We start from the raw sequence: 114,038 nt of genomic DNA, 5'->3' as shown, positions 1-114,038 counted from the left end.
CAGCGGGGCCAGGTCGTGGTGGTGGACCCGACGCAGAAGGCGGTCGCGGTGGCCAACAGCGACGGCCTGGCGACCGTGATGGGCGACGGGACCCGGACGGAGGTGCTGCGCCGGGCGGAGATCGAGCGTGCCGCGCACATCATCATCGCCCCGCAGCGGGACGACACTGCGGTGCTGGCCACGTTGACGGTACGTCAGCTGAACCGCACCGCGGTGGTGACCGCGGCGGCCCGCGAGGAGGAGAACGCCCCCCTGCTGCGGCAGAGCGGGGCGACGTCGGTGATCACCACGTCGAGCTCGGCCGGCCGCCTGCTGGGGGTCTCGGCGCTGAGCCCGAACTCGGGCGCGGTGCTGGACGACCTGCTGACGGTCGGCAACGGACTGGACGTGATCGACCGGCCGGTCCGGGCGTCGGAGGTGGGCAGGAGCCCCGCCGAGTGCGGCGACCTGGTGGTGGCGGTGGTCCGGGGCAAGCGCAGACTGGCGTACAACGAGCCCGAGGCGGGCAGGCTGCAGCCCATGGACCGCGTCATCGCCATCCGGCGCACGGATCCCACCATCCCGCTGTAGCGCCCCGCGGCCCCGCAGGGGCCCCGCAGGGGCGCGAGGAACTGCGCAACCGACCCACCACTCGGGGAGGTTCGACCCCGATTGCGGGCCGGACTTCCCCGAGTGGTGTGTTTCTCGCGCAGTTCCTCGCGCCCCTGAAAAGGCCCCTGACGGGGCCTCCAGGGTCACGGGGGGCCGGGGCCGAGGAGCCAGAGGGCTCCGTACGCGGCGGACGCCGCGGCGAGCGCGGTGAGGAGGGCGACCGTCCAGCGGGGACGCAGCGTGGCGAGCCAGGTGGCGAGCGGCAGGAACAGGGGGAATCCCGGCAGCAGCAGCCTCGGCTTGGAGTTGAAGTACGCCTGCGCGCCCAGCGACATCGCGACGATCACCCCCGTGTAGACCAGCAGGGGCACGGGCTGACGCTGCCTCAGGCACGCCGCGTAGGCCCACAGCACCAGCGCGACGAAAGCCAGCAGGCCGATCCCCGCGCCGGGGGAGTTCGTCAACTGCCGCCAGACGAACCGGCCGTACGCTGCGCCGAAGTCGAAGCCGTTGCCCCAGTCGCCCTGGATCCGCAGGTAACCGGCCAGACCGCGGCCGGTCCGGGCGCCGACCCAGAGCACGTAGCCGGCCAGGCCCAGGGGGGCGATCGCGGCGCCGAGCCAGCGGCCGCCGCCGCGGCCCAGGGCCACACCGGCCCAGACCGCGGCCACGACGGCCGCTCCCGAGGGCCGGGTCAGGCCCGCCGCCGAGGCCAACACGCCTGCCGCCACCCAGCGTTCGCGCAGGACGCAGCAGAGCGCCCACGCCGCGAACGCGGTGAACAGGGACTCGGTGTACGCCATCGACTGGAGCACGCCGATCGGCAGTGCCGCCCAGACCACGACCAGCAGGGTGGCCGCCCGGGTGCCGGCCACCCGCTCCCCGACCGCGAAGATCCCGAGTGCCGCCGCCAGCGAGGCCACGGCGCTGACGGCCAGGCCGGCGTCCGGTTCGGAGAGACCGGTGGCCGCGTGCAGCAGCCGCTCCAGCCACGGCAGCATGGGGAAGAAGGCCAGGTGGGAGTGGGCACCGGCGCCGCGCGCGTGCGGACTGGCGACATAGCCGGGCCAGAAGTAGCCGTGCCGCGCGATGTCGGAGTACCAGAGCGAGTCCCAGCGCGCGGACAGCAGCTGGTGCGGGCTGCGCCCCTCCGCCCCGGCCCAGGCGGCCAGGACCGCCAGGCCCAGCAGCCGGATCCCGGCGTAGAGCCCGAGCGCGGGCAGGGCTCGGCGGAACACAGCGGGCAGACGGATCACCCGAGCACGGTATCCGGCGGGTCTGCGAGTAGCGTCGTGGCCATGCATGCGATCACGATTGCGAAGCCCGGTGGTCCCGAGGAGCTGGTGTGGTCGGAGGTACCCGACCCCGTGCCGGGTGAGGGCGAGGTGCTGGTCGAGGTGGCGGCCAGTGCGGTCAACCGGGCGGACGTGCTGCAGCGGCAGGGCTTCTACGACCCGCCGCCGGGGGCGTCGGCCTACCCCGGGCTCGAGGTGTCCGGACGGGTCGTCGAGCTGGGGCCGGGCGTCGCCGGCTGGGCCGTGGGGGACGAGGTCTGCGCCCTGCTGGCCGGCGGCGGATACGCGGAGCGGGTGGTCGTCCCGGCCGGGCAGCTGCTGCCGGTGCCCAAGGGGGTGGACCTGGTCCACGCGGCCGCCCTGCCCGAGGTCGTCTGCACGGTCTGGTCGAACGTGTTCCAGGTGGCGCATCTGCGCCCGGCGGAGACGCTGCTGGTCCACGGCGGTTCCAGCGGCATCGGCACGATGGCGATCCAGCTGGGCAAGGCCGTGGGCGCGCGGGTCGTGGTGACGGCGGGGTCGGCGGAGAAGCTGGCGGCCTGTCAGGAGCTGGGTGCGGACGTGCTGGTGAACTACCGGGAGCAGGACTTCGTCGAAGCCGTCCGGGAGTTGGGCGGGGCGGACGTGATCCTGGACGTGATGGGTGCCAAGTACCTGGACCGGAACCTGGACGCCCTGGCGGTGAACGGCCGGCTGGTGGTCATCGGCATGCAGGGCGGGGTGAAGGGCGAGCTGAACCTGTCGAAGCTGATGGCGAAGCGTGCGGCGATCGCGGCGACCAGTCTGCGTGCCCGGCCGTTGGACGAGAAGGCGGCGATCGTGGCCTCGGTGCGCGAGCACGTGTGGCCGTTGGTCGAGTCGGGCTCGGTGCGGCCCGTCGTGGACCGCGTCTTCCCGATGGCGGACGCGGCCGGAGCGCACCGGCTGATGGAGTCGAGCGCGCACATCGGCAAGATCGTGCTGGCCCGCTGACCCTGGCGGTTCTCCGGGACGCGCCCGGGTGAACCGGGCTTGCCGGGGCCACGGCAGGCTGTCCTAATTGTCTGGTATGAGGGGCATTGCGGGCACGGTCAAGGCGGCGTCGGCATCCGGCGCCGCCGCGTTGCTGCTGCTGGCGGGCGCGGCGTCGCCCGCGGAGGCCTCGCCCGAGTGCAAACCCTGCCGGGGCGGCGGCACGATCCAGTTGCCGCTGCCGGGTGGCGGCACGGTGACACTGGTGTGGCCGTCGCTCCCCGGAGTGCCGGGCGCCCCTTCCCGACCGGGTCTGCCGGTGACGCCCTCGGCCCCCGCCTCCGTACCGGACTCGCCCACCGGGTCGGCCACGAGCGACGCGCCCTCAGCGCAGACCACCGGCCCGAGCGCTTCGGCAGACCCCACCGCGAGTCCGACCCTGCAACTCTCCGGGCTCCCGGTGCCCGTACTGAGCCCGCTGCTGCCCAGCCACCCCGCGGACCCGAGCCCGACGCCGAGCGGCGGGACCGGGGGGACGACCGCGTCGGACGCGGGGTCGTCCGCCTCGGCCTCCGCTTCCCCCACAGCGTCGGCCGACCGGTCCGGACGGCACCGGACACACCAGGACGGCCTGCTCAGCTGGGGACCTCCCGGCCAGGTCCCGCCGCCGCTGGGCCCGCGGGCCGTCGTGACCGCCGCCCCCGAGGCGCAGGTGCTCGACGTCATGCGCGACACCGGAGCGGTACGACTCGCCCGCCGCTGGCTGCCGTTGGGCATCGGCCTGGCGCTGATCGGCGCGGGGGCCGCACTGTTCGGATGGCGGATCCGGAAACTCTGACCTCGCCTTCACCACGCCTGAGGGAGAATGGCGCCCATGAACACGCCGATGAACCCACGGCCCGAAGACGGCCCCCAGGTCCTGATCGTCGGCCCCGACGGACTCCCCGTCGGAGCGGTCCCCGCCACGGCTTCGCAGTCGGGCGGAAAGGGCTCCGGCTCCGGGGAGGAGGAGCCTAGGGAACTGCCGATCACCGAGATGGTGGAGCAGCCCGCCAAGGTCATGCGGATCGGCAGCATGATCAAGCAGCTGCTGGAGGAAGTACGGGCCGCGCCTCTGGACGAGGCGAGCCGGGCCCGGCTCAAGGAGATCCACGCCTCGTCGGTGAAGGAGCTGGAAGCGGGTCTCGCGCCCGAGCTGGTCGAGGAGTTGGAGCGGCTCTCGCTGCCGTTCACCGAGGAGGCCATCCCGAGCGAGGCCGAACTGCGGATCGCCCAGGCGCAGTTGGTCGGCTGGCTGGAGGGCCTGTTCCACGGCATCCAGACCGCGCTGTTCGCCCAGCAGATGGCTGCGCGCGCGCAGTTGGAGCAGATGCGCCGTGCGCTGCCGCCCGGTGCGGGCGGCGCACACCCCGACGACGAGTCCCAGGGCCCCCTCCGCTCCGGTCCGTACCTCTAGGCACGCGCGGGGCCCCTCCGGGGGCGCGAGGAACTGCGCGACCAGCCCACCACTGAGAGAGGTTCGACCCTGACCGCAGGCCGGCCCCCCGAGTGGTGGGCTGGTCGCGGTGGGGGCACCTCCCGCCCGAAGGGTTGGGGGCACCTCCTGCCCGAAGGGTGGGGATCCTCGCGCCCCTGGAGGGGCCCCACGGGCCCCTGGCGGGGCCTTCGGGGCACCGGGGTGGGTGGAGGCAGGTGTTCGCCGCTAGCCTTAGCGGGCGAGCTCCCGAGGGGAGCCGGGGGAGAGAGGCACGGGCGGATGAGCGAGTCGCGGACGGTTGGTCACGGCCGTTACGTACTAAGGGATTTGCTCGGTCAGGGCGGCATGGCCACCGTGCACCTGGCCGAGGACACCGTCCTGGAGCGTCCCGTCGCCGTCAAGACGATGCTCGGCGAGATGTCCCGGGAGGCGTCCTTCCGGGAGCGCTTCCGCCGTGAGGCCCAGGCGGTGGCCCGGCTCAACCACACCAACATCGTCGCCGTCTACGACAGCGGCGAGGACGACACCGACGGGGTCCCCGTCCCCTTCATCGTGATGGAGTACGTGGAGGGCGACTCCCTCTCCAACGTGCTGCGCAAGGACATCGCCGAGCAGGGGGCGATGCCCACCGCCAAGGCGCTGAACATCGCCGCCGACGTGCTCGCGGCGCTGTCCGCCTCGCACGAGCAGGGGCTGGTCCACCGGGACATCAAGCCCGCCAACGTCATGATGACCAAGCGCGGCGTCGTCAAGGTGATGGACTTCGGCATCGCCCGTGCCATGCAGTCCGGGGTCACCTCGATGACGCAGACCGGCATGGTGGTCGGCACTCCCCAGTACCTCTCCCCCGAGCAGGCGCTGGGCAAGAGCGTGGACGCCCGCGCGGACCTCTACTCCGTCGGCTGCCTGCTCTTCGAACTCCTCACCGGCAGGCTGCCGTTCGAGTCGGACACGCCCCTGGGTATGGCGTACATGCACGTCCAGGAGACGCCCCCGGCGCCGTCCAGCCTGAACACCGCAGTGCCGCCGGAGGTCGACGCGCTGGTCGCCCGCTCGCTGCGGAAGGACCCCGCGCACCGGTTCCAGAGCGCCGACGAGATGCGGGCCGAGTGCCTGCGGGTCGCCTCGGGAGCGGGCAGCGCCGCGAACACTCCGCAGGTGGTCGGCGGCGGACCCCGGTTCGGCAACGTCGGCGGCTCCGGGCAGAACGCGGTGTTCCCGCACGCGCAGGGTCCCCTCAACACGCCTTATCCGCAGGCCCCGAGGACGCCCACGCCCTACCCGCAGACCCCGCCGCCGTACCCGCAGCAGGGGATGACGCCGCGTCAGACCCCGCCACCCTACGCGCAGCCGAGGCCGACGCCGGTGCCGCAGCCGCGGCCCACTCCGCCGCCGTACGCCACCTCCGCGCCGCGGCCGACGGGTGCGCCGATGGCGCCCAGGCCGGTGGCGGCGCCGCGTCCCACGGGTGCGCCGATGGCGCCGCGGCCGGTGGCCGGACCGGACGCGCTGGGCAAGGGCCACGCCGGACGCGGCTGCGGGGCAGCGGCCTTGGCCGTCGGCATCGTCATCGCGGTCCTCGTGCTCGGCGCCCTGCTGATCGCCTGGCTGGTCCAGAAGAAGGCGAACACCGACCCGAGCTACAACGGTCTGGCACCGGTCCGCCCGGCTGCGGCGGCCCCGGCCGTGCCGGGAGAGTCCACAGGTCGCTGAGGATTCCCCGGCGACCGTCCGAACACGCGGTCCCCGCACCGGCCTGCCCCAACGGGTAGCGTTGCGGAAGACGTTGCGCACGAGTACGGCGGAGAGCGATGGCAGACGAGCAGCACCCCCGGGACGATGACGGCGGCGAGCCGCAGCGCCCCGCCGACGGAGCTGCCCCGGACGTCCCGCCGGCCGACGAGCGGCCGGCGGAGGAGGCCACGCAGGAGCAGCCGTCGGTCCGGAGCAACGGTGTGCCCACCGTGTTCGGCGAGGGCCGTTACCGCATCCTGCGCCGGCTCGGCCGCGGCGGCATGGCCGAGGTCTACGCCGCGCAGGACGTGCGCCTGGGGCGGACCGTGGCCATCAAGGTGCTGCGCCCCGAACTCGCCGAGGACCGGATCGCCCGCTCGCGGTTCACCCGCGAGGCTCATTCGGTCGCCTCGCTCAACCACCATGCGGTGGTCGCGGTTTACGACACCGGCGAGGAGCAGCGGGACGGGGAGAGCGTCCCCTACATCGTGATGGAGCTGGTCGAGGGCCGCACCGTGCGCGAGCTGCTGCAGAGCGAGCAGCCGCCGCCCGTGGACCAGGCGCTCATCATCACCGCCGGGATCCTGGAGGCGCTGGCCTACAGCCACCGGCACGGCATCGTGCACCGGGACATCAAGCCGGCCAACGTGATCATCACGAGCACGGGTGCGGTGAAGGTGATGGACTTCGGCATCGCCCGCGCGCTGACCGGGGCCACCAGCACGATGACCCAGACCGGGATGGTCATGGGCACTCCCCAGTACCTGTCGCCTGAACAGGCCCTCGGCAAGCCGGTGGACCACCGCTCGGACCTGTACGCCACCGGCTGCATGCTCTACGAACTGCTCGCGCTGCGACCGCCGTTCACGGGGGACACACCCCTGTCGGTGGTCTACCAGCACGTCCAGGACCCGCCGGTGCCGCCGTCCCAGGCCAACCCCAGGGTGCCGGCCGGCCTGGACCCGCTGGTGCTGCGCGCGCTGGCCAAGGAGCCCGACGACCGGTACCAGACGGCGGACGAGTTCCGGGCCCACGTGCAGCACGCGCTGCGGCAGATGCACGCCGCCACGGGCATGACCGAGGTGCTGCCCCCCGCCGCCCTGGCGGCCGAGGCCGCGACTCCCACGACGAAGATCAACTCTGTGGCGCCCCCGCCGGTGCCGGTCGCGCCCAGCACCCCGCAGTTGGGCACGCCCGTGGCGTACCAGGGCGAGGGCGACGAGGAGGAGCCGGAGCGCCGTGGCAAGGTCGCCTTCGCGGTGATCGCCGTCCTGGTGGGTGTGGCCGCGGTGGCCCTGGGCATCGCGCTCGCCCTGCACAACGGCGGCGGCACGCCCAAGACCGGCACGAGTTCGACCCCGCCGCCGACGTCCGCCCCGGCGACGACGGAGGCACCGGCCACCTCCGCCCCCGCGACGACGCAGGCGCCGACCACGTCCGCCCCGACGCCCACCCCCACCCGGACCCGCTCCACGCCCACGACATCGCCGAGCCCGACGGCCTCCCCGACGCCGACGGAGACCACCTCGCCGTCGCCGACGGAGACGACCTCCCCGACGTCCCCCGCGTCCCCGAGCGCGACGCCGACCATCAGCCCGACCACGACGACCGGCTCCGCCAACGGCCCCACCGGCGGGGCCACACCCACCAGCACGACCTGAGGCCCCTTCAGGGCCCCTGGCCGGGGGCTAGTTCGTGTAGGCGTCGAGCACCTGCTGGTAGTCCTCCGTCCACCACAGGATCTGGGCGGCGGCAGCCGGGAAGAGGGAACTGGGGCGGCTGTCACCACGCGCGTAGCGCCACCGCAGCATCCAGAAGTCGTTGAGCCGTTCCCACCACACCCGGCGCACCGCCAGGCGGACGTCAGAGACCGGCGTACCGGAGGCCGTCCGGTACGCCCGGGCGTACTCGCGGACGCGGGCCAGATCGAGCACGCCGTCAGCGCGGGCGAAGAACTGCGTCGCGGCCCGGACCGCCTCTTCCGCGCGGGGTCTGACACCCAGTCGGTCCCAGTCGATCATCGCCACCAGCCGCCCGTCCCGGTAGAGCACGTTCAGCGGATGGAAGTCGCCGTGCACCCACCCTTCCGGGGGTACCTCGTCCCGGGCCGGCCGGGCGTCCGCGTGGGCGCGGAGCAGCTCCCGCCGCACCCGGAGGTGGTGCTCGGCCAGCAGGTCCACGTCCTCGCGGGGCTGGTGCAGCCGGGCCCGGGCGAGCAGGTGGTCGATCTCGGCGAGGGTCCGGGCCGGGTCGGCGCTCTCCCGAACCTGCCGCACCGGGGTTGGCTGGAAATCGGCGAGCCGTGCATGCGCCCGCCCGAGCACCGTCCCCAACTCCCGCGCCTGTTCCGAAGCGTAAGCGGCAGGGGCCGGTCCGCCCGGGACCCAGGGGAAGAGAGCGTAGCGACGCCCTCTGACCAGCACCAGCGTCCGTCCTTCCCGCGCCGGGAGCGGGGCGACCGCGGGCACGCCGTGCGCCGCGAGCGCCGCGACGGCCCGGTGCTGGCCGGCGATGACGGGTCCCGAGGCCTGACCCGTGTCGTTGAGGTAGAGCTTGAGTGCGAACTCACCGGCCTCCGTGCGCACCCGCAGCACCCGGCTCAGCAGCCCCTGCCCGACCCGCTCCGCGCTCAGCAGCGCGCCCAGGTCGTAGCGGGCCAGCACGGCCCGGACCGGGACCCCCGCCACCCGTTCCGACGCAGCTGGGGGCGACAGTGGGACGGGTGGGACAGGAGGAGGCTCAAGAAGCTGACGGTACGTCACGGCGCAGATGGTACTGGCCGGTTGGCGAAGATCAGTTCACGTGATCACGCGACTGATCACTCTTGAACCCTCCTGATCCCTCAGCCTTCCTCGGCGTGCATTTTGGCCACGAACGCGGCCGCCTGGGTCCGCCGCTCCATGCCGAGCTTGGCCAGCAGGCTGGACACGTAGTTCTTCACGGTCTTCTCGGCGAGGTGCATCTCCTCGCCGATCCGACGGTTGGTCAGGCCCTCCCCGATCAGATCGAGGATCCGCCGCTCCTGCCGGGTCAGTCCGGACAGGCGCTCGTCCTCCGGCGCCCTGCCGCCGTCGCGAAGCCGGTCGAGCACCCGGGCGGTGGCCACCGGGTCGAGCAGCGACCGGCCCGCGGCCACGTCCCGGACGGCGGTCAGCAGGTCGTTGCCGCGGATCGCCTTGAGCACGTAGCCGGAGGCGCCCGCCATGATCGCCTCGAACAGCGCCTCGTCGTCCGAGTAGGACGTCAGCATCAGGCAGCGCACCTCGGGCAGCTGCGACCGGACCTCCCGGCAGACCTCCACCCCGCTCCCGTCGGGCAGCCGGACGTCGAGCACCGCCACGTCCGGACGGGCGGCCGGGATGCGGGCCAGCGCCTCGGCGGCGGTGCCCGCCTCGCCGACGATCTCGACGTCCTGCTCGGTGCTGAGCAGTTCGTGCACGCCGCGCCGCACCACCTCGTGGTCGTCGACGAGGAACACCCGGATTCGCCCGCTATCGGTCATATGCACAGACTTTCATGGTCTGATCACATATGGGTTGTTGGACGTCCTACCACAACTGCAATTGGGTCTTCCCCTGGGTAGCGTTTCTCCGCGAGGATCAGGGCACACCACCCGCCGATCCGACATCTCGCGCACACCCAGCGCGTCACGCGGAGCAGGCGACCGGACCGGTTGCCGGAGACCCCGGAGACCGGACAGACCGAGGAGTGAACGTGACCGTCGAGAGCACGACGGGGGCGAGGGACGCCGCCCTGGATGCTGCACCGGAACTGGTGCAGCTGCTCACCCCGGAGGGGGAACGGGTGGAGAACCCCCGTTTTGCCCTGGAGACGACTCCGGAAGAGCTGCGTTCGATCTACCGCGACCTGGTCCTGGTCCGTCGTTTCGACGCGGAGGCCACCGCCCTCCAGCGTCAGGGCGAGCTGGGTCTGTGGGCCTCGCTGCTCGGCCAGGAGGCCGCGCAGGTCGGCAGCGGACGGGCGCTGCGCCCTGGCGACTACGCCTTCCCCACCTACCGCGAGCACGGCGTGGCCTGGTGCCGCGGCGTCGACCCGCTGAACCTGCTGGGCATGTTCCGCGGGGTCAACCACGGCGGTTGGGACCCCAACGAGAAGAACTTCCACCTGTACACCATCGTGATCGGCTCGCAGACGCTGCACGCCACGGGCTACGCGATGGGCATCACCAAGGACGGCACCGACGACGCCGTGATCGCCTTCTTCGGCGACGGCGCGTCCAGCCAGGGCGACGTCAACGAGGCCTTCACCTTCGCCTCGGTCTACAACGCCCCGGTGGTGTTCTTCTGCCAGAACAACCAGTGGGCCATCTCCGAGCCGACGGAGCGTCAGACCCGCGTCCCGCTCTACCGGCGCGCGGACGGCTACGGCTTCCCCGGCATCCGGGTGGACGGCAACGACGTGCTGGCCTGCCTCGCGGTCTCCCGCTGGGCCCTGGACCACGCCCGCAGCGGGCAGGGCCCGGTGCTCGTCGAGGCCTTCACCTACCGCATGGGCGCGCACACCACCTCCGACGACCCGACCCGCTACCGGATCTCGGACGAGGTCGAGGAGTGGAAGCTCAAGGACCCGATCGCCCGGGTCAAGGCCTACCTGACCCGCGAGGGCTGGGCCGACGCCGAGTTCTTCGAGGCGGTCGAGGCCGAGAGCGAGCAACTGGCGCGCCGGGTGCGCGAGGGCGTCCGGACCATGCCGGACCCGGACCCGGTGTCGATCTTCGAGCATGTCTATGCCGAGGAGAACGCGCTGGTGGACGAGGAGCGCCGGGAGTACGTCGCGTACGCCGCCTCCTTCGAGGGCGAAGGGGAGGACCTCTGATGGCGGTCGAGCAGTTCACCATGGTCAAGGCGCTCAACGAGGCGCTGCGCCGGTCCCTGGACGAGAACCCGAAGACCCTGGTCATGGGCGAGGACGTGGGCCGTCTCGGCGGCGTCTTCCGGGTCACCGACGGCCTGCACAAGGACTTCGGCGACGAGCGGGTCATCGACACCCCGCTGGCCGAGTCCGGCATCGTCGGCACCGCGATCGGCCTCGCGCTGCGCGGCTACCGCCCGGTGGTGGAGATCCAGTTCGACGGCTTCGTCTACCCGGCCTTCGACCAGATCGTCACCCAGCTGGCCAAGATGCACGCCCGTGCGCTGGGCCAGGTCCGACTGCCCGTCACCATCCGCATCCCCTACGGCGGCGGCATCGGCGCGGTCGAGCACCACAGCGAGTCGCACGAGGCGTACTTCGTGCACACCGCCGGCCTGAAGGTCGTCTCGCCGTCGAACCCGGTGGACGCGCACTGGATGCTGCGCCAGGCGATCGCCTCGGACGACCCGGTGATCTTCCTGGAGCCGAAGCGCCGCTACTGGGACAAGGCCCAGCTGGACCCGACCGGTTCCCCGCTGCACCCGCTGCACGCGGCCCGTGTCGTCCGTCCGGGGCGGGACCTGACGCTGATCGCCTACGGCCCGATGGTCAAGGTCTGCCTGGAGGCCGCGGACGCGGCGGCCGAGGAGGGCCGCCAGATCGAGGTCGTGGACCTGCGCTCGCTCTCTCCGATCGACTTCGACACGGTCGCCGAGTCGGTGGCCCGGACCGGGCGCGCCGTCGTCGTGCACGAGGCCCCGGTGTTCATGGGCCTGGGCGCGGAGCTGGCGGCGCGGATCACCGAGCGCTGCTTCTACTCGCTGGAGGCCCCCGTGCTGCGGGTGGGCGGTTACCACGCCCCCTACCCGCCGTCGCGGGTGGAGGAGACCTACCTGCCCGACCTCGACCGCGTGCTCGACGGCGTCGACCGCGCGCTGGCCTTCTGAGAGGACGGCAGAGAGCAATGAGCGTACGTGAGTTCAAGATGCCGGACGTCGGCGAGGGGCTGACCGAGGCGGAGATCCTGAAGTGGTTCGTCCAGCCGGGCGACACGGTGACGGACGGTCAGGTCGTCTGCGAGGTCGAGACGGCGAAGGCGGCCGTCGAACTGCCCATCCCCTTCGACGGGGTGGTGCGTGAGCTGATCTTCCCGGAGGGCACGACGGTCGACGTCGGCACGGTCATCATCACCGTGGCCACGGAGGGCGCGGCGGAGTCGCAGCCCGCCCCGGCGGACGGCCCGGCCGGTGACGAGCCCGAGCCCGAGCGCCGCGAGGTGCTCGTGGGCTACGGCCCGCGCAGCGGCGCTTCGCGCCGGAGGGCCCGCAAGCCCGGGCCCGCCGCGCCCGCCTCCGGCGGAAGCGGCACGGCCCCGGGAACGGCCGCTCAGAGCCCGGCGGGCGGCTTCGCCGCGCCGGGCGGTGCCCCCGCCTTGGGCGGGTCCGGCGGTCCGGCGGGTCCCGCGCCTGGTGCCCCCGCTTCCGGTGGACAGGGGACGGCCGTCCCGGGCCCGGCGGGCGGTCCGGCCTCCGACTTCGGCGGGCCCGCTGCCCCCGGCGGAGCCGCTGGGCAGGGAGCGGGCGGGGTCGGCACGACCCTGCTGCCCCAGTCCTCCACAGCCTTCGGGTCCGGCGGCTTCGCCGCCGGGGTGAGCGGGGGCGTGAAGCCCCTGGCCAAGCCGCCCGTCCGGAAGCTGGCGAAGGACCTCGGCGTCGATCTCGCCGCCGTGACCCCGACCGGCCCCGGCGGCACCATCACCCGCGACGACGTGCACGCCTACGTCAACGGCCTGACGGTCGTTCAGGAGCCGGAGCAGGCGGCCGAGTCCACTCCTGTGGCCGCCGCGCCGGTCGCCTCCGCACCGGAGGACCTGCGCGTGCCGATCAAGGGCGTGCGCAAGGCCACCGCCGCAGCGATGGTCGCGTCCGCCTTCACCGCCCCGCACGTCACGGAGTGGGTGCAGGTGGACGTCACCCGCACGATGAAGCTGGTGCGCAAGCTCAAGGAGTCCGGCGAGCTGGGCGCAGGCGTGCGGGTGAGCCCGCTGCTGATCGTCGCCAAGGCGCTGCTGACCGCGATCCGCCGGAACCCGGAGATCAACGCCAGCTGGGACGAGGCCAACCAGGAGATCGTGGTCAAGCGCGCGGTCAACCTCGGCATCGCCGCGGCCACCCCGCGCGGGCTGATCGTGCCCAACATCAAGGACGCCGGCGCCAAGTCCCTCGCGGACCTGGCGATCGCCTTCGGCGAGCTGATCGACACCGCGCGCCAGGGGAAGACCTCCCCGGCCGCGATGCAGGGTGGCACCGTCACCATCACCAACGTCGGCGTCTTCGGAGTGGACGCCGGGACGCCGATCCTGAACCCCGGCGAGGCCGCGATCCTGGCCGTGGGCCAGATCCGCGAGCTGCCCTGGGTGCACAAGGGCCGCGTGGTAGCCCGTCAGGTCACCACGCTGGCGCTCTCCTTCGACCACCGCATGGTCGACGGCGAGCTCGGTTCGAAGGTGCTGGCGGACACCGCCGCCGTGCTCGAGCAGCCCAAACGGCTGATCACCTGGGGCTGACCGGGTGAGCCGTCCCGCGCGCTGCGGGACGGCACACCGGCGGTCCGGGTACTCCTCCCCGATCAGGAGCAACTGGTCCCGATCGGGGAGGAGTTTCGTATGCGCAGGCTCGTCTCGGGCCTGCTCGGCACCGTTCTGCTGCTGAGCCTGCTGGGTTCCGCGCCGCCGCAGGGCGGCCAACAGCCGCTCGCCCAGGGGGAGGTGGACGGCAGCACGCTGATCGCCGACAACGGCCCGGCCGTGCACCGGATCACCCTGGTGCTGATCGGCGACGGCTACACCCGTGACGAGCTGCCCCGGTTCCGCGAGCAGGCGGCGGCGGTCTGGCGGGCGGTCAGCTCGGTCGAGCCCTTCCACCGCTACCAGCGCTTCTTCGACGTGCGCCGGGTGGACCTGGTGTCCCCGCACTCCGGCCTGGACGGCGGGCCCACCCCGCTCGGCCTGCACTTCGGCTGCGACGGCATGGAGCGGCTGCTCTGCGCGGACGACGACGCCGTGCAGCGCTATGTCGGCACTGACGGCGACCAGCCGCAGTACGTGATCGCCCTCGCCGACTCGACGGACTACGGCGGCTGCGGCGGCAGGGGGGTGGTGACCACGCTCTCCGGCGGTTCGCCGGACGCGGGGCGGATCATCCAGCACGAACTCGGCCACACCATCGGCGGCCTGGGCGACGAGTACGACAGCGCACCCGGGGTGGCGGCGGCGTTCCCCAACCTCTCCGACCAACCCGCGGACGTCATGCGCCGGCAGCATCTGCGCTGGTGGCGCTGGATCGGCGCGGAGGACCCGACGGGCGGGCGGGTGGGGGCGTACCGCAGCGCGAACGGGCTGTACCGGCCCACGCAGAACTCGATCATGCGGACCCTGGGGCTGACCTACAACCTGCCCTCGCGGGAGGCGATCATCGAGCAGCTGTATCGATTCGTCAGCCCGCTGGACCGGGCCGAGCCCGCACCCGGGCAGGTCGGGCCGGGCACGTGGCTCCGGGCGGTGCCCCAACAGGTGGTGGGCGGCGGGCAACTGACGGTCCGCTGGACGGTGGACGGAAGCCCGGCGCCCCGCGCCGCGGTCCACGGCGACGCCCTGGACACGGCGGCGCTGCCGCCGAGCGACAAGCCCCGCACGATCACCGCGGTGATCCGCGACGACACCCCCTGGGTCCGCGACCCCTCCTTTCGCTCCACCCGCATGACCTCCACGCTCCGCTGGCTCGTCCGCCCGTAGCCCCCGCGCCCGCCCCCCTCCCCATGGCGCCGGGCCCAAGGCGCCCCGCGCCGCCCTGCCGCCCGCCGGGCCGGGCACCCGACCTCCTTCGCCCGACCGCCCCGGGCTCGGGTCCGCGCCCGGCCGCCCCGGGGCAGGCTCCGCTCGCCTGGCTGCCCGGGCCGGGCTCCGCTGGCCAGGCTGCGCCGGGGCAGGCTCCACGCACTCTGCTGCGCTCGCCTGGCTGCCCGGGGGCTCTGCTGCGCTCGCCCGGCTGCTCGGCCCCGGCTGCCCGGCGCCGACCTGCCTCGCCTGGCTGCTCCGGGCTCGGGTCCGCGCCTGGCTGCCCGGGGCAGGCTCCGCTCGCCTGGCTGTGCTGGGGCAGGCTCCACGCACCCGGGTGCGCCGGGGCAGGCTCCGATCCCCGGGCAGGCCGGGGTTCGGTGCTGCTCCAGCGCCATGTCAGGGCCAGGGGATCACCTTGCTCGCCATGGCCCGCGAGGGCCCGCCGGGGGGCCGGCGGCTTGTCCGGTGCGTCCCGCGCGCGGGGGCCTCCCCTTCGCCCCGGCGCGCAGCGCCGGCGACCGGCCCTCGGGTGGGCACGCCGCCCTCTCGCCGGGACGGGGAGTTCCGGCAGGTGGACGGAGGGAAGATCGAAATTCATCCCACCATAGGATGGGACGCACTATGCCTGCCGAGCCCGCGCCGTCCGCCGTTCCTGTCGTCTCGTCAGCATCCGACCACAGCCCGACCGCCCTGGCCGCCCCCGTCGGGGACCCGCCCGGGGGAAGAGGGGCGTGGGTCGCGTGGTCCATCGGGGTCACCGTCTACGTCCTCGCCGTCGTGCACCGCACCAGCCTCGGGGTGGCGGGGCTCGACGCGGCGACCCGGTTCGGGATCAACGCCTCCGCGCTCTCCACCTTCTCGATCCTGCAGGTGCTCGTCTACGCGGGCATGCAGATCCCCGTCGGCCTCCTGGTGGACCGCTTCGGGCCGCGCCGGATCCTCTCCGTCGGGCTGGTGCTGCTGACGGCGGGTCAGCTGGGCTTCGCCTTCGCCTCCGCCTTCGGCCCCGCCCTGGCCTCCCGGGCGGTCCTGGGCTGCGGTGACGCGATGACCTTCGTCAGTGTGCTCCGCATCGCGGCCCGCTGGTTCCCCGTCCGGCAGGGCCCGTTCATCGCCCAGCTCACGGGGCTGGTCGGCACGGTCGGCAACCTGGTCAGCACGCTCGTCCTGTCCCAGGTCCTGCACACCGCCGGCTGGACGCCGACCTTCGCCACCACCGGCCTGGTCGGTGTGGGCGTCCTGGCGCTGACGCTGGCCGCCCTGCGCGAGGCCCCGCCCGGCAGCCCGGCCGCCCCCCGCGGGGCCGCCTCCCTCCCGCTCGCCCGGCAGATCCGCGCCGCCTGGGCCGAACCGGGGACGCGCCTCGGCATGTGGGTCCACTTCACCACCGCCTTCCCCGCCTCGACCTGCCTGTTCCTCTGGGGCATGCCGTTCCTGATGCAGGGTCAGGGACTGTCCCGCCCGGCCGCGGGCGCGATGCTCAGTCTGATCATCGCCTCCGGCATGTTCTTCGCCGTCGCCTTCGGTCAGCTGATGTCCCGTCGGCCGTCCCTGCGCACGCCCACCGTCTTCGCCGTCGTGCTGGGCACGGGCCTGCTCTGGGCGCTGGTGCTGTCCTGGCCGGGCGGCCACGTGCCGATGTGGCTGCTGCTGGTGCTGTTCGCGGCGATGGGGAGCAACGGCCCCGCCTCCCTCATCGGCCTCGACTACGCCCGCCCGGTCAACCCGCCGGAACGGATCGGCACCGCGTCCGGCATCGTCAACATGGGCGGATTCGCCGCCGCCGTGCTCGCGCTGCTGGGGGTCGGCGTCCTCCTCGACGCCGTCGGCCCGGGCGCAGGCGGGGGCGACACCTACACCACGGGCGCGTTCCGCGTCGCCTTCTGCGCCCTGTACCTGCCGATGGCGCTGGGGCTCGTCCAGATCCTGCGGCTGCGCAGGCCGGCCGCGCTCCGCGAGGCCGCGCCCGCGCCGCAGTTCACGGCGTGACCGAGAAGTTCTGCAGGATCTGCGTGGCCAGGTCCTCGTCGCCCTCGACCTTCACGTCGGCCGTGCGCGGGTCGATGCGGCCGCAGGCCAGGCGGGCGTAGGTCTCCCAGTCGGTGCGGAACTCGGCGTCGGGTGACAGGGAGATCTGCTCGTCCGCCGAGCCGCGGCCGTTCTCGTCCACGCGCACCGTCCGCATGAACTCCACGGGTCCGGTCACCTCGAAGAAGACCGTCGTCCCCGCCGGAACCCCGGCCGACTTGGCGACGGCCTTCGGCAGCAGCTCGATCAGGTGGTCCCGGGTCACCAGCGCCGCGGCCGAGTCCAGGTTCCCCGGCTTGCGCAGGGCGCGGCGCAGGTCCTGCTCGTGGGTCCACACGTCGAAGACGCGGTTGCGCAGCAGCTGATAGTAGGGGATGTCCCGGGTGTACGGGCCCATCGGCCAGCGCACCTCGTCCGTGGGGGCGTTGCGCGAGTCGCGCAGCGCCCGGGCCCGGCGCAGGATCGTGTACTCCAGCTCCCCGGTCATCTCCGGCGCGGTGTGGCAGCGCCGCTTGTCCACCGGCACCTCGCAGTACCGGCTGAACTCGTCGTCCACATGCCGCAGATCACGCGGCAGGGTGTGGATCGGGCGGGGGTCGCCCAGCAGCTCCGACTCCATGGCGATGAGGTGCGAGACCACGTCCCGGACCGACCACCAGGGGCATTCGGTCGGCAGGTTCCACTCGGCCTCGCCGAGTGGAGTCACCAACTCCAGGACGGACTCGATCGACTGACGCCAGGCGTCGGTGTAGGCCTGGACTATGTGCGTGTCGGTCACGTGCGAAACCCCTCGGCGGAGCGACAGATGGCACTGGGGGAGAACGTTACGCTGGTCGCGGTCCCCAGGGTGCATTACCCGGACGATCGTAGGACTCCTCACCGGGCGGGTGGTACTGTGCGCGCTTCCCTTCTCCAGATCGCCGTGGACGACGCCGAGTTGCCGCAGGACCGGCGCGAGCGCGTGGCCGCGCTGGTACGGGCGCAGGCGGGGGCGGATCTCGTGGTCCTGCCCGAGCTCTGGCCGCTGGGCGCGTTCAGCGCCCGACTGTGGGCGGAGGGGGCGGAGCAGCTGGACGGCCCGACCGCGGACGCGATGGCCGCAGCCGCCAAGGACGCGGGGGTGTGGCTGCACGCGGGCTCGATCGTGGAACGCGACCCGGACGGGCCGATGTACAACACGTCGCTGGTCTTCTCCCCGTCGGGCGACCTGGTCTCCGTCTACCGGAAGATCCACCGCTTCGGCTTCGACCAGGGCGAGGCCGCGACCATGACGGCGGGTCAGGAACTCGCGGTGGTTCCCACGCCGTTCGGCAGGCTGGGCTTGGCGACCTGTTACGACCTGCGGTTCCCGGAGCTGTTCCGCGCCCTGCTGGACGCCGGTGCGGAACTGCTCGCCGTGCCGGCGGGCTGGCCCGCGCGGCGGCTGGCGCACTGGCGGCTGTTCGCCCAGGCGCGGGCGGTGGAGGAGCAGTGCGTGGTGCTCGCCTGCAACACCGCGGGCACGCACGCGGGAGTGCCCCAGGCGGGCCACAGCATGGTCGTCGACCCCTGGGGGGAGGTGCTGGCCGAGGCCGGCACCGAGGAGACCGCCCTGACCGTCGACCTCGACCCGTCCGTCGTCTCGCGCACGCGTGAGGAGTTCCCGGTCCTCAAGGACCGCATGCTGCGCTGACTCCCCTGTGACACTCCGTCAGTGGCGGGAGGGGGAGGAGGAGATGAGCCGCTCGGCCGCCACGCGGGCGCGGCGCGCCGGCGCCCTCGGTGAGGCGCGACGGTTCCCGAAGGCGGGTGCGGGGGCTGAGTCGTCCGGACGTCTGTCTGCTTGCCCGGCAGGGGCGCGGGGATGTCCGGTCGCACCAGCGCGGGGGGCGCGGCGCGCCCGGGCCCTCGGGGAGCCGCGACGGTTCCCGAAGGCGGGTGCGGGCGCTGGGGCGCGGCGCCCCCGCGCCCTCGGTGAGGCGCGTGAACTGACCTCGGGGCACGGGGGCGTAGACCGCGGAGGCGGGGGGGGTTGCGGTCACGGCGCCCCGGCGGGGGCTGAGGGGGATGACGCCCGGGCCCGGCTGCCTCGGTGGCATCAGCTTGCGCGCGCGCCCGCCAGGGTCACGGTCTCCGGGAAAGGCCGAGCAGGTCCCGGGCCGGCCCGGCCGGTTTCGGACCGCGCGGCCACACCGCCCGCAGGGGACGGCTGAGTTCGAGATCGGACAGCCGCACCGCCACCAGGCGTCCCCGGCTCAGCTCGTCCGCGACCGCCAGTTCGCTCAGCACCGCGGGCCCCGCCCCGGACGCCGCCGCCGACTTCAGCGCCGTCGTCGAGGCCAGCTCCAGCAGCGGGGCGACGGGGCCGCCGGCCGGTGCCAGCGCAGCGTCCAGCACCTCGCGCGTTCCGCTCCCCTGCTCCCGGAGGATCAACGGCGTCGCCGCCAACTCCGCTGCGGCCACGCTCTGTCTGCGCCTCGCCCAGGGATGGCCGGGAGCGACGACGACCACCAGCCGGTCCGTCGCGATCACCGTGCCGTCCAGTCCGCTCGGCAGGTGCCGGCCCTCGACGAAGCCGAGGTCCGCCGCGCCGGAGGCGACGTCCTCCGCCACCTGGCGGGAGTTGGCCGCCCGCAGGGTGACCGCCGTGTCCGGGTGCGCGGCTCGGAGGGCCAGCAGCCAGCCGGGCATCAGGTACTCGGCGACGGTCAGACTGGCCGTCACCCGCAGCCGGGCGTCCCGTCGTTCGCGCAGGGCGGCGATGCCCGCGTCGAGCGCGCGCGCCGCGGCGACGACCGCTGACGCCCACTCCGCGACCAGCGCCCCGGCCTCGGTCGGGCAGGAGCCGCGGGTGGACCGCTCCAGCAGCGGGACGCCGATCTGCCGCTCCATCCCGGCGATCCGCGCCGAGGCCGCGGGCTGGCTGATGCCGAGCTCCGCCGCCGCCCGGCCCAGGCTGCCGGTCCGGATGACGGCCAGCAGCAGCTCCAGCGCTCCCAGGTCCGGGACCTGCGAGGACAGGCGGGGATCGGTGGCCGTCATAAGTCCAGCTTATGTCCCGATAGATCCGGGCCCGCTACCGGCGCAGCTCCACCCGGGCGAGTCTGCCGTCATGGCGACCACCACCCTCCGTACGCCCGTCCCCCGCGCGACCCGGCCCACCTTCGCCGGGCGACTCGGGCCCAACTGGTACGCGGCCGTCATGGGCACGGCCATCGTCGGCAACGCCGCCGCGGGGCTGCCCTGGCTCGGCCGCGCGCTCACCGTGCCTGCCGCCGTGTTCTGGATCCTGGCAGTGCTGCTCCTCGCGGCGCTCGGCGTGCTCCGACTGCTGGCACGCCGGGACCCCGGCCGGGTACGCCATCTGAGGGACCATCACACCGCCGTCTTCTACGGCTGCCCCCCGATGGCGCTGACGGCCGTCGGCTACGGCGCGCTCACCGCGGCCCGACCGGTTCTCGGCGAGCGCGCCGGGGTGGCGCTCGACGCGGTGCTGTGGTCCGCCGGAACGCTCTACGGCCTGGCCGTCGCAGGCCGGTTGGGACACCGGCTGCTCGCGGCGGACCGGGCCCGGGTGACGCCGACCTGGCTGCTGCCCTTCGTCGCCCCGATGGTCTCCGCCGCGCTTGGCCCGGCCCTGCTGCCGTACCTGCCCGCCGCGGGCCAGTGGCGGGAGACGCTGCTGGTGCTGTGCGCGGGGATGTTCGGGATGAGCCTGCTCACCGTGCTGCTGCTCCTGCCCGCGCTGTGGGGACGGCAGTTGGAGCCGGCGCTCGTGCCCACGCTGTTCCTGGTGCTCGGCCCGCTGGGCCAGTCCGTCACGGCGGTCGGCCAGTTCGCCCGTGCCGACCGGGCGCTGGAGGGGATCGCCCTCGTCTACGGCGTCCCCGTGTTCGGCTTCGCGCTGCTCTGGCTGGGCCTGGCCCTCGCGGCCGCACTCAGCCGCCCCGTGCCCTTCGCGATGACCTGGTGGGCGTTCACCTTCCCGGTCGGCACCTGCGTGACCGGGGCGACGGCGCTGTTCCGCCTCACCGGGCTCGCCGTCCTCGGCGCGTCGGCCGTCGGGCTCTTCGCCCTCCTGGTCACTGCGTGGACCCTGGTCACCGCCCGCACCCTCGCCGGCCTCTCCGCCCGCGCCCTGCCGTGATCCTTGTCCCCGAGAGCCGCCGGACGGGCCCTGCCGCTGCCTGCGTGACGTGGGGGAGGTGCCTCGCAGGCAGCGGCTGCGGTGTTCGACCCGTGGACCGAGGCAGTGGTCCGCTGAGAGGTTCCGGGCCGGTTGGTTGGGCACCGCGCTTCCGTCCTACTCGCCCCGACCGTCCCTGGTAACCCCGCCGACGCCTGATTCACCCGAACAGCAGACGCAACTCCGCTCACGCGTGCGCCCCGGCCCCTGCTGACTCGGCCGACAGGAGCCTCGTAGCCTGTCGCCCATGACGAATGCACCCTCGCTCTCCGCCACCGAGCGCACCCGGCACCGCCGCCTGCGCGAGAACGGCCGGACCGACCGGGCCGAGCTGGACGCCGTCCTGCGCGCCGGCTTCCTGTGCCACCTCGGCGTGGTCCTCGACGGAGTCCCCATGGTGGTGCCGACCGTCTACGGCGCCACGGCCGACACGCTGTACTTCCACGGCTCCGTCGCCAGCCGCAGCCTGGTGGCCTCCCCGGAGGCGGAGGTCTGCGTGACCGTGACCCACGTCGACGGGCTGGTCCTCGCCCGGTCGGTGTTCGAGCACGGCGTCAACTACCGCAGCGCGATGGTCTACGGCGTCCCGCGCGCCGTGATCGACCCCGACGAGAAGCTGGAGGGGCTGCGCGTGCTCACGGAGCACGTGACGCCCGGGCAGTGGGACTACGCCAGGCAGCCCTCGCGCAAGGAGCTGGCCGCCACCACACTCCTGGCGCTCTCGCTGGACGAGGCGTCCGTCAAGATCGCCGAGGGGTTCCCCGAGGACGGCGACGGCCCTGACGGCGAACTGCCCGTCTGGGCCGGGGTCCTGCCCCTGCGCACCGTCCGCGGCGCGCTCCTCCCCGATCCGGCCCTGCGCCCCGGCATCCCGCTCCCGGCCCACCTGGCGGCGCTCGCCGAGGAGTGACTCCGTCGGCGCCGTGCCCCGGGCCGCCCGCCCCGCAGAACGAGAAGAGCCCCAGGTCGGTGACCTGGGGCTCTTCGACGGAGCGGGCGACGAGAATCGAACTCGCGCTCTGAGCTTGGGAAGCTCATGTTCTACCATTAAACTACGCCCGCCTGACGGACCGTCAGTTGCGCCCGTCTGCCCTCACTGTACCCCATCCCGTGACCTTGATGCACAGGTGGTTTCCGTGTCCTTCCCGGGCGTAGGGTGCTGCGCGTTCCGGAGTGGAGTGAGCCTCGGCGAGCCCTGGGTGGAATGCCCGGAACATCCCCTAATGTGACCAGGGCCTTGCCGATGCCGGGAGAGGGGAAGCACGTGGAACGCACCGTCGTCCGTTGTGCCGAGGGGCACCTGTTCAGCACCGCCAGCTTCCCGATGCAGAATCTCGGGGCCGGGAGAATCGGCCCCGGGCGGTTGATCCGCTGCCCCCAGTGCGCGCGGCTGCGCAGCGCGGTGCCGGCGGAGCTGGCCAAGCTGAGCCAGGACGAGATCCGGCAGGCGCTGCGGCGCGAGGCCGCCGAGTTCCTGGCCTGATCGGGCGGTGAGCGGGCGCGCCCGGATTGGGACGGGCGCGCCCCCAGCACGTAACCTCGATCCGTGCTGCTCTCAGACAAGGACATCCGGGACGAGATCGAGTCCGGGCGCGTGGTCATCGACCCGTTCGACCCGGAGATGATCCAGCCGTCCAGCATCGACGTGCGCCTCGACCGGTACTTCCGGGTCTTCGAGAACCACCGCTACCCGCACATCGACCCCGCGGTGGAGCAGCCGGACCTGACCCGGCTGGTGGAGCCGGACGGCGACGAGCCGTTCATCCTGCACCCGGGCGAGTTCGCCCTCGCGTCCACCTACGAGGTGGTCACTCTGCCGACGGACATCGCGTCCCGGCTGGAGGGCAAGAGCTCGCTGGGCCGCCTGGGCCTGCTCACCCACTCCACCGCCGGCTTCATCGACCCCGGCTTCAGCGGCCACGTGACGCTGGAGCTGTCGAACGTGGCCACGCTCCCGATCAAGCTCTACCCGGGCATGAAGATCGGCCAGCTGTGCATGTTCCGGCTGACCTCCCCGGCCGAGTTCCCCTACGGCTCCGAGCGGTACGGCTCCCGCTACTTCGGCCAGCGCGGGCCGACGCCCTCGCGGTCCTACCTCAACTTCCACCGCACCAAGATCTGAGAGCGAGGACCCGGCGATGGGCGCGGAGCGCGAGATCCTGACGTGGGACCTGTTCGGCCGCGCCGGCCGCGAACTGGCCCAGGCCGTCGCGGACGACGGCTACGAGCCTGACGTGATCCTCTCCATCGCCCGCGGCGGCCTCTTCGTGGCGGGCTCGCTCGGCTACGCGCTCGGGGTCAAGAACCTGCACGTCATGAACGTGGAGTTCTACGAGGGCGTGGGCAGGACGCTGGACATGCCGGTCATGCTGCCCCCGGTCCCCAACGCGGTGGACTTCTCCGCCAAGAAGGTCCTCATCGCCGACGACGTGGCCGACACCGGCAGGACGCTGGAGCTGGTCCGGGACTTCTGCCTGGACCACGTGGCGGACGTCCGCTGCGCGGTGGTCTACGAGAAGCCCCAGTCGCTCGTGAAGTGCGAGTACGTGTGGAAGCGGACGGACAGCTGGATCAACTTCCCGTGGTCCGACCAGCCCCCGGTGACCGCCCGGGCGGGGCAGGTGCTCGACGCCTGAGCGGCGGGGGCTACTTCTTGACGGCGGTCTTGGTCCCGCCCTGCGACTGGTTCCTGTTCCTGGTCCTGCCCTTGCTCGTCGTGCCTTTGCTCGTCGTGCCCTTGTGCGCGGAGCCCTTGGCCTGACCCTTGCCCGGCGCGGACGGCTGTCCTTCGGGGGCGAGGTAGACCGTGTACCTGCCGGTGGTGCCGCTCGTCGTGCTGACCACCGTGGCGGCCACCCGGTAGCCGTACTGCTTGAGGTAGGGCTGGATCTGCGCGTCGGTGCCGGCCGTCTGCATGAAGTCCAGGACCACCATGCGGTACTTGTGGGCCGCCAGCGCCGCCTTGATGGCCGGGACGCCGGTCAGCGTCTCGTGCGTCTTCGGGTCGGTGTAGTAGACCGCCACGAGGTCGTGCCACTGCTGCCAGTTGCTGCGGTCCTTGAAGTAGTACGCGGGGACGTCGTAGTCCTCCACCAGGTACTGGTCGGCGCCCTTCTGGACGTACGGCGTCAGGGCGGAGACCAGCGGACGGGAGTCCGGCCAGGCCGTGAACATCGCGGTGGCCTGGCCGAAGCCCACCCAGCCCAACGCGCCCACGGCGGTGGCCGCGGCCAGGCCGCCGGCCGCCAGGCGGGCGCGGGAGGCGGCCGCAGGCAGCAGGCGGGCCAGCAGGTAGCCCGCGACCATGCAGGAGAACCAGGCGCCGAAGTCCACGTGCTTCTGCAGGGAGAGCCAGGTGTGGATGCGGATCTGGTTGGCCGGCGCCAGCACACCGCCGACCAGGAGGACCAGCGCCAGCCAGCGGGCCGAGCGGCCGTTCGCGCCCCAGCGCGAGGCGGAGCAGAGGACGACGACGGTTCCTATCAGCGCCAGGACGAGCAGGGCGCCGACCCATTGGGCCGCTGCGGTCGCCACGTAGCCGTACGAGTCCGAGGCGACCTTGCGTTGCAGCGTGGTCGAGGTGAAGCCGTGCAGGTAGACCTGGCCCGCGGCGGCCGCCGGGATCGCCAGGGCCACCACCCAGACGGCGAACAGCAGCAGTCCGCGCCGCCAGCGCACACCGCTCCAGGGGCTGCCGCCCCAGCCCGCGAAGACGGCGAGGCCGAGCACCACGGGGGACCACAGCAGGGAGGCGTACTTGGTGGCATCGGCCAGGGCCATCGCGACGGCCGCGGGCAGGATGCAGAGGTAGCCGCCACCGGTCGCCAGCCGCGTCGCGAAGTAGCCCGCCCACGCCAGCAGGGCGAGCGCCATGGCGTCGTAGGTGGCGTAGCCGCCGAGGAACTGGGTCGGGCCGAGGGCCGCGAAGAGGGCCGCCGCGAAGAACGCGGCCAGTGAGCCGTAGATCCGGCGGGCGGCGAGATGCACCGCGACCGTCGCCGACAGCATGAAGACCATGCTCAGCAGACGGGTCCCGGAGAGGCCGCCGAGGATGTCCGCGGTGGCGACCACCACCGGGTAGATCACCGGGGCGCCGGAGAAGAAGCTCTGGTACTCGGCCACCGGGCGGCCGTGCAGCAGGTGCCCCAACTCCTGGTAGCCGGAGTAGATGTAGGTGCCCTCGTCCAGGAAGGCGGTGTTCATCCCGATCAGTCGGCCGGAGCAGGCCGCCTGGACCACGAGGACGAGGAGCAGCGGAAGCCAGTCCCGGCGCAGCGTCCGCGGCTGCGGTCGCGCCGCCTCGCGTTCCTCGAGCCGGCGCTGCCGGGCCAGCGCTCCGGGGCTGGGCGGGGGATCCACCCGCACGTATCCCGGTTCGGGCTCGACGACCACGACGGTCGGCGTTCCTGACACCGGGTCAGGATGGATCCACGTGCCTGCGCTGCTCACTCTGGGGGACTCTCCTCCGCGCCCGGCGGGTCAGTGGACCAGCCACGCATGGTCGGGGCCGGGGGTGACGGCCGTGCCCGCGGCCACCTTGACGACCTGACCGGCCGTCAGCGCCGACTTCCAGACCTGGATGTCCGCGATCTGGCCGCGCCAGGGGTCGACCCACTGGTCGGATGACCGGACCCGGCCGATCTGCAGGCCGCCGGCCGACTCGCGCACGCCCGGGACCTGCGTCTGGTCCTGCAGCGCGCCGTTGACGTAGAGCGCGATCCGGTGCGCACCGGCGTCGTAGACGCCCGTGACGACGGTGAACTGGCCCACCGCGGCGGCGCCCTTGGACATCACTGCCTTGGAACCGCCGCCCGGGAGCTGCACCTTGAAGACCCAGTGGTTGGCGCCGGAGTCGAGGACCCGGCCCAGTGAGAAGGAGTAGAAGCCCGAGGAGCCCTGGCTGACCACGGACCGGTTGCCGGTCGGCGCGTCGCTCCGGGCCCGGGCGGAGACGGTGAAGCTGCCGTCGGTCGGGACCATCTGGGCGGACGTCGCTGCGAACGAGTCCTGACCGCTGGGCAGCAGCAGGGCCTTGCCGTTGAAGCCCGGCGCCTTGCCCACGTGGGTCTGCGTCCCCAGGCCGAGCGGCGTGGAACCGGCGGCAGCGGGCACGGAGCCGGCTGTCGCCGGTCCGGGCGGCGGCCCCTGCTTGGTCGGCGGCGCCGACGGCGAGGCGGAACCTGCCGCGGACCCGGAGGCCGACGCGGACGGGGAGGACGAACCCTGGGCCTGCGGTTGGCCGTTGCCCTTGAGCGCGAGTGCGGTGACGCCGCCGGCCACGAGGAGGACCGCCACGGCTCCCGCGATGAAGCCGATGCGCCGGTTGCGCCGCTTGCGGTCCTCGTGCTGCTGGGCGAGCAGGTTCCAGTCCGGCTCGGACGGCGCGACCGGGACGGTGCCGGGAACGCCGGGCGGTGGCGGGTACCCGTACGGCTGGGCCTGCGGGTACGGCAGCGGAGCAGGCTGCTGCTGCGGGTATCCGTACGGCTGCTGCGGGGGCACGGGCTGGTAGGGGCCCTGAGCGGGCGGACCGAAGCCCTGGGGCGCCTGGCTCGCGTGGGGTGCCTGCGGCGCGAAGCCCCCGGCGACGGTGGGGGCTTCGTGCGGGGTCGGGGCCGGAGCGCGGTCCTGGGGGGGCACGGCGTCGCGGGGGACTTCCGGTCTCTCGCTCATGTGTCGGAATGGTAAGCCATGGGTCTGAACCGGCGACAGCGTGCTCACACCTTCCGCCGGTGCGCGGGGGTTGACGACCCGTCAGTCCGACGCGTTCGTCGGCAGCGCCCACCGGCCCGCCTCGGGCGAGGTGCACGGAACGAGGGTGGCCGCCGAGCCCAGGCACCGTCCGGTGGCCGCGTTGGCCAGGCGCCCCGAGGAGTCGAAGCCCCACCGTGCCGACAAGGCGGCTCCCGTGCAGCTCTCCAGGACCAGGCTGCCGCCAGCGGCCAGGCACCGGTTGCCGGTCTGCAGGGTGCCGTCGTTGGCGCTGGTCCAACTGCTGCTCCCGGAGCAGGCCGCGGCGTGCACCCCGGTCGGGGACGCGCTGAGGCAGTTCCCCGTCCGGCTGTCGCGGACCCGGCCCGCCGGGAGTCCGACCGCGTTGTGGAAGCCGAAGTCCGTGCTGCGCAGGCCCTTGCCTCCGGTCCAGATCTCGAAGCCCGCAGAGACCTTGCAGAGGAACGAACCGGACGGGACGTACCCGCGCATCACGGCGTCCTGGGTGAACAGGCGGAGGTCCAGGTCGTGGACGGAGTGCGTCGGTTGGAGCCGGACGTACGAGATCACGGTGTGCGCGGTGGTCCTGGGGACGAGGTGGACGTTGTAGCCGACGCCGTCGAGCGCGACCTGGGCGGCCGGGGCGCCGCCGGCAGGCTGCACGTTCTCGGTGGCGTCGAGCCAGACCATCAACTCCGCGCTGTGGGCGGGGACGCAGTCCTCCTGGCTGGGGCCGTACCAGAGGTCGAAGGCCAGGTCGTAGGAGCCGGACACGCCACCGGTCTCCGCCTGCCAGTCCGCCGTCGCGTCACCGAGGGCGGCGACCGGCACCGGCAGGCCCAGCGCCCCGGGTGAGGTCGCCACGTTCGGATAGGCGCCCGGTGCGCCGACCTTGGCCGGGAGCATGTTGCGGACCGTGGAGACGGTGAAGCCGTTGTCCCCGGAGAACTCCAGGCAGACCTCGCCCTCGGCGTTCCACTGGTCCGGCTCCAGCGTCAGGCTTCCGCCCTCGGCGAGGGTCTTGGGAAAGGGGACCGCAGTGCTGGTGCAACTGTGCCCGCTCAGGGGGCCGGTGGGGGCGGCGGACACCGAGGGGGCTCCGGGCGAGGAGGCCGCCTGCTCCCTGGTCTGCGAGCCGCAACCGCTGAGCAGCAGACAGGCGCCCACCACGGTGGCCACGACCGCGGAGTGGACGGATCCGGTGCCGCCGCCGGCTCGCCAGACCATGCGCTTCCCTCCCGGCGGTTGGTGGAACCACCGCACGATTCGTAACAAGGTGTGAGTACGATGCGCACATTAGCCCGCCCATGGACCACCAGTACGCCCCGGCATGCCTCCTCACACTCTGGACCCCGACGAGATGACCCTTGTTCAGCAGGGCGCGCCGGACGCGCGTCGGCGTGGCAACAGGCGGAAGCGGATCGCACCGAGCGGGCCGGGTTCGCGGTTGGGCCTGCTGCCGCAGCCGCCGGACGACCAGGAGAAGTACTCCTACACGGCACGGCGTCTGTGGATCCTCACCACCTGTTCCCTCGTCAGCTTCGGCTGCCTGCTGGTGAGTCAGGCGTCGCTGATCCGGCAGTCCCCGTGGCTCTACGCCTTCCTGCCCTTCGTCCTGTTCACCACCGGGTACTACCTGATCTCGCTCCGCGTCAACGGGTTCAGCCGCGGCTTCGACGTGAAGGAGCACCGCCGGCTGGTCCGGTCCTGGAGGCCCGAGGAGTATCCCAGCGTCGACGTCTTCCTCCCGGTGTGCGGTGAGCCGATCGAGACCCTGCACAACACGTGGACGCACGTCGCGCGGCTGCGCGACCACTATCCGGGCGTCGTGACGCCGTACGTGCTGGACGACTCGGCGACCCCGGAACTCGCGGCGATGGCAGTGGACTTCGGTTTCGTCTACGGCACCCGGCAGGAACGCGGCTGGTACAAGAAGGCGGGCAACCTGCACTTCGGCTTCGCCCACTCGTCGGGCACGTACATCCTGATCCTGGACGCGGACTTCGCCCCCCGGCCCGACCTGCTCCACGAGTTGCTGCCCTACCTGGAGCGGGACCCGCGGCTCGGCATCGTGCAGTCGCCGCAGTTCTTCCGGATCCTGGACGCCCAGAACTGGGTCGAGCGCGGCGCCGGAGCGGTCCAGGAGCTGTTCTACCGCTCCGTGCAGGTGTCCCGGCAGCGCAGCGACGGCGCCATCTGCGTGGGAAGTTGCGCGGTGTACCGGCGGGCGGCCCTGGAGGAGAACGGCGGAACGACGCTCATCGAGCACTCCGAGGACGTCCACACCGGATTCGACCTGCGTCGCCTCGGCTGGGACCTGCGCTACGTGCCGGTCGCGCTGTCGACCGGTGTCTGCCCCGACTCGGTGGGGGCCTTCTTCAACCAGCAGTACCGCTGGTGCTCCGGCTCGATGAGCCTGCTGGGAAGCCGCAAGTTCTGGGCCACGCGGATGCGGTGGAGCACCCGCTTCTGCTACCTGTCCGGCTTCCTCTACTACATCCACACGGCGCTGTTCACCTTCGTCTCGCCGCTGCTGCCGATCGTCCTGCTGCTCGCCATGCCCCAGGAGTTCCGCATCAGCAACATGGCCTTCGTGCTGCCGAGCCTGGTCTACACGACGCTGATCTTCCCGATGTGGCACCGGAATCCGTACCGACTGGAGGCCTGGGCCTCCCGTCTGCTCTACGGCTGGGCGCATGTCTTCGCGATCTGGGACATCCTGCGCCGGGACCGGATGGGTTGGCAGGCCACCGGTTCCAGCAACGCGCGCAAGAGCCGGATCAGGCGGCTGTGGACCGGAGTTGTCGGCTGGAGCGCGGGAAGTGCGCTGCTCTGGGTGGGCCTCGGACTGTGGCGGATGCTCACCATGCAGCCGCTGGACTTCGTGCTGGTCCTGTCCTCGGGGCTGTTCTACGCCGTCGTCGTGGCCCGGGTCCTCGTCCAGCCCCGGAGCAGGTGAGGTCCGTGAACCGAAGCCCCCGCACACTCGCCGGCGCGCTCGTGCTGACGCTCGGCCTGCTGCTGTCCGGCTGCGCGCTCAACACCGAGCCGACGTTCCGCGCCGGGACCGCGGTCGCGGGCGGCGGCACGTCGAAGGCCGCGGTCGGCGCCCGCACCACCTACGACGTGACCCCGCTGCTCCACCCGGACAAGAAGTACTTCGGCGCGGCACTGTCCGATATCCCGAAGTCCCTGGCGAAGACCAGGACTTACCAGTCGACCGTGGGCAAGGCGCCCAACCTGCTGGCGTTCTACGCCTCCTGGGGCGACGCCTACGACGTCAGCGGCGTCCGCCGCATCTTCGGCTACGGGGCGCTGCCCTACATGGCCTGGGAGCCGTACCACACCACGCTGGAGGCCATCGCCGACGGCAGGACCGACGACTACGTGCGTTCCGTGGCCCAGTCCGTCCTCTCCGCCGACGTCCCGGTGGCCATCAGCTTCGGCCACGAGATGAACGGCGACTGGTACCCGTGGGGGCGCCAGGCGGCCACCGCGGACCAGTTCGTCCGCGCCTGGAAGCACGTCCACGACATCTTCCAGCAGGTCGGCGCGACCAATGTGATCTGGGTCTGGAGCCCGAACAACATCTATCCCGCGCCCAAGGTGAAGCTGAAGCCCTACTACCCGGGGGACGCCTACGTCGACTGGGTCGGCGTCATCGGCTACTACACCGTGGACGGTCCGCGGACCTTCTCGGTCCTCTTCGATCCGACGTTCCGTCAGGTGCGGACCTTCTCCAAGCGTCCGTTCCTGATCAGTGAGACGGCCTCGGAGATGTCGGGGCGCCGACTCGCGGACGTGGACGACCTGTTCAGCGGCGTCCAGGCGCGCCCGGACGTGCTCGGCTTCATCTGGTTCGACATCGTCAAGCGGGCCGACTGGCGCATCGAGAGGACCCCCGGACCGCTCGCGGACTTCAAGCGCCGCGCCTCCAACCCCGTTTACGGCTTCGACGTCCGGAATCCCTGATGGATGAGACCACCGACTCCTGGTTCGCGCCGCGGGCCGGCGACCCCGACACGATCAGGCTCAGCGTGCCCCCGGTGCCGCAGCCGCTGCGGCCCGGGCCGCCGCCCGGCGTGATCGACTACACCACCCCGTACACCGTGCCGACCACTCCGCCGGTGGCCTGGTCGGCAGGGCCGAGTGCCCGGCGCAGCCGGGTCAGCCGGCTGTTCCTGCTCGCCGTGCTGCTGCTGCAGCTCTGCCTGTCGCTGCGGCTGCGCAACACCGCCTCCCCGGCGGAGGCGGCCACGCTGGTCGTCGGCCGTGCCGAACTCGCCCATCTGCAGCACGGGACACCGGTCGCCACGGACCTGGTCCAGCACGTCGGCGGGGCGCCCGCGCTGTACCCGGTGCTGGCGGCCCTCGGTGAGAGCGTCGACCGCGTCGCGGGAGCCCGGCTGGTGAGCCTCGGACTGATGCTGGCCACGACGGCGCTCCTCTACTCGCTGATCCGGCGGCTGTTCAACGAGCGGGTGGCGCTGGGGGCTGCGGCCGTCTACGCGGTGCTGCAGTCCACCGTGGTCCAGGGCTTCTCGGTCAGCTGCGAGGCACTCGGCGGTCTGCTGCTGGTCTGCTCCGGCTGGATCGCGGTCCGGGCCGGGCGCAGGCCCCTGGCGACCGCCGTTCTCGCGGCGGTGCCGGCGGTCGCCGCGGTCGTCACCGCGCACGCGGTGGTGCTCGCCCTACCGGCCCTGGCCGCGCTGCTGTTCTTCGGCGGCGCTGCCCGTCACGGCCTGCGGACCGGCATCCTGCGCCTGCTCCTGTGCTCGGTGCTCACGGGCGGCCTGCTCGCCGCCCTCGGTGCCGCCGGGGCGCTGTCCGGACTCCGTGCGGACCTGCTGCCCGAACCCGACGGCGTGCTGGACGCCTCCATCCGCGCGGCGGCGGTCTGGACGGGCCCGTTCCTCGCCGCCGCGCTGGTCGGTGGGGGCTGCTACCTGTGGCGGGAGCGGCTGAACGAGGTGCCGGACAGCGAGCCGCGCACGACCTCCCGTGCCCTGCGCTTCGTGCTGGTGGCCGGCCTGTGCACCCCCGCGCTGCTGGCGGCCGCGATCCAGCTGCGGGCGCAGAGCACCGCGGGGCTCGCCGAGCACACCGGACTCGGCCTGCTCTTCGCCGCGCCGCTGGTCGGTATCGCACTGACCCGACTGGTCGGAGCCCACTTCCGCTACCCGCAGCTCGGGCTGCTGGCGTGGGTGCTGCTGCTGGCGCTGGGCATCAACCAGTCGACCGGCCGCTTCGCGTCCTGGCCCGACGCCTCGCCCCTGCTCACGGCCGCCTACCCGCACCTGGCCCCGAACGGGCGCTACCTGACCCAGGTCGGCGGGGTCGAGCCGTACTACCTCTCGGACTACTCGACCCCCGGCCAGTGGCAGTCGGCCACCACCTCCGCCGCCAGCCTCCGGGCGGTTCCCGGCGTGGAGCAGGGCAGCTATCGGCTGGTCATCCTCAACTCCGCCGTCACCGGGCCGGGCAGCGGCCGGTTGGCCGCCGCCGTGAGCCGGTCGAACCGCTACCGGCTGATCACCCAGATCCGCTTCCGGGCCTACGGCACCCTGGTCGGCTACTCCGTCTACGTGCTCCGGTCCTGACGGACCCGGCGTTCAGCGGCGGGGCCGGGTCACCGCGGTGAGCTGGGAGCCGTCCGCGGAGAGGGCCAACTCCGTGGCGAGCGCCGTCAGTTGGCCCAGATGGGAGAGGTGGGTGCCGCCGCAGAAGATGGTGGCCTCACCCTCGGGCAGGTGGGCGTGCCACTGCCGACGGGCCGTCAGCTCCGGTCCCGGGGCCTCGATGCCGACCTTGGCGTCCGCCGCGACCCAGGAGGCCAGCCGGGCGTTGACCGCGTCCTGCACCGCGGGCAGCTCCTCCGCCAGGCCCTCGACCGTGAAGCCCTTCTTCTTCAGCGACTTGCCGATCCGGTAGACGTCATAGCTGGCCTGTTCGTCCATCCGGGACGAGTCCATGGCCAAGGCGTCGAAGTCCGGGTGCCCGAAGGCGTCCACGCGGCCCGGGTCCTTGCGCCAGCGGGGGGCGAGGGCCTCGTTCAGGGCCAGAGCCAGCAGGTGGCAGCCGGTGTGCGCCGCGCTCAGCGCGCCGCGCTTCCCGGCGTCCACGCGCAGCTCGACCTCCGCTCCGACCGGGACCGGCTCGGCCAGGACGTGGACGACCAGCCACGCCCAGCCCTCCTCGCCGCGCCGCACCGGGATGTCCGTGCCGAGGAACAGTTCGCCCTCCGGGCTCACTCCGCCGGTGACGCAGTCGAGCAGCTGACGGTCCGCCAGAGTGCCGCTGTCGGCGGGCTGGTCGGGCCAGGTGTGGTCGAGCGGGTGGAAGGGGGTCGAGGCGGTGACGACGCCCCAGCGCCCCTCCGGCAGCTCGACGCAGGCGAGCACCTGGGAGCGGCCGGTCACCTCCCCGGCGGGGAAGGTGACCTGGGTGGACGTGCTGGGGAGCGACATGCGAGGAACTCCAGACTGGGCTGCGCCGGTGCGTACGGCACCCATAGTGCCCCAGCCGGTCCGCTAGCCGAGCGTGGGGAGTTTGATCAGCACCAGCAGGACGATCAACTGCAGGGACGCTGCCGCGGCGGCCTTGCCCCACGGGAGGTCGTGCAGCTGCCGCAGCATCGCGCTGAGCAGCCAGGCGGTCAGCAGCCAGGTGGCCCAACCCAGCAGCTGCACCAGTCCGTTGCCGGTGCCGAGGAAGACGGCGAAGAGCAGTCGGGGAGCGTCGGTCAGCCAGCCGATCAGCATGGAGAGCCCGACCGTCGGCGCCCAGGCCCCGTCCCCGCCGAGTTGGCGGGACAGCGCGAAGGTGACGGAACCGAGCACCACCCCGGCCCCGCAGAACACGACGGCACTGCTCAGCAAGGCCGTCAGCGCCACGCCGAAGCTGCTGTCCAGCACCGCGGAGCGGGCGTCCGGCAGCGCGAAGGCGGCGAGCAGGCCGTAGACGGCGGACACGACGAGCGCGGGAGCCCAGAGCCGGTGCGGGCGCATCTGCGCGAAGGTGCGGGTCGGCTGCCGGTAGATCCCGACGAGCAGGTCGCGCCAGGCCAGCCGCTCGGGCCCCACCTCGGGGTGGGGCTGCCCGGCGCGGTAGGTGGTGACGTGCTCCTGGACTATGGGGTCGGGCCGGGTCCAGCCGGGCTCGTCGTCGCGCTGCTGCTCTGAACCTGCGTCTGATCCTGCGGGGTGCACAGAGCGACCGTACCCGAGCGCCCACGCGGCCGTGCCGACGCGGGCGGGGGTGGGGCGCAGGTTCAGGGGAACTCAGGGTCGCCCCGGACGGGGACAGCACGGCGCCTCCGGCGAACAGCACGGTGCCCCCCTGCGCGGGCGCGCAGGGGGGCACCGTGACCTCGCGTCAGGAGCCCACCGGCTCCGCCTGCTCCTCGGCGACCGGGCTGGCCTTGACGGAGTCCAGCAGCAGCTGGGCCACGTCCACCACCCGCAGCGACTCCTTGGCGGCGCCCTCGTTCTTCTTGCCGTTGACCGAGTCGGAGAGCATCACCAGGCAGAACGGGCAGGCCGTGGAGACGATGTCGGGGTTGAGCGACAGCGCCTCGTCCACGCGCTCGGCGTTGATGCGCTTGCCGATGCGCTCCTCCATCCACATGCGCGCGCCGCCGGCGCCGCAGCAGAAGCCGCGCTCCTTGTGGCGGTGCATCTCCTCGTTGCGCAGCCCGGGCACCTTCCCGATGATCTCGCGCGGGGGCGTGTAGACCTTGTTGTGGCGGCCCAGGTAGCAGGGGTCGTGGTAGGTGATCAGGCCCTCGACCGGGTTGACCGGGACGAGCTTGCCCTCGTCGATCAGGTGCTGCAGCAGCTGGGTGTGGTGGATGACCTCGAAGTGGCCGCCCAGCTGCGGGTACTCGTTGGCGAGCGTGTTGAAGCAGTGCGGGCAGGTGGCCACGATCCGCTTGACCGGGGCGTCCTCCAGCACGGTGTTCAGCGTCTCGACGTTCTGCGCGCCGAGCATCTGGAACAGGAACTCGTTGCCCAGGCGGCGGGCGGAGTCACCGGTGCAGGACTCCTCCTTGCCGAGGATCGCGAACTTCACGCCCGCGGTGTGCAGCAGCTCGGCGAAGGCCTTGGTGGTCTTCTTGGCCCGGTCCTCCAGGGCGCCGGCGCAGCCGACCCAGTAGAGGTACTCGACCTCGGCGGGGTCGATGTCCTCGCCGATGACCGGGACCTCGATGCCGGTCTCCTTCTTGAGCTCCTTGACCCAGTCGAGGCGGGCCTTGGTGGCCATGCCCCAGGGGTTGCCCTTGTTCTCCAGGTTCTTGAGCATGGTCCCGGCCTCGGTCGGGAAGTTGCTCTCGATCATCACCTGGTAGCGGCGCATGTCGACGATGTGGTCGATGTGCTCGATGTCCACCGGGCACTGCTCGACGCAGGCGCCGCACGTGGTGCAGGACCACAGCACGTCGGGGTCGATGACGCCGTGCTCCTCGGCGGTGCCGACCAGCGGGCGCTCGGCCTCCGTGGCGGCCCCGGCCGGGACGCCCGACTTGTCCTCACCCGCGAGCAGGTACGGGGCCTTCTTGTAGGCGTGGTCCCGCAGGTTCATGATCAGCAGCTTGGGCGAGAGCGGCTTGCCGGTGTTCCAGGCCGGGCACTGCGACTGGCAGCGGCCGCACTCGGTGCAGGTGGAGAAGTCGAGGATGCCCTTCCAGGAGAACTCCTCGACCTGGGAGACGCCGAAGACGGCGTCGTCGGCCGGGTCCTCGAAGTCGATCGGCTGCCCGTTGCTGTGCATCGGCAGCAGTGCGCCCAGGGCGACCTCGCCGGTGGCGTTGCGCTTGAACCAGATGTTGGGGAAGGCCAGGAAGCGGTGCCAGGCGACGCCCATGTCCGTCTTGAGCGAGACGGTGATCATCCAGATGAAGGAGGTCGCGATCTTGACCATGGCGGTCAGGTAGATCATGTTCTGCAGCGTCGTCACGGACGCGCCCGAGAAGGCCTTCACCAGGGGGTAGGAGATCAGGTAGCTGGCCTCGTAATGGTCGAGGCCCGCCAGGGCGCCCTCCAGGCCGCGCAGCGACATGATCGCCAGGCCGATGATCAGGATGACGCTCTCGACGAAGTACGCCTGGCCCATGTTGGAGCCGGCGAAGCGGGACTTGCGGCCGGGACGGCCCGGCTTGCTCAGCTGGCGGATCACGATGAGGGTCAGGATGCCCAGCGTGGTCAGCGTGCCGACCAGCTCGACGAAGACGTTCCAGACCGTCCAGTGCCCGATGACCGGCAGCGCGAAGCTGGCGTCGAAGAGCTGCCCGAACGCGTTGACCAGGGTGAGCACCAGGGAGAAGAAGCCCACCGCGACGAACCAGTGGGCGAAGCCGATGATGCCCCACTGGTTCATCCGGGTGTGCCCGAGGAACTCGCGGACCACGGTCAGCGTCCGCTGCTGCCAGTTGTCGTTGCGCGCGCCGGCCGGCAGCTTCTGCCCCAGCCGCACGAAGCCGTAGATCTGCGCGATCGCGCGCGCGAACAGCGCCACGCCGACCACGGCGAGAACCAGCGACACGATGATCGCGGTCAGTTGCATGGGGGCTCCTCGAAGGCCAAGCGGAGCAACGCGTACTCAGGGGTAACTTATCTGTTTTCCCACTGAGGGTATCCAGTCGGGTACCGCTTACCCAGTCCGGGCGCGGGTGAGATAGGTCATCGGGGTGCTGCTTCCCCTGTTCGGCAGAAACTTGAGCCGTGCTCGCTCAAGTCTGTTGACGCCATGACGATCGTCAGGCACTCTTGAGTCTGTTCAGCTCAACTTCCCGGCTCCATTCCCTTGGGAGGGTTCCAACGATGGCTCGTGCGGTCGGAATCGACCTCGGTACGACGAACTCTGTCGTCAGCGTCCTCGAAGGCGGTGAGCCCACCGTCATCACCAACGCCGAGGGCGCCCGGACCACGCCGTCCGTCGTCGCCTTCGCCAAGAACGGCGAGGTCCTCGTCGGCGAGGTGGCCAAGCGTCAGGCTGTCACCAACGTCGACCGGACCATCCGCTCCGTCAAGCGCCACATGGGCACCGACTGGAAGGTCGGCATCGACGGCAAGGACTTCACGCCGCAGCAGATCTCCGCCTTCATCCTGCAGAAGCTCAAGCGGGACGCCGAGGCGTACCTGGGCGAGAAGGTCACCGACGCGGTGATCACCGTCCCGGCGTACTTCAACGACTCCGAGCGCCAGGCCACCAAGGAGGCCGGCGAGATCGCGGGCCTCAACGTCCTGCGCATCGTCAACGAGCCGACCGCGGCCGCCCTGGCCTACGGCCTGGACAAGGACGACCAGACCATCCTGGTCTTCGACCTCGGCGGCGGCACCTTCGACGTGTCGCTGCTGGAGATCGGCGACGGCGTGGTCGAGGTCAAGGCCACCAACGGCGACAACCACCTCGGTGGTGACGACTGGGACCAGCGCGTCGTCGACCACCTGGTCAAGCAGTTCCAGAACGGCCACGGCGTCGACCTGTCCAAGGACAAGATGGCGCTGCAGCGTCTGCGCGAGGCCGCGGAGAAGGCGAAGATCGAGCTCTCCTCGTCCACCGAGACCACGATCAACCTGCCCTACATCACCGCCTCCGCCGAGGGCCCGCTGCACCTGGACGAGAAGCTGACGCGCTCGCAGTTCCAGCAGCTGACCGCGGACCTGCTGGAGCGCTGCAAGACCCCGTTCCACAACGTCATCAAGGACGCCGGCATCCAGCTGTCCGAGATCGACCACGTGGTCCTGGTCGGCGGCTCGACCCGGATGCCGGCCGTGGCCGAGCTGGTGCGCGAGCTGACCGGCGGCAAGGAGCCCAACAAGGGCGTGAACCCGGACGAGGTCGTCGCCATCGGCGCGTCCCTCCAGGCCGGTGTGCTCAAGGGCGAGGTCAAGGACGTCCTGCTGCTGGACGTCACCCCGCTGTCCCTCGGTATCGAGACCAAGGGCGGCATCATGACCAAGCTGATCGAGCGCAACACCACGATCCCGACCAAGCGCTCCGAGATCTTCACCACGGCCGAGGACAACCAGCCGTCCGTGCAGATCCAGGTCTACCAGGGCGAGCGCGAGATCGCGGCCTACAACAAGAAGCTCGGCATGTTCGAGCTGACCGGCCTGCCCCCGGCGCCGCGCGGCGTTCCGCAGATCGAGGTCACCTTCGACATCGACGCCAACGGCATCATGCACGTCTCCGCCAAGGACCTCGGTACCGGCAAGGAGCAGCGCATGGCCGTCACCGGCGGCTCGGCCCTCCCCAAGGAGGACATCGAGCGGATGATGCGCGAGGCCGAGCAGTTCGCGGAGGAGGACCACCGCCGCCGCGAGGCCGCCGAGACCCGCAACACCGGCGAGCAGCTCGTCTACACGACCGAGAAGTTCCTCAAGGACAACGAGGACAAGGTTCCGGCCGAGATCAAGACCGAGGTCACCGCCGCGGTCGACGAGCTCAAGGAGAAGCTGAAGGGCGAGGACTCCGCGGCCATCCGCGAGGCCACCGAGAAGCTCTCCACGGTCTCCCAGAAGCTCGGCCAGGCGCTCTACGCCCAGGCCGGCGAGGGTGCCGCGGCCGCCGGGGCCGGTGCCCCGAACGCCGAGGCCGCCGACGACGACGTGGTGGACGCCGAGATCGTCGACGACGAGAAGCGCGAGGGCGGTGCCCAGTGACGACGGAGGAGACGCAGGGCGACGCCAAGGAGCCCCGCGCCGCTTCCGGCAAGGCCGGGGACGAGAAGTCCGACTCCAAGGCCGCCGGCAAGGCGGCCGCGGAGGCCCCCGCCGCCGAGGAGAAGGCGGATGCCAAGGGCGGCAAGGGCGCTGACGAGGCGTCAGAGCTGCGCAAGCAGCTCGCCGAGCGCACGGCCGACCTGCAGCGGCTCCAGGCGGAGTACCAGAACTACCGCAAGCGCGTCGAGCGCGACCGGGTGACGGTCCGGGAGATCGCGGTCGCCGCGATCCTGGAGAACCTGCTCCCGGTGCTCGACGACATCGGCCGCGCCCGCGACCACGACGAGCTGGTGGGCGGATTCAAGTCCGTCGGCGAGTCGCTGGAGACGGTCGTCGCCAAGCTGGGTCTGCAGCAGTTCGGCAAGCAGGGCGAGCCCTTCGACCCGCAGCTGCACGAGGCGCTGATGCACAGCTACTCGTCCGACGTGGACGAGACCACGTGCGTGCAGATCCTGCAGCCGGGCTACAAGATCGGCGAGCGGATCATCCGCCCGGCGCGCGTCGCCGTGGCGGAGCCGGAGCCGGGCGGTTCGAGTGCCGGGGCCGCGGAGGAGTCCGACAAGGACGACGTTGACGCCGAGGACTGATCGGGCGGGGGCCGGTCGCGAGCTGCTCGAGGCAGCCGCGGCCGGCCCCCGGCACGGGGAAGCGGAACGGAGGGTTGGATGAGCGGCAAGGACTTCGTCGAGAAGGACTACTACAAGGTTCTCGGCGTGCCGAAGGACGCCTCCACCGCGGAGATCAAGAAGGCCTACCGCAAGCTGGCCCGGGAGTTCCACCCGGACGCCAACAAGGGCGACAAGGCGGCCGAGGAGCGCTTCAAGGAGATCTCCGAGGCCAATGACGTCCTGGCCGACCCCAAGCGGCGCAAGGAGTACGACGAGGCCCGCGCCCTCTTCGCCAACGGCGGTTTCCGCGGCGGTGCGGGCGGCAACTTCGGCGGCTTCGACCTGGGCGACCTCTTCGGCGGCGCCCAGACCGGTTCCGGCGGGGGCTTCGGCGGCGGCATCGGCGACGTCTTCGGCGGCCTGTTCAACCGCGGCGGCCGGACGACCACCCAGCCGCGGCGGGGTGCTGACGTCGAGTCAGAGGTCACCCTCAGCTTCGTCGAGGCGGTGGAGGGCGCGACCGTCCCGATCCGGATGACCTCGCAGGCGGCCTGCAAGGCCTGTGCCGGGACCGGCGCCAAGGCGGGGACGACGCCCCGGGTCTGCCCGACCTGCGTCGGCACCGGTCATGTCTCGCGCGGCCAGGGCACGTTCGCGCTGTCCGAGCCGTGCCGGGACTGCAAGGGCCGCGGCCTGATCGTGGACGACCCCTGCGAGGTCTGCCACGGCAGCGGGCGCGCCACCTCGGCGCGGACCATGCAGGTCCGCATCCCCGCGGGCGTCTCCGACGACCAGCGGATCCGGCTCAAGGGCAAGGGCGCGCAGGGCGAGCGCGGCGGCCAGCCGGGCGACCTCTACGTCACCGTGCATGTGCAGCCCCACCCCGTGTTCGGGCGGAAGGGCGACAATCTGACGGTGACGGTCCCGGTCTCCTTCCCGGAGGCGGCGCTGGGCGGCGAGATCCGCGTTCCGACGCTGAACGGCCAGCCGGTCACTCTGCGGATCCCGCCGGGCACGGCCAACGGCCGCACCATGCGGGCGCGCGGCAAGGGCGCCGTCCGCAAGGACGGTACGCGCGGCGACCTGCTGGTGACCGTGGAGGTCGCGGTTCCCTCGGAACTGCCCGGGGAAGCACAGGACTTGTTGGAGAAGTACCGCGAGGCGACCGCGGCGGACGACCCGCGGGCGGCCTTGTTCAAGGCGGCGGAGGAGGACTGAGGCGATGGACGGCGGCAACGGCGGCAACCAGGGCCGAGGGCCCCGGATGCCCTACGAGTTGACGGAGCACACACCCGTCTACGTCATCTCGGTCGCGGCGGAGCTGAGCGGTCTGCACCCGCAGACCCTGCGCCAGTACGACCGGTTGGGGCTCGTCTCCCCGGACCGCACGGCCGGCCGCGGCCGTCGGTACTCGGCACGGGACATCGAGCAGCTGCGCGAGGTGCAGCGCCTCTCCCAGGAGGAGGGGATCAACCTGGCGGGCATCAAGCGCATCATCGAACTCGAGAACCAGGTCGCCGCCCTCCAGGCCCGCGTCGCCGAACTCACCGCCGCGGCGGACGCGGCAGCCGCCGCCGTGCACGCCTCGTACCGGAGGGATCTGGTGCCCTATCAGCAGGTGCAGCAGAGCGCTGCGCTGGTGGTGTGGCGCCCGAAGAAGCGGGAAGGCTGACACGCGTTCAGAGCCCGCCCGAGTCCGTCCGGCGTGCTGCCGGGAGGCGCGGGCGGGCGGGCTCTGAACTCAGGGCTGCGGGGACCGCGAACAGGCTCAGGCGGTCCAGGTCGTGTCAGCCGGTGAAACCACGTGTGCCGGTGTGGCTGCCGAGGCCGCACCGGAGCCGACGCACACGAGGCCCGTCGCGACGAGTGCAGCAAGCGCCGCAATACGGATGAGACGGTGTACCTTGCGCATGTCACCGCTCCTTTCAGGTGCGAAACCGACGAGTCTTCTTGGGCAGACCTGTACCACAATGACCTGTTGGGGCGTCTGGACCCAGCGATTCGCAGTGGCAACAAGTGGTCAGCATCTGCTGGTCAGAGGGGATTTCGGGCAAAAATGGACATACCTTCGGACCCCGAACTGCAACTGCCGTCCGCCCTCTCGTCCGCCGCAGTAGCTGTGTACATGTCCATTCTCGGCAGTGGTAATGCTGAGGCCGCATATGTTGCCAAAGAAACGGCCTTGCCCGAAGCAGAAGTCGAGCGATGTATCCGGGATTTGGCGGCTCACCACCTGCTCACGCCGTCCTCGGCCCATGTCGGCGGCTACCTGGCGGTCAGCCCGGATCTCGCCGCTGCCCGTCTGGTGGAACCGCTTGAGGCGGCCATCCGCAGCTATCGGGATTCCGCCGACACGATCCGCGAGCGCCTTCTGCAACTCCTCCCCGCCTACCTCAGCAGGCAGGGCAGCGACTCGGTCGCGGTGAGTCGGGCACTGGAGGTGATCGCTGATCCGAAGGACGTCCAGCTTCTGATCAATCAGGCCGTCAATACCTGCACGAAGGAGTTGATGACGGTTCAGCCGGGCGGGCAGCGGGATCCGGAAGCTCTCAAGAAGGTGCTGCCCCAGGAGCTTGCCGCGATCAATCGCGGCGTTCGTATGCGTGTCCTCTATCAGCACACCACCCGCTCGTTGCTCGGGGTGCGGGCCTACGTGTCGGCGATCACGGAAGCCGGAGCCCAGGTGCGCACGGCCGACCAGCTGGCCGAGCGCATGCTGATCTTCGACCGGGAAGTCGTCTTCATTCCCAAGTGGCAGGTGCCGGGACAGGTTCCCGGGGCCGTCATGGTGCGCGAACCCGTCCTCGTCGCATTCCTGTGCGCCCTGTTCGACCAGTTCTGGAGTTCGGCAACGCCTTTCGTTCCGGAGGGGCCGGGCTACCAGGACGCTTCCGACGACCTGCAGCGCTCGATCGTCCAACTGCTGGCGCAAGGCCTGAAGGACGAGCTCGTCGCGCGTCGGCTCGGCATGTCCGTGCGCACCTGCCGGCGTCACATCGCCGCCATCATGCGCGAGTTGGGCGCTGACAGCCGCTTCGAGGCGGGAGTCAAGGCGGCGCAGCTCGGCTGGTTGGAGCGGTCGGCACCCACGGGCATGGAGGGCAAGATGTCGATGGGCGGCAACTAGATGTCACTGAGTGCCCGTGGACGCACATCCGTACGCCCCTGCACCATGGAGTCATCCCCCCGAGGGCCGCTGGCGCCAGCAGCCTGATCCTCCAAATCTCAAGACCGCGCGGATACAAGTACCCGGGAAGCTACGGGATTTGATGTCACGCGGTCAACTGCCCTGTGGAGTCGATCATGAGCGAGCTGCTTTCCGATCACGACCTTGTCGCCGCCGATGCCCGACGGAACCTGCGCGTGTTCCTCGCGGCTCCCTCGCTCCGACTCACCGGACCTGCCGACGGCGTGTTCAGCCTCGCCCTGCGTGGGCGGGTGACCGCCATGCGGGAGGCCCTTCTCGACGCCGGCGTCAGCGTGTTCAGCGCACACCATGACGACGTGTGGGTCACCCGGGGCATGGGCACCGGCACCCGCGTGCCGAGCGCGTTCCGCGCCATGCAGTCCGCGGACCTCGCTTTCGCGTACATCGGCTCCCCGCTCTCCGCCGGCGTGGGCATGGAGCTGGGCTGGGCCACCGCCCTGCGCAAGCCGGTCGTGCTGCTGGTCGACCAGGCCGTCTCGCACGCCCCGATCATCCAGACCCTCGAAGAGGTCTCCCCGGTCCTGCCGCTGGAGTTCGACACGCACTGGAGCGCCGAGGCCCTGCGGCACGCGGTCGTCACCGCGCTCGACTGGGCCGACCTCTCGGTCAGCTACCCCGAGTCGGCCTGAACCGGCCCGAAGCGACCTGAATCGCCGAGTCGGGCAACGGGTCGAGTCCGCCGAGTCGGCCGAACCGCGCCCGGTGGCCGCCCGTGTCCCTGACGCCCCGTCATGACACTGGGTCCAGTGGCCGACAGGCGTTCGAGATGTGTTCATTCGGTGTAGGCGCCGACCACATCGGCCCCACCTTCAATCGTCTCCCGGCACGCAGCGGGTGACTCGCACGTCGTCTCCATCAGCTCCACCGTCTCCCGCTCGTCTCGCTCACACCCATCAAGCGAGCAGGAGACTCGTATGCGCGCGAAGCGCTCCACCGCCCTTGCGGCCGCGGTCGTCACCGCCGCCCTCGCCGGGGGCAGCCTGGTCTCGGTCGGCACCGCCCATGCCGATCCCGCCTCCGGCGCGGCCTCCGGCCAGCTGGTCGGCGTCGGGTCCGACACCACCCAGGACGTGCTCAACGCCCTCGCCGCCGACGTGCAGCGCACCGGCGGTCCCGCCCTGGCCTCCTGGAACGCGACGGGGACGGCCACCATCACCACCCGGCCCGGCGGGGTCGCCTTCGCCCGCCCGAACGGGTCCGGTGACGGCCGCAAGGCGCTGACGGACTCGCTGACGGACTCCGCGTTCGGCAACGCCGCCGCGAGCCCGGTCAAGATCGGCGGGCAGGTCGACTTCGCCCGCTCCTCCGGCGGTCCCGGCGCCTCGGGCACCTCGCTCACCTTCATCCCCTTCGCCCGTGACGCGGTGGACTACGTCGCCAAGGGCTCCTGGCTGCAGCAGCTCTCCAAGGCGCAGCTGCAGGGGATCTACAACCACACCATCACCTCCCTCGACGGCCACCCGGTCACCCCGTACCTGCCGCAGGCCGGCTCGGGCACCCGGAAGTTCTTCCTCTCCGCGATCGGCCTGACCGAGTCGGACGTCACCTGGATCACCGACGCGAAGCAGATCGTCGAGGAGAACCACGGCAACGCCCTGATCACGAAGGACGCGAGCAACAACGACCAGGTCGCCGACGGCGTCATCGCGCCCTTCTCGGCCGCCTCCTGGATCGCCCAGCTCAACAACGTCTCGGCCGGCGTCGACCAGACCTCGCAGGCCGTCTCCCTGGGCCTGACGCTCGGTCAGATCGACCTGGACAGCACCGTCTCCGGCGCCTCCGGCACGGACTTCGAGTTCGCCGCCACCAAGGACGCCCAGGGCGTGTGGCAGACGGTCCCGGCCTTCTACAGCAACTCCACCTTCGGCCGCGACGTCTACAACGTCGTCGCCACCCGGGAGATCAACCCGGCGAGCGCCTTCTTCAAGCAGTCCCTGTACGACTACTTCGTCACCTCGGGCAGCCACGTCGCGCTGCTGGACTCCGCGGCGGCGCAGGCCGACATCGCCAAGTACGGCTTCCAGAACGTCTCCTACAACGGCGACCTGACCAGCAGCCACACCAAGCCCGGCGGTCTGGAGGACTCCTCCCTGCAGCTCGCCACCCCGGCCGCGGCCCACGTCAGCACCTCGGCGGGCAACGGAAGCCTCGGCGTCAGCTGGTCCGCCGGCTCCGCGACCGCGCCCAGCGACTACTGGGTCACCGTCACGGGTCCGGACGGCAAGCCGCTCAAGGACGCCTCCGGGAACGTGCTGAGCAACAAGGACATCCTGGCCGGAAAGAACGCCCTCACCTGGTCCGGGCTGGCGAGCGGCAGCTACACGGTGACCGTCCAGGCGGCGAACATCGTCGGCACGGCGGACGCGACCACGGTCAAGGTGGCGGTCACCGCCAAGGCGGCAACCGCGATCAGCTACTCCCGCCCGGCCAACGTCGCCTACGGCTACAACGAGCGCATCACGGCCAAGGTCGTCCCCGCGGGCCAGGCCGTGCCGACCGGTCAGGTGCAGCTGCTCGACGGTGCGCGGGTGGTGGGCTCCGGCACCCTGGTCAAGGGCGTGGCGGTCGTCAACTTCCTCAACCCGGCCTACCAGCCGGGCTGGCACTCCTTCACGCTGAAGTACCTGGGCGACGCCCAGAACCAGGCGTCCACCACCCGGGTCGGCTTCACCATCGTGAAGGCCACCCCGGCGGAGCGGATCTCCTTCCCCACCCGGGTCGGCCACACCAGGACCTCGCGGATCACGGTCGCCCTGTCCTCGCCGCACGCGAGCGTCAGCGGCTGGGTGTCGGTGTACGACGGCCGCAAGCGCGTCGGCTTCGCCAAGGTCGTGGGCGGCAAGGCGGTCGTGACCGTGGCCCGGCTGGGCAGGGGCACGCACAAGCTGCGCATCGCCTACTCGGGCAACAGCGTGCTGAACGCGACCAGCCGCTGGGTGACCGTCAAGTCCGTGTGATCGCTGCGCACTTGACGGACCACTGATCGAGGCCGCCCCCAGCCTGCGCGGGGGCGGCCTCCTCCGCGCGCGGCGATCTGTGCGGGGAACGGTCCGCACCCCGCAGGCTCGGCCGGGCGGGCGGTGGCGGAGGCTGCTACCGCCTGTCGGCGGGTCGTCGTCAAGGTCGCGGTGTGGCAGCTGGCCTGACGGCCCGTCGGCACGGCGACCCGCCGCCCTTCACAAAAGCTCGAAGAAGTTCACCGTCCGTTCAGGGTGGGCGGAGGCGAACCGCAATTCGCCTCCCCCACGCTCTGCGGTGATTGCGTTCGAACACTCGTCAGGGAAGGAACCAAGGGACGTTGACCATCCCTGAAGGCTCCGCCGTCCCGCTTCCCGTGGACGCCCCCCGCAAGCTGACCCACCTGGTCGGCGGGGGCGACCGCGTGTTCCGCGGCGTGCTGCGCAGCTCCGGAGTCGCCGTGCTCGGCATCATGGCGGCCGTCGGCCTGTTCCTGCTGCTGCGCGCCACGCAGGCGCTCAAGGTCACCGGCTTCCGGTTCCTGACCACCGAGCAGTGGCAGCCGGACGTCCACAACTTCGGCATCGCCGCCGTGCTCACCGGAACCCTGTTGATCGCGGCGGTGGCCGTCTGCGTCTCGGTGCCGCTGGCCCTCGGCACGGCCCTGTTCATCTCCGAGGTCGCGCCGCCGCGGCTGCGCCGCTGGCTGATCGCGCTGGTGGACCTGATGGCGGCGGTGCCCTCGGTGGTCTACGGCCTGTGGGGTCTCTTCTTCCTGCAAGGACAGGTCATCGGGCTATCGCGGTGGATCTCCACCTGGTTCGGCTTCATCCCCCTCTTCCATGTCGACGGGGCGGAGCCCGGGCAGCCGCTGGCGAGTCAGAGCGTCTACACGGCGAGTTCGTTCATCGCCGGCATCGTCGTGGCGATGATGGTGGCGCCGATCCAGTGCTCGGTGATGCGCGAGGTCTTCACCCGGGCTCCGATCGGCGAGCGCGAGGGCGCCTACGCGCTGGGCTCCACCCGCTGGGGCATGATCCGCTCGGTGGTACTGCCCTTCGGCACCGGCGGGATCATCGGCGGCACCATGCTGGGCCTGGGCCGGGCCCTCGGCGAGACCATCGCGGTCTACCTGATCATCTCGCCGGTCTTCCAGATCCAGCCCCACGTTCTGCAGACCGGCTCCAACTCGGTCTCCTCGCTGATCGCCCTGCACTACGGCGACTCCTCGGACTTCGGCATGTCCGCCCTGATGGCGGCCGGACTGGCGCTGTTCCTGCTGACCCTGGTGGTCAACTTCACCGCTTCCTCGATCGTCGCGCGGTCCCGCTCGGGCGCGCAGAGTGAGGGCTGAGCCATGACCGTTCTGCTGGACAAGGCGGTGGACGCGGAGGACGAGCGGCCGCGGACCACCGTGGTCCCGCGTCCGGAGGACCCGGCCGACGCGGAGGAACCCCAGGAGCGTCGCCGGCTCGGCGGCGCGCGCCGCGAGGACCGGCTCGCGCTGGCCGGTGCGGCCGCCGCCGGGCTGAGCACCGCCGCGCTGCTCTTCGGTGAACTCGCCCCGTTCACCGGCGCGATCGGCTTCGTCGTGGTCGCCTACGCGGTCTTCCTGGCCGTGTACGCGCTGCTGGTCTCCCTCGAGGAGACCGGCCCGGCGGTCCGGGACCGACTGGTCACCGTGGTGCTCGGCTCGGCGGCCGTGCTGCTCTTCGGCGCGCTGGTGCTCGTCATCGGCTTCACCGTGGTCAAGGGCTGGCACGCGCTGCCGCACCTCAACTTCTTCAGCCAGGACATGCAGAACGCGGGCCCGCTGGACCCGTTGACGGTCGGGGGCATCAAGCACGCGGTCGTCGGCACCCTGGTGCAGATCGCGATCGCCCTGGCGGTCACCATCCCGCTCGGCATCTGCTGCGCCGTCTACCTCGGCCAGGTGCGCGGCCGCTTCTCGCGTTTCGTGCGGACCATCGTCGAGGCGATGACCGCGCTGCCCTCCATCGTCGCGGGCCTGTTCGTCTACGCCACCTGGATCCTCATCCTGCACTTCGAGAAGTCCGGCCTGGCGGCGGGGCTGGCGATCAGCGTGATGATGCTCCCGATCGTCATCCGCGCCTCCGACGTGGTGCTGCGCCTGGTGCCGGGCAACCTCACCGAGGCCGCCGAGGCGCTCGGCGCGCCGCGCTGGCGCACGGTGTGGCACGTCATCCTGCCGACCTCCCGCTCGGGTCTGGCCACCGCCGTCATCCTGGGCACCGCGCGCGGCATCGGCGAGACCTCGCCGGTGCTGCTCACGGCCGGCGCCACCGCCGCGCTGAACGCCGATCCGACCAGCGGACCGATGATGTCGCTGCCGCTGGCGGTGTTCACCTTCGTCAAATCGCCGGAACCGGCGATGGTCTCCCGCGCCTTCGGCACCGCCGTCGTGCTGATGGCCCTGGTCCTGGTGCTGTTCGCCACCGCGCGCGCCCTCGGGGGCCGCGGTGCCGGCCAGTTGAGCGCCCGTCAGCTCCGCCGGGCCGCGCGCGCCTCCCGCCGGGACGCGGAGCGGTTCACCCGCGCCCACCGGGACTCCGACGTGGCCGCCGACCCGGCCACCCCTCGGGCCACCGGGGAACCCGCACCGACCGCCGCCGAGCCGGCGACCCGTACCGAGCCCGATCCGACCACCGCAGAGGCCAACTGATGTTCCGTCGCATCCTGGGCGTCCTGCTCCCGGCATTGCTGCTGGGAGGGTTCGCCGTCGCCCCCGCCTCCGCGTCGGGCGGATACACACCGGTCTCCGGAGCCGGCTCCACCTGGGCGTACAACGCGGTGGACCAGTGGCGCCGGGACGTCAAGCAGTACGGCATGCAGGTCAACTACTCCGGCACCGGCTCGTCCGACGGACGGCACCAGTTCCTCAACGGGACGCAGGACTTCGCCGTCTCGGACATCCCGTTCCAGACCAACCCGACCGACGGCTCCGCCCCGGAGAAGCCCACCGCCGGCACCTACGCCTACATGCCGATCGTGGCCGGCGGTACCGCCTTCATGTACCACCTGACCATCGGCGGACGGCAGGTCACCGACCTCCGCCTGTCCGGGACCGCGCTGACCAAGGTGTTCACCGGTGCGGCCGCCTACTGGGACGACCCGGCGATCAAGGCGGACAACCCCGGTCTGCAACTGCCGCACGAGAAGGTCGTACCGGTGGTCCGCTCCGACGGCTCCGGCTCCAGCGCACAGTTCACGCTGTGGATGGCCAAGCAGCAGACTGCGCTGTGGCAGGCGTACTGCGCCAAGGTCGGCCGGGCCAACGCCTGCGGGGAGACCTCCTACTACCCCACCTCCACCGGGATGATCGCCCAGTCCGGCGACCTGGGCGTCGCCGGCTACATCTCGCAGAGCTACGGCGAGGGCGCGATCGGCTACGTCAACTACTCCTACGCGCTCAACGCGCACTACCCGGTCGCCAAGATCCTCAATCGGGCCGGCTACTACACCGAGCCCACCCCGGACAACGTGGCGGTGTCGCTGCTCAAGGCGCAGATCAACAACGACCGGAGCTCGGCCGACTACCTCACCCAGCAGCTCGACGGCGTGTACAGCGACGGGGACCCGCGGACGTACATCCTGTCCAGCTACTCCTACATGATCCTGCCGCTGGCGGTTCAGGGGACCTTCACCACCGCGAAGGGCCGGACGCTGGGCGCCTTCTCCTACTACTTCCTGTGCCAGGGGCAGCAGGAGGCGCCGAACCTCGGGTACTCGCCGCTGCCGATCAACCTGGTCCAGGCGGGCTTCGAGCAGATCCGCAAGATCCCGGGCGTGGTGGCCCAGAACATCAACATCCAGGGCTGCAACAACCCGACCTTCTCCGCCAGCGGCGTCAACAAGCTGGCCACCGATGCCCCGCAGCCGGCCGCCTGCGACAAGCAGGGGTCCACCCAGTGCACCACTCCGACCGGAGGCGCTCCCGGCGCCCGGAGCGGTTCCGGCGGCAGCGGCACCGGCGGCGGCTCCGCCTCCTCCGGCGGCAGCGGCACCGGCGGCAGCGGCACCGCGGGAGGTGCGACCGCCGGCGCCGGCAGCGCGGGCGGGTCCGGCTCCACCGGGACCGGCGGCACCGCGGGGACCTCGGGCGGGGCCGGCGGTTCGGCCACCGGCGCCGCCGGCACGACCGTCGGCACCGGCAAGGTGGATCCCGACACCGGCCAGCAGGTCAGCGCCAACTCCGGTGCCAGCGGCGGCGGAACACCGGTCCTGGCCTCGCCCGTGGCGGTGGACGCCCCGGGCGGCTGGACCGGTACGCAGACGCTGATGCTGCTCGCGGCCGTCACCCTGCTCGCCCTGATCCTGGCCCCGGCGCTGACCGCCCGGCTGGTGGGCGCCAAGTCCGATGAGGAGAAGGACAAGTGACCGCCCGTCGCCCCGGCGCCCTGCGCCGGATCGCCACCCGGATGGCCGTCGGCGCGCTGGCCGGAGCCCTGGCGAGCACCGCGCTGGTGGCCGTCTCGGCCCCCGGCGCCGCCGCCGCGTCCCCGGGCGCCACGGACTCCGCCGTCACGGTCTCCGGACGCGGCGAGTTCGCTTCCATGAAGTTCACGGTGAGTCAGACCAGGTCGCTCACCGACCAGGCCATCACCGTGAGTTGGACCGGAGGCGTGGGCACCGGCTTCGCCGGGACCGCCTTCGACACCGACTTCGTCCAGATCATGCAGTGCTGGGGGGACGACGACGGGACCGTCAAGGAGAACCCCGGGCCGCCGCGCACCCAGTGCGAGTTCGGCGCCTCGCCGACCACCAACCGGGGCACCTGGCCGGGCAACGGCCACGACGACACCCGCCAGGTCACCTACAGCGCCGCACCGTCCCACTACGGCCAGGACGACACCTACGGCGCGGGCATGATGTTCGGCGGCGAGGTGCCGTTCCGGTCCGTGGACGGCGAGGTCATCTCCAGCAACACCCAGAACAACAAGCTCTACAACTACAACACCACCAACGAGGTGGACTTCGCCCGGACCAGCCCCGACGGCACCGGGACGCAGATCTTCGAGACCCAGACCGTCAACGAGGCGCCGCAGCTCGGCTGCGGCGCCCCGATCAGGAAGGGCGGCACGGTCACCGGCCGCTCCTGCTGGCTGGTCATCGTCCCGCAGGGGCACCTGGACCTGGACGGCAAGCCGTACCAGGACCAGACCCTGGTCAACGCCGGATCGCCGGTCTCCTCCACCAACTGGAAGAACCGCGTCGCGGTGAAGCTGGACTTCAAGCCGGTGCAGACCTCCTGTGCCATCGGCGCGAAGGAGCAGGCGACCACCGGCAGCGAGCTGGTCGCCGAAGCGATCACGAGCTGGCAGGCGAAGCTGTGCAACACCGGCACCGTCTACTCCTACACGCAGCTCGGTGACGCGGACGCCCGCGGCCAGCTCGGCAACGGCCAGGCCGAACTGGCCTTCACCAGCCGGGCGCTGGGGGCGGACGAAGGAACCGCCGCACCCGCCGACAGCGTGGTGTACGCGCCGGTGGCGCTCTCCGGCGTGGTCATCGGCTTCAACATCGAGCGCCAGCCGAGCACCGGTGCCTCCCCGGAGGAGAAGGCGAGGGCGGGGACGCTGGTGCAGCAGCTGAAGCTGACGCCGCGTCTGGTCGCCAAGCTGCTCACCGAGTCGTACCGCAACTCGCCCTGGGGCGCGGTCAGTGGCGGCACCGTCGCGCCCGGGTACTCCTGGGCGCAGCACAATCCCGCCGGCCTGGTCACCGACCCCGACTTCCTGGCGCTGAACCCCGAGTTCCGGCAGATGGCGATCGCGGAGAACCCGAGCACCGACACCGACCTGATGACGGCGCTCGGCCACGCGGACGCCGCCCGAGCGCTGTGGGCCTATGTCCAGTCGGACGCCGCGGCCCGGCGCTTCCTCGCCGGCATCCCCGACGAGTGGGGCATGCGGGTCAACCCGTACTACGCGACGAACGCCGACGTGAACCCGACCCACACCGCGTTCACCACGGACCGCGACGACTACCCGAAGAACGACCCGTGGTCCAGGGGCGCGCCGGGCGTCCAGGGCACGGCGTCCAACCAGTCGATGACCGACTTCCACCCCTACGTGGACGACATGCACGCGGGAGCGCTGCACGCCCGCCGCGGCGACCAGCTGTGGAAGTCCACCTGGGACGCGCTCGCCGTTCCGCCCGCGTGGACCTCACCGGGCCCGCAGATCGTCGGCAGCCGCTTCCAGATCGTCGTCACCGACGCCGCCTCCGCCGCCCGCTACGGCCTCCAGACCGCCCAACTGCTGAATGCGGCAGGCAGGTTCGTCGCCCCCAGCACGACCTCGCTGACCGCCGCGGCGACCCATGCGAGCACCGACCACGGCCTGCAGCAGACCACCCCCGACACCACGGCCGCCGCTGCCTACCCGGGCGCGATGCTGGTCTACGCGGCGGTCCGCCCGGCCCGGCTCAAGCCGGCGGAACGTGCCAGCTACGCGGCGCTGCTCGCGTACGCGGCGGGCGCGGGCCAGACCCTGGGCGTCGAACTCGGCGACCTGCCGCTCGGCTACGCACCGCTGCCCTCCTCGCTCAAGGCCGTTGCCGTCGCCGCCGCGCGGAAGCTGTCCGCCTTCGCCGGTCGCGCCACCCCGGCCGCCGGTTCGACCTCGGCGGGCGCCACCGGCGGCAGCGGGGGCGGCGGCGCCGGTTCGACCGGCTCGGGCGCCACCGGCTCCACGGGTGCCTCCGGTGGTGCGGCCGGTGCACCTGCGGTCGGGTCGCCCTCGTCCGCCGCCGCGCGGCCCGCGGTCACACCGGACCTGGAGACCACGGCCTCCGGCACCACCCCGGCCGACCCCGCCGTGCCGCTGCGCTGGGCCGTCCCGGCCGGGGCCGGGCTGGGTCTGCTCGCGGCCCTGGTCGCGCCGCTGGCCGGCGGATGGCGGCCCCGGCCGCGCGCCGCCCCGGCCGCGATCCGTTCCCTGCCCGCGCGCAGGGTGCCGCGCCGGCTCCCGAGCCGGTTCCCGCGCTGGAGGAAGCGATGACCGCCACCCTCACCCCGCCCACCGCCCCCACCGCGGCGGCGCCGAAGCGGCCGCCGACGGCCGTCCGGGCGAAGCCGCTCAGGGCCCGGGCACCGTACCTGCTCCGCGGCGCCCTGCTGGCCCTCTCGGTCCTGCTGCTCGGCATCGCGGCCCAGTTGGTGCTGCTGAGTCCGCTGCAGCACCGCGCGGCGCAGGCCACCGGCTTCGACGACCTGCGCGCCGCGCTGGCCCTGGGCACCGCTCCGGTCCAGCAGGAGACCGCGGACGGCAAGCTGATCGCCCCCGGGACGCCGCTGCTGGTGCTGGACATTCCGCGGCTGAAGGTGCACCAGGTCGTCTTCGAGGGCACGTCGTCCGATGTCCTCGCCCAGGGCCCGGGCCACCGCAGGGACACCCTGCTGCCGGGCCAGTCCGGCGTCAGCGTGATCATGGGGCGGGCTGCCGCCTACGGAGGCCCCTTCGGCGGGCTGGACCGGCTGCGGCCCGGCGACACCCTGAAAGTGACGACGGGTCAGGGCGTCTTCCGCTACACCGTCCGCGACTCCCGCCGCGCCGGACAGCCCGCACCGCCCCTGCCCGCCGTCGGCCAGGGCCGCCTGGTGCTGGTCACCGCCAGTGGGCCCGCCTTCCTGCCGGAGCACGTGCTGCGGGTCGACGCCGACCTGGCCGGCAAGCCGGCCGACACCCCGCCCGCGTTCATCGCCGCCGACTCCATCCCGGCGGAGGAGCAGCCGATGGCGGGCGGCGCTCCGCACTGGTTCGCGCTGGTGCTGTGGCTGCAGGCGCTGGCCCTGGCCTCCGTGGCCGCGGTCTGGTGCTGGTTCCGCTGGGGCCACCACCAGACCTGGATCGTGTTCACCCCGCTGGTCGGCGTCGTCGGCCTGCAGGTCGCCGAGCAGGTCACCCGCCTGCTCCCGAATCTGCTCTGAACTGCCGAGGAGGCACCGCACCATGACGTCGGAACTCACCACCGCGCTGCCCGCCGACCCGGCGGAACTCCCCACCGCCCAGCTGCCCGCGGTCCCGGGCGCGGGCCCGCGCCCCGCCGAGCTGGACGCCCGCGAGGTCTCCGCCTGGTTCGGCACCCACAAGGTGCTCGACCGGGTCTCGCTGACCATGCCCGCGGGACGGGTGACCGCCCTGATCGGCCCGTCCGGCTGCGGCAAGTCCACCTTCCTGCGGACGCTGAACCGGATGCACGAGATGGTTCCCGGCGCTGCCCTGGCCGGCCAGGTCCTTTTCGACGGAGAGGACGTCTACGCCCCGCAACGGCGCATCACCGAGGCCCGGCGGGACATCGGGATGGTCTTCCAGAAGCCCAACCCCTTTCCGGCGATGAGCATTTACGACAACGTGCTGGCCGGGCTCAAGCTGACCGGGACGCGGGCGCCGCGCTCCACCAAGGACGCGCTCGTCGAGGAGTGCCTGACCCGGGCGGGCCTGTGGACGGAGGTCCGCGACCGGCTGCGCTCGCCCGGCGGCGCGCTCTCCGGCGGCCAGCAGCAGCGGCTGTGCATCGCCCGCTCGCTGGCCGTGCGTCCGCGGGTGCTGCTGATGGACGAGCCCTGCTCGGCCCTGGACCCGACCTCCACCCGGCGGGTGGAGGAGACCATCCAGAGCCTGGCCGACCAGGTGACCATCGTCATCGTCACCCACAACATGCAGCAGGCGGCGCGGGTGTCGGACCGGTGCGCCTTCTTCCTCGCGGAGGCCGGCCGGCCCGGCGGCATCGTCGAACACGGCCCCACGGACGCGATGTTCCACAGCCCCCAGGACTCCCGCACCGAGGATTACGTCAACGGCCGCTTCGGCTGAGACCCTGGTACGCGGAGCTGACCTGCCGTCACAATGGGTACATGCTGGTCGAGTTCGCCGCCGAGACGGCACGCGCCGGCCGGGTGAGCGAGGACTTCGTCGCGGCCGCGCCGGAGGCGTTCGTGCTGCTGGACGGGGCGAGTTCACCCGCGGGCATGGAGAGCGGTTGCCAGCACGGCACCGCCTGGTACGCGCGGCGGCTGGGCGTCCACCTGCTCGCGCGGCTCGTGGACCGGCCGGACCGGACCATGGCCCAGTGCCTGTCGGACGCCATCGCGGAGACCGCGTCCCTGCACGGGGCGCGCTGCGACCTGGCGCACCCCAACACCCCTGCCGCCATGGTGGTCGCCGCCCGGGTGCACGGCAGTGCGCTGCAGTACCTGGTGCTGGGCGATTCGCTCCTGGTGCTGGACCGGGGCGCCGGGGCCTGCACGGTCGTCGGGGACAACCAGCCCTTCCCCGCCGGGGAGCGGCTGCGGCGCCAGGTGTACGGCGCCGCACCGGGCACGCCGGAGCGGGCCGCGCTGCACATGCAGTACGCCCTCGCGGTGCGCGCAGCCCGCAACACCGAGCACGGGCCGTGGATCGCCGCCGCCCTGCCGCGGGCCGCGGACCGGGCCGAGACCGGGGCCGTCCCGCTCACCGAACTGCGCGCGGCGGCGGCCCTGACCGACGGCGCGAGCCGCTTCGTCGAACGCTTCGACCAGGGCGGCTGGCCGGACGCGCTGCGCCTGCTCGAGCAGCGCGGGCCCCGGGAACTGTTGCGCCGGGTCCGCGAGTTGGAGGCCGCGGACCCGGCGTGCGAGCGCTGGCCCCGGGGCAAGGCCCGCGACGATGCCACGGCCCTCTACGCCCGGGGTTTCTGACGGGGCGTAGCCCGTTACTTGGTCACCCGGAAGTACTGCCAGCCGGAGACGCTGCCCTTGGTGCTCCGGTCGCCGTTGTAGACCACGTGCACCCGGAAGACGTACGGGGCGGCCTTGAAGCCGACGTAGTCGATCGCCCCGTTGCTGCGGGAGTCGAGCTTGACCCAGAACGGGTCGTGCACGGTGGCCTTGACCCAGTGGCCGCGGTAGAACACCTCGGTCACGACGCCGGCCGACTCGCCGTGCTTGTTCGGCGAGACGTGGAAGGTCAGCAGCTTCTTGGAGCCGGCGTGGTAGTTGCGCACCACGTGGCTCGCCCAGCGGGTGCTGGTGTAGTAGCCGCGCAGGGCCTCGGTGGTGTGCGAGCTGTGCTTGGTGGCGGCCTGCGCCGGCGCGGCGCCGACGACGGCCAGGCCGGCGACCGACGCGGCCAGGGCAGCGGCGGCCGCGGCGGAACGGAACTTCATCTGTACTACCCCCAGTTGCGGCCGCGGGCGAGGACACGTCCCCCCGCTCCACCACGGCCGCCTTCTGGGACAGCACTCTATGGGAAGACCCTGACAGCGCTGTGCGATTTACGCGTGCTCCGCCGGGATCTGGCCGAAGCGGCCCGAGTTGAAGTCCTCGATGGCCTGCTGCAGTTCCCGGTGGCTGTTCATCACGAACGGCCCGTAGTGCGCGACCGGCTCGCGGATCGGCTCACCGCCCAGGATCACCACGTCCAGGTTGGGCGAGCGGCTCTCCTGCTTGGCGTCGGCCTGGACGCTGATGCTGTCGCCCTCGCCGAAGACCACCGCCTGGCCCATGTGGAACGGGCGGTTCTCCTCGCCCACCGTGCCGTTGCCGTTGAGCGCGTACACCAGGGCGTTGAAGTCCCGCCGCCAGGGCAGGGTGATCCGCGCGCCGGGGCTGAGGGTGGCGTGGATCATCGTGATCGGCGTGTGCGTGGCCCCCGGCCCCTGGACGCCCGCCAGCTCGCCGGCGATCAGGCGCAGGATCGAGCCGCCGTCCGGCGTGGTCAGCAGCTTGACGTTGCCGCCGTGGATGTCCTGGTACTTGGGGTTGATCATCTTGGCCTTGGCCGGCAGGTTCACCCACAGCTGCAGGCCGTGGAACAGGCCGCCGGAGACGACCAGCTCCTCGGGCGGGGTCTCGATGTGCAGGATGCCGGCCCCCGCCGTCATCCACTGGGTGTCGCCGCCGCCGAGGGAGCCGCCCCCGCCGGTCGAGTCCTGGTGGACGAACTGACCGTCGATCAGGTAGGTCACCGTCTCGAAGCCGCGGTGCGGGTGCCACGGCGTGCCCTTGGGCTCGCCCGGCGCGTACTCCACCTCGCCCATCTGGTCCATCATGATGAACGGGTCCAGGAACTTGGTGTTGATGCGGGCGAAGGCGCGGCGGACCGGGAAGCCCTCGCCCTCGTAGCCCTCGGGCGCGGTGGCCACGGCCAGCACCGGGCGGGGCGTGGTGGTGGTCGGGTCCGGAGTGTCGACCTTCGGCAGGATCAACGGGTTCTCGACGGTCACGGCGGGCATGGCGTCCTCCTCACTGCCTTGACTCCAACCACGGTAGTTGAAGCATCAACTACAAGCAAGTTGATGCTTCAACTAATTCCCGTCGGGACGCGGCCCTGCTCAGCCGTACATGCGGCGCATGGTGAAGTCGACCATCTGTTCCACGGCCTTCGCGTCGAAGACCATGCGGTGCTCGCCCTCCATGTCCAGGGCGAAGCCGTAGCCGGTGGGCAGCAGGTCCAGCACCTCGGCCCCGGTGACGGTGAAGTACTTGGAGTCCTTCCCGGCATACCGGCGCAGCTCCTTGAGCGAGCTGAACATCGGGATGACCGGCTGCGGAGTGTTGTGCAGGGCCAGGAAGCCGGGGCGTTCGCCGCGCGGGCAGTAGATCTTCGACGTGATGAACACCGACTGGAAGTCGTCGATCGTCATCTGCCCGCCGGTGAACCCCCGGATCGCGTCCGCCAGCGAGGGCGGGGCGGCTTCCGGATAGGGATTCTGCGCCGCCTGCTGCTGCTCGTATCCGTACACGGGACCCAGGCTATCGAGACTTCCGCAACACTTGGGCGGTCCGGGGTTGAACGAAGTTACCTGCGGGTAGCATCATGAGGGCTACTGCCCGGTACGCCGCCGCGGCACTGACCGAACGACCGACCGCGACCCGACGCGACGACTGATCCGGAGATGGTGATGGGCCACTACAAGTCCAACCTTCGCGACCTGGAGTTCAACCTCTTCGAGGTCCTCGGCCGCGACGAGGTCTACGGCACCGGGCCGTTCGCGGAGATGGACGTGGAGACGGCGAAGAGCATCCTCGCCGAGATCTCCCGTCTGGCCGAGAACGAGCTGGCCGCCTCCTTCGCCGACGCCGACCGCAACCCGCCGGTGTTCGACCCGGAGACCAACACCGCTCCGATCCCCGAGACCTTCAAGAAGAGCTACCAGGCCTTCATGGACGCCGAGTGGTGGCGCCTGGGCATCCCGGAGGCCATCGGCGGCACGGTCGCCCCGAACTCGCTGATCTGGGCCTACGCCGAGATGGTGCTCGGCGCCAACCCGGCGGTGTGGATGTACTCCTCCGGCCCGGCCTTCGCCGGCGTGCTCCACGAGGAGGGCACCGAGGAGCAGCACAAGATCGCCAAGCTGATGGCCGACAAGCTCTGGGGCTCCACCATGGTGCTCACCGAGCCCGACGCGGGCTCGGACGTCGGCGCCGGCCGCACCAAGGCCGTCCAGCAGGCCGACGGCACCTGGCACATCGAGGGCGTGAAGCGCTTCATCACCTCCGGTGAGCACGACATGGCCGAGAACATCATCCACTTCGTGCTGGCCCGCCCCGAGGGCCACGGCCCGGGCACCAAGGGCCTCTCCCTGTTCATCGTGCCGAAGTACGACTTCGACTGGGAGACCGGCGAGCTGGGCGAGCGCAACGGCGTCTACGCCACCAACGTCGAGCACAAGATGGGCCTCAAGGCCTCCAACACCTGCGAGATGACCTTCGGCGCGAAGCACCCGGCCAAGGGCTGGCTGCTCGGCGAGAAGCACGACGGCATCCGCCAGATGTTCCGCATCATCGAGTTCGCCCGGATGATGGTCGGCACCAAGGCCATCGCCACCCTGTCCACCGGCTACCTGAACGCCCTCGAGTACGCCAAGGAGCGCGTGCAGGGCCCGGACCTGGCCGAGTTCCTGGACAAGGCCGCCCCGCGGGTCACCATCACCCACCACCCCGACGTGCGCCGCTCGCTCATGACCCAGAAGGCCTACGCCGAGGGCATGCGCGCGCTGGTGCTCTACACCGCCACCGTCCAGGACGAGGTGCAGCTGCTCAAGGCCCGCGGCGAGGACGCCTCCGCCGCCGAGCGCCTGAACGACCTGCTGCTGCCGATCGTCAAGGGCTACGGCTCCGAGAAGTCCTACGAGCAGCTGGCCCAGTCGCTGCAGATCTTCGGCGGCTCCGGCTACCTGCAGGAGTACCCGATCGAGCAGTACATCCGGGACGCCAAGATCGACACCCTCTACGAGGGCACCACGGCCATCCAGGGCCAGGACTTCTTCTTCCGGAAGATCGTCAAGGACCAGGGCCAGGCACTGACCGCGCTGTCCGAGCAGATCACCAAGTCCATCGCGGGCGGCCTGGGCGGCGAGGCCCTGGCGGCCGAGCGCGACCTGCTCGCCGCCGCGGCCGGGGACCTGGAGGCCATCGTCGGCGCGATGCTGGCCCAGCTCGGCACGGTCGAGCAGGACACCCGCAACATGTACAAGGTCGGCCAGAACACGACCCGCCTGCTGCTCGCCTCCGGCGACGTCGTCCTCGGCTGGCTGCTGCTGCGTCAGGCGGCCGTCGCCCAGGCCAAGTTGGACGCGGGCGTGACCGGCAAGGACGCCGCCTTCTACACCGGCAAGGTGGCGGCCGCCCGCTTCTTCGCCCGCAACGTGCTGCCGACCGTGCACAGCCAGCGGCTGATCGCCGAGGGCATCGACAACGCGATCATGGACCTTCCGGAGGAGGCGTTCTGATCGCCGCTGTGATGGTCTGACGGCCCGTTTGTGGCCGCTCGGTGAAAGCCCGGCCCCGGGTCCCCCGGGGCCGGGCTTTCGTATGGGTACGTCCCTGTGTGAAACGGACAGCGACAAGATCCGGACACGACAACGGGCCTATCCTCGGTGGCAGGCCCAAACCCTCACTGGCTGGAGCATCCTTTGAGTGCCACCCCGTCGGTCGCCTTCGACCGCAGTCACACCGACGACCTGATCGCCTACCTGCAGGCGAGCCCCTCCCCGTTCCACGCGGTGGCGGCCGCCGCCGAGCGGCTGGAGAAGGCCGGCTTCCGGCAGGTCGAGGAGACGGCGGTCTGGGAGGGCACCCCCGGCGGGCGCTTCCTCGTGCGGGGCGGTGCGCTGGTGGCGTGGTACGTGCCCGAGGGGGCCACGGCGGACACCCCGTTCCGCATCGTCGGAGCGCACACCGACTCGCCGAACCTGCGCGTCAAGCCGATCCCGGACACCGGCAGCGCGGGCTGGCGGCAGGTGGCCGTGGAGATCTACGGCGGCGTCCCGCTCAACACCTGGCTCGACCGCGACCTGGGCCTGTCCGGCCGCCTGGCGTTGCGCGACGGCTCGGTGCGCCTGGTGCAGCTGGACGAACCGCTGCTGCGCGTCCCGCAGTTGGCGATCCACCTGGACCGCCAGGTCAACGAGGGCATGGTGCTCGACAAGCAGCGCCACCTGACCCCGGTGTGGGGGCTGGGCCGGGTGGACGAGGGCTCGCTCATCGCCTACGTCGCGGCGGCCGCCGGTCTGGACGCGGCCGACGTCGCGGGCTGGGACCTGATGGTCCACGACATCCAGCCGCCGTCCTATCTGGGCCGCGACCGCGAACTGCTGGCCGCGCCGCGGCTGGACAACCTCCTCTCGGTGCACGCGGGCACGGCCGCGCTGGCGGCCGCCTCGGCGTCGGCCGGGCCGGCGTCCATCCCGGTGCTGGTCGCCTTCGACCACGAGGAGAACGGCAGCGAGTCCGACACGGGCGCCCAGGGCCCGCTGCTGGGCACGGTGCTGGAGCGCTCGGTGTTCGCCAGGGGCGGCTCCGTCGAGGACCGGGCGCGGGCGCTGGCGGGCACGGTGTGCCTGTCCTCCGACATGGGCCACGCGGTCCACCCGAACTACGTCGAGCGGCACGAGCCCGGCCACCACCCGATGCCCAACGGCGGCCCGATCCTCAAGGTCAACGTCAACAACCGCTACGCCACGAACGGCGTGGGCCGCGCGGTGTTCGCCGCGGCGTGCGAGAAGGCGGGCGTGCCCTGGCAGACCTTCGTCTCGAACAACGCGATGCCCTGCGGAACGACCATCGGCCCCATCACGGCGGCGCGGCTGGGGATCGCGACGGTCGACTGCGGGATCGCTGCGCTCAGCATGCACTCCGCCCGCGAACTCTGCGGTGCCGACGACCCGTTCCTGCTCGCCGCCGCGCTGAAGGCGTTCCTGGAGAGCTAGTCGCACCACCTGCGGGCCTCGAATACCCGCGCGAGCGGCCCACCACCGCGGAGGTTCGACCCTGATTGCAGGTCGGACCCCCTGGGTGGTGGGCCGCTCGCGCTGGGGGCACCTCCCGCCGTTTTTTTGGGTCATCCCCGGCCGAAGGCTGGGGGAGGGTGGGGATCCCCGCGCCCCGAAGGGGGCTACTCGCCGTCCATGCCTGCGAGGACGAGGGGCAGACGTGACGTGCCGTCAGCACGGACCGTGACCGGGACGCCCCAGTCCTGCTGGTGGACGTGGCAGGTGGGGAACTCGATCGCGGGGTCGGCGTCGCAGGACGCGGCCATCGCCGAGACGTGCAGGACGCCTTCCGTCACCTCGGGGTTGAGCTCCAGTTCCCGGGACAGCGCGGTGTCCGCGCCCGCCCCGGAGAGCAGCAGCTCGGGCGGGGTGGAGCTGACCAGCAGTCGGGTCGCCGGGCCGTAGGTCTCGTCGAGCTTCTGGCCCACCGGAGGCGTGAAGACCACGTCCAGGCTCAGGCGCCCCGGGGCGACCTCCGTCGCCGGGCGCTGGGTGCGGTGGGCGGCGGCCTCCACCCGCAGGGCCTGCTCGGGCAGTCGCAGGCGGGTCAGCCGGTGACGGGCCGACTCGACCACGACCAGCTCCTCGCCGTCCAGCACGGCGCCCGAGGGCTCGCGCAAGTCCGTTGCCACCGTTGTGACTTCACCGCTCGCCGGGTCGAAGCGGCGCAGCGCGTGGTTGTAGGTGTCGGCCACCGCCACCGAGCCGTCCGGCAGCGCGGTGACGCCCAACGGGTGCTGGAGCAGCGCCTGTTCGGCGGCGCCGTCCCGGTGGCCGAAGTCGAAGAGGCCGGTCCCGACCGCGGTGCGCACCTGGTGGCTGCCGGGCTCGACCCAGCGCAGCGCGGAGGTCTCGGAGTCGGCGACCCACAGCCGGTCCGCGGTGGCGGCCAGGCCCGAGGGCTGGGCGAACCACGCCTCCCCGGGCGGCCCGTCGACCAGGCCCTCGTTGGTGGTCCCGGCGGCGACGCCGACCATGTCCGTGGCGGGGTCGAAGACCCACAGCTGGTGGGTGCCGGCCATGGCGATCCAGAAGGCGCCGTCGAACCAGGCCACGTCCCAGGGCGAGGACAGGTCCACTTCGCGGGCGGCGCCCTGGGTCGCGGAGTTCTGCCACCACTGGCGACCGGTGCCGGCCAGCGTCGTCACCTCGCCGTCGGCGAGGCGGATGCCGCGCAGGGCGTGGTTGACCGTGTCGGCGACCACCACGTCGTATCCGAGCCCGAGCCCCTGCGGGACCAGGGCGAGGCCTTGCGGCTCGCTGAACCGGGCCTGCGACGGGCCGCCGTCGGCGAAGCCCCGCTCGCCCGTGCCGATCCGGCGGACGACGGACTCGCCGTCGGCCTCGAGCTCGACGACGCTGTGGTGGCCCGAGTCGGCCACCAGCAGGTGGCCGTTGTCGAGCCGGACGGCCTTGCCCGGGAAGCGCAGCGCGCCCGGAGTGGGCTCCGGCGGCACGTACGGCCCGTCGCCGCGCCGCAGCGTGCCCTTGGCCTCGTGCTCCGCCTCCAGCTCGGCCACCAGCGCGGCGATCGCGTGCGCGTGCCCCTCGCCCGCGTGCTGGGCCACGACGTAGCCCTCGGGGTCGATCACCACGAGCGTCGGCCAGGCGCGTACGGCGTACTGCTTCCAGGTGGCCAGCTCCGGGTCGTCCAGCACCGGGTGCTCGACCTCGTAGCGGGCGACGGCGTCCACGACCGCCTGGTGCTCGGCCTCGTGCACGAACTTCGGCGAGTGCACTCCGACGAGCACCGTGGTGTCCCGGTGCTTCTCCTCCAACTCCCGTAGCTCGTCCAGGACATGGAGGCAGTTGATGCAGCAGAAGGTCCAGAAGTCCAGAATCGTGATCTTGCCGCGGAGATCCGCGAGCGTGAGTTCCCTGCCGCCGGTGTTCAACCAGCCGCCCCTGCCGACGAGCTCGGGGGCGCGGACGCGTGCACGTGTAGCCATGGACCAATACAACCTCACGGGACGGGACGGGCATTCCGCCCGGGCCGGGTTGACACCCGGCTCCGGGGGAGGGGAGGCTGCCCGAACGCAGGGGCGGGATTCATACGGATTTCACGTCGTAGATTTCACTCACGGACAGGTTGGTCTGCATGGCCGACGCCGTGACGGCTGATCAGGAGCATGGGTGGGGATCGACCACGCGACCGAGGCGCTGCCGCGACCGCAGGAGCAGGTCTCCGGGTCGACCGAGGAGGTGGCGGCCCGGCCCACGGCCCCCCGCCGTACCGCGCCGCGGCTCGCCGTCGTCGACGGCCTCCGCCTGGTGGCCGCCCTGGCGGTGGCCGCCTTCCACTACCTGGGGCCGAACGACCCGGCCATCTGGGGCGCGCGTCCGAAGGCCTTCGCCTATCCGCTGCACCACGCGGCCATGTACGGCTGGCTCGGCGTGGAGGCCTTCTTCCTGATCAGCGGATTCGTCATCTGCATGAGCGCCTGGGGGCGCACCCCCGGGCAGTTCGCGGTCTCGCGGATCTCCCGGCTCTACCCGGCCTACTGGTGCGCGCTCGTCCTGATCGTGCTGCGCATCGCGCTGATCCCGATGCAGACCAAGGACGTCGGCGCGGTGATCCACCCCCGGGTGGTGCTGGCCAACCTGTCGATGTTCCCCGGCGCCCTCCACACCAACCTGCTGGACGGCGTGGCCTGGACGCTCGACGTGGAGGCGCGCTTCTACGTGCTGATGGCCGTGGTGCTCACCCTCGGCACCACGTACTCCCGGATCCTCGGCTTCTGCTGCGCCTGGCTGGTGGCGGCGTTCGTCACCACGCAGACCCACGCCACGCTGCTGGACCAGTTCGTGCTGAGCGGATACGCGGGGCTGTTCGTCTCCGGGATCGCCCTCTACCTGATGTACCGCTTCGGGCCCAACCTGCTGCTCTGGGTGCTGCTCGGGGTCGCCTGGGCCTACCAGATGACGGTGCTTCAGGATCGGGTCCGCATCCACGGCGCGGACTGGGGGGTGCACCGGACGGTGTCCTGGTCGGTCTGCGCCCTGCTGCTCACCGGCTTCCTGGCCCTGCTGGCGCTGGCCACGATCGGTCCGCTGGTACGCGTCCAGTGGCGCTGGCTGATCACGGCCGGGGCGCTGACCTACCCCTTCTACCTGGTCCACCAGAGCCTGGGGATCCCGCTGGCCCGTGAGATCACGCACCACGTCCCGGAGTTGGGGCACTGGGTGACGATGGGCGTCGTCCTGGCCGCCATGCTGCTGCTGTCCTGGCTGATCTACCGGCTGGTGGACCGGCCCGTCGGCAGCTGGATGCGGCGCAGGCTGACGCTCGGCCTGCGGCTGGACGCCCCGGACGGGACCGCCGGCGCGCGCCAGGCGTGGGGCAGGGTGCGGGGGACCGTCTGACCCGAAGGGCGGCGCGCCGCGCGATCGGCATACCGCTACGGTGACCGGCCATGACGATCTTTGACGAGGCGGAGCGCAGGGTCTGGGCGGGCCGGGCGGAGGCGTACGGCCGCAGCTACGCCAAGCTGTGCGCGTACCCGGTCCCGCAGTTGCTGGACGGCGTGCAGGTCGCGGCGGGCACGGCGCTGTTGGACGTCGGGACCGGCACCGGTGCGGTGGCCGAGGCGGCTGTCGCCCGCGGGGCGCGGGTACGGGCGGTGGACGCCGACGCGGGCATGGTCGCCGCTGCCGCCGAGCGGGTGCCGGAGGCACGCGTCAGCCAGGCTGTGCTGCCGGAACTGCCGTTCGGCAACGGCGAGTTCGACGTCGTCGCGGCCAACTTCGTGCTGAACCACGTGGGTCGGCCCGCCGCGGCGCTGCGGGAGCTGCGGCGGGTGCTGCGTCCGGGCGGCAGGGCCGGGCTGACGATCTGGGCGGTCCCGGCCGCGGGCGGGCAGTCCCTGGTACCCCGGGCGCTGAACGCGGCGGGCGCGGTCCGCCCGGGCTGGCTGCCCTCGCTGGACCCCGAGCACGACTTCGAGCGCTCGGAGTCGGGCCTGGCCGCGCTGGTCCGAGCGGCGGGCTTCACCGCTGTCGAGGCCCGGACGCTGCGCTGGGAGCACCGGGCCACCCCGGACGAGTGGTGGGCGGGCCCGGCGAACGGCGTGGCCGCCGTGGGCCGGACGCTCCTCGCGCAGGGCGCTGCCGTGCAGCAGGAGGCACGCCGTCAGTTCGAGCTGCTGGCAGCGGAGTTCGCAGCCCCGGACGGCACGCTGGTGCTGCCGCACGCGGCCCTGCTCGTCATCGGCGTGGCGTAACGTCCCCCTTCGACGCAGAGCTGAGCAGACGTCCAAGGAGGCGGCGACGTGAAGTACCTGATGCGGGAGCGGATCTTCGGCTTCGGCGAGGACCACTGGATCCGTGACGAGCACGACGACAAGGTCTTCCTGGTCGACGGCAAGTCGCTGCGGATCCGGGAGACCTTCGAGCTCAAGGACGCGGAGACGCGGGAGACGCTGCTGGAGGTGAAGAAGCGCCTGCTGTCCTTCCGCGACCGGATGAACATCGAACGGGACGGCGACACCATCGCCACCGTCCACAAGAAGCTGCTGCACCTGTTCCGGGACAAGTACCTGGTGGAGTTCGAGGACGGGGTCACCCCGGACATCGAGATCACCGGGAACTTCCTCGACCACGAGTACCAGCTCGAGCAGGAGGGGCGGCGGATCGCCCAGGTGAGCAAGAAGTGGTTCTCCTTCCGGGACACGTACGCGATCGACGTCGAGGAAGGCGTCGACGTGCCCCTGGTCCTCGCGGTCGCGGTCTGCGTCGACCACCTCGAAGCCGAGGACAAGCCCGGCGAGCAGTAACGCCCCGTCAGGGGCGCGGGGATCCCCCACCCTTCGGGTGGGAGGGGCCCCCACCGCGGCAACCCACCACTCAGGGAGGTCCGGCCCGCACTCAGGGTCGAACCTCCCTGAGTGGTGGGTTGCCCGCGCAGTTCCCCGCGCCCCTTGGGCGGTGGCTGAGGTTGAGCGGAATAGACTCAACTTATGTCATGCTGAGGTAAGCAGACAGTCACGGGCACCGCAGGGAGGACGACGCAGACGTGGACGCCAGCAAGCTGACCACCAAGGCGCAGGAGGCGCTCTCCGCAGCCATCCGGCAGGCCTCCGGGGCGGGGAATCCCGACGTCACCCCGGTCCACCTGCTCATCGCGCTGCTGGAGCAGCCGGAGGGGATCGCCCGGCCGCTGCTGGAGGCGGTGGGCGCGGACCCCGCGCGCCTGCGCGGCCAGGCCGAGCGCCTGGCCAACGCCCTGCCCAGCGCGCAGGGCTCCACCGTGGCGGCGCCGCAGCTCGCCCGGCAGACGGTCGCCGTGCTGAACGAGGCCGGCGCCCGCGCCGCCGAGTTGGACGACCAGTTCGTCTCCACCGAGCACCTGATGGTGGGTCTGGCCGCCGAGGGCGGCGCGGCCGCCGACGCGCTCAGGGCCGAGGGCGCCACGGCCAAGGCGCTGCTCGACGCCTTCACCGACGTGCGCGGCAGCGCACGGGTCACCTCGGCCGACCCGGAGAGCACCTACAAGGCGCTGGAGAAGTACGGCACCGACCTCACCCAGGCGGCCCGGGACGGCAAGCTCGACCCGGTCATCGGCCGGGACCAGGAGATCCGCCGGGTGATCCAGGTGCTGTCCCGCCGCACCAAGAACAACCCCGTGCTGATCGGCGAGCCCGGCGTCGGCAAGACCGCCGTCGTCGAGGGGCTGGCCCAGCGCATCGTCGCAGGCGACGTGCCCGAGTCCCTGCGCGGCAAGCGCCTCGTGGCCCTCGACCTGGGCGCGATGGTGGCCGGGGCCAAGTACCGCGGCGAGTTCGAGGAGCGGCTCAAGGCCGTCCTGAACGACATCAAGGAGAGCGACGGCCAGGTCGTCACCTTCATCGACGAACTGCACACCATCGTCGGCGCGGGCGCCGGCGGCGACTCCGCGATGGACGCGGGCAACATGCTCAAGCCCATGCTGGCCCGGGGCGAGCTGCGCATGGTCGGCGCGACCACGCTGGACGAGTACCGCGAGCGGATCGAGAAGGACCCGGCGCTGGAGCGCCGCTTCCAGCAGGTGCTGGTGGGTGAGCCGAGCGTGGAGGACACCATCGCCATCCTCCGCGGTCTGAAGGGGCGTTACGAGGCGCACCACAAGGTGCAGATCGCGGACGCCGCCCTGGTCGCCGCCGCGACCCTGTCCCACCGCTACATCACCTCCCGCTTCCTGCCGGACAAGGCCATCGACCTGGTGGACGAGTCCGCGTCCCGGCTGCGCATGGAGATCGACTCCTCGCCGGTCGAGATCGACGAACTCCAGCGCGCCGTGGACCGGTTGCGGATGGAGGAGATGGCGCTGTCGAAGGAGTCCGACGCCGCCTCCGTCGAGCGGCTGGAGCGGCTGCGCCGCGACCTGGCCGACAAGCAGGAGCAGCTGTCCGGACTCACCGCCCGCTGGCAGCAGGAGAAGGGCAGCCTGAACCGGGTCGGTGAGCTCAAGGAGCGCCTGGACGACCTGCGTGGCCAGGCCGAGCGCGCCCAGCGCGACGGGGACTTCGCGACCGCCTCGCGGCTGATGTACGCCGACATCCCTGCCGCCGAGCAGGAGCTGGCCCAGGCGCAGGACGCCGCGCGGACCGAGTCCACCACCGCGTCCATGGTCAAGGAGGAGGTCGGCCCGGACGACGTCGCCGACGTCGTCGCGTCCTGGACCGGCATCCCGGCCGGACGGCTGATGGAGGGGGAGACCGCCAAACTGCTGCGGATGGAGGACGAGCTGGGCCGCCGCCTGGTCGGCCAGCACACCGCCGTCCAGGCCGTCTCCGACGCGGTGCGCCGGTCCCGCTCCGGCATCGCGGACCCGGACAAGCCCACTGGTTCGTTCCTGTTCCTCGGCCCGACCGGCGTGGGCAAGACCGAACTGGCCAAGGCGCTGGCGGACTTCCTCTTCGACGACGAGCGGGCCATGGTCCGCATCGACATGAGCGAGTACGGCGAGAAGCACAGCGTCGCCCGGCTGGTCGGCGCGCCGCCCGGCTACGTCGGCTACGAGGAGGGCGGCCAGCTGACCGAGGCGGTCCGGCGGCGTCCGTACTCGGTGGTGCTGCTGGACGAGGTGGAGAAGGCCCACCCGGAGGTCTTCGACATCCTGCTCCAGGTGCTGGACGACGGGCGGTTGACGGACGGTCAGGGCCGCACCGTGGACTTCCGCAACACGCTGCTGATCCTCACCTCCAACCTGGGTTCGCAGTACCTGATCGACCCGGCACTGGACGAGTCGGTGAAGAAGGAGCGGGTGCTGGACACGGTGCGCACCGCCTTCAAGCCGGAGTTCCTCAACCGGCTCGACGACATCGTGGTCTTCGACCCGCTCAGCACCGAGGAGCTGGGCCGGATCGTGGACCTGCAGGTCGCCTCGCTGGGCCGGCGGCTCACCGACCGCAGGCTCAGCCTGGACGTCACCCCGGCCGCGCGCGACTGGCTGGCGCTCACCGGGTACGACCCGGCGTACGGCGCGCGTCCGCTGCGCCGGCTGGTCCAGTCCGCCATCGGCGACCAGCTGGCCCGGGCGATCCTCTCCGGCGAGGTCCGCGACGGTGACACGGTCGAGGTCGACGCCGCGCCGGGCGCCGAGAAGCTGACGGTCCGCCGCCAGGACAAGGAGGCGCTGAGCCTGGACAAGTAGGCAGGCCCGGTCGAAGGAGAGCAGTCGACCCCGGCGCGGGCTCCGCGCCGGGGTCGACTGACGCGGGCGGCGCCGACAGGGCAGGATAGGAGCCCTACGTGCCAGTACCGCGAGGAGCACCCCTGATGAGCATCGATCCGTCCTCCATCCCCTCCTTCGGGGTGCCGCAGCAGCCCGCCCCCGCGGGCCAGCCGCCGGTGATCATCCCGGACCAGGACCTGGTCAAGCAGCTGCTGGACCAGATGGAGCTGAAGCACACGGTGGACGAGGAGGGCGACCTGCTCGCCCCCTGGGAGGGCTTCCGGGTCTACTTCATGTTCCGCGGCGAGCAGCAGGAGCTGTTCGCGGTCCGCGCCTTCTACGACCAGCCGCACGACCTCGAGCGCAAGGCGGAGCTGCTGGAGGCGCTGGACGAGTGGAACCGGGAGACCCTCTGGCCCAAGGTCTACACCCACACCCACGACGACGCCGTCCGGGTCATCGGCGAGACCCAGATGATCGTCGGCATGGGCGTCAACCTGGACTACTTCGTCGCGATGACCGCCAACTGGACGCAGGCCGCGGTCACCTTCAACACCTGGATCGCCGAGCGCCTCGGGCTGGCGGCCGAGGAGCCCAAGCCGGACGAGTCCGCCGAGGGCGAGGCCTGACGGCCCGTCAACCCCTGTGNCCGGCCCGCGCACTGCGCGGGCCGGGCCCTCGGCGTCCCGTTCCCACTGGACAGCGCACGGACGGAGATCGGTAGGATCCCCGCGTCCGGGGCATGGGGAGTGCTCCGCCGCAGCCCGGGGGGCGCGTTGTCCAGAATTCGCACAGCGGGTCTGATACCTCTGGCGCTCGCCGCCGGCCTGCTGGCCGCGCCCAGCGCGCACGCGGACGGAGCGGTTGTCCGCTTCGTCCAGTCGTCGGCCGCCGACTGCGCCGACGCAGGCCCGGGTGACCAGGCACAGCCGTACTGCACTCTGCAGGCCGCCTTGTCGGCGGCCCAGCCGGGTGACACCGTCATGGTCGTCGAGGCGACCGACGACGCCGTTCTCTCCCGCTCGGGTACGCCCGACGCGCCGATCACGCTGACCTCGGCCGACATGTCCTCGGTCAGCACTGGAACACTGGCGCTCCAGTCGGTGCACGACGTGCGGATCTCCCGGTTCCGGGGCAGTGGGACGCTGCACATCGCCGACTCGCGGCAGGTGAGCGTGGAGTCGAGCGAGCTGGCGGACATCAGCGGCCCCGCCGTGGGTTCGGTCGACATCACCGGTTCCAGCGCCGATGTGACGCTTCGTCAGACGTACGTGCTGAACTTCAATGCCCCCTACGCGGTCCAGGTGGGAGCGGGGACCCAGCGGGTCACCCTGAGCACGAACGTGCTGCGGGCGCCCGTCCGACTGAGCGGAACGAGTGACGCCCTGGTGGCAGGCAACTCCGTCACGGCGAGCGGAACCTCGGCGCTCACCGTGTCCGGCGGGTCCGCCGGCACGGTGCTGGTCGACAACGTCTTCGACGGACCGCTCAAGGCGGACCCGGACAGCCTGCAGGGGATGCGCGAGTCCTACGACAATGTCAGGCCGGGGAGCGACGGCACGCTGTACGACTGGGGCGGCACCGCGTACACCACCGTCACCGCCTTCCAGGCGGCGCCGGGCGGTTTCGGCGTGCAGGACCTCGTGACCGCGCCGAGTGCGGCAGCGCGCAACTATGACAACTGGGTGGACGCGGCCGACGAGACGGCGCCCGGGGAGCTGCCGACGGACGTGAACGGTCGACCCCGGGTGGACAACACGTTGGTTCCGAACACCGGTACCGGGAGCGGTACCTGGGACCGGGGGGCGGAGGAGGTGCAGGACCCGATCCACTTCTACGCGCCGTCGCCGTCGCCCGACCAGGCGCCGACGGGAACGGCGATCACCCTGCCCTACCAGGACTTCAACCCGTGGCGGACCCCCGTCTCCGCCACCGTGGACTGGGGCGACGGCACGACGCGGTCCTATGCGGCGGGAACGCTGCCGAGCCACGTCTACACCAAGGGGGCGGCGGGCGGCCAGACCTACGCCATCACCGAGACCAAGCGGGTGGAGGGCTCCTCGTACCAGCAGACGTTCACCACGCAGGTGGTCATCAGCCCGCCCGGCCCCATGACCGTGAAGGACGCGCCGGGGATCCGGATCCCCGACGCCCGGCACCCGCTCACCATCGACGCCTCGACCTTCGGCACCCTGTTCTTCTCGCCCTGGGGTATCGCGGGAGAGACCATGGACTTCGGCGACGGCACCGGCACCGTGCCCGTGGACGCGTCGAACATGCTGCACACCTACGCCCGGCCCGGTCGCTACCGGGTCACCCAGACCGCGACCGACCGGATCGGCCGGACCATCAGCGCGTCCGCGGTCGCCCAGGTCGGCGCCGCGTTCGCGGCGGTGGCGCCCGCGCGGCTGTTGGACACGCGCAACGGCACGGGGGCGGCCAAGGGCCGGCCGGGCGCGCACAGTGTCATCCGCCTCACCGTCACGGGCCACGGCGTACCCAGCGGGGCGACCTCGGTCCTGCTCAATCTCACGGCCGTGGGCTCGGCTGCCCCGGGGTACGTGACCGCCTATCCGCACGGCAGGCCCCGCCCGACGGCGTCGTCCCTCGACTACCGGCGGGGGCAGACGATCGCCAACCTGGTCAGCGTGCCCGTGGGCGCGAACGGACAGGTGGACCTGTACGTCTCCGCCGGGCCCGTCGACCTGGTCGCCGACGTCGAGGGCTACCAGTCGACCGCGCCGACCGGACCGGCGGGCTTCTTCACCTCGTACCTCGGCCAGCACGGCGAGTGGACCAACTGGTGGGGAGCGCCGCGGTTGGCCGCCGACGGCACGCGTACCCTTCAGGTCGTCCCGCCCGAGCTCACCAACCTCCAGCAGTACGACATGGGTTACGGGGCCACGGCGGTGGTGCTCAGGCTCACCGTGTCCAAGCCGGGCAGTGCCGGATACCTGACCGCCTACCGGGCGGGGACCGCACGTCCCGGCACGTCGGTGCTCAACTTCAGCCAGGGCGAGGATCGTTCGGCCACGGCCGTGGTCCCGGTGGGGCCGGACGGCAAGGTGTCCGTCTACGCCCACGCCGGAAGACCGATCCTCCTCTCCGTCGCCGTGGAGGGCTTCTACGCCCCGGAACTGGCGGACAGTCAGTTCCACGTGATGACGACACCGGTCCGGGTGCTCGACACGCGCACCGGGCTGGGTCACCGCGGGCGGCTCGCGGCCTCGACGGACTGGCGCTTCAAGGTGTCGGGCGCGGCCGGGCTGCCGTCCGGCGTCACCGGTGTGCTGGTGAACCTGACCGCGGTGAACCCCACGGCCCCGGGCTCCCTGTGGGCCTGGGCCGACGGGAACCACCGACCCGTGGAGGAGGCCCTGCGCTACCAGCGCGGGCAGGTGACCGCGGGCCTCGTCTGGCTGCCGGTGGTGAACGGCTACCTGCGGCTCTCCTCCGACTACGGCACGCTCGACGTGGTCGCGGACATCGAAGGCTACGCATTGGGCTGAACGGGTGTTACCCGATGGGGTGAGTTCCTTATTGCCGGTGGCACGTGACAGGCGGCCCGGAATCGATTCCGGGCCGTTCTGTCATGTTTCTGCGAGAGGTCGGCCCACGTCAACGGCGGTGTTCGAAACGGGCTCGGACAAATTCTGGAGAATTCAGGAAGGCTATCCCCGGAGACCGGCGCAGGCCGGAAGATTGGGTAAATGCCCACGGGGGGGCGGGTATTCGTGCTTCCCTGCTGATGAGTCCCCCAAGATCCCGGCCGTGGCGGCGGCCTGACGCGGAGCCCCGAATGCTCACCACCCTGCACACCACCTATACCGACACCCGGGCCGGTGACCTGGCGTGGTGTCTGGGCAGCGAGAGGCTGCCCGCACTGGCCGTGCTCGACCTGCGACTGGGCGCGGTGGAACTGGAGTTGCGCCTGCTCGGCGCGTCCCACCAGGTCATCCTGGGCGACCGGCACTCCGAGACGGTCGCCTGCCTGCCCGGGCGGCGCACGCCGCTGCCGGCCCGGGTCGCCGAGCGGATGCACCGCTGGGACTACGAGTTCGCCGCGCGGATCGAGCAGCTGACGGCCGCTCAGTTCGCCGTCCGGGCCCAGGAGCTGCTCGCGCTGGTCGAGCACCACCCGCATGCGCTGGCCGGCATCTTCCCCGGTGACCCCAACGCCTTCACGGCGCTGGTCGCGGGCGGCGGGGAGAGCAAGGACGCCGCGGTGCACTGGCGGACCTGGCACGCCTACCCGCAGGAAGGCCAGCTGGTCTGCACCCGCTCGACGCTGCGCCCGCACAGGCGTGCGGAACGTCAATCCGGCGCCCGTGACACGCCGTCGGTCGGGGGACGGGAGCCGGCGAAGGGTTCACCTAGCGTTTGTATGTGATCAAGGACGACGAGCGGAGCGCCCCGCCGCGCCCGGTCCGGACCGGGCTCCGGGGGCGGTCGCGCGGGCCGCGCGCCGGCCGCTGGGCGGTCCTGCTCGCCGCCTTCGTCTGCGCCGCCTGCGGGCTGGTCTACGAGCTCGAACTCGTCGCCCTCGGCAGCTACCTGCTGGGCAACTCGGTCACCCAGGCCAGCGTCGTGCTCTCGGTCATGGTCTGCGCGATGGGCCTGGGCTCCCTGCTCGCCAAGCACTTCACCCGGCGCGCGGCCACCGCCTTCGCGGTGGTGGAGAGCGCCCTGGCCCTGTCCGGCGGCCTCAGCGTGATCGCGCTCTACGGCTGCTTCGTCTGGATCGGCCACTACCAGGCCGCGCTGGTCGTGGTGGCCGCCCTGATCGGGCTGCTGATCGGAGCGGAGATCCCGCTGCTGATGACGCTGATACAGCGGATCCGCCGTCAGGACGCGAGCCGCGCCGTGGCCGACCTCTTCGCCGCCGACTACGTCGGCGCGCTGGTCGGGGGCCTGGCCTTCCCCTTCTTGCTGCTGCCGACCGTCGGGCAGTTGGACGGGGCGCTGCTGACCGGGACCGTCAACGCCTGCGCTGGGACGCTGGTGGCGCTCTGGCTGTTCGGCGCCGAGCCGCCCGCGCGCACCCGGCTGCTGCTGTGCATGCTCAGCGGGACGGTGGTGCTGGCGCTGAGCCTGGCCTGGGCCCTGTCCGGCGCCTTCGAGCGGGCGGCGCGCACCAGCCTCTACGGCTCCTCGGTACTCGCCAGCCGCCAGAGCGGCTACCAGGAGATCGTGCTCAGCGGCGGCGACGACCGTGCGGGCGCCGCCGACCGCGCCGGCTCCGGCCGCCCGCTGCGGCTGTACCTCGACGGGCAGTTGCGCCTCTGCTCCGCGGACCGCCCGCGCTACCTCGACGCGCTGCTGGGCCCGGCGCTGTCCCGGCTGACCGGACGCCGGCTGCGGGTGCTGGTCCTCGGCGGCGGAGACGGAACGGTCGCCGCGAGCCTGCTGGCCGACCCGCGCACCGAGCACGTCACGGTCGTCGAGAGCGACCCGGCGGTGCTCCAACTGGCGCGCACCGACCGGCGGTTGACCGCGCTCAACCGCCGGGCCCTGGACGACCCCCGGGTGCGCACCGCGACGGCCGACCCCTTCGACTGGCTGCGCACCGCCCCGCGCCAGTACCGCTCCTACGACCTGGTGGTCGCACAGCTGCCCGACCCGGCCCAGGACCAGAGCCGCAAGTTCTACAGCCAGGAGTTCTACGGACTGGTGTCCCGCGTGCTCGCACCGGGCGGCCGCCTCGTCGTCGACGCCGGAGACCCCGCCGCCGCCGGCTACCGTGACGCGGACCGCACCCTGCGCTCCCTCGGACTGCACAGCGTCGCCTACGCCGTGCCCTCCGGCCCGGACCGGTGCGACGGCAGCCCCGAGTGGGGCCTGCTGCTGGCCGGCCGGGAACGGCAGGGCACGCCGCCGCTGCCCGCCGGAGCCCGGCTGCGGCCTCCCGGGCCGGGAGCCCACGTCACCACCTTGCTGCATCCGCGCTGACCCGCGGCGATCCACGCCGGTTCACCGGCGTGCCGGGCGTGCGGATGGGTAGGCTCCCTGACCATGGAGCACTCGGTTCTGGTTCCGCTGTCCCCCGGGGCCCTGCGCGAGTCGTTGGGTCGGCCCGAGCTGCTGGCCCGCTGCCTGCAGGGGTTCACCCCGGAGCGCACCGCGCCCGAGGGCACGCTGCTGGCAGGACGGCTGAAGCTGCGTGTCGGCGGCGCCACCATCACCTACCGCGGTGAGGTGCGCGCGCTGGACGACCCGGACGAGCTCTTCTTCCAGCTGACGGGCCGTCAGTCGGTGGGGGACGGCGGCGTGGTGGGAACGCTGCGGCTGCGCCTCGAGGAGGACGGCCCGGTCTCCACGGTGGTCCGCGCCGACGCCGGCTTCACCGGCGAGGGCCGGATCGCCGAACTCGACGGCAAGGCCGTGGACCAGGCCGCCCGCCGCCTGCTGGACCGTTTCTTCACCGCGCTCTCCGAGGACCCCGAGGCGATCACCGCCGTTCCCGAGCTTCCGCTCCCGCTCGGCGACGACGAGGACGCGCAACTGCTGGAGCTGACCGAGCTCCCCGACCTCCTCGCCGGTGCGGACGACGACCCGGACGGGCAGGCCGACGACGAGGTGGACGACGGCTCGGACGAGGACGGCGAGGTGCGGGCCGACGCGCTGGCCGAACTCGCGGACGGCAGCGAGGACGACATCGACTACCTCATCGAGATCGAGGAGCCGGTCGGCGAGTCGGGCCGCCGCAGCATCGTCGGCCGCAGCGCGGAGGAGGTCGACCACGCCCCGCCGCGCGGCCGTTACGCCCCCGCGCTCCCGCCGCGCAGCACCCGCTCGCGCGCCTCCGCGCTGTGGGACGCCCCGGCGCGACGCCTCGGCGAACCCCCGCTGCCGCCGTCCGCGCGCAGCCGTGCGCCGTGGCTGGTCGGCGGTGTCGCGCTGGTCGGCGGTGCGGTCGTCCTGGCCCGCGCCCTGCGGCGCCGGTGAGGTCGCCGTCGTGCCCGACTCCGCGACCGCCGTCCGACTCCACGCCGGGGACGCCGAACTGACGGTCCTTCCGACGGAGGGCTGCCGCGTCGTCGGCTTCCGCGTCGGCGGCACCGAGCTGCTGCGGACCGAGCCGGTGGGGGAGGACGACTACCGGATCTTCAGCTACGGGTCCTTCCCGATGGCCCCCTGGGCCGGCCGGGTGGACCGCGGCCGCTGGAACAACGGACCCTTCCGCCACCAGCTGCCGGTGGACGCCCCGCCGCACGCCATCCACGGCACGGCGATCCGCTCGCGCTGGTCCGCGGCGGGCCCGGCGACGGCCTCGTCGGCGGCGTTCTTCACCGACCTGGCCCGGCCGTGGCCGTATCCGGGGCGGATCACCCAGATCTTCGAGCTGACGGAGCGTTCGCTGCGCACCACCCTGGCTGTGGAGGCCAGCCTCGACTCCTTTCCGGCGCAGGTGGGCTGGCACCCGTGGTTCCGCCGGCGCCTCAGGCCCGACGGCCCGGAGGCGGACCTGGAGTTCGCGCCCGCGTGGCAGGAGGAGCGGGGCCGGGACCACCTGCCCACGGGCCGCCGGGTGCGGCCCACGGAGGGGCCGTGGGACGACTGCTTCGGCATGCCCGACGGGGTGGAGGCCACGCTCCGGTGGGGGGACGAGTTCGCGCTGACGGTGAGCGCGGACTGCACGTACGTGGTGGTGTACGACGCCCAGGCCGATGCGCTGTGCGTCGAACCGCAGACGGGTCCCCCCAACGGCCTGAACACCCACCCCCACCTGGTCACCCCCATCGACCCCCTCGAAGCGACGATGACCTGGACCTGGTGACCCCCATCAGGGGCCGCACGCCCCTTCGGGGCGCGAGGCTGGAGACATGTGCGGCTCCGCCGCGCGGGCGGGAGCAGCCCACCACTCGGGGAGCTCCGGGCCCCAGGTGCGGGACGAACCTCCCTGGTGGGTGGTTGCCCGCGGTGGGAGCCCTTCCCGCCCGAAGGGTGGGGGATCCTCGCGCCCCCGAGGGGGCCGTAGGCTGGAGCCTCATGAGCAACCTTCGTGACGAGCTGCTGGAAGAGATCAAGAACAAGGCCGTGGTCCACGGCAAGGTGACACTCTCTTCCGGGCTGGAGTCGGACTACTACATCGACCTTCGGCGGATCACCCTCGACGGCGCGGCAGCGCCGCTCGTGGGGCAGGTGATGCTGGACCTCACCGCCGACCTCGAGTTCGACGCGGTCGGTGGGCTGACCCTCGGGGCCGACCCCGTGGCCACGGCGATGCTGCACGCCTCCGCCGCCCGCGGCTCGCGGCTGGACGCCTTCGTCGTGCGCAAGGCGCAGAAGGCGCACGGCATGCAGCGGCGGATCGAGGGCACCGACGTCAAGGGCCGCCGCGTGCTCGTCGTCGAGGACACCTCCACCACCGGCGGCTCGCCGCTCACCGCCGTCGAGGCCGTGCGCGAGGCCGGCGGCGAGGTGGTCGCCGTGGCGGTCATCGTCGAGCGCGGCGCGGCTCCGGCCATCGCCGAGGCCGGGCTGCCGTACCTGGCCGCCTACCAGCTGGACGACCTCGGGCTCTGACGTTCGCTCGGGCTCTGACGACCCTCGGGCTCTGACGTTCCGTCAGAGCCCCCCGCGGCGGCCGGGCGTCACCGCTTGCGGTGGCGCCCGCCGCTGCCGACCGGCTGCCGCGGGGCCTCCGCCGGGCCCGCCGTCGCGCCGCCGCCGGACCTGCGGTTGCGCAGCACTTCCACGATCACCGGGGACAGCGAGACCAGGATGATCAGGGCCATCGCCGGGATCAGGTACTTGTCGATCACTGGGGCCATCGAGTCGCCGAACTTGTAGCCGATCAGCAGCATCGCCTCGGTCCACACCACGCCGCCGACCACGTTCCAGAGCAGGAACGTCCGAGCGGGCATCTCCAGCGTCCCGGCGACCGGGTTGAGGAAGGTGCGCACCACCGGGATGAAGCGGGCCAGGACGACCGCCTTCGCCGGGCCGAAGCGGTTGAAGTAGGTCTCCGCCTTGTCCACGTGCTCCCGCTTGAAGAGGCGGGAGTTGGGCCGGTCGAAGAGCTTCGCTCCTGCCTTGGCGCCGAGCAGGTGGCCCAACTGGGCGCCCGCGATGGCGCAGAGGGGGGTGGCCACCAGCAGTACGCCGATCGGCATCCGGGTGCCGAGCACGGCCGGCCCGGCGCTGGACGCGGCGACGCCGGCCAGGATCAGCAGCGAGTCGCCGGGCAGGAAGAAGCCGATCAGCAGGCCGGTCTCGGCGAAGACGATGGCGAGCAGGCCCGCCGTCCCGAGCTGGCCGATCAGGGACTTGGCGTCGAGGAGGTTCAGGGCGAGGTTCTGGCTCACCCGCGCAGACTAACGTGCGCGGATGAGCCTCCGGTCAGCGAAGCGTGAACGGAAGGCTCAAGGAGGCGAAGTCGTCCCCGTCCACCGACAGCGCCAGCCCGGCGTCCGCCTGCCGCAGGACGGCGGGCGTGGCCGCCGCGAGCCGCAGCCGCAGCCGGTACCCGGCCGTGGCGCCCGGAGCCAGGGACCGACCGGAGAGCGGGCGCAGCGCCACGGCCAGCCCGGGATCGCACCCGCTCGCCAGCGGCAGCCGGATCCAGCGTCCGCCCACCAGTTGCTCCAGCGTCAGCTCACGGGCCGTCAGATACGTCTCCCCCGACTGGGCCGACGCGTAGAAGAGGACGCCGACGTCGGGGTAGCGGCGGTCGGTGGTGTTGTGCACGGTCAGGGTGAACACCAGCGGGGCGCCGCCCCGCCGCAGGGCGGCCTGGCGGGGCCAGCCCTGCAGCCGGACCGCCGGGCGGGTGACCCGGGTGGCGGCGGTGGGACCGGAGGCGCGGTCCACGCTCGGGGTGATGCGGAGTGAGCCGGGGCGGTCGACGTCCTTGAGCCGCAGCGCGACCGCACCGCGCGGGGCCGAGAAGCTGAACGTGTCCGAGGTGGGGAAGCCGTCGGGGTGCCCTGCCGGGAGGTCCGCCCAGTGGGTTCCGGTCCACCGCTGGAGGGCGAGCGAGACGGTGCTGAACCCGCGGGTGCGCACGGCCAGCCGGACGGTGCCGGACTGACGAAGCGTCAGCCGCGCCCGGGTCCACAGCCCGAGCGGCGCCTGCGGGGGCAGGCTCAGTGCGGCGGCGGGGGTGGCGACCGGGGCGGCCAGGGCGCGGACGGCGGCGCAGCCGGCCGCGGTGGCGGTGGGGACCGGCCCGAGGGCCGCCGGCGCGCCGGCCAGCAGGGCGCCGAGCGCGAGGAGGATGGCGGTCCGGCGCAAAACGGGTCCCTTCGCAGACTGACGGTCGGTCAGTGACGGCTCTCCGCTTCAGGCATGCCCGTGGGTTTGGGGATTCATGGCACCGAACATCTGACTTGCACCCGTTTGAGTTGTTCGATACCGGCTGACTTTCGCCGGAAGAGGGTAGTGCGAGAATGGCCGCGTTGCCCGTAGTCGCCACCCGACAGGAGCGGATTCGTATGCCCATCGCAACGCCTGAGGTCTACAACGAGATGCTGGACCGGGCGAAGGCAGGCAAGTTCGCCTACCCGGCCATCAATGTGACGTCCTCGCAGACCCTGCACGCCGCGCTGCGCGGCTTCGCCGAGGCGGAGAGCGACGGCATCGTCCAGATCTCCACCGGCGGTGCCGAGTTCCTCGGCGGGCAGCACAAGAAGGACATGGTCACCGGTGCGGTCGCGCTCGCCGAGTTCGCCCACATCGTGGCGGCCAAGTACGACGTGAACATCGCGCTGCACACCGACCACTGCCCCAAGGACAAGCTGGACGGCTACGTCCGCCCGCTGCTCGCCCTCTCCGCGGAGCGCGTCGCCCGCGGTGAGAACCCGCTGTTCCAGTCCCACATGTGGGACGGCTCCGCAGAGACCCTGGACGACAACCTGGCCATCGCCAAGGAGCTGCTCGCCCTGGCCAAGGCGGCGCACATCGTCCTCGAGGTCGAGATCACCCCGACCGGCGGCGAGGAGGACGGCGTCTCGCACGAGATCAACGACGAGCTCTACACCTCCGTCAACGACGCCTTCCGCACCGCCGAGGCCCTGGGCCTGGGCGAGCAGGGCCGCTACCTGCTGGCCGCGTCCTTCGGCAACGTGCACGGCGTCTACAAGCCCGGCAACGTGGTGCTGCGCCCGGAGATCCTGGGCGACATCCAGAAGGCGGTCGGCGAGCGCTACGGCAGGACCGAGCCCTTCGACTTCGTCTTCCACGGCGGCTCCGGCTCGACCGACCAGGAGATCGCCACGGCGCTGGAGAACGGCGTCGTCAAGATGAACATCGACACCGACACGCAGTACGCGTTCACCCGGCCCGTCGTGGACCACATGTTCCGCAACTACGACGGTGTGCTGAAGGTCGACGGCGAGGTCGGCAAGAAGAACACCTACGACCCCCGCACCTGGGGCAAGCTCGCCGAGGCCGGCATGGCCGCGCGCGTCGTCGAGGCCACCAAGGTCCTCCGCTCCGCGGGCAACCGGATCAAGTAGCGCTCAGGCACGCCCCGTCGGGGGCGGGGGCTGCCCCAGCGCGAGAACACACCACGCGCGGAGGTCCGATCCGCAGAGGCGGCCGGACCTCCCCGCGTGGTCTCTCGCGCACCCGGCGCTCTCAGTCCTTGAGCTCGGCGTAAGCCGCCTCGCTGCTGTCCTTCAGGAACTGCCAGCAGCGCTCCGACTCCTCCGAGTCGTTGATCGCGCCCGCCGCGCGGGCCAGCGCCGCCAGCGACCGCAGGAAGCCGCGGTTGCCCCGATGGTCCCAGGGGATCGGGCCGTGGCCCTTCCATCCCGCACGCCGGAGCTGGTCGAGCCCGCGGTGGTAGCCGGTCCGGGCGTAGGCGTAGGACTCCACCACGCGGCCGGCCGCGAACGCCTCGTCCGCGAGCTGTGCCCACGCCAGCGAGAAGGCGGGGAACTCGGCCGCCACCTGTACGGGGGACGCCGACTGCTCCGCCATCATCCGGTAGGGCGCCTCGTCCTCCGGAAGGCGCGTCGGTTCCGGTCCGCCAAGCAGGTTCTGGTGCATCGTCATACCTGCAGTCTGTCATCCGCCCCGTCTGCTCCGGATGAGTGAACCCGGGGAGCACTCAGGTTCCGGCGGGAACCGTCACGCCGTACGAACAGTCCTGTTGTGCGACGGATCAGGCTCGACGGGGGAACCATGACGCGTCCGCTCGCCCTGGTGGCGGCCCTGCTGCTGTACCTGGCCGGCGTCTGGGCGGTGGCGACCACGCCGTGGAGCGCCGCGGCCGTCGTCGCCGTGCCGGCGCCGAGCGCCACCGCGCTCCCCCCCGCCGCGCCCGGGACGTCCTCGCCGCGGCCGTCACCGTCCGCCTCCGGTCCGTGGACCCTCAGCACCCTGCGGGACCACCTGGTCGCCGAGTTGAACGCGACCGATCCGGCCGCGGCCCTCGCCGACCTGGAGCGGATCACCCGCGCACAGCCGCTGACCACGCGCTTCTGCCACCCGGTCGCCCATGAACTCGGGCATGCCGCCCTGGTGAAGTACCACGGGAACTTCGCCAAGGCCGCCTCGTACCGCAACGACGTCTGCGGCTCCGGCTACCTGCACGGCATCGTCGAGGAGAAGCTGGCGTCCAGCCCGAACCCGGTCACCGCCGTCACCACGCTCTGCGCGCCCGAGCAGACGGCCTCCTGCATCCACGGCATCGGGCACGGTGCGATGTTCGTCTCGCACTTGGACGTGTCCGGGGCCGAGGCGCTGTGCGACCGCTTCCCGCAGGTCTACCAGGCGGTGGCCTGCTCGGAGGGGATCTTCATGCAGCTCTTCGAGCCGGACGAGAGCGATCCGGCCGCGCTCGCTCAACTCCCCGCGGGCAAGCTGGCCCGCGAGCCGCTCTACCCGTGCCCCGAGCAGCCCGCCGGCTACCAGAGCGCCTGCTACTTCTACGCCCCGGTGTACTTCCTGCAGAGCCACGACTACGCGGACCATCCGGAGAGCTTCGTCCAGGCGCTCGACTGGTGCCGCCAGGCGCCCAGCTCGGCGGGGCGCAACTCCTGCACCATGGGCACCGGCTCGCGGCTGATGAAGTACAACATCGACCGTCCCGGCTGGACCGGGGCACAGTGTCTGCGCGGCCGGGCGTGGCAGCAGCCGCTCTGCGTGTCCGGCATGGTGAGCTATTGGAACGTCAACTACCACGACCACTCCGCGCGTGCGAAGCTCTGTCCGCAACTGTCCGGTGCGGCCCGGGACTTCTGCAGGGCCGCGACGGGCGGCAGCACGTCCGCCGACTGACCGGGACCGGAACCACCATGGACACGCGCCACGCCCTGCTGCCGCTGCGGCTCTTCCTCGGCGGCACCTTCGTCTACGCCGGGCTGGACAAGCTCGCCGACCCGCACTACCTCGCCGGGGCGGACGATCCGGCGTCCTTCCTCGGGCAACTGCAGGCCGCCCGCTTCGAGAGCCCGATCGGCCGCGTACTGGCGGCGGCCGGGCACGCGCCCACCGCTGCCGCGCTGGCCGTCGCCTTCGGTGAGCTGGCCGTCGGCCTGGGCACGCTGCTCGGCCTGTGGGGGCGGCTGGCCGCCGCGGGCGGAGCGGTGCTCAGCCTGGTGCTCTGGCTGAGCGTCAGTTTCCACGTGCACCCGTACTTCCTCGGCAATGACCTCGCGTATCTCGTCGCCTGGCTGCCGCTGCTGCTGGCCGGGACGCCGTGGCTGTCGCTGGACCAGCTGATCGCCCGTCAGCACGCCGCCTCCGGCGGGCGGCGGCAGCTGCTGCTGGACGGCGCCATCGCCGCCCTCGCGGTCGCGGGCTTCGGGCTGCTCGCGGGGGCCTTCACGGCCCGGCGGCGACCGCCGCTGACGGTCGGTCAGCCGTCGTCCCAGGACGCCCAGCCGGTGGGCAGCGTGCCCGCGTCGTCGGTCCCGGTCGGCGGCGGGGTGCGTACCACCGCGGCCGGCAGCGGCGACCCGGTCTTCGTCTGCCAGCCACGGGCCGGGGAGTACGTGGCCTTCTCCGGCGTGTGCACCCACGCCGGCTGCACGGTCAACGCGCCCAGGGACGGCGCGTTCGTCTGCCCCTGCCACGACTCCCGCTTCGACGCGGCGACCGGCAAGGTGCTCCAGGGCCCGGCGACCGCCCCGCTCGCCCGCTACCGGGTGCGCGAGGAGGGCGGAACCGTCCATATCGGGACGCGGGAGGGGTAGGTACAGTGCGGTCATGAGCCGCGCCGCTGCCTTGTTCGATCCGTGGTCCCCGGAGTTCGTCGCGCACCCCTACGCCGCCTACGCGCAGCTGCGCGAGCACGCCCCGGTGGTGTACTTCGAGCCCAGTGACCAGTGGCTGGTCTCCCGCTACGAGGACGTCAACGCGCTGCTCCGGGACCGCCGGCTGGGACGCACCTACCTGCACCGGTTCACCCACGAGGAGTTCGGCCGGACGCCCCCGCCCCCGGAGCACGAGCCCTTCCACGTGCTCAACGGCAACGGCCTGCTGGACCTCGAACCGCCCGACCACACCCGGATCCGACGGCTGGTCAGCAAGGCGTTCACGCCGCGGATGGTCGAGTCGCTGCGCCCGGTGGTCGAGCGGCTCGCGGACGAGCTCGTCGCGGGCCTGGTCGCCGACGGCGGGGGCGACCTGGTCGCCCGGGTGGCCGAGCCGCTCCCGGTGGCGGTGATCGCGGAGATGCTGGGCGTCCCGGAGTCGGACCGGCGGTTGCTGCGGCCGTGGTCGGCGGACATCACCGGCATGTTCGAGCTGAACCCCTCGGAGGAGGCGGCCCGGCGCGCCGTGCGCGCGAGCATCGAGTTCACCGAGTACCTGCGCGGCCTGATCGCGCAGCGCCGGGCGGCGCCCTCGACGGACCTGGTCTCCGCGCTGATCGCGGCCCACGACGACGAGGACGGCTCGCGGCTCAGCGAGCAGGAGATGATCTCCACCTGCGTCCTGCTGCTGAACGCGGGACACGAGGCCACCGTGAACACGACGGGCAACGGCTGGTGGACGCTGTTCCGCGAGGACGCGGTGGACGCCTTCCGCCGGGCCGAACTGGCCGTGGCGATCGAGGAGTTGATGCGGTTCGACACGCCCCTGCAGATGTTCGAGCGGTGGGTGCTGGACGACGTCGAACTCCACGGCCAGGTGATCCCCCGGGGAAGCGAGATCGCCCTGCTGTTCGGCTCCGCCAACCGGGACGAGCGGCGGTTCGCGAACCCCGACCGCCTGGACCTGGCCCGCGCGGACAACCCCCACATCACCTTCGGCGCGGGCATCCACTTCTGTCTGGGCGCCCCGCTGGCCCGCCTCGAACTCAACGCGTCCTTCGCGTCCGTCCTCCGGCAGGCCCCGCATCTGAAGCTGGCGGCGGAGCCCCGGTGGAAGCCGGGCTACGTGATCCGGGGCCTCGAAGAACTCCTCGTCGAGCTGTAGTTGCACCGCCCCTGAGGGGCGATGCGAGTTCAGGCCAGTGTCAGGGCGCCGGGCAGGACCTCCCACGTGCGTTCGGGGACGACCGGGCCGGGCATCAGGCCCTGCCAGGTGAACGGCCCGATCACCCTCACCCGCTGGGCCCGGGCGCGCACCTGACCCGGCAGCAGGACGTCCGCCAGGCCCCCCACCCCAGGCGAGACCGCGAGGCCCTTCACCGGGGCCAACGGCCGCCCGTCGAGTTCGACGCCGAGTCGGCAGGCCTCGGCGCGGCTGATCCAGCGGGTCCACCAACCGCCGGAGGCGCTGTTCGCTCGTGGCGAACAGCGGACCCCGCCCAGGGCCACGGCGCCCGTGTCGTCGACGAGGAGGTCGACCGCCCGGCCCGGCCCCCGGGCCGCCGAGCGGGCGGCCTCCGCCGCGCCCGCCGGGACGCCGAGCGTCCGACTGACCGTCAGGTCCGCGGAGCGGCCCACCGGGACCACGCCCACCGGGGCCGCGGCCAGAGTCGTCTGCTGGTACAGGAGTTGAACGACAAGCTGCAGAAAGCGGTCGTCCCCGATCACCACCGCACGCCGCCGGCCGCGCCGCTCCAGGGCGCGCCCGAGGTCCGCCGGGTCCCGGCAGATGGCCAGTTTGAGCTGGCTCGAGGCGCCGAGCACGTCGCGGGCGATCCGGACCGATTCCGCGTCCGCGGCCAGCGCTGCCGGAGAGACCAGCGCCAACACAGTCTCGCCCTCCGAACGCGTCGCCGACACCGCGGTCCTTCCTCGGGTAACCTCTTGGCGTAAGAGCCCCTTGCGCTTTTGCGCCAGGGGCTTGGTCTATCCGGGGCCCCACGGCGGCCTTCCGCCGTGAGTTGTGCCCCGCCCGAAAGGGGTGTACGCCTGTGCCCGCACTCGTGCTGGTCGGCGCTCAGTGGGGAGACGAGGGCAAGGGGAAGGCGACTGACCTTCTCGGCGGCTCGGTCGACTACGTGGTCCGCTATCAGGGCGGCAACAACGCCGGTCACACGGTGGTCGTAGGCGATCAGAAGTACGCCCTGCACCTGCTTCCCTCCGGCATTCTCAGCCCGAACTGCGTCCCGGTGATCGGCAACGGCGTGGTCATCGACCCGGCCGTGCTGCTCTCCGAGCTCGCCGGTCTCCAGGACCGCGGCGTGGACACCTCCAAGCTGCTGATCTCGGGCAACGCCCACCTGATCACGCCCTACCACCGGACCATCGACAAGGTGTCCGAGCGGTTCCTGGGCAAGCGCAAGATCGGCACGACCGGGCGCGGCATCGGCCCCGCCTACGCGGACAAGATCAACCGCGTCGGCATCCGGGTCCAGGACCTCTTCGACGAGAGCATCCTGCGGCAGAAGGTCGAGTCGGCGCTCAACGACAAGAACCAGATCCTGGTCAAGCTCTACAACCGCCGTGCCGTCCCGGCCGACCTGGTGGTGGAGGAATACCTCGGCTACGCCGAGAAGCTGCGCCCGTTCGTGGCGGACACGGCGCTGATCCTCAACCAGGCGCTGGAGCAGGGCAAGGTCGTCCTGATGGAGGGCGGCCAGGGCACCCTGCTGGACGTGGATCACGGCACGTATCCGTTCGTGACCTCGTCCAACCCGACCTCCGGCGGTGCCTGCACCGGTTCCGGCATCGGCCCCACGAAGATCGACCGGGTCATCGGCATCCTCAAGGCGTACACCACCCGCGTCGGCTCGGGTCCCTTCCCGACCGAGCTGTTCGACGAGGACGGCGAGGCGCTGCGCCGGATCGGCGGGGAGCGCGGCGTGACCACCGGTCGCGACCGCCGCTGCGGCTGGTTCGACGCGCCGATCGCCCGTTACGCGACCCGGATCAACGGCCTGACCGACATCTTCCTCACCAAGCTGGACGTGCTGACCGGCTGGGAGGAGATCCCCGTCTGCGTCGCGTACGAGATCGACGGCAAGCGGGTCGAGGAAGTGCCGTACTCGCAGAGCGACTTCCACCACGCGAAGCCGATCTACGAGAAGCTGCCCGGCTGGTCCGAGGACATCACCAAGGCGCAGTCCTTCGAGGATCTCCCCAAGAACGCGCAGGCGTACGTGAAGGCGCTGGAGGAGCTCTCCGGCACCCGCATCTCGGCCATCGGCGTCGGCCCCGGCCGGACCGAGACCATCCAGATCCACTCCCTGATCTGACGGCCCGTCAGCGCACAGGCCCCACCGTTGCCGCCAGGCGGTGGGGCCTTTTCGCGGCCCCTCCCCCGCTGATTGTACTAGTGCAGAATTCCCTTGCTTCTAGTGCAAAGTGCGGCTACCGTTCCGATCATGGCAGCGAAGACACCCGCCCCCGTCCTGCTCCAGGGCCGCCACGTGCGGCTGGAGCCGCTCACTCTCGACCACGTGCCCGGGCTGCACGCCGCGCTCGGTGCGGACGAGGAGGTGTTCCGCTGGCTCGGGCCGGTCCCGCGCACCGAGCAGGAGCTGCGCGACCTGGCCGCCGGCCTGCTGGCCGACCCCGGCTACGTGGCCTTCGCGGTGGTGCTGCAGCAGAGCGGGCAGCCCGTCGGCTGGACCACCTTCCTCGACATGGCCCCGCAGGACGAGCGCCTGGAGATCGGCTGGACCTGGTACGCGCGCGCCCACTGGCGCAGCGCCGTCAACACCGAGGCCAAGCTGCTGCTCCTCACCCACGCCTTCGAGGATCTGGGCATGGGCCGGGTCCAGCTCAAGACGGACCACCTCAACACCCGTTCCCAGCAGGCGATCGCCCGCCTCGGCGCCACCCGCGAGGGCGTGCTGCGCCGCCACCGGCGGCGCGCGGACGGCAGTTGGCGGGACAGCGTCTACTTCTCCCTGCTCGCCGAGGAGTGGCCGGCCGCCAAGGCCCGGCTGACCGAGCGTCTGGAACGGGGCTGACCGCGATGGCCGACCTCACCGTCGGTCCGCCCACCGAGGCGGACTTCGAGCGCTGGCGTGCGCTCTTCCTGGGCTACGCCGCCTTCTACCATGTGGAGTTGACGGACCATCGGATCGCGGAGTCCTGGTCCTGGTTCTTCGACCCGGACCGGATGACGGACTGCCTGCTGGCGCGCACCGCCGACGGCACCCCGGTGGGCCTGGCGCACTACCGCACCGAGGACTCGCCGCTGCGCGGCACCCGGGGGTTCCTCGACGACCTCTTCGTCGACCCGGCCCACCGTGGCTCCGGCGCCGTGGACGCGCTCTTCGCCGAGCTGCGCCGGATCGGTGAGCAGCAGGGCTGGCCCACGCTGGCCTGGCGCACCGCGGAGAACAACTACCGCGCCCGGTCCGTCTACGACCGCTACGCAACCACGACCGGGTTCCTGACGTATTCCATGTCGCTGGGGGCGTGAGTACCGTCCCCTACGGGGGTGGGGGCGGTGTGAGTCCAGTGCGTGGGCGTCGCGGTCGCCGGGGCGCTGTGGGGAGCGGCCTTCCTGTGGCTCCGACGCCGACCGGAGCCCGACGGCCCGCGGCCGCCGTCGCGCCTCCTTCGAGGTGGCACGGACGCAGTGGGAGCAGCTTCCGCTGGGCAGTCGGCTGAGGGTGGAGTACAGCCCGCGCTCGGGCAGGATGCGCGGGCTGTGGCCGAGTTGACAGGCTGTCGCCTGCGGCGGAGATCGGCAGACAGACTGTGGCTGTCGGAGGGACGGGCCCGCTCCCTAGCCTGAGCTGCATGACTATCACCCCAGACCCCGCAGCCGGGCAGGCGGTCAAGGCAGCTGACCGCGCCCACGTCTTCCACTCGTGGTCCGCGCAGGCGCTGATCGACCCGCTCGCCGTGGCCGGGGCCGAGGGCTCCTACTTCTGGGACTACGAGGGCAAGCGCTACCTCGACTTCTCCTCGCAGCTGGTCAACACCAACATCGGCCACCAGCACCCGAAGGTCGTGACCGCGATCCAGGAGCAGGCCGCCAAGCTCTGCACCTTCGCGCCGGCCTTCGCCATCGACGTCCGCTCCGAGGCCGCGCGTCTGATCGCCGAGCGCACGCCGGGCGACCTGAACAAGATCTTCTTCACCAACGGCGGCGCCGAGGCCAACGAGAACGCCATCCGGATGGCCCGGCTGCACACGGGCCGGCAGAAGGTTCTCTCCACCTACCGCTCGTACCACGGCGCCACCGCCAACGCGATCGCCCTGACCGGCGACCCGCGCCGCTGGCCCAACGAGACGGGCACCTCCGGCGTCGTGCACTTCTGGGGTCCGTACCCGTACCGCTCCAACTTCCACGCGGAGGACGAGGCGCAGGAGTGCGAGCGCGCGCTGGCCCACCTCGAGCAGGTCGTCGCCTTCGAGGGCCCGCAGACCGTGGCCGCCGTCATCCTGGAGACCGTGGTCGGCACGGCCGGCATCCTGGTCCCCCCGCCCGGCTACCTGGCCGGGGTCCGCGAGATCTGCGACCGCCACGGCATCGTGCTCATCCTGGACGAGGTCATGGCCGGCTTCGGCCGCACCGGCGAGTGGTTCGCCGCCGACCACTGGGGCGTCGTGCCGGACCTGCTCACCTTCGCCAAGGGCGTCAACTCCGGCTACGTGCCGCTCGGCGGTGTGGCGATCAGTGAGAAGATCGCGGCCACCTTCGCCGAGCGCCCCTTCCCCGGCGGGCTGACCTACTCCGGCCACCCGCTGGCCTGCGCCTCCGCCGTGGCGACCATCAACGCCATGGCCGCCGAGGACATCGTCGGCAACGCCAGGCGGATCGGCGAGGACGTCCTCGGTCCCGGCCTGCGCGAGCTGGCGGAGCGTCACCCCTCCGTCGGCGAGGTGCGCGGCCTCGGCGTCTTCTGGGCCGTCGAGCTGGTGCGGAACCGCGGAACCCGCGAGCCGCTGGTCCCGTACAACGCGGCGGGCGCCGCCAACGCTCCGATGGCGGAGCTGGCCGCGGCGTGCAAGCAGCGCGGTCTGTGGCCGTTCACCAACATGAACCGGCTGCACGTGGTGCCGCCGTGCAACGTCACCGAGGCCGAGGCCAAGGAGGGTCTGGCGATCCTCGACCAGGCGCTCTCGGCGGCCGACGCGCACACGGTGTGACAGGGACGTTATCCGGTCTGTACCAATTCGGCCCCGCATCAGCCCGGCCAAGGGCGGTGCGGGGCCGTACTATGCATGGGGTCTTTGCCGGACGCCCGGTCGGTCGGATGCGTCGGAGGTCTCGGACCTGTCGGACTGTCGGGTGCGTCGGATGTGGAGGAGCAGCGTCGTCGTGTCCTCCCCTCCCCCTGCCCAGCCCTCGCCGCTGCGTCCGCTCGCCCAGCAGCGCAGCCTGCGCGAGCAGATCACCGCGGCGCTGCGCGACGAGATGATGACGGGCCGTCTCCCCGCAGGGACCCGGTTCACCGTCAAGGAGATCGCCGACCTCTACGGGGTCTCCGCCACCCCGGTGCGCGAGGCCCTGGTGGACCTCACCTCCCAGGCGCTGCTGTGGATGGAGCACAACCGCGGCTACCGGGTCCCGCTGTTCACGTGGGAGCACTACGCGGAGATCGTCGACGCCCGCTCGCTGGTCACCGACGGCTTCTTCGGCCGGTTGCGGTCCGGCGCCCAGCGGGTGGACCTGAGCACTCTGCCGGCCATCCGCCGCCGCGCCCAGGACGCCCAACGGGCGGCCCGCGCCGGGCAGTTGGACATACTCGTCGGCTGCGACCGGCGCTTCTGGCTCTCCCTCGGCGAGCTGCTGGGCAATCGCCGGCTGACCGACTACCTGGACTGGCTGCGGGTCCAGTACTGGATCTTCGCGGCGCCGTACCTGCGGGGCCGGGCGGACATCGCCCGCTACTGCTGGGACCGCCACCTGGAGCTGGTGGACCGGCTGGAGGCCCGGGACGCGGCCGGGGTGCAGGAGCTGCTGCGGACCTACAACCAGGAGTCCCTGGAGCAGATGGCCGCGCTCTGCGGAGCGCCGGTGGTCCCGCCCCAGCGCACGGTCGAGGACTGAACCCGCCCCGCGCTAGGGTTGACGGGCCCGCAACCTCTGGAGTGTGCCTGTGGCCTGTGACATCTGGCTCGTCCCACTGGTCGACGTTCTGGTGCAGAGCCCCGACAACCCGTTCCGCGAGGACCTGGAGATCTACAACGCCTCGCTGGCGGCGGCGGGCCTGCCGCCGGTGCCGGTCTTCCGGTACATGCCCGGCCTGAGCGGGGACGTGGAGCCGGTCGCGGCCTTCGACTACGACTCGCTGCACTTCCTGCGCCGCGCCCACCTGCTCCAGCTGACCGGGCTGGACGTGACTCCGGTGGACGAACTGGGCGGCGACTACGAGCAGTTGCTGGAGATGTTCGAGTCGACGGCGGAACAGTCGCACCTGGTCTGGCACTTCGACCACGCGGGGGCGTACGTCCCGCTGGACTTCGACGTCCCCGTCGTCGACGACGCGCTGCTGGCGGGCGGCGGCCCGCTGGGGTCGTCGCAGCGGCTGCTCAAGGAGCTGGAGGCGGTGGCCCCGTACATCGGCATCGACCACCAGCTGCCTCCGGTGCCGGTGCGCCCGGTGGCCCCCACGACGCTGGAGGGCCCGGCCCATCCCCCCGCACAGCAGGACGGCCCCTTCGCGCTGGAGCGTCACGCCTGGACCGGCCTCTACGCCGCCGCCACCCGCTCCCTCGCCCAGGGCTCCATGATCGTCTTCGCTTAGGGCCGGACCGGGCCGCGCGCCCCGGGAGTCACCGCAGCGGGGACTCCGGGGGGCGCTGGCGGGGCATCGTGGGGCGGCCGGGGGCGCCGTTGAGGGAGGGCAGGACCCGCACCTGGGCGCCGACGCCCTCGGACCGTCCGCCCCACACGCCCGCGGCCTGGGTGGGGAGTTGGGTCATCTGGGCGCGGAACTCCAGCATCCACTCCGAGGTCTCCGTGCGGACCATGTCCGACACGTCCTCGCAGAACCGCCGCAGCACGCCGAGGCAGCGCTCCGCGGCCTCGCTCGCCGTACCCTCGGTGGGGCCGAGCACCTCGCGGACGCACTCGGAGGCCCAGTCGAACTGGAACGCCTCCAGCCGCCGCTGCAGCGCCTGCGCGGTGGAGATGTCCCGCATCCATCCGCTGGTCAGTCCGAACAGCCGGTCCGCCGCCACGCAGGCCACGGCGACCAGCAGGGCCACGTAGCCCCAGGCCGCCGCCCCGTGCCAGGTGCCCGTCAGCTGGACCAGGGGCAGCACCGCGCCGGCCGCCGCGGCCAGCACCGCCAGCGTCCGCAGCAGGCGCGCGAAGCTGCGCTTCCAGCGGCGGTCGCGGTGGTACCAGTCGATGGCCTCGACCGCGCGCTCCTCGGACCAGCGGTACAGCTCCTCCAGCCGCTCGGCGGGCTCGCCCCAGTCCCCCAGCGGGAACTGACGCACGCTCAGGTCACGGCCGCGCCGGGCACCGCTCCGGTTCGCGACGGAGGCCTGTGCCGGGACCGTCGGCAGGACAGACCCGTCCTCGGCGCCCGGCTCCTTGCCCCAGGGCGTCTCGTCAGGCTGCATGTCGGGCTGGCTCACCGTGGGAACTCCCAATCCTTCGGCCCGTCGGCCTCGTCAGGCCGTACCGGCCTGCGCCGGCAGCTTCCAATCCGAGGTACTTCTTACCGCCAAATGGCTGACCGCGGGTGTCGATCAGGTCGGATTGTTGTGCGAAATCCACTGCCCCGCACGGTCCTTGTCCAAGGTCGGCCGATTGATCACGATTCCTCCGTCCCCGGAAGGATCTCACCCGAACGAGTGGGTGAACCCGGGCCCGCTCGCGTGACCGCCAAGGCCAGCGGCGGGGCGGACGGAGCGAGGCACTAGGCTCTGGTGCCGTGAAGGTCCTTGTCATCGGCGGCGGCGCCCGCGAACACGCCCTGTGCCGCGCGCTCTCGCTCGATCCCGAAGTCACCTCCCTGCACTGCGCCCCCGGCAACGCCGGGATCGCCCAGGTCGCCCAGGTCCACCCGGTGGACCAACTGGACGGCCGGGCCGTCGCGGACCTGGCCGTCGAGCTGGGTGCGGAGTTCGTCATCGTCGGCCCGGAGGCCCCGCTGGTGGCGGGCGTCGCCGACGCCGTGCGCGAGCGCGGCATCCCGGTCTTCGGCCCGGGCGCGGCCGCCGCGCAGCTGGAGGGCTCGAAGGCCTTCGCCAAGGACGTGATGGCCGCGGCGGGGGTGCCCACCGCCCGCTCCTACGTCTGCACGACCGCGCAGGAGGTGGAGGAGGCGCTGGACGCCTTCGGCCCGCCCTACGTGGTCAAGGACGACGGCCTGGCGGCCGGCAAGGGCGTCGTGGTCACCTCCGACCTGGACGAGGCCAAGGCGCACGCTGCCGGGTGCGAGCGCGTGGTGATCGAGGAGTACCTGGACGGCCCCGAGGTCTCCCTCTTCGCGGTGACCGACGGCACCACGGTCGTCCCGCTGCAGCCCGCGCAGGACTTCAAGCGCGTCGGCGACGACGACGCCGGCCCGAACACCGGCGGCATGGGCGCGTACTCGCCGCTGCCGTGGGCCGACCCGAACCTGGTCGAGGAGGTGCAGGCCAGCGTTCTGCAGCCGACCGTCGACGAACTGCGCCGCCGCGGCACGCCCTTCTCCGGCCTTCTCTACGCCGGCCTCGCGATCACCTCGCGCGGCGTCCGGGTCATCGAGTTCAACGCCCGCTTCGGCGACCCGGAGACGCAGGTCGTGCTGGCCCGCCTGAAGACCCCCCTCAACGGCCTGCTCCACGCGGCCGCGACGGGCCGCCTGGCGGCGTTCCCCGAGCTGAAGTGGCGCGACGGCGCCGCGGTGACCGTGGTGATCGCCTCCGAGGGCTACCCGCAGGCGCCGGTGACCGGCGACCCGATCGAGGGCCTGGCCGACGCGGAGGCCGAGGACGGGACGTCGTACGTCCTGCACGCCGGCACGCGTCTGGCGGAGGACGGCGCCACGGTGCTGAGCGCGGGCGGCCGTGTCCTCTCCGTCACCGCCACGGGCAAGGACCTGGCCCAGGCCCGCGCCCGCGCGTACGACTCGGTGGCCCGGATCCGCCTCCGCGGCTCCCACCACCGCTCCGACATCGCCCAGAAGGCAGCGCAGTAACCCCCCCACGGGGCGCGAGGAACTGCTCGACCGGCCCACCACTCAGGGAGGTCCGGCCCGAACGCTGGGTCGAACCCCCGTGGGTGGTGGGCCGGTCGCGTTGGGGGCACCTCCCGCCCGAAGGGTGGGGGATCCCCGCGCCCCTGGCGGGGGTTCCTCTCTCGGGTGAACGTGGACGAATGAGGTGGGAAACCGCCCTTTCGGTGCCGGGGAGCCGCTCCTTCGGGTGACCGAAAAGCGATCTGGCTGACGAGTGGCGCACAAGGGGCTTATCGTGCCCACGATCGGGGTGGACGCCCAGCCGCCCTGATCGGCCGGGCAGGTACTACTCCCGGCAAGGGGGGAAGCTGCGGTCCACAGGGAATCACCGATCCGAGTGGTTCCGGGCCGAGGGTGGAACGCCACCGCCCGGTCCGGTCGTCGGAGCGGACAGGAGCAAGCGCAGCGTCACGCAGGGGGTGATCCGAGGGCATGGCCGTATCGAACGATCATGAGTCCTTCCGCGCCGCGCGCCGCCGCGCGCAGGCGATCCTGCGGGTGCGCGGCGCCGCGCTCGCCGTCGCGGTGCTGCCCCTCGCCGCTTTCGGCATCCTGCTCGCCGGGGGGCTCACCGGCCACCTCGGCGCGGCCGGCTCCGTCGACACGGCCGCGTGGGACGCGGCGCGCTGGGCCGTGGGCGGGGCGGCCGCCGCGGTCACCGTGGCGCTGCTGGCCTTCGTGGTCCTGCTGCGTCGCGCCACCCCGCCCCGGACGCCCGCCGTGCCCGTGCCCGAGGAGCAGGCCCCCGGCCTGTACCGGCTGGTGCGTGAGGCGGCGGCGCGCATGGACGTCCCGGCGCCGGGTGCGGTCTGGCTCACCCCGGACTGCGACAGCTGGCTGGAGGACGAGGCCGCTGACGCCCCGTCAGTCCTGCGGCGCTCCATATCCCCGGGTTCCCCGGGATCCCTAGGATCACCAGGATCCCCCCAGCCCTCGTCCGCGCCGACCCTGGTGATCGGCTCGCCGTTCCTCTGGTGGATGCGGACCGACGAGCTGCGCGCGCTGCTGGCCCCGGTCCTCGCGGGCGCGGCCTGCTCGCTCGACCCGGAGATCGCGGCCGCCCGCCGCTTCGTGCGCAGGCTCGACGCGGTGCTGGACAGCCGGGTGGCCCGGATACCCGCGGGGATCCTGCTCCGCCGCTGCCGCCCGCATGCGGGGGAGATGGAACGGGCGGTCGCCGCCTGGGCCTCCGAGCGGGCCCGCACGCTGGACTACGGTCTGCGCATCGCCGCCCAGGAGCAGGTCGGGCTCGCCTACGCGGGCTGGGACCGGCTGCTGACCCGGGTCGCACTCCCGGCCTGGCGGCAGGGGCTGCTGCCGGTGCGGCTGAACGCGGGCGTCGTCTCCGCGCTCACCGAGCTGTCCCGGCGGGACCGGCTGGCGGAGGGCTTCGAGGCTCGCCTGGACCGTGCGCCCGCCTGCGACCTGCTGGAGGAGCCCGGCCGGATGGACCAGGAGGTCTCCCTCCTCGCGGCCCGCCTGTTCTTCCCCGCCCGCGCCCAGGGCGCCGACTGGACGCCGGTGGACTGGGCCGCCTACCCGGAGCAGGTCTCCGCCCGCCTGTGGCGTGCTCAGGCCGCCGCACTGGAGGGCGAGTTGGCGCTCCCGCGGCCGCCCCAGCGCGCGCTGGACGAAGTGCTCCGACTGCTCCGCGCCGCGTCCGCCACGCCCGCCGCGGACCAGCTGACCGCCCTGATCTGCTGCGCCGCCCTGGAGGCCGGCACCGCCGTCCCCGGCCTGGACTGGCTCGACGGTCCGGTGCTGCTGGTCGAGGGGGACGGTCGCCGCGCCGAGCTGGCCGCCCCGGTGGCCCTCGCGGTCGAGCACGGCGACCAGGAACCGTTGCGCCTGCTGCTGCACCAGCTCGGCATAGCCCCGCAGCGTCCGGCCCGCTTGGCATGATTGCCTGTCATAATCCGCCGCACTGCTCTACGTTGACGGCCCGTCACGTCCTACGATGGACATACGTACAGTAGTCCAATGCCTGCGTTCGGTGACGGAGCGTCAGAATCGCGAGGTGCGGGGCCATGAGGTGAGGAGGGGAGCGCGTGCCAGCCGAACACATCCGGCGCTGGGAGTCCGGCGCTCTCGCCCACGGGGCCAGCGACCCCTTCGGCCAGGGCCCCCTGCCCTGGCTGCGCGGCGCGGACCTCTACTTCGACGACGAGGGCCGGATCATGCCCTGGTACGTCGACGCCGGCGCCCTTCCCGCCGCCCGACGTTCCCCGGAGCAGCAGCCTCCGCCGGTCCTCGGCCGCCCGCGCAACGCCGACGACGTGGACCGCCAGATCAAGGGCTACGCACTGGGCGCCGCCGACCTCGGCGGGGCGCTGGACCTGCGGGTCAGCGTCAATCCGCCCCAGGAGTTCACCGTCGACGTGTACCGGATCGGCCACTACGCCGGGGCCGGCGCCCGCAAGGTCGCCGCCAGCCCCCGCGTCTCCGGCCTGGTCCAGCCCGCGCCGCTGGTCGCCGGACGCACGGTCTCCTGCCACCACTGGTGGATGAGCTGGCGACTGCAGATACCGTCGCACTGGTCCCCCGGCGCCTACGTCGCCGTGCTCACCACCGCGGACCACCGCTTCCGCAGCCACATCCCGTTCACCGTGCGCGCCGCCGCGGCCGCGCGCACGCCCGTCGACGGCTACGCCGCCGATCTGCTCCTGCTGCTGCCGGACGTCACCTGGCAGGCCTACAACCTCTATCCGGAGGACGGCCACAGCGGCGCCAGCCTCTACCACGCCTGGAACGCCAAGGGCGAGCTCCTCGGCGAGAGCGAGGCGGCCACCACGGTCTCCTTCGACCGCCCCTACGCGGGCGCCGGCCTGCCCCTGCACATCGGCCACGCCTACGACTTCATCCGCTGGGCCGAGCGCTACGGCTACGACCTCGCCTACGCCAACGCCACCGACCTGCACGCCGGCCGGATCGACCCGACGCGCTACCGGGGTCTGGTCTTCCCCGGCCACGACGAGTACTGGTCCGTGCCGATGCGCCGCGCCGTCGAGCGCGCCCGGGACGCGGGCACCTCGCTGGTCTTCCTCTCGGCCAACACCATGTACTGGCAGGTGGACCTGAGCCCAGCCCCCTCAGGCCAGCCCGACCGGCTGCTCACCTGCACCAAGCGGCAGGGCGGCCCGGCGGCCAGCATGCGCTGGCGCGATCTCGGGAGCCCGGAGCAGCAGTTGATGGGCATTCAGTACGACGGCCGGGTTCCCGAGCCGGTCCCCATGGTGGTCCGCAACACCGGCCACTGGATCTGGGAGGGCACCGGCCTGCGCGACGAGGAGGAGCTCCCCGGCCTGGTCGCGGGGGAGTCCGACCGCTACTTCCCGCGCGTGGGCCTGCCCGAGCACAACGAGCGAGTGCTGCTCGCCCACTCCCCGTACCGGGACGCCAAGGGCGTCGCCCGGCACCAGGAGACGTCGCTGTACCGGGCGCCGAGCGGGGCCTGGGTCTTCGCCAGCGGCACCTTCGCATGGTCGCCCGCCCTGGACCGCCCGGGCCACACCGACGAGCGGATCCAGCGGGCGACGGCCAACCTGCTGGACCGGATCTGCAAGGTGCACTGACGCACGGGCCGGTCGGGTGACGACCGGTGCGCGGGGCCGGAATCGGCGCTATGAAAGACTCGGGGCGCCCCCGGCCCCAGAAACAGAGGGAACCACCTTGAGCGGATTCGTCGAGAAGCCCGAGCCGGTGCAGGTGCCCGGCCTGATCCATCTGCACACCGGCAAGGTGCGCGACCTCTACCGCGATCAGGCGGGTCGACTGGTGATGGTGGCCAGCGACCGCACCTCCGCGTACGACTGGGTGCTGCCGACCGCGATCCCGGACAAGGGCCGGATCCTGACCCAGCTCTCCCTGTGGTGGTTCGAGCGCCTGGCCGACATCGTCCCCAACCACGTCGTCTCGACGGAGGTCCCGGACGGGGCTCCGGCCGACTGGGCCGGCCGCACCCTGGTCTGCCGCAACCTGGACATGCTCCCGGTGGAGTGCGTGGCCCGTGGCTACCTGTCCGGCTCCGGCCTGAAGGAGTACCGCCAGTCCCGGACCGTCTGCGGGATCACCCTTCCCGAGGGCCTGGACAACGGCTCCGAGCTGCCCGCGCCGATCTTCACCCCGGCCACGAAGGCCGAGGTGGGCGAGCACGACGAGAACGTCACCTACGAGGAGGTCGCCCGCCGGGTCGGCGCGGACACGGCCGCCCAGCTGCGGCAGACCACGCTCGCCGTCTACGGCCGGGCCCGGGACATCGCGCGTGAGCGCGGGATCATCCTGGCGGACACCAAGTTCGAGTTCGGCCGCGACGAGGACGGCGCCCTGGTCATCGCGGACGAGGTGCTCACTCCCGACTCCTCCCGCTTCTGGCCGGCGGACGCCTGGCAGCCGGGGCAGGATCAGCCCTCCTTCGACAAGCAGTACATCCGCGACTGGCTCACCCACGACAGCGGCTGGGACCCCGCGAGCGAGCTGCCCCCGCCGGCGCTGCCCGAGGACGTCGTGGCCCAGTCCCGCGCGAAGTACGTCGAGGCCTACGAACGCCTGACCGGCCAGTCCTGGAGTTAGTCGGTATTGCGGGCCCACGGCTCCCCCTGATCTCTGGAGGTCAAGGGGGAGCCTGTGTCCGGTCAGGGGGACCTGAAATGCCGAAAGGCCCCTCCGAAGAGGGGCCTTTCCGTGGAGCGGACGACGGGATTCGAACCCGCGACCCTCACCTTGGCAAGGTGATGCTCTACCAACTGAGCCACGTCCGCATGTTGTTCGCCTTCTCCGACTTCAGCCTTTCGGCTTCCGTCCGTTCCGGCGAGCTCTACTCTACCTCATCCTCCGGACTGCTTTTGCCATCCGGCGATCTGGCGGAGTCGAGCCGAGCAGGTGACAGGGATCGCACACTGCGCCTCTCCCCTGGAAGGGGAGCGCTCTACTACTGAGCTACACCTGCGTGGCCGCCTCGTTGACCTGGCCTTTCGGCTTCCGTCTCCGGTGCGTTCCGACGAGAAGAACAGTAGCCCATGTCCGGGGCTGTGATCACCTCGGCTGGGTGGTTTGACACCTCATGTCCGAAAAGTCATCTATCTTCCGCCTGATGACGGGCCATCAGCCCCGGCCGGGCCGCCCTGACCTCAGCTGGCCTGGGCGAACTTCTCGTAGACGTGCTTCGGCAGCCGGCCGCGCGCCGGCAGCTCGATGCCGTGGGACTGGGCCCACGCGCGGACCGCCGCCGGATCGGGCGCCACCTCGGTCCGCTTGGGGGCGGCCTTCGCCGCACGTCCCTGCTTGCGTCCCGCCTGCACATAGGGAGCGAGCGCGGCACGCAGCTTTTCCGCGTTCTCGGCGGAGAGGTCGATCTCGTAGGACTTTCCGTCGAGTCCGAAGACCACGGTTTCCTCCGCCTCCCCGCCGTCGATGTCGTCGGAGAGCGTTACCACTACGCGCTGAGCCATGGATCCCAGTCCTCTCGGGCATTGCGTTCGGTGGTCGCGGCCGGGCCGCAACCAGCCCTGCCATTCTGCCCCGGAACCCCTCCGGAATCGAAGAGGCAAGTTTTATCGACACAATTCTCGTGTCGTTTCGGTACCGCGCCGATACCGCCCCGAAACCTCTGAAAGGGGTAATTTCTCGGAGTGTCGCGGTGCCGCCCGCGTGCCTTACCGACCGGTAGCGGCTTGTGTGAAACTCTGCACGTTCGCCGGATCTACGCGCGTTGCCCTGGAGCTACCTCCAAGATCCCGAAAATCCCCCGGTAGGCTGGGAACTCCCCCGCACCAGACATCACCGGGAGTACCCGTGGCACGCGTCGTTGTCGACGTCATGCTCAAGCCGGAGATCCTCGACCCGCAGGGCCAGGCGGTGCAGCGTGCGCTGCCGCGCCTGGGCTTCGCCGGGATCTCCGACGTCCGCCAGGGCAAGCGCTTCGAGCTCGAGGTGGAGGGGCCGGTCGACGACGCCGCCCTCGCCCGCATCCGTGAAGCCGCCGAGACCTTCCTCGCCAACACCGTGATCGAGGACTTCACCGTCCGGATCGAGGAGCCCGCCGAGGGGCAGCAGTGACCGCGCGGATCGGCGTCGTCACCTTCCCCGGATCGCTCGACGACCGTGACGCGCTGCGCGCGGTCAAGCTCGCCGGCGCCGAGCCGGTCGCGCTCTGGCACCGTGACAAGGATCTGCACCAGGTGGACGCCGTCGTCCTCCCGGGCGGCTTCTCCTACGGCGACTACCTGCGCTGCGGTGCCATCTCCCGGTTCTCGCCGGTGATGGACACGATCATCGAGCAGGCGAAGGCCGGGCTGCCGGTCCTCGGCATCTGCAACGGCTTCCAGGTGCTGACCGAGTCCCACCTGCTGCCGGGCGCGATGCTGCGCAACGAGAGCCTGCACTTCGTCTGCCGCGACCAGAAGCTGCGCGTCGAGAACGCGAGCACCGCCTGGACCTCGGATTACGAGCAGGGCCGGGAGATCTCGGTCCCGCTGAAGAACGGCGAGGGGCGCTTCGTCGCGGACGCCCGGGTGATCGACGAACTGGAGGCCGAGGGCCGCGTCGCCTTCCGCTACCTGGACGTCAACCCCAACGGCTCGCTCAACGACATCGCCGGCATCACCAACGCCGAGGGCAACGTCGTCGGCCTGATGCCGCACCCCGAGCACGCGGTGGACCCGGTCGTCGGCACCGGCGGCACCGACGGCCTCGGCTTCTTCACGTCGATTCTCAAGCGACTGGTGAGTGCGTAAGCCATGACTCTCGACACCGTCAAGAACGCAGAGCAGACCCCTGACGTCGAGCAGCCGTGGCGCGAGCTGGGCCTCAAGGAGGACGAGTACCTCCGCGTCCGCGAGATCCTGGGCCGCCGCCCCACCGGGGCCGAGCTGGCCATGTACTCGGTGATGTGGTCCGAGCACTGCTCCTACAAGTCCAGCAAGGTGCACCTGCGCCAGTTCGGCGAGAAGGCCCCGCAGTCGGACGCCATGCTCGTCGGCATCGGCGAGAACGCCGGTGTCGTGGACGTCGGCCAGGGCTACGCCGTCACCTTCAAGATCGAGTCGCACAACCACCCGTCCTACGTCGAGCCCTACCAGGGCGCGGCCACCGGCGTCGGCGGCATCGTGCGCGACATCATCTCGATGGGCGCCCGCCCGGTCGCGGTGATGGACCCGCTGCGCTTCGGCGCGGCCGACCACCCCGACACCCGGCGCGTGCTGCCCGGCGTGGTCGCGGGCATCGGCGGCTACGGCAACTGCCTGGGCCTGCCGAACATCGGCGGCGAGGTCGTCTTCGACGCCTGCTACCAGGGCAACCCGCTGGTCAACGCGCTGGCCGTGGGTGTGATGAAGCACGAGGACATCCACCTGGCCCAGGCGTCCGGCGCGGGCAACAAGGTCATCCTCTACGGGGCCAGGACCGGCGGCGACGGCATCGGCGGCGCGTCGATCCTGGCCTCCGAGACCTTCGAGGGCGGCGGCAAGCCGGCCAAGCGCCCCGCGGTGCAGGTCGGTGACCCGTTCCAGGAGAAGCTGCTGATCGAGTGCACCCTGGAGGCCTTCCGGGAGCAGCTCGTGGTCGGCATCCAGGACCTCGGTGCGGCCGGACTCTCCTGCGCCACCTCGGAGTTGGCCTCCAACGGCTCCGGCGGTATGCGCTGCGACCTGGACGTGGTGCCGCTGCGCGACGCCACGCTCTCGCCGGAGGAGATCCTCATGAGCGAGTCCCAGGAGCGCATGTGCGCGGTCGTCGAACCGGCCAAGGTGGAGCGGTTCCTGGCGATCTGTGAGAAGTGGGACGTCACCGCGACCGTGATCGGCGAGGTGACCGACGGCGACCGCCTGGAGATCTTCTGGCACGGCGAGAAGATCGTGGACGTGGACCCGCGCACGGTGGCTCACGACGGCCCGGTCTACGAGCGTCCCTACCACCGCCCCGAGTGGCAGGACGCGCTGCAGGCCGACGCGCCGACCGCCGAGCGGCTGGCCCGCCCGGCGAACGGCGACGAACTGCGCGCTGCGGTGCTGCAGTTGGTCTCCTCCCCGAACCAGGCCGACAAGTCCTGGATCACCTCCCAGTACGACAACTTCGTGCTCGGCAACACGGTGCTGTCGCAGCCCGAGGACTCCGGCATGATCCGCGTCGACGAGGACTCCAACCTCGGCGTCGCCATCGCCACGGACGGCAACGGCCGCTACGCCAAGCTCGACCCGTACACGGGCGCGCAGTTGGCGCTGGCCGAGGCGTACCGCAACGTGGCCGCGACCGGCGCCAAGCCGCTGGCCGTCTCCGACTGCCTCAACTTCGGCTCCCCCGAGGACCCGGAGGTCATGTGGCAGTTCGCCGAGGCCTGCCGCGGTCTGGCCGACGGCTGCCTCGAGCTGGGCACTCCGGTGACCGGCGGCAACGTCTCGCTCTACAACCAGACGGGCACGGCGGCGATCCACCCGACGCCGGTCGTGGCCGTGCTGGGCGTGATCGACGACGTGACGCGCCGGACGCCGATCGCCTTCAAGGAGGAGGGCCAGTTGGTCTACCTCCTCGGCGACACCCGCGACGAACTCGGTGGCTCCGCCTGGGCACAGTTGGCCCACGACCACTTGGGCGGCCTGCCGCCGACGGTGGATCTGGGCCGGGAGAAGCTGCTGGCCGACATCCTGATCGCGGCCTCGCGCGACGGCATGATCGACGCCGCGCACGACCTCTCCGACGGCGGCCTGATCCAAGCCGTGGTGGAGAGCGCGCTGCGCGGTGGCACGGGCGTCCGGCTCGTCGTCCCGGACGGGATCGACCCCTTCGTGTTCCTCTTCTCCGAGTCGGCCGGCCGGGCGGTTGTCTCCGTGCCGCGCAGCGAGGAGCTCCGCTTCACGGAGATGTGCGGCGTCCGGGGTCTCCCGGCCACCCGCATCGGCGTCGTGGACGGCGACACGGTGGAGCTCCAGGGTCAGTTCTCGCTGACGCTGGACGAGCTGCGCGCCGCGAACACCGGCGTCATCGAGGCCATCGTCGGATAGCCCCGGCGTTCACCACCTCGGAGGTCCGATCCGCACCGGGTCGGACCTCCGTGCGTGTGGTGGGCGGAGCGGGCCCGGGCGACTCCCCGGCCGAGGCCGCGACTACCCCTTCCGGTACGGGAGGAAGGGGCCGTGCCCGGAGAAGTACGGGTACGGGATGACCCGGTGCTTGGTGCCGCCGGGGGACTGCTCGTAGCCCACGTACGCCGTGTGCGAGGCGTCCGCCCAGCGGTCGAAGAGCACGACGTGCCCGGCGCCGCCGGGTGCGCGGTTCAGCAGGATGTCCCCCGCCTGCAGATCCTCCTTCCCGATCGGATGGGACACGGTGGGCAGGTCCACCGTCGTGTAGGACCGGTCCAGGCCCCACGCCATCGAGACGTAGCCCGAGCAGTCCGTGCGCCACCCGTCGCGCCAGCCGCTCATGCTGTAGGGCACCGGGTTCGACGCCCAGCGCTCGGCCCGCTGCAGCACCGACCCCCGGGGGACGGGGCTGCCAGGGAGCTGATGCGGCGTCACCAGCCGCGCGCCCACGGCCCGGAACGCATGGTGCGTCTCCTGCTCCGCGTCCTCGTAGCCCCGGCTGGTCAGCACCATGCGTTCCGCGTCCGCCGCCAACTCGCGGCTCAGCCGCGCCAGGCGCTCCAGCCCCTCCGAGACCGCCTGCGCCGCACGCCGGCACCGCGCCGCCCCGGCCCGCAGCGCGTCCGCGTCGCGCAGCGTGCGCGCCAGCTCCTGCCCGGCGTCGCCGAGCACCTGACGCAGGCTCAGCAACTCCTCCCGGCTCACCTGGACGCTCATCGGCCACCGCCCCGCTCGCGCCGGGCGAACTCGTCCAGCGCCGCCGCCCCCTCCCGGAGCCGCTGGGCGCCCTCCGCCGCCGCCCTCAGCCGCTCCCGCATCCGGGCTCGGAAGGCCGTGGCCGCCCGCCCCTGCCACTCCGCCTGCTGCAGCCTGCGGCCCAGCCGGGCCGCCTGCTCGTCCACCTGCGCCGCGACCCGCCGCAGCTCCTCGGACACCTGTGTCACCGGACCCCCACTCCGTCGAACCCGTCGAACAGGGACGAGGCCGACGCTAGGCGCGGCCTCCGACAGCCGACCCCCTATTCCCACGGATGTTCGCTCCTTCGTGTCACATCCACGGGCGCTGTGTTGTCTCCCCTGCGAAAGCCGCAACCGATGCCGCAACCCAGGAGGCAGCGATGTCCCGCATCTCGCTCACCCCGCGCCGGACGCTCTTCTACCGGGCGATGGAGTGGTACTCGAACCGCACCTACGGCAAGGTGCTCGACCCGGGCCGGGCCATGGCGCACAACCCGCGCGTGCTCTGGGCGGACCTCCGCTTCGAGCAGGCCGTGGCGAAGTTCGACAAGCTCGACAAGGTGCTCAAGGAGCTGGCCGTGATGGCGGCCTCGGCCCGCATCGGCTGCTCCTGGTGCATGGACTTCGGCTACTGGGACGCCCACCAGCTGGGCATCCCGCAGGAGAAGCTGCGGGCGGTCCCGATGTGGCGCGAGCAGACCGGCCTGTTCACGGAGCTGGAGCGGTCGGTGATGGAGTACGCCGAAGCCATGTGCGAGACGGAGCCGGCGGTCACCGACGAGCAGGCGGAGCGGCTGGTCAAGCTGCTGGGCGAGCCGGCCTTCGTGGAGCTGACCATGATGGTGGCCGTGGAGAACCTGCGCAGCCGCTTCAACTCCGCGATGGGGCTGCGCAGTCAGGGTTTCGCCGACCACTGCGAGGTGCCGCCTCGGGTAGCCTCCGGATCGTGACGGACACGACTCTCACCACCTTCGAGGAGCACCGTCCGGTGCTCTTCGGCATCGCCTACCGGATGCTCGGCAGCGTCGCGGACGCCGAGGACATCCTCCAGGACGCCTGGCTGAAGTGGAGCGCCGTCGATGTGGACCAGGTCGCCCAGCCGCGCGCCTACCTGGCGCGGACCGTCAGCAACCTCTCGCTCAACCGGCTCCGGTCGGCGGCGGTGCAGCGCGAGTCGTACGTCGGCCCGTGGCTGCCGGAGCCGCTGGTGACCGCCCCCGAGGACACCGCCGGGGACGTCGAGCAGGCCGAGTCGGTGTCCCTCGCGATGATGGTGGTGCTGGAGACGCTGTCCCCGCTCGAGCGGGCGGTCTTCGTGCTCAAGGAGGTCTTCGGGTTCTCCTTCGGTGAGATCGCGGAGATGCTCGACCGCAGCGAGGCGGCGGTCCGTCAGGTGGGCAGCCGCGCCCGCAACCACGTGCAGGCCCGGCGCCCCCGGTACGACGCCCCGGCGGACACGCGGCGCAGGGTCACCGAGGAGTTCCTGGCCGCGTGCATGGGCGGGGACCTCAACCAGGTGATGGCGCTGCTGGCGCCCGAGGTCACCGCCTGGACCGACGGCGGCGGCAAGATCCGGGCGGCGCTGCGCCCGCTGTCCGGCGCGGACAAGGTGGCGCGCTGGATCCTCGGGGTGCTGCAGCAGCCGTTGCCGGAACCGGTCGAGGTGCATCCGATCCTGGTCAACGGCAACCCCGGCGTCCTGGTCACCGCGGCGGGGGTCCCCGACGACGTCGCGGTGGTGGACCTGGACGAGCACGGCCTGATCACGGCCATCCGCCTCATCCGCAACCCCGACAAGCTCCACCACGTCCAGCCCCCGAGTCCCCGGTAGCCCGGTAGTCCGGTAGAACCGCTCCGGCGGATCTCCGGCGCCCGCGCCGCGCCGCGCCGCCCGGCCCCGGCCTTCGGCCGCAGAGGCGAGCGGAACACGCGGGCCCGCGAGGGGCCATCACCGGCCACGCTCCGGGCCGCTGCCTGGGTGGTGACGCGGGTCTGCCAGGGGGCCCACACGCCCGCCGGGCGCCGGGCCGCTCCCGGGGTGGTGCCGCGGGTCTGCCAGGGGCCATCACCGGCCACGCTCCGGGCCGCTGCCTGGGTGGTGACGCGGGTCTGCCAGGGGGCCCACACGCCCGCCGGGCGCCGGGCCGCTCCCGGGGTGGTGACGCGGGTCTGCCAGGGGTCCCACACGCCCGCCGGGCGCCGGGCCGCTGCCGGGGCGGGGACGCGGGCCCGCCAGGGGCCCACGCGCCCGCCACCAGGCGCCGGGCCGGTTCCGGGGCGGGTCACAACCCGCCGTTGCTGTACAGCAGTTGGCCGTTGATCCAGCCGCCCTCCGCGGACAGCAGGAAGGCGACCAGGTGTGCGGCGTCCTCGGGTGTGCCGAGCCGGCCCAGCGGGGTCCATCGCGTCACATCGGCCCGCTGGCTCTCGCTCATCCAACCGGTGTCCACCGGACCGGGGTTGACGACGTTCGCGGTGATGCCCCGGCCCGCGAACTCCTTCGCCGCCGCCTGCACGATCCGGTCCAGCGCGCCCTTGCTCGCGCCGTAGGGCAGGTTGCCCACGGTGTGGTCGCTGGTGAAGGCGACGATCCGGCCCCGGTCCGCCGGGCCGTCGAAGCGCAGGCCGAACTCCCGCACCAGCAGCCAGGTGGCGCGGGCGTTCACGGCGAAGTGGCGGTCGAAGCTCTCCACCGACGTCCCCAGCAGATCGGAGCCGACGGACTCGCAGTGCAGCATGACCAGCGCCTGGACCGGGCCCAACTCCCGCTCCGCGGCGTCGAAGAGACGCGCAGGAACCTCCGGGTCCGTCAGATCCGCCTCCAGGGCGAGCGCACGGGCTCCCAGTTCCCGCAGCCGGTCACCCAGTGCCGTGGCCGGGTCGGCGGCGTCGCGGCCCCAGGGCATCCGGTCCTCGTAGCCGCGCCAGTAGCTGAAGGCGACGTCCCAGCCCTCCGCGGCCAGCTTCCGGGCGACGCCGGCCGCGATGCCGCGCTCCCGCCCGGCACCGGTCAGCAGGGCAACGGGCCGCGAACGCGAGACAGCGGGCATGGGGCGGATCCCTTCGGAGGACCGGACTGACGACTCCTCAGCATCCAGCGCCCCCCGCCCAGGCCGCACCCCGATTTCCGTGCGGGCGCCCGCGGTCACTTCCGACGGGCCACCGCCACGCCGCCGAGGCAGAGCGCGCCGCCGAGGACCGAGAGCCAGCCGGGGGCCTCGCTGAGCATCAGCCAGCCCAGCAGGATCGAGATCGGCGGGACGAGGTACGTCGTGACGCCCAGCTTCCCGGCGGGGGTGCGGGCCAGGGCGTAGGCCCAGGTGGTGAAGGCGATGGCGGTCGGGGCGGCGCCCAGGTAGACGGCCCAGGCGATCGAGGAGCCGGACGCGTGGCCCAGTTCGCCCGCCAGTCTGCCGGCGAAGGGCAGGCAGGCCACCATGCCGACCGCACAGCCCAGGAAGGTCGCCATCAGCGCCGACACCCGGCCCACCACGGGCTTCTGCACGATCAGCGCCACCGAGTACGCGACCGCCGAGGCGAAGCAGAGCAGCGCGCCCCACCAGTCCGCGTGCGCCCCGCCGCCCGAGCCGAAGCCGATGACGAGGACGCCGCCGAACGACACGACCATTCCCGCCAGCAGCCACCGGGACAGCCCCTCGCGCAGCACCACCCCCGCGATCACCGCGATCAGGATCGGGCTGACGTTCACCAGCATGGACGCGGTGCCGGCGTCCACGCGCCGTTCCGCCGCGTTCAGCATCACGTTGTAGGCGCCGAACCAGAGCAGGCCCACCAGCACGATCCGCGGCCAGTCGCCCTTCGCGGGCAGCCTCTCCCGACGCGCCACGGCCAGCCCGCCGAGGACCACGGTGGCCACCGCGAGCCGCAGCAGCGCCAGCGGGCCGGGAGAGAGGTCGTGCCCGGCCGAGCGGATGCCGACGAAGGCGGAGGCCCACAGGACGACGGTGACGCCCGCCGCGACGGCGGCGGAGCGGGCGGGACGGGCGGGAGGCAGCGGCGTCGAGGTGCTGGCGGTGGGCTGGTTCGTGGTCGTCACCCGCCCACCCTGCGCCTGCCGCGTTTGCCCGCACAAGCGGAAAACGGACACTAAGGTGCCCACATGCCGCCAACCTCCCGCAGCAGCTCGCGGGGCGCGAAGAAGCCCCGCCGCTACGATCCGGCCCGCACCCGCGCCGCCCTCGCGGCGCAGACCGAGGCGCTCCGCTCCGCCGTCCACAGCCTGGGGACGGACGACCTGGACCGGCCCACCCGCCTCGGCAGCTGGACCGTCTGCGAACTGGTGGCCCATCTCGGCACGGTCTACGACTCGATCACTCACGCGGTCGGCGAACTGCCCCCCGCGGGTGATCCCTTGACGCCCAGTCAGTGGATCGCGGCCACCCGCACCGCCGCCCCCGCCATCGAGCGGTACGCCCACGAGATCGCCGCCACGGCCGACCTCGACCGCTCCGCGGACGCCGCCCTCGCCCTGCTCCAGGACGAGTTGACGCGGAACCCGGACCTCGTCGTCCCCATCCGCTTCGGTCCGATGCTGCTCGACGACTACCTGCTCACCCGCCTGATCGAGACCGTCGTCCACGCCGACGACCTCGCCGACGCCGTCGGCATCGACGCCTTCCCGCACGACCGGCACGCCCTCGCCACCGTCACCCGGCTGCTCGCGGACGCCCTGGCCGAGCGCGCCCCGGGCGGCTCGGTCGAGCTGCGGGTGCCGCCCTTCGCGGTCGTCCAGTGCGTCGAGGGCCCGAAGCACACCCGCGGCACCCCGCCCAACGTCGTGGAGACGGACCCGCTCACCTGGATCCGCCTGGCGACCGGCCGCGAGCAGTGGGAACACGCCGTGGACGTGGCGCAACTCACGGCCAGCGGTGAGCGCAGCGACCTGTCCCCGCTACTCCCCGTAATGGGATAGGGCGGGTCTACGCGCGTCCAGCCATCCCGGTGACCTGCGGTTCCACCGCCGGACGCCGGGCGCTGTGCGCTGCCCGTAGACTCGGAGTCGTGCCACGCGGTGACGGAAGACTCAGCCATGACCTCCTCCCCGGCGAGAAGGGCCCGCAGGACGCCTGCGGCGTCTTCGGCGTCTGGGCCCCCGGCGAAGAGGTAGCCAAACTCACCTACTTCGGGCTCTACGCCCTGCAGCACCGCGGACAGGAGTCCGCGGGCATCGCCGTGAGCAACGGCAAGCAGATCCTCGTCTACAAGGACATGGGCCTGGTCTCCCAGGTCTTCGACGAGACCTCCCTCAGCTCGCTCCAGGGCCACATCGCCATCGGCCACGCCCGCTACTCCACCACCGGCTCCTCGGTCTGGGAGAACGCGCAGCCGACCTTCCGGGCGACCGCCAGCGGCTCCCTCGCGCTCGGCCACAACGGCAACCTGGTCAACACCGCCGAACTGGCCCGGATGGTCGCTGAGCTGCCCGGCGAGGAGCACGTCTCCCGCTCCGGCCGCAGCGCCGTCACCAACGACACCGACCAGCTCACCGCTCTCCTCGCAGGCCACCCGGACCTGTCCATCGAGGAGACGGCCCGTCAGATCCTGCCCCTGGTCAAGGGCGCCTTCTCGCTGGTCTTCATGGACGAGCAGACCCTCTACGCAGCCCGCGACCCGCAGGGCATCCGCCCGCTGGTGCTGGGCCGGCTGGAGCGCGGCTGGGTGGTCGCCTCCGAGACGGCGGCCCTCGACATCGTCGGCGCCTCCTTCGTCCGCGAGGTCGAGCCCGGCGAGCTGATCGCCGTCGACGAGAACGGCCTGCGCACCTCCCGCTTCGCCGAGTCCAGGCCCAAGGGCTGCGTCTTCGAGTACGTCTACCTGGCCCGTCCCGACACCACCATCGCCGGGCGCAACGTGCACCTCTCCCGCGTGGAGATGGGCCGTCGGCTGGCCGCCGAGACCCCGGTCGAGGCCGACCTGGTGATAGCGACGCCCGAGTCCGGCACCCCCGCCGCCATCGGCTACGCCGAGGCCAGCGGCATCCCCTACGGCTCCGGCCTGGTGAAGAACGCCTACGTCGGCCGCACCTTCATCCAGCCCAACCAGACGATCCGTCAGCTGGGCATCCGGCTCAAGCTCAACCCGCTCAAGGACGTCATCCGCGGCAAGCGGCTGGTCGTCGTGGACGACTCGATCGTCCGCGGCAACACCCAGCGCGCGCTGGTCCGGATGCTGCGCGAGGCGGGCGCGGCCGAGGTGCACATCCGCATCTCCTCGCCGCCGGTGAAGTGGCCCTGCTTCTTCGGCATCGACTTCGCCACCCGCGCCGAGCTGATCGCCAACGGCATGTCGGTCGAGGAGATCGGCGCCTCGCTGGGTGCGGACTCGCTCGCCTACATCTCCATCGAGGGCATGGTCGAGGCCACGAACCAGCCCAAGGACCGCCTCTGCCGCGCCTGCTTCGACGGCGAGTACCCGATGGAGCTGCCCGACCCGGAGCTGCTGGGCAAGCACCTGCTGGAGGCCGAGATCGCCTCCGCCAAGCAGGCCCCGCCGGTCCGCGGCGGCAACCGCTCCGACGTCGACGGCGTGCAGTCCCTGCTCGGCGGCCCGGGCGCCGCCGACGCGCTCCGCCGTCCCTGAGTTCCCGTCAGCACCCCCGACCCGAGAGGGCCGTCTCCCGTGACCGAGCAGAACCCGTCCGCGCAGGGCGCCACCTACGCCGCCGCCGGCGTCGACATCGAGGCCGGCGACCTGGCCGTCGAGCTGATGAAGGAGTGGGTGGGCAAGACCACCCGCCCCGAGGTCGTCGGCGGCCTGGGCGGTTTCGCCGGGCTCTTCGACGCGAGCGCCTTCAAGCGTTACGAGCGCCCGCTGCTGGCGACCGCGACCGACGGCGTGGGCACCAAGGTCGCGCTGGCCCAGGCCATGGACAAGCACGACACGATCGGCCACGACCTGGTCGGCATGGTCGTCGACGACCTGGTGGTCTGCGGTGCCGAGCCGCTGTTCATGACCGACTACATCTGCGTCGGCAAGGTCCACCCGGAGCGGGTCGCCCAGATCGTCAAGGGCATCGCCGAGGGCTGCGTGCTGGCCGGCTGCTCGCTGGTCGGCGGCGAGACCGCCGAGCACCCGGGCCTGCTCGGCCCCGACGAGTACGACGTGGCCGGCGCCGGCACCGGCGTGGTGGAGGCCGACGCCCTGCTCGGCGCGCACCGGGTGAAGGCCGGGGACGTCGTGGTGGCGATGGCCGCCAGCGGCCTGCACTCCAACGGCTACTCGCTGGTCCGGCACGTGCTGCTGAACCAGGCAGGCTGGAAGCTGGACCGCGAGGTCGCCGAGTTCGGCCGGACCCTCGGCGAGGAGCTGCTCGAGCCCACCCGGATCTACTCGCTGGACTGCCTCGCGCTGGCCCGGGCCACCGAGATCCACGCCTTCGCGCACGTCACCGGCGGCGGCCTGGCGGCCAACCTGGCCCGGGTGATCCCTGACGGCCTGCACGCCCGTCTGGACCGCGGCACCTGGACGCCGCTGCCGGTGTTCACGACGGTGGCCGAGGTCGGCCGGATGCAGACCCTGGAGATCGAGAAGACGCTGAACATGGGCGTCGGCATGGTCGCCGTGGTCCCGGCCGAGTCCGTGGACGTGGTCCTGGCCGTGCTGGAGGACCGGGACGTCGAGGCCTGGGTGCTCGGCGACATCGTGGCGGACGCCCAGGGCGGCGCCGCGCTCTACGGCGAGTACGCCTCCTGAGACACCGGTCGGGCGGGCCCGTGGGCCCGCCCGACATCGCTCCGCGCCAGTCGCCCGGCGCGGAAACGACGAAGAGCCGATCCGGTGGAACCGGATCGGCTGCTCGCCGTTGTACGGGTACGGGTGAGGTCAGGCGCGTTTGCGGGCCTGGCCCGCCGCCTCGTCCTCGTCCTCGTCGTCGTCGGCGTTGTACAGCCGCGCGTACGAGGCGTACGGATCGTCCTCGTCCTCGTCGTCCTCGAACGGCTCGGGATTCACCGACTCGTTCGCAGGAGACCCAGACAGTTCGCTCGCCAGCCGTGCGGCGTCGAAGCCGCCGTTGTTGTACTTCAGCTGGCGGGCGACCTTCGTCTGCTTGGCCTTGGCCCGGCCGCGCCCCATGGCTCGACCCCCTCAACGACGGGGCTCATCACCCCGAGTCTTGTCACGCGATCATGATTGAGAACGGCCCCCCGCCTGAGCACGGGACCTGTCCTTAGAGCAACAACGGTACCTGGTTACAGCGCCGTACGGTACGCCGCCTGTGCGACGTGCCGCACACCGTCTGCAGTCGTAACCATATCGATGCAGGTCACGCCCATTTTCCAAGGCAATTGCGGGCACTGCGGCCGGGCCGTCCCGGCGAGCGATCCGCGTGGATTGTCCCCCGGACGGAGGGCAGCGGGTGAGAATGCCGTTCCCGTCCGGGGGCTCCGGTGCTCCGGCTCAGCCGCGGCGGCTGCCCGGCAGCAGGATCGTGCGCAGGCGGCCGACCTCGGCCATGCGCTTCTCCGCGAGCCGGTCGGCGGCCACCGCCGGCGGCACGCCGTCGGCCTCGGCGCGGGCGAAGATCTCCAGCGTGGTGTCGAAGATCTTCGCGGCCTTGGCCTTGGCCCGCTCGAAGTTGAAGCCGTGGATCTCGTCCGCGACCTGGATCACGCCGCCCGCGTTGGCCAGGTAGTCGGGGGTGTACAGGATGCCGCGGTCGGCCAGGTCCTTCTCCACGCCCGGGTGGGCCAGCTGGTTGTTGGCGGCGCCGCAGACGATCTGCGCGGTGAGCACCGGGACCGTCTCGTCGTTCAGTGCCCCGCCGAGCGCACAGGGGGCGTAGACATCCAGGTCAGCCCGGATCAGCGCCGGGGTGTCGGCGGCCACCTCCACGGACGGATGGGCGGCGCGCACCCGGTTGACGGCGGCCTCGCTCACGTCGGTCACGACGACCTGGGCGCCGTCCTCCACCAGGTGTTCGACCAGGTAGTGGCCGACCTTGCCGACGCCGGCCACACCGACCCGACGGCCCTTCAGGCTGGGTGTGCCCCAACGGTGTTGGGCCGAGGCGCGCATCGCCTGGAACACGCCGAAGGCGGTGAGCACGGACGAGTCCCCGGCGCCGCCGTTCTCGGGGGAGCGGCCGGTGACGAACTCGGTCTCGCGGGCGATCACGTCCATGTCGGCGACGTAGGTGCCCACGTCGCAGGCCGTGACGTAGCGGCCGTTCAGGGACTGGACGAAGCGGCCGTAGGCGCGCAGCAGCGCCTCGGTCTTGATCTTGGTGGGGTCGCCGATGATCACGGCCTTGCCGCCGCCGAGGTCGAGCCCGGCGAGGGCGTTCTTGTAGCTCATGCCCCGGGCGAGGTTCAGCGCGTCCTGGACGGCGTCCTCCTCGCTCGCGTAGGCGTGGAAGCGGGTGCCGCCGAGGGCGGGGCCCAGGGCGGTCGAGTGGATCGCGATGACGGCCTTCAGGCCGGTGTCGCGGTCGTGGCAGAGGACGACCTGCTCGTGGCTGTCGCCGGGGGCCGTGTCGGCCTCGGCAGCGAAGATCCGGCTGAGCACGCCGGACCGGGCCTCACTGACGTCGGTCACTGTGGTGACTCCATTGTCTACTCGCGCCCGCGCGGTGGTGCGGACGTCTGTGACGCCAGACTAGGCCCTCCTGACCGCCTCTTCGTTGGCCCGTTTCCGTCCCGTTGCCGAGGCCCGCGTGCGACGATGCCAAGGTGACTGCGCTGCGGACCTCCGTGCTGCCCCCCTATGCGGCCTATCTGCGCGTCTACGAGCCCCTGGCGGCCTTCGCCGAGCCCGACCGCTCCTACTGGCAGGGCTACGCCGCCTCCCGCACCGAGCCGCTGACCGAGCTGGACGAGCGCCGCCAGCGCCTGGCCGAGCTGACTGCGGTGCCCCCGCTGGCCATACCCGAGCGGGAGAGCCGCGACGCCTTCGTCCACGAGGCCGACGGCGTGCTGCACATCTGCCCCTGGGGCACCCGGCTGCGCAGCTGGCTGGCGCTGGAGCAGCTGACCCAGGAGCTGCCCCCTTCACTGCTGGACGCCCTGGTGCCGGCTCGGGTCCGCACGGACGCCGAGGCCGACTGGGACCGCTGGCGGACCCAGAACCCGGACGGGCGGCCGTGGATCCTCACCAGCACCTGGAACGTGCCGGTGCGCTGGTTCCTGCTGTTCGGCCCGGAGGAGCGTGAGTACGTCCCGGCGCGGCTCACGGCCGATCCCGAGAACGCGGAGGGCGTGAAGCAGCGCACCGCGCCCCTGCTGCGCTACCGCACGCCCATGGCCCAGGCGCGCCGCCGGGTGGCCCGGGGCTTCCGGGTGCTGCGGCAGACCGTGCAGGAGGGCCCGCTGGTCGGCGGGGTCGAGGAGGTCGGCCGCTGGCTGGAGGAGTTCCACCCGCGCTCGCTGGTGGAACTGGACTACGGCGGCCTGGTGCACGCCCTGCCGGAGAGCGAGCTTGCCGCGGACCACTCGGCGGGCGACGTCGAGCTCGGCCTCGCCGCGCTGCGCGAGGGGGACAGCCGCAGGGCGGCCCGCTGCTACCGGACGCTGACCGAGCGCTGGCGCCGGGTGCAGGACCTGGAGTTCGCCAACTGACCACCCGTCCGGGACCGAGGCTCCCGGACGGTCCGGCGGGGCGTGGCGGGTTACCGCCAGGACCGATCACGCCACGGACCGAGCCGGGCGTTGTCGGACATGCGTGGCATCCTTCCCTCAGGCGTCACGGGGGGTTTTATGACGACTCGACATGGGACCAACCTCTCGAGTCGGGTCAATACCCGACGAAGGTGATCTGACTCACCGTTGACGCGAAGCACTCACTGGGTGTCAAAATAGGACAACCAGCCTCACTAGTAGTGCGGTGTGCCCCGGTACATCCGTTCTGCGTGGGTTGAGGGCCTTCGCGGGGGGAGCGGGGGGTCTGGGATGCCGTGACCGATGGTCACTCTTGAGTGACTGTCCGTTATGGCATGGTCCGTCGCCTTCCGTCGAGCTTGAACCCACAGGGGTCAATTCCGACGGTTTGGCCGATAGGACTGGACGGATGGTGTAGTTGTAGTGCCGAGGACAAGCCGTTCGTCCTATTACCGACTTGGGAGGCGTGCGCCATTTCGGGCATCGCCACCCAAGGTGCAGAATTTCTAGGAAAGAACCGTGTTGGTTCGGTTCTCCCGAGGAGGCCGCTCATGACCGCTCGCACCCCTGACGCCGAACCTCTGCTGACGCCGGCTGAGGTTGCCACCATGTTCCGCGTGGACCCGAAGACGGTCACGCGCTGGGCCAAGGCCGGCAAGCTCACGTCGATCCGGACGCTGGGTGGGCACCGCCGCTACCGCGAGGCGGAGGTGCGCGCCCTGCTTGCGGGTATTCCGCAGCAGCGCAGCGAGGCCTGAGGCCTCGCGATCCCTCAGCTTTTCGGGCAACCGTTCGGCACGTGGGGCGGGGATCGATCTTGAAAGAGAAGCCGACTGCACCGGACTCCGCCGGGTCCGGTGCAGTCGGCTTTTCCGTTGGGAAAAGCCCGGCCGGGACGGGGGCGGGTGGGGTGCAATGGCACATATAAAATTCGTGGGGTCCGTGGGGAGCTGGTCCGGACCAGGTTTCATATTCTGATCTGTGGTGTGCATCACATCAGCCACACCCGGCCCACACAGCGGGGGCACGGCTGCGGGTACACAAGAGATCAGCCCGGATCCTCGCGGATCCGGGCTGATCATGTGCGACCCCGACGG

General features: G+C 72.0%; 98 protein-coding genes, 3 tRNA genes and 1 pseudogene (1 of these 102 running past the window's edge). 72 read left to right on the top strand and 30 right to left on the bottom strand.

Going from position 1 to position 114,038, the window contains the following annotated elements; translation table 11 throughout:
- Window positions 1–570 carry the 3' portion of a potassium channel family protein gene (locus tag ACFP3V_RS21110; RefSeq protein WP_380585721.1) on the top strand. Its footprint begins 477 nt before the window's first position, so the window shows 570 of its 1,047 coding nt (coding positions 478–1,047); its start codon lies beyond the left edge, outside the window; the stop codon is at window positions 568–570.
- A 164-nt stretch (window positions 571–734) separates the two neighbouring features.
- Here ACFP3V_RS21110 and ACFP3V_RS21105 read toward each other — a convergent pair whose 3' ends face one another.
- A complete protein-coding gene (locus ACFP3V_RS21105) occupies window positions 735–1,847 on the bottom strand; it encodes a hypothetical protein (RefSeq protein WP_380585719.1) in 1,113 nt (370 codons plus the stop codon).
- A gap of 42 nt (window positions 1,848–1,889) precedes the next feature.
- Here ACFP3V_RS21105 and ACFP3V_RS21100 point away from each other — a divergent pair, with 42 nt between their 5' ends.
- The 5 genes from ACFP3V_RS21100 to ACFP3V_RS21080 all read left to right on the top strand — a co-directional run bounded on the left by ACFP3V_RS21100 (window position 1,890) and on the right by ACFP3V_RS21080 (window position 7,709).
- Window positions 1,890–2,858: an NAD(P)H-quinone oxidoreductase gene (locus tag ACFP3V_RS21100; RefSeq protein WP_380585717.1), complete on the top strand. Its 969-nt coding sequence runs from the start codon at window positions 1,890–1,892 to the stop codon at window positions 2,856–2,858.
- Between the two features lie 76 nt (window positions 2,859–2,934).
- Window positions 2,935–3,675: a hypothetical protein gene (locus ACFP3V_RS21095; RefSeq protein ID WP_380585715.1), complete on the top strand. Its 741-nt coding sequence runs from the start codon at window positions 2,935–2,937 to the stop codon at window positions 3,673–3,675.
- A 36-nt stretch (window positions 3,676–3,711) separates the two neighbouring features.
- Window positions 3,712–4,293, top strand: coding sequence for a bacterial proteasome activator family protein (locus ACFP3V_RS21090; protein WP_380585713.1), 582 nt, complete (start codon window positions 3,712–3,714; stop codon window positions 4,291–4,293).
- 300 nt (window positions 4,294–4,593) lie between these two features.
- Entirely contained in the window at window positions 4,594–6,027 is a 1,434-nt protein-coding gene (locus ACFP3V_RS21085; protein ID WP_380585711.1) for a protein kinase domain-containing protein, read from the top strand.
- A 98-nt stretch (window positions 6,028–6,125) separates the two neighbouring features.
- Window positions 6,126–7,709, top strand: a complete 1,584-nt coding sequence (locus ACFP3V_RS21080) for a protein kinase domain-containing protein (protein WP_380585709.1) — start codon at window positions 6,126–6,128, stop codon at window positions 7,707–7,709.
- A gap of 27 nt (window positions 7,710–7,736) precedes the next feature.
- Here the strand turns inward: ACFP3V_RS21080 and ACFP3V_RS21075 are convergent, their stop codons facing one another.
- Together ACFP3V_RS21075 and ACFP3V_RS21070 are read right to left on the bottom strand one after the other, a co-directional pair.
- Entirely contained in the window at window positions 7,737–8,735 is a 999-nt protein-coding gene (locus tag ACFP3V_RS21075; protein WP_380585707.1) for a phosphotransferase, read from the bottom strand.
- A 155-nt stretch (window positions 8,736–8,890) separates the two neighbouring features.
- A complete protein-coding gene (locus ACFP3V_RS21070; RefSeq protein WP_380585705.1) occupies window positions 8,891–9,550 on the bottom strand; it encodes a response regulator in 660 nt (219 codons plus the stop codon).
- Window positions 9,551–9,762: 212 nt separating this feature from the next.
- Here ACFP3V_RS21070 and pdhA point away from each other — a divergent pair, with 212 nt between their 5' ends.
- The 5 genes from pdhA (at window position 9,763) to ACFP3V_RS21045 (ending at window position 16,747) form a co-directional block, all read left to right on the top strand.
- Entirely contained in the window at window positions 9,763–10,884 is a 1,122-nt protein-coding gene (pdhA, locus tag ACFP3V_RS21065) for a pyruvate dehydrogenase (acetyl-transferring) E1 component subunit alpha (RefSeq protein WP_380585703.1), read from the top strand.
- Window positions 10,884–11,867, top strand: coding sequence for an alpha-ketoacid dehydrogenase subunit beta (locus ACFP3V_RS21060; protein ID WP_380585701.1), 984 nt, complete (start codon window positions 10,884–10,886; stop codon window positions 11,865–11,867). Before pdhA ends, ACFP3V_RS21060 begins: the two co-directional genes overlap by 1 nt.
- A gap of 17 nt (window positions 11,868–11,884) precedes the next feature.
- Window positions 11,885–13,486, top strand: coding sequence for a dihydrolipoamide acetyltransferase family protein (locus tag ACFP3V_RS21055; protein WP_380585700.1), 1,602 nt, complete (start codon window positions 11,885–11,887; stop codon window positions 13,484–13,486).
- A gap of 99 nt (window positions 13,487–13,585) precedes the next feature.
- The gene (locus ACFP3V_RS21050) at window positions 13,586–14,713 is read left to right on the top strand and encodes a M64 family metallopeptidase (protein WP_380585698.1); all 1,128 of its coding nucleotides are present in this window, start codon (window positions 13,586–13,588) and stop codon (window positions 14,711–14,713) included.
- Window positions 14,714–15,379: 666 nt separating this feature from the next.
- Window positions 15,380–16,747 carry an MFS transporter gene (locus ACFP3V_RS21045; RefSeq protein ID WP_380585696.1) on the top strand — a complete coding sequence of 456 codons (1,368 nt, stop codon included), beginning with the start codon at window positions 15,380–15,382 and terminating at the stop codon, window positions 16,745–16,747.
- Here the strand turns inward: ACFP3V_RS21045 and ACFP3V_RS21040 are convergent.
- Entirely contained in the window at window positions 16,737–17,564 is an 828-nt protein-coding gene (locus ACFP3V_RS21040) for a maleylpyruvate isomerase family mycothiol-dependent enzyme (protein ID WP_380585694.1), read from the bottom strand. The two genes, ACFP3V_RS21045 and ACFP3V_RS21040, sit on opposite strands and share 11 nt — an antisense overlap.
- 117 nt (window positions 17,565–17,681) lie before the next feature.
- On the opposite strand from ACFP3V_RS21040, the gene ACFP3V_RS21035 reads away from it, so the two are divergent.
- Entirely contained in the window at window positions 17,682–18,458 is a 777-nt protein-coding gene (locus ACFP3V_RS21035) for a carbon-nitrogen family hydrolase (RefSeq protein WP_380585692.1), read from the top strand.
- Between the two features lie 431 nt (window positions 18,459–18,889).
- On the opposite strand, the gene ACFP3V_RS21030 is transcribed toward ACFP3V_RS21035, so the two are convergent.
- Window positions 18,890–19,807, bottom strand: coding sequence for a LysR family transcriptional regulator (locus ACFP3V_RS21030; RefSeq protein WP_380585691.1), 918 nt, complete (start codon window positions 19,805–19,807; stop codon window positions 18,890–18,892).
- A gap of 70 nt (window positions 19,808–19,877) precedes the next feature.
- Here ACFP3V_RS21030 and ACFP3V_RS21025 point away from each other — a divergent pair, with 70 nt between their 5' ends.
- Together ACFP3V_RS21025 and ACFP3V_RS21020 are read left to right on the top strand one after the other, a co-directional pair.
- Window positions 19,878–20,912 (top strand): SLAC1 family transporter, encoded by a 1,035-nt coding sequence (locus ACFP3V_RS21025; protein WP_380585689.1) that lies wholly within the window; start codon window positions 19,878–19,880, stop codon window positions 20,910–20,912.
- A 286-nt stretch (window positions 20,913–21,198) separates the two neighbouring features.
- Window positions 21,199–21,861 carry a pyridoxamine 5'-phosphate oxidase family protein gene (locus ACFP3V_RS21020; protein WP_380585687.1) on the top strand — a complete coding sequence of 221 codons (663 nt, stop codon included), beginning with the start codon at window positions 21,199–21,201 and terminating at the stop codon, window positions 21,859–21,861.
- An 81-nt stretch (window positions 21,862–21,942) separates the two neighbouring features.
- Here ACFP3V_RS21020 and ACFP3V_RS21015 read toward each other — a convergent pair.
- Window positions 21,943–22,013, bottom strand: a tRNA-Gly gene (locus tag ACFP3V_RS21015).
- A gap of 181 nt (window positions 22,014–22,194) precedes the next feature.
- On the opposite strand from ACFP3V_RS21015, the gene ACFP3V_RS21010 reads away from it, so the two are divergent.
- The 3 genes from ACFP3V_RS21010 to ACFP3V_RS21000 all read left to right on the top strand — a co-directional run bounded on the left by ACFP3V_RS21010 (window position 22,195) and on the right by ACFP3V_RS21000 (window position 23,587).
- Complete coding sequence (locus ACFP3V_RS21010) at window positions 22,195–22,434, top strand: hypothetical protein (RefSeq protein ID WP_380585784.1); 240 nt, start codon at window positions 22,195–22,197, stop codon at window positions 22,432–22,434.
- A 63-nt stretch (window positions 22,435–22,497) separates the two neighbouring features.
- Entirely contained in the window at window positions 22,498–23,073 is a 576-nt protein-coding gene (gene dcd, locus ACFP3V_RS21005; RefSeq protein WP_380585685.1) for a dCTP deaminase, read from the top strand.
- A gap of 16 nt (window positions 23,074–23,089) precedes the next feature.
- Entirely contained in the window at window positions 23,090–23,587 is a 498-nt protein-coding gene (locus ACFP3V_RS21000) for a phosphoribosyltransferase (RefSeq protein ID WP_380585683.1), read from the top strand.
- A gap of 10 nt (window positions 23,588–23,597) precedes the next feature.
- On the opposite strand, the gene ACFP3V_RS20995 is transcribed toward ACFP3V_RS21000, so the two are convergent.
- The 3 genes from ACFP3V_RS20995 to ACFP3V_RS20985 form a co-directional block, all read right to left on the bottom strand.
- Window positions 23,598–25,364 (bottom strand): hypothetical protein, encoded by a 1,767-nt coding sequence (locus tag ACFP3V_RS20995; RefSeq protein ID WP_380585681.1) that lies wholly within the window; start codon window positions 25,362–25,364, stop codon window positions 23,598–23,600.
- A gap of 66 nt (window positions 25,365–25,430) precedes the next feature.
- Window positions 25,431–26,624 carry a LamG domain-containing protein gene (locus ACFP3V_RS20990; RefSeq protein ID WP_380585679.1) on the bottom strand — a complete coding sequence of 398 codons (1,194 nt, stop codon included), beginning with the start codon at window positions 26,622–26,624 and terminating at the stop codon, window positions 25,431–25,433.
- An 81-nt stretch (window positions 26,625–26,705) separates the two neighbouring features.
- A complete protein-coding gene (locus ACFP3V_RS20985; RefSeq protein WP_380585678.1) occupies window positions 26,706–27,890 on the bottom strand; it encodes a GH12 family glycosyl hydrolase domain-containing protein in 1,185 nt (394 codons plus the stop codon).
- A gap of 133 nt (window positions 27,891–28,023) precedes the next feature.
- Between ACFP3V_RS20985 and ACFP3V_RS20980 the strand changes: the two genes are divergently transcribed.
- The 3 genes from ACFP3V_RS20980 to ACFP3V_RS20970 are packed head-to-tail and all read left to right on the top strand — an operon-like array spanning window position 28,024 to window position 32,263.
- Complete coding sequence (locus ACFP3V_RS20980; RefSeq protein WP_380585783.1) at window positions 28,024–29,622, top strand: glycosyltransferase family 2 protein; 1,599 nt, start codon at window positions 28,024–28,026, stop codon at window positions 29,620–29,622.
- 5 nt (window positions 29,623–29,627) lie between these two features.
- Entirely contained in the window at window positions 29,628–30,635 is a 1,008-nt protein-coding gene (locus ACFP3V_RS20975; RefSeq protein ID WP_380585676.1) for a glycoside hydrolase family 26 protein, read from the top strand.
- On the top strand, window positions 30,635–32,263 hold the full coding sequence (locus ACFP3V_RS20970; RefSeq protein WP_380585674.1) for a glycosyltransferase family 39 protein: 1,629 nt from the start codon (window positions 30,635–30,637) through the stop codon (window positions 32,261–32,263). The genes ACFP3V_RS20975 and ACFP3V_RS20970 overlap by 1 nt, the downstream gene beginning before the upstream one ends.
- A 12-nt stretch (window positions 32,264–32,275) precedes the next feature.
- Here ACFP3V_RS20970 and ACFP3V_RS20965 read toward each other — a convergent pair whose 3' ends face one another.
- From ACFP3V_RS20965 to ACFP3V_RS20955, 3 genes are all read right to left on the bottom strand, one after another.
- Window positions 32,276–33,130 (bottom strand): alanyl-tRNA editing protein, encoded by an 855-nt coding sequence (locus ACFP3V_RS20965; RefSeq protein WP_380585673.1) that lies wholly within the window; start codon window positions 33,128–33,130, stop codon window positions 32,276–32,278.
- A gap of 63 nt (window positions 33,131–33,193) precedes the next feature.
- Window positions 33,194–33,871 carry a Yip1 family protein gene (locus ACFP3V_RS20960; RefSeq protein WP_380585671.1) on the bottom strand — a complete coding sequence of 226 codons (678 nt, stop codon included), beginning with the start codon at window positions 33,869–33,871 and terminating at the stop codon, window positions 33,194–33,196.
- Between the two features lie 166 nt (window positions 33,872–34,037).
- A complete protein-coding gene (locus ACFP3V_RS20955) occupies window positions 34,038–36,224 on the bottom strand; it encodes a (Fe-S)-binding protein (RefSeq protein WP_380585669.1) in 2,187 nt (728 codons plus the stop codon).
- Window positions 36,225–36,481: 257 nt separating this feature from the next.
- On the opposite strand from ACFP3V_RS20955, the gene dnaK reads away from it, so the two are divergent.
- The 14 genes from dnaK (at window position 36,482) to ACFP3V_RS20885 (ending at window position 54,863) form a co-directional block, all read left to right on the top strand.
- Complete coding sequence (dnaK, locus tag ACFP3V_RS20950) at window positions 36,482–38,326, top strand: molecular chaperone DnaK (protein ID WP_380585668.1); 1,845 nt, start codon at window positions 36,482–36,484, stop codon at window positions 38,324–38,326.
- Window positions 38,323–38,973, top strand: coding sequence for a nucleotide exchange factor GrpE (grpE, locus tag ACFP3V_RS20945; protein ID WP_380585666.1), 651 nt, complete (start codon window positions 38,323–38,325; stop codon window positions 38,971–38,973). The genes dnaK and grpE overlap by 4 nt, the downstream gene beginning before the upstream one ends.
- A gap of 78 nt (window positions 38,974–39,051) precedes the next feature.
- Window positions 39,052–40,212, top strand: a complete 1,161-nt coding sequence (dnaJ, locus tag ACFP3V_RS20940; RefSeq protein WP_380585664.1) for a molecular chaperone DnaJ — start codon at window positions 39,052–39,054, stop codon at window positions 40,210–40,212.
- A gap of 4 nt (window positions 40,213–40,216) precedes the next feature.
- Window positions 40,217–40,666 (top strand): heat shock protein transcriptional repressor HspR, encoded by a 450-nt coding sequence (locus ACFP3V_RS20935; protein WP_380585662.1) that lies wholly within the window; start codon window positions 40,217–40,219, stop codon window positions 40,664–40,666.
- A 453-nt stretch (window positions 40,667–41,119) separates the two neighbouring features.
- Entirely contained in the window at window positions 41,120–42,121 is a 1,002-nt protein-coding gene (locus tag ACFP3V_RS20930) for a helix-turn-helix transcriptional regulator (RefSeq protein WP_380585660.1), read from the top strand.
- 176 nt (window positions 42,122–42,297) lie between these two features.
- Entirely contained in the window at window positions 42,298–42,831 is a 534-nt protein-coding gene (locus tag ACFP3V_RS20925) for a hypothetical protein (protein WP_380585658.1), read from the top strand.
- Between the two features lie 285 nt (window positions 42,832–43,116).
- Window positions 43,117–45,159 carry an Ig-like domain repeat protein gene (locus ACFP3V_RS20920; RefSeq protein ID WP_380585656.1) on the top strand — a complete coding sequence of 681 codons (2,043 nt, stop codon included), beginning with the start codon at window positions 43,117–43,119 and terminating at the stop codon, window positions 45,157–45,159.
- A gap of 341 nt (window positions 45,160–45,500) precedes the next feature.
- Window positions 45,501–46,514 carry a phosphate ABC transporter permease subunit PstC gene (gene pstC, locus ACFP3V_RS20915; protein WP_380585654.1) on the top strand — a complete coding sequence of 338 codons (1,014 nt, stop codon included), beginning with the start codon at window positions 45,501–45,503 and terminating at the stop codon, window positions 46,512–46,514.
- A gap of 3 nt (window positions 46,515–46,517) precedes the next feature.
- Window positions 46,518–47,843 (top strand): phosphate ABC transporter permease PstA, encoded by a 1,326-nt coding sequence (gene pstA, locus ACFP3V_RS20910; protein WP_380585652.1) that lies wholly within the window; start codon window positions 46,518–46,520, stop codon window positions 47,841–47,843.
- Window positions 47,843–49,558 carry a phosphate ABC transporter substrate-binding protein PstS gene (locus ACFP3V_RS20905; protein WP_380585650.1) on the top strand — a complete coding sequence of 572 codons (1,716 nt, stop codon included), beginning with the start codon at window positions 47,843–47,845 and terminating at the stop codon, window positions 49,556–49,558. Before pstA ends, ACFP3V_RS20905 begins: the two co-directional genes overlap by 1 nt.
- Window positions 49,555–52,182 carry a hypothetical protein gene (locus ACFP3V_RS20900; RefSeq protein ID WP_380585648.1) on the top strand — a complete coding sequence of 876 codons (2,628 nt, stop codon included), beginning with the start codon at window positions 49,555–49,557 and terminating at the stop codon, window positions 52,180–52,182. The genes ACFP3V_RS20905 and ACFP3V_RS20900 overlap by 4 nt, the downstream gene beginning before the upstream one ends.
- Complete coding sequence (locus tag ACFP3V_RS20895) at window positions 52,179–53,111, top strand: sortase (RefSeq protein ID WP_380585646.1); 933 nt, start codon at window positions 52,179–52,181, stop codon at window positions 53,109–53,111. Before ACFP3V_RS20900 ends, ACFP3V_RS20895 begins: the two co-directional genes overlap by 4 nt.
- A gap of 22 nt (window positions 53,112–53,133) precedes the next feature.
- Entirely contained in the window at window positions 53,134–53,997 is an 864-nt protein-coding gene (locus tag ACFP3V_RS20890) for a phosphate ABC transporter ATP-binding protein (protein ID WP_380585644.1), read from the top strand.
- 41 nt (window positions 53,998–54,038) lie between these two features.
- Complete coding sequence (locus tag ACFP3V_RS20885; RefSeq protein ID WP_380585642.1) at window positions 54,039–54,863, top strand: protein phosphatase 2C domain-containing protein; 825 nt, start codon at window positions 54,039–54,041, stop codon at window positions 54,861–54,863.
- A gap of 14 nt (window positions 54,864–54,877) precedes the next feature.
- Here ACFP3V_RS20885 and ACFP3V_RS20880 read toward each other — a convergent pair whose 3' ends face one another.
- The 3 genes from ACFP3V_RS20880 to ACFP3V_RS20870 all read right to left on the bottom strand — a co-directional run bounded on the left by ACFP3V_RS20880 (window position 54,878) and on the right by ACFP3V_RS20870 (window position 56,908).
- Entirely contained in the window at window positions 54,878–55,330 is a 453-nt protein-coding gene (locus ACFP3V_RS20880) for a hypothetical protein (protein WP_380585640.1), read from the bottom strand.
- Window positions 55,331–55,438: 108 nt separating this feature from the next.
- Window positions 55,439–56,398 carry a pirin family protein gene (locus ACFP3V_RS20875; RefSeq protein ID WP_380585639.1) on the bottom strand — a complete coding sequence of 320 codons (960 nt, stop codon included), beginning with the start codon at window positions 56,396–56,398 and terminating at the stop codon, window positions 55,439–55,441.
- Between the two features lie 99 nt (window positions 56,399–56,497).
- Window positions 56,498–56,908 (bottom strand): SseB family protein, encoded by a 411-nt coding sequence (locus ACFP3V_RS20870; RefSeq protein ID WP_380585638.1) that lies wholly within the window; start codon window positions 56,906–56,908, stop codon window positions 56,498–56,500.
- Window positions 56,909–57,067: 159 nt separating this feature from the next.
- Between ACFP3V_RS20870 and ACFP3V_RS20865 the strand changes: the two genes are divergently transcribed.
- Together ACFP3V_RS20865 and ACFP3V_RS20860 are read left to right on the top strand one after the other, a co-directional pair.
- Window positions 57,068–58,897: an acyl-CoA dehydrogenase gene (locus tag ACFP3V_RS20865; RefSeq protein WP_380585636.1), complete on the top strand. Its 1,830-nt coding sequence runs from the start codon at window positions 57,068–57,070 to the stop codon at window positions 58,895–58,897.
- Window positions 58,898–59,080: 183 nt separating this feature from the next.
- Entirely contained in the window at window positions 59,081–60,376 is a 1,296-nt protein-coding gene (locus ACFP3V_RS20860; protein ID WP_380585634.1) for a M18 family aminopeptidase, read from the top strand.
- A 185-nt stretch (window positions 60,377–60,561) separates the two neighbouring features.
- Here ACFP3V_RS20860 and ACFP3V_RS20855 read toward each other — a convergent pair whose 3' ends face one another.
- On the bottom strand, window positions 60,562–62,388 hold the full coding sequence (locus ACFP3V_RS20855) for an NHL domain-containing thioredoxin family protein (RefSeq protein WP_380585632.1): 1,827 nt from the start codon (window positions 62,386–62,388) through the stop codon (window positions 60,562–60,564).
- A 184-nt stretch (window positions 62,389–62,572) separates the two neighbouring features.
- On the opposite strand from ACFP3V_RS20855, the gene ACFP3V_RS20850 reads away from it, so the two are divergent.
- The 11 genes from ACFP3V_RS20850 to pyrE all read left to right on the top strand — a co-directional run bounded on the left by ACFP3V_RS20850 (window position 62,573) and on the right by pyrE (window position 76,616).
- Window positions 62,573–63,802 (top strand): acyltransferase family protein, encoded by a 1,230-nt coding sequence (locus ACFP3V_RS20850; protein ID WP_380585630.1) that lies wholly within the window; start codon window positions 62,573–62,575, stop codon window positions 63,800–63,802.
- Window positions 63,803–63,852: 50 nt separating this feature from the next.
- Window positions 63,853–64,659, top strand: a complete 807-nt coding sequence (locus tag ACFP3V_RS20845; protein ID WP_380585628.1) for a class I SAM-dependent methyltransferase — start codon at window positions 63,853–63,855, stop codon at window positions 64,657–64,659.
- A 48-nt stretch (window positions 64,660–64,707) separates the two neighbouring features.
- Window positions 64,708–65,211, top strand: a complete 504-nt coding sequence (locus ACFP3V_RS20840; RefSeq protein ID WP_380585626.1) for an LURP-one-related/scramblase family protein — start codon at window positions 64,708–64,710, stop codon at window positions 65,209–65,211.
- A gap of 239 nt (window positions 65,212–65,450) precedes the next feature.
- A complete protein-coding gene (gene clpB, locus ACFP3V_RS20835; RefSeq protein ID WP_380585624.1) occupies window positions 65,451–68,069 on the top strand; it encodes an ATP-dependent chaperone ClpB in 2,619 nt (872 codons plus the stop codon).
- Between the two features lie 125 nt (window positions 68,070–68,194).
- The gene (locus ACFP3V_RS20830) at window positions 68,195–68,719 is read left to right on the top strand and encodes a type III secretion system chaperone family protein (RefSeq protein ID WP_380585622.1); all 525 of its coding nucleotides are present in this window, start codon (window positions 68,195–68,197) and stop codon (window positions 68,717–68,719) included.
- 147 nt (window positions 68,720–68,866) lie between these two features.
- Window positions 68,867–71,599: a PKD domain-containing protein gene (locus tag ACFP3V_RS20825; RefSeq protein WP_380585620.1), complete on the top strand. Its 2,733-nt coding sequence runs from the start codon at window positions 68,867–68,869 to the stop codon at window positions 71,597–71,599.
- A gap of 290 nt (window positions 71,600–71,889) precedes the next feature.
- On the top strand, window positions 71,890–72,480 hold the full coding sequence (locus ACFP3V_RS20820; RefSeq protein WP_380585618.1) for a DUF2617 family protein: 591 nt from the start codon (window positions 71,890–71,892) through the stop codon (window positions 72,478–72,480).
- Window positions 72,477–74,039, top strand: coding sequence for a polyamine aminopropyltransferase (locus ACFP3V_RS20815; protein ID WP_380585616.1), 1,563 nt, complete (start codon window positions 72,477–72,479; stop codon window positions 74,037–74,039). The genes ACFP3V_RS20820 and ACFP3V_RS20815 overlap by 4 nt, the downstream gene beginning before the upstream one ends.
- A gap of 63 nt (window positions 74,040–74,102) precedes the next feature.
- Entirely contained in the window at window positions 74,103–75,035 is a 933-nt protein-coding gene (locus ACFP3V_RS20810) for a CoxG family protein (protein WP_380585615.1), read from the top strand.
- Window positions 75,036–75,045: 10 nt separating this feature from the next.
- Window positions 75,046–75,867: an aldose epimerase family protein gene (locus ACFP3V_RS20805; RefSeq protein ID WP_380585613.1), complete on the top strand. Its 822-nt coding sequence runs from the start codon at window positions 75,046–75,048 to the stop codon at window positions 75,865–75,867.
- 212 nt (window positions 75,868–76,079) lie between these two features.
- Window positions 76,080–76,616 carry an orotate phosphoribosyltransferase gene (gene pyrE, locus ACFP3V_RS20800; protein WP_380585611.1) on the top strand — a complete coding sequence of 179 codons (537 nt, stop codon included), beginning with the start codon at window positions 76,080–76,082 and terminating at the stop codon, window positions 76,614–76,616.
- A 68-nt stretch (window positions 76,617–76,684) separates the two neighbouring features.
- Here pyrE and ACFP3V_RS20795 read toward each other — a convergent pair whose 3' ends face one another.
- Entirely contained in the window at window positions 76,685–77,398 is a 714-nt protein-coding gene (locus ACFP3V_RS20795; protein WP_380585609.1) for a DedA family protein, read from the bottom strand.
- Between the two features lie 34 nt (window positions 77,399–77,432).
- The gene (locus tag ACFP3V_RS20790) at window positions 77,433–78,326 is read right to left on the bottom strand and encodes a hypothetical protein (protein WP_380585607.1); all 894 of its coding nucleotides are present in this window, start codon (window positions 78,324–78,326) and stop codon (window positions 77,433–77,435) included.
- 200 nt (window positions 78,327–78,526) lie between these two features.
- Here ACFP3V_RS20790 and fbaA point away from each other — a divergent pair, with 200 nt between their 5' ends.
- Entirely contained in the window at window positions 78,527–79,549 is a 1,023-nt protein-coding gene (gene fbaA, locus ACFP3V_RS20785; protein WP_380585605.1) for a class II fructose-bisphosphate aldolase, read from the top strand.
- Between the two features lie 121 nt (window positions 79,550–79,670).
- Here fbaA and ACFP3V_RS20780 read toward each other — a convergent pair whose 3' ends face one another.
- Complete coding sequence (locus ACFP3V_RS20780; RefSeq protein ID WP_380585603.1) at window positions 79,671–80,090, bottom strand: DUF3151 domain-containing protein; 420 nt, start codon at window positions 80,088–80,090, stop codon at window positions 79,671–79,673.
- Window positions 80,091–80,219: 129 nt separating this feature from the next.
- Here ACFP3V_RS20780 and ACFP3V_RS20775 point away from each other — a divergent pair, with 129 nt between their 5' ends.
- The 4 genes and pseudogenes from ACFP3V_RS20775 to ACFP3V_RS20760 all read left to right on the top strand — a co-directional run bounded on the left by ACFP3V_RS20775 (window position 80,220) and on the right by ACFP3V_RS20760 (window position 83,459).
- On the top strand, window positions 80,220–81,317 hold the full coding sequence (locus ACFP3V_RS20775) for a hypothetical protein (protein WP_380585601.1): 1,098 nt from the start codon (window positions 80,220–80,222) through the stop codon (window positions 81,315–81,317).
- A gap of 17 nt (window positions 81,318–81,334) precedes the next feature.
- A pseudogene (locus ACFP3V_RS20770) lies at window positions 81,335–81,754 on the top strand (DoxX family membrane protein); the annotation flags it as partial.
- Between the two features lie 171 nt (window positions 81,755–81,925).
- Complete coding sequence (locus tag ACFP3V_RS20765; RefSeq protein ID WP_380585781.1) at window positions 81,926–82,234, top strand: QcrA and Rieske domain-containing protein; 309 nt, start codon at window positions 81,926–81,928, stop codon at window positions 82,232–82,234.
- A gap of 13 nt (window positions 82,235–82,247) precedes the next feature.
- The gene (locus ACFP3V_RS20760) at window positions 82,248–83,459 is read left to right on the top strand and encodes a cytochrome P450 (RefSeq protein ID WP_380585599.1); all 1,212 of its coding nucleotides are present in this window, start codon (window positions 82,248–82,250) and stop codon (window positions 83,457–83,459) included.
- A 29-nt stretch (window positions 83,460–83,488) separates the two neighbouring features.
- Here the strand turns inward: ACFP3V_RS20760 and ACFP3V_RS20755 are convergent, their stop codons facing one another.
- The gene (locus tag ACFP3V_RS20755; protein ID WP_380585598.1) at window positions 83,489–84,214 is read right to left on the bottom strand and encodes a diacylglycerol kinase; all 726 of its coding nucleotides are present in this window, start codon (window positions 84,212–84,214) and stop codon (window positions 83,489–83,491) included.
- A gap of 131 nt (window positions 84,215–84,345) precedes the next feature.
- Here ACFP3V_RS20755 and ACFP3V_RS20750 point away from each other — a divergent pair, with 131 nt between their 5' ends.
- The 6 genes from ACFP3V_RS20750 (at window position 84,346) to ACFP3V_RS20725 (ending at window position 90,087) form a co-directional block, all read left to right on the top strand.
- Window positions 84,346–85,629, top strand: a complete 1,284-nt coding sequence (locus ACFP3V_RS20750; protein ID WP_380585596.1) for an adenylosuccinate synthase — start codon at window positions 84,346–84,348, stop codon at window positions 85,627–85,629.
- Window positions 85,630–85,758: 129 nt separating this feature from the next.
- On the top strand, window positions 85,759–86,349 hold the full coding sequence (locus ACFP3V_RS20745) for a GNAT family N-acetyltransferase (protein WP_380585594.1): 591 nt from the start codon (window positions 85,759–85,761) through the stop codon (window positions 86,347–86,349).
- Between the two features lie 5 nt (window positions 86,350–86,354).
- Window positions 86,355–86,807 carry a GNAT family N-acetyltransferase gene (locus ACFP3V_RS20740; protein ID WP_380585592.1) on the top strand — a complete coding sequence of 151 codons (453 nt, stop codon included), beginning with the start codon at window positions 86,355–86,357 and terminating at the stop codon, window positions 86,805–86,807.
- Window positions 86,808–87,130: 323 nt separating this feature from the next.
- Window positions 87,131–88,486, top strand: coding sequence for an aspartate aminotransferase family protein (locus tag ACFP3V_RS20735; RefSeq protein WP_380585590.1), 1,356 nt, complete (start codon window positions 87,131–87,133; stop codon window positions 88,484–88,486).
- Between the two features lie 172 nt (window positions 88,487–88,658).
- Complete coding sequence (locus ACFP3V_RS20730) at window positions 88,659–89,390, top strand: GntR family transcriptional regulator (RefSeq protein WP_380585589.1); 732 nt, start codon at window positions 88,659–88,661, stop codon at window positions 89,388–89,390.
- 49 nt (window positions 89,391–89,439) lie between these two features.
- The gene (locus tag ACFP3V_RS20725) at window positions 89,440–90,087 is read left to right on the top strand and encodes a hypothetical protein (protein ID WP_380585779.1); all 648 of its coding nucleotides are present in this window, start codon (window positions 89,440–89,442) and stop codon (window positions 90,085–90,087) included.
- A 28-nt stretch (window positions 90,088–90,115) separates the two neighbouring features.
- Here the strand turns inward: ACFP3V_RS20725 and ACFP3V_RS20720 are convergent, their stop codons facing one another.
- Window positions 90,116–90,928, bottom strand: coding sequence for an SLATT domain-containing protein (locus ACFP3V_RS20720; RefSeq protein WP_380585587.1), 813 nt, complete (start codon window positions 90,926–90,928; stop codon window positions 90,116–90,118).
- 299 nt (window positions 90,929–91,227) lie between these two features.
- On the opposite strand from ACFP3V_RS20720, the gene purD reads away from it, so the two are divergent.
- The 4 genes from purD (at window position 91,228) to ACFP3V_RS20700 (ending at window position 97,086) form a co-directional block, all read left to right on the top strand.
- Window positions 91,228–92,478, top strand: a complete 1,251-nt coding sequence (purD, locus tag ACFP3V_RS20715; RefSeq protein WP_380585585.1) for a phosphoribosylamine--glycine ligase — start codon at window positions 91,228–91,230, stop codon at window positions 92,476–92,478.
- Window positions 92,479–92,949: 471 nt separating this feature from the next.
- On the top strand, window positions 92,950–94,419 hold the full coding sequence (locus tag ACFP3V_RS20710; protein ID WP_380585583.1) for a hypothetical protein: 1,470 nt from the start codon (window positions 92,950–92,952) through the stop codon (window positions 94,417–94,419).
- Window positions 94,420–94,565: 146 nt separating this feature from the next.
- Window positions 94,566–96,089: a N,N-dimethylformamidase beta subunit family domain-containing protein gene (locus tag ACFP3V_RS20705; protein WP_380585581.1), complete on the top strand. Its 1,524-nt coding sequence runs from the start codon at window positions 94,566–94,568 to the stop codon at window positions 96,087–96,089.
- 97 nt (window positions 96,090–96,186) lie between these two features.
- Window positions 96,187–97,086, top strand: coding sequence for a phosphoribosylaminoimidazolesuccinocarboxamide synthase (locus tag ACFP3V_RS20700; RefSeq protein WP_380585579.1), 900 nt, complete (start codon window positions 96,187–96,189; stop codon window positions 97,084–97,086).
- Between the two features lie 112 nt (window positions 97,087–97,198).
- Here the strand turns inward: ACFP3V_RS20700 and ACFP3V_RS20695 are convergent.
- From ACFP3V_RS20695 to ACFP3V_RS20685, 3 genes are all read right to left on the bottom strand, one after another.
- A tRNA-Gly gene (locus tag ACFP3V_RS20695) sits at window positions 97,199–97,274 on the bottom strand.
- A gap of 116 nt (window positions 97,275–97,390) precedes the next feature.
- A tRNA-Gly gene (locus tag ACFP3V_RS20690) sits at window positions 97,391–97,462 on the bottom strand.
- A gap of 181 nt (window positions 97,463–97,643) precedes the next feature.
- Window positions 97,644–97,964: a histone-like nucleoid-structuring protein Lsr2 gene (locus ACFP3V_RS20685; protein WP_380585577.1), complete on the bottom strand. Its 321-nt coding sequence runs from the start codon at window positions 97,962–97,964 to the stop codon at window positions 97,644–97,646.
- 343 nt (window positions 97,965–98,307) lie between these two features.
- Here ACFP3V_RS20685 and purS point away from each other — a divergent pair, with 343 nt between their 5' ends.
- Genes purS through purL form a run of 3 tightly spaced genes read left to right on the top strand, consistent with a single transcriptional unit; the run spans window position 98,308 to window position 101,510 of the window.
- Window positions 98,308–98,571, top strand: a complete 264-nt coding sequence (purS, locus tag ACFP3V_RS20680; protein ID WP_380585575.1) for a phosphoribosylformylglycinamidine synthase subunit PurS — start codon at window positions 98,308–98,310, stop codon at window positions 98,569–98,571.
- Complete coding sequence (gene purQ, locus ACFP3V_RS20675) at window positions 98,568–99,248, top strand: phosphoribosylformylglycinamidine synthase subunit PurQ (RefSeq protein WP_380585573.1); 681 nt, start codon at window positions 98,568–98,570, stop codon at window positions 99,246–99,248. The genes purS and purQ overlap by 4 nt, the downstream gene beginning before the upstream one ends.
- Window positions 99,249–99,251: 3 nt before the next feature.
- Window positions 99,252–101,510, top strand: a complete 2,259-nt coding sequence (gene purL / locus ACFP3V_RS20670) for a phosphoribosylformylglycinamidine synthase subunit PurL (RefSeq protein WP_380585572.1) — start codon at window positions 99,252–99,254, stop codon at window positions 101,508–101,510.
- Window positions 101,511–101,612: 102 nt separating this feature from the next.
- Here purL and ACFP3V_RS20665 read toward each other — a convergent pair whose 3' ends face one another.
- Both ACFP3V_RS20665 and ACFP3V_RS20660 read right to left on the bottom strand, forming a co-directional pair.
- The gene (locus tag ACFP3V_RS20665; protein ID WP_380585570.1) at window positions 101,613–102,308 is read right to left on the bottom strand and encodes an NlpC/P60 family protein; all 696 of its coding nucleotides are present in this window, start codon (window positions 102,306–102,308) and stop codon (window positions 101,613–101,615) included.
- On the bottom strand, window positions 102,305–102,535 hold the full coding sequence (locus ACFP3V_RS20660) for a hypothetical protein (protein ID WP_380585568.1): 231 nt from the start codon (window positions 102,533–102,535) through the stop codon (window positions 102,305–102,307). The genes ACFP3V_RS20665 and ACFP3V_RS20660 overlap by 4 nt, the downstream gene beginning before the upstream one ends.
- Window positions 102,536–102,708: 173 nt before the next feature.
- On the opposite strand from ACFP3V_RS20660, the gene ACFP3V_RS20655 reads away from it, so the two are divergent.
- Complete coding sequence (locus tag ACFP3V_RS20655; protein WP_380585566.1) at window positions 102,709–103,278, top strand: carboxymuconolactone decarboxylase family protein; 570 nt, start codon at window positions 102,709–102,711, stop codon at window positions 103,276–103,278.
- Window positions 103,275–104,159: an RNA polymerase sigma-70 factor gene (locus ACFP3V_RS20650; protein WP_380585564.1), complete on the top strand. Its 885-nt coding sequence runs from the start codon at window positions 103,275–103,277 to the stop codon at window positions 104,157–104,159. The genes ACFP3V_RS20655 and ACFP3V_RS20650 overlap by 4 nt, the downstream gene beginning before the upstream one ends.
- A gap of 451 nt (window positions 104,160–104,610) precedes the next feature.
- Here ACFP3V_RS20650 and ACFP3V_RS20645 read toward each other — a convergent pair whose 3' ends face one another.
- Both ACFP3V_RS20645 and ACFP3V_RS20640 read right to left on the bottom strand, forming a co-directional pair.
- Entirely contained in the window at window positions 104,611–105,378 is a 768-nt protein-coding gene (locus tag ACFP3V_RS20645) for an SDR family oxidoreductase (protein ID WP_380585562.1), read from the bottom strand.
- Between the two features lie 95 nt (window positions 105,379–105,473).
- Window positions 105,474–106,385 carry a DMT family transporter gene (locus ACFP3V_RS20640; RefSeq protein ID WP_380585560.1) on the bottom strand — a complete coding sequence of 304 codons (912 nt, stop codon included), beginning with the start codon at window positions 106,383–106,385 and terminating at the stop codon, window positions 105,474–105,476.
- 63 nt (window positions 106,386–106,448) lie between these two features.
- Between ACFP3V_RS20640 and ACFP3V_RS20635 the strand changes: the two genes are divergently transcribed.
- From ACFP3V_RS20635 to purM, 3 genes are all read left to right on the top strand, one after another.
- Window positions 106,449–107,261 (top strand): maleylpyruvate isomerase family mycothiol-dependent enzyme, encoded by an 813-nt coding sequence (locus ACFP3V_RS20635; RefSeq protein WP_380585558.1) that lies wholly within the window; start codon window positions 106,449–106,451, stop codon window positions 107,259–107,261.
- Window positions 107,262–107,350: 89 nt separating this feature from the next.
- On the top strand, window positions 107,351–108,928 hold the full coding sequence (purF, locus tag ACFP3V_RS20630) for an amidophosphoribosyltransferase (RefSeq protein WP_380585556.1): 1,578 nt from the start codon (window positions 107,351–107,353) through the stop codon (window positions 108,926–108,928).
- Between the two features lie 39 nt (window positions 108,929–108,967).
- Window positions 108,968–110,041, top strand: coding sequence for a phosphoribosylformylglycinamidine cyclo-ligase (gene purM, locus ACFP3V_RS20625; protein WP_380585554.1), 1,074 nt, complete (start codon window positions 108,968–108,970; stop codon window positions 110,039–110,041).
- A 129-nt stretch (window positions 110,042–110,170) separates the two neighbouring features.
- Here the strand turns inward: purM and ACFP3V_RS20620 are convergent, their stop codons facing one another.
- Together ACFP3V_RS20620 and ACFP3V_RS20615 are read right to left on the bottom strand one after the other, a co-directional pair.
- Complete coding sequence (locus ACFP3V_RS20620) at window positions 110,171–110,422, bottom strand: DUF3073 domain-containing protein (RefSeq protein ID WP_380585552.1); 252 nt, start codon at window positions 110,420–110,422, stop codon at window positions 110,171–110,173.
- A 324-nt stretch (window positions 110,423–110,746) separates the two neighbouring features.
- Window positions 110,747–111,883 (bottom strand): Glu/Leu/Phe/Val dehydrogenase dimerization domain-containing protein, encoded by a 1,137-nt coding sequence (locus ACFP3V_RS20615; RefSeq protein WP_380585550.1) that lies wholly within the window; start codon window positions 111,881–111,883, stop codon window positions 110,747–110,749.
- 134 nt (window positions 111,884–112,017) lie between these two features.
- On the opposite strand from ACFP3V_RS20615, the gene ACFP3V_RS20610 reads away from it, so the two are divergent.
- A complete protein-coding gene (locus ACFP3V_RS20610; protein ID WP_380585548.1) occupies window positions 112,018–112,902 on the top strand; it encodes a DUF8083 family protein in 885 nt (294 codons plus the stop codon).
- A 590-nt stretch (window positions 112,903–113,492) separates the two neighbouring features.
- Window positions 113,493–113,699 carry a developmental transcriptional regulator BldC gene (bldC, locus tag ACFP3V_RS20605; protein ID WP_003949541.1) on the top strand — a complete coding sequence of 69 codons (207 nt, stop codon included), beginning with the start codon at window positions 113,493–113,495 and terminating at the stop codon, window positions 113,697–113,699.
- Window positions 113,700–114,038 lie beyond the last annotated feature (339 nt).

Source organism: Streptacidiphilus monticola (assembly GCF_042658505.1).
In the GTDB taxonomy this organism is placed as follows: domain Bacteria; phylum Actinomycetota; class Actinomycetes; order Streptomycetales; family Streptomycetaceae; genus Streptacidiphilus; species Streptacidiphilus monticola.
The sequence above is the reverse complement of the archived record's forward strand: the minus strand, read 5'-3'. Positions and strand labels throughout refer to the sequence as shown.

Excerpts from the sequence above, each read along its gene's own strand:
- ACFP3V_RS21100 (WP_380585717.1), top strand. The coding sequence starts at position 1,890 with ATGCATGCGATCACGATTGCGAAGCCCGGTGGTCCCGAGGAGCTGGTG.
- ACFP3V_RS21095 (WP_380585715.1), top strand. The coding sequence starts at position 2,935 with ATGAGGGGCATTGCGGGCACGGTCAAGGCGGCGTCGGCATCCGGCGCC.
- ACFP3V_RS21090 (WP_380585713.1), top strand. The coding sequence starts at position 3,712 with ATGAACACGCCGATGAACCCACGGCCCGAAGACGGCCCCCAGGTCCTG.
- ACFP3V_RS21085 (WP_380585711.1), top strand. The coding sequence starts at position 4,594 with ATGAGCGAGTCGCGGACGGTTGGTCACGGCCGTTACGTACTAAGGGAT.
- ACFP3V_RS21080 (WP_380585709.1), top strand. The coding sequence starts at position 6,126 with ATGGCAGACGAGCAGCACCCCCGGGACGATGACGGCGGCGAGCCGCAG.
- ACFP3V_RS21070 (WP_380585705.1), bottom strand. The coding sequence starts at position 9,550 with ATGACCGATAGCGGGCGAATCCGGGTGTTCCTCGTCGACGACCACGAG.
- ACFP3V_RS21060 (WP_380585701.1), top strand. The coding sequence starts at position 10,884 with ATGGCGGTCGAGCAGTTCACCATGGTCAAGGCGCTCAACGAGGCGCTG.
- ACFP3V_RS21055 (WP_380585700.1), top strand. The coding sequence starts at position 11,885 with ATGAGCGTACGTGAGTTCAAGATGCCGGACGTCGGCGAGGGGCTGACC.
- ACFP3V_RS21050 (WP_380585698.1), top strand. The coding sequence starts at position 13,586 with ATGCGCAGGCTCGTCTCGGGCCTGCTCGGCACCGTTCTGCTGCTGAGC.
- ACFP3V_RS21045 (WP_380585696.1), top strand. The coding sequence starts at position 15,380 with ATGCCTGCCGAGCCCGCGCCGTCCGCCGTTCCTGTCGTCTCGTCAGCA.
- ACFP3V_RS21030 (WP_380585691.1), bottom strand. The coding sequence starts at position 19,807 with ATGACGGCCACCGATCCCCGCCTGTCCTCGCAGGTCCCGGACCTGGGA.
- ACFP3V_RS21025 (WP_380585689.1), top strand. The coding sequence starts at position 19,878 with ATGGCGACCACCACCCTCCGTACGCCCGTCCCCCGCGCGACCCGGCCC.
- ACFP3V_RS21020 (WP_380585687.1), top strand. The coding sequence starts at position 21,199 with ATGACGAATGCACCCTCGCTCTCCGCCACCGAGCGCACCCGGCACCGC.
- ACFP3V_RS21010 (WP_380585784.1), top strand. The coding sequence starts at position 22,195 with ATGCCGGGAGAGGGGAAGCACGTGGAACGCACCGTCGTCCGTTGTGCC.
- ACFP3V_RS21000 (WP_380585683.1), top strand. The coding sequence starts at position 23,090 with ATGGGCGCGGAGCGCGAGATCCTGACGTGGGACCTGTTCGGCCGCGCC.
- ACFP3V_RS20990 (WP_380585679.1), bottom strand. The coding sequence starts at position 26,624 with ATGAGCGAGAGACCGGAAGTCCCCCGCGACGCCGTGCCCCCCCAGGAC.
- ACFP3V_RS20985 (WP_380585678.1), bottom strand. The coding sequence starts at position 27,890 with ATGGTCTGGCGAGCCGGCGGCGGCACCGGATCCGTCCACTCCGCGGTC.
- ACFP3V_RS20980 (WP_380585783.1), top strand. The coding sequence starts at position 28,024 with ATGACCCTTGTTCAGCAGGGCGCGCCGGACGCGCGTCGGCGTGGCAAC.
- ACFP3V_RS20970 (WP_380585674.1), top strand. The coding sequence starts at position 30,635 with ATGGATGAGACCACCGACTCCTGGTTCGCGCCGCGGGCCGGCGACCCC.
- ACFP3V_RS20965 (WP_380585673.1), bottom strand. The coding sequence starts at position 33,130 with ATGTCGCTCCCCAGCACGTCCACCCAGGTCACCTTCCCCGCCGGGGAG.
- ACFP3V_RS20955 (WP_380585669.1), bottom strand. The coding sequence starts at position 36,224 with ATGCAACTGACCGCGATCATCGTGTCGCTGGTTCTCGCCGTGGTCGGC.
- dnaK (WP_380585668.1), top strand. The coding sequence starts at position 36,482 with ATGGCTCGTGCGGTCGGAATCGACCTCGGTACGACGAACTCTGTCGTC.
- dnaJ (WP_380585664.1), top strand. The coding sequence starts at position 39,052 with ATGAGCGGCAAGGACTTCGTCGAGAAGGACTACTACAAGGTTCTCGGC.
- ACFP3V_RS20935 (WP_380585662.1), top strand. The coding sequence starts at position 40,217 with ATGGACGGCGGCAACGGCGGCAACCAGGGCCGAGGGCCCCGGATGCCC.
- ACFP3V_RS20930 (WP_380585660.1), top strand. The coding sequence starts at position 41,120 with ATGTCCATTCTCGGCAGTGGTAATGCTGAGGCCGCATATGTTGCCAAA.
- ACFP3V_RS20925 (WP_380585658.1), top strand. The coding sequence starts at position 42,298 with ATGAGCGAGCTGCTTTCCGATCACGACCTTGTCGCCGCCGATGCCCGA.
- ACFP3V_RS20920 (WP_380585656.1), top strand. The coding sequence starts at position 43,117 with ATGCGCGCGAAGCGCTCCACCGCCCTTGCGGCCGCGGTCGTCACCGCC.
- pstA (WP_380585652.1), top strand. The coding sequence starts at position 46,518 with ATGACCGTTCTGCTGGACAAGGCGGTGGACGCGGAGGACGAGCGGCCG.
- ACFP3V_RS20905 (WP_380585650.1), top strand. The coding sequence starts at position 47,843 with ATGTTCCGTCGCATCCTGGGCGTCCTGCTCCCGGCATTGCTGCTGGGA.
- ACFP3V_RS20895 (WP_380585646.1), top strand. The coding sequence starts at position 52,179 with ATGACCGCCACCCTCACCCCGCCCACCGCCCCCACCGCGGCGGCGCCG.
- ACFP3V_RS20890 (WP_380585644.1), top strand. The coding sequence starts at position 53,134 with ATGACGTCGGAACTCACCACCGCGCTGCCCGCCGACCCGGCGGAACTC.
- ACFP3V_RS20885 (WP_380585642.1), top strand. The coding sequence starts at position 54,039 with ATGCTGGTCGAGTTCGCCGCCGAGACGGCACGCGCCGGCCGGGTGAGC.
- ACFP3V_RS20880 (WP_380585640.1), bottom strand. The coding sequence starts at position 55,330 with ATGAAGTTCCGTTCCGCCGCGGCCGCCGCTGCCCTGGCCGCGTCGGTC.
- ACFP3V_RS20875 (WP_380585639.1), bottom strand. The coding sequence starts at position 56,398 with ATGCCCGCCGTGACCGTCGAGAACCCGTTGATCCTGCCGAAGGTCGAC.
- ACFP3V_RS20865 (WP_380585636.1), top strand. The coding sequence starts at position 57,068 with ATGGGCCACTACAAGTCCAACCTTCGCGACCTGGAGTTCAACCTCTTC.
- ACFP3V_RS20855 (WP_380585632.1), bottom strand. The coding sequence starts at position 62,388 with ATGGCTACACGTGCACGCGTCCGCGCCCCCGAGCTCGTCGGCAGGGGC.
- ACFP3V_RS20845 (WP_380585628.1), top strand. The coding sequence starts at position 63,853 with ATGACGATCTTTGACGAGGCGGAGCGCAGGGTCTGGGCGGGCCGGGCG.
- ACFP3V_RS20830 (WP_380585622.1), top strand. The coding sequence starts at position 68,195 with ATGAGCATCGATCCGTCCTCCATCCCCTCCTTCGGGGTGCCGCAGCAG.
- ACFP3V_RS20820 (WP_380585618.1), top strand. The coding sequence starts at position 71,890 with ATGCTCACCACCCTGCACACCACCTATACCGACACCCGGGCCGGTGAC.
- ACFP3V_RS20810 (WP_380585615.1), top strand. The coding sequence starts at position 74,103 with ATGGAGCACTCGGTTCTGGTTCCGCTGTCCCCCGGGGCCCTGCGCGAG.
- pyrE (WP_380585611.1), top strand. The coding sequence starts at position 76,080 with ATGAGCAACCTTCGTGACGAGCTGCTGGAAGAGATCAAGAACAAGGCC.
- fbaA (WP_380585605.1), top strand. The coding sequence starts at position 78,527 with ATGCCCATCGCAACGCCTGAGGTCTACAACGAGATGCTGGACCGGGCG.
- ACFP3V_RS20780 (WP_380585603.1), bottom strand. The coding sequence starts at position 80,090 with ATGACGATGCACCAGAACCTGCTTGGCGGACCGGAACCGACGCGCCTT.
- ACFP3V_RS20775 (WP_380585601.1), top strand. The coding sequence starts at position 80,220 with ATGACGCGTCCGCTCGCCCTGGTGGCGGCCCTGCTGCTGTACCTGGCC.
- ACFP3V_RS20760 (WP_380585599.1), top strand. The coding sequence starts at position 82,248 with ATGAGCCGCGCCGCTGCCTTGTTCGATCCGTGGTCCCCGGAGTTCGTC.
- ACFP3V_RS20745 (WP_380585594.1), top strand. The coding sequence starts at position 85,759 with ATGGCAGCGAAGACACCCGCCCCCGTCCTGCTCCAGGGCCGCCACGTG.
- ACFP3V_RS20740 (WP_380585592.1), top strand. The coding sequence starts at position 86,355 with ATGGCCGACCTCACCGTCGGTCCGCCCACCGAGGCGGACTTCGAGCGC.
- ACFP3V_RS20735 (WP_380585590.1), top strand. The coding sequence starts at position 87,131 with ATGACTATCACCCCAGACCCCGCAGCCGGGCAGGCGGTCAAGGCAGCT.
- ACFP3V_RS20710 (WP_380585583.1), top strand. The coding sequence starts at position 92,950 with ATGGCCGTATCGAACGATCATGAGTCCTTCCGCGCCGCGCGCCGCCGC.
- ACFP3V_RS20685 (WP_380585577.1), bottom strand. The coding sequence starts at position 97,964 with ATGGCTCAGCGCGTAGTGGTAACGCTCTCCGACGACATCGACGGCGGG.
- purL (WP_380585572.1), top strand. The coding sequence starts at position 99,252 with ATGACTCTCGACACCGTCAAGAACGCAGAGCAGACCCCTGACGTCGAG.
- ACFP3V_RS20665 (WP_380585570.1), bottom strand. The coding sequence starts at position 102,308 with ATGAGCGTCCAGGTGAGCCGGGAGGAGTTGCTGAGCCTGCGTCAGGTG.
- ACFP3V_RS20655 (WP_380585566.1), top strand. The coding sequence starts at position 102,709 with ATGTCCCGCATCTCGCTCACCCCGCGCCGGACGCTCTTCTACCGGGCG.
- ACFP3V_RS20645 (WP_380585562.1), bottom strand. The coding sequence starts at position 105,378 with ATGCCCGCTGTCTCGCGTTCGCGGCCCGTTGCCCTGCTGACCGGTGCC.
- ACFP3V_RS20635 (WP_380585558.1), top strand. The coding sequence starts at position 106,449 with ATGCCGCCAACCTCCCGCAGCAGCTCGCGGGGCGCGAAGAAGCCCCGC.
- ACFP3V_RS20620 (WP_380585552.1), bottom strand. The coding sequence starts at position 110,422 with ATGGGGCGCGGCCGGGCCAAGGCCAAGCAGACGAAGGTCGCCCGCCAG.
- bldC (WP_003949541.1), top strand. The coding sequence starts at position 113,493 with ATGACCGCTCGCACCCCTGACGCCGAACCTCTGCTGACGCCGGCTGAG.